104 protein-coding genes, 2 tRNA genes and 2 pseudogenes (2 of these 108 only partly in view) are annotated in these 115047 nt (G+C 61.0%); 36 read left to right on the top strand and 72 right to left on the bottom strand.

Annotation, left to right across the window (positions count from 1 at the left end; genetic code table 11):
• The 5 genes from VOI22_RS17690 to sdhC form a co-directional block, all read right to left on the bottom strand.
• On the bottom strand, positions 1–461 hold the 5' portion of the coding sequence (locus VOI22_RS17690; protein WP_323797772.1) for a hypothetical protein. It extends 241 nt beyond the left edge of the window; only the first 461 of its 702 coding nucleotides appear in the window; it begins with the start codon at positions 459–461; its stop codon lies off the left edge, out of view.
• Positions 462–900: 439 nt separating this feature from the next.
• Positions 901–1680, bottom strand: coding sequence for a succinate dehydrogenase iron-sulfur subunit (locus VOI22_RS17695; protein ID WP_323797773.1), 780 nt, complete (start codon positions 1678–1680; stop codon positions 901–903).
• Between the two features lie 35 nt (positions 1681–1715).
• Entirely contained in the window at positions 1716–3506 is a 1791-nt protein-coding gene (sdhA, locus tag VOI22_RS17700) for a succinate dehydrogenase flavoprotein subunit (protein ID WP_323797774.1), read from the bottom strand.
• Between the two features lie 5 nt (positions 3507–3511).
• Positions 3512–3901 carry a succinate dehydrogenase, hydrophobic membrane anchor protein gene (gene sdhD / locus VOI22_RS17705; protein ID WP_323797775.1) on the bottom strand — a complete coding sequence of 130 codons (390 nt, stop codon included), beginning with the start codon at positions 3899–3901 and terminating at the stop codon, positions 3512–3514.
• Positions 3902–3940: 39 nt separating this feature from the next.
• Positions 3941–4324 carry a succinate dehydrogenase, cytochrome b556 subunit gene (sdhC, locus tag VOI22_RS17710; protein WP_323797776.1) on the bottom strand — a complete coding sequence of 128 codons (384 nt, stop codon included), beginning with the start codon at positions 4322–4324 and terminating at the stop codon, positions 3941–3943.
• A gap of 747 nt (positions 4325–5071) precedes the next feature.
• Here sdhC and VOI22_RS17715 point away from each other — a divergent pair.
• Positions 5072–5512, top strand: a complete 441-nt coding sequence (locus VOI22_RS17715) for a pentapeptide repeat-containing protein (RefSeq protein WP_169721202.1) — start codon at positions 5072–5074, stop codon at positions 5510–5512.
• Positions 5513–5523: 11 nt separating this feature from the next.
• Here the strand turns inward: VOI22_RS17715 and VOI22_RS17720 are convergent, their stop codons facing one another.
• Positions 5524–6417, bottom strand: a complete 894-nt coding sequence (locus tag VOI22_RS17720) for a CoA ester lyase (RefSeq protein ID WP_323797777.1) — start codon at positions 6415–6417, stop codon at positions 5524–5526.
• Positions 6418–6561: 144 nt separating this feature from the next.
• On the opposite strand from VOI22_RS17720, the gene pdxY reads away from it, so the two are divergent.
• The gene (gene pdxY / locus VOI22_RS17725) at positions 6562–7401 is read left to right on the top strand and encodes a pyridoxal kinase (protein WP_323797778.1); all 840 of its coding nucleotides are present in this window, start codon (positions 6562–6564) and stop codon (positions 7399–7401) included.
• An 8-nt stretch (positions 7402–7409) separates the two neighbouring features.
• Here pdxY and VOI22_RS17730 read toward each other — a convergent pair whose 3' ends face one another.
• The 5 genes from VOI22_RS17730 to leuC form a co-directional block, all read right to left on the bottom strand.
• A complete protein-coding gene (locus tag VOI22_RS17730) occupies positions 7410–8165 on the bottom strand; it encodes an RNA polymerase sigma factor (protein WP_323797780.1) in 756 nt (251 codons plus the stop codon).
• Positions 8166–8353: 188 nt separating this feature from the next.
• The gene (locus tag VOI22_RS17735; protein WP_323797781.1) at positions 8354–9379 is read right to left on the bottom strand and encodes an aspartate-semialdehyde dehydrogenase; all 1026 of its coding nucleotides are present in this window, start codon (positions 9377–9379) and stop codon (positions 8354–8356) included.
• 102 nt (positions 9380–9481) lie between these two features.
• The gene (gene leuB / locus VOI22_RS17740; protein ID WP_028466134.1) at positions 9482–10600 is read right to left on the bottom strand and encodes a 3-isopropylmalate dehydrogenase; all 1119 of its coding nucleotides are present in this window, start codon (positions 10598–10600) and stop codon (positions 9482–9484) included.
• A 148-nt stretch (positions 10601–10748) separates the two neighbouring features.
• Complete coding sequence (gene leuD / locus VOI22_RS17745) at positions 10749–11363, bottom strand: 3-isopropylmalate dehydratase small subunit (protein WP_028466135.1); 615 nt, start codon at positions 11361–11363, stop codon at positions 10749–10751.
• 13 nt (positions 11364–11376) lie between these two features.
• The gene (gene leuC / locus VOI22_RS17750) at positions 11377–12786 is read right to left on the bottom strand and encodes a 3-isopropylmalate dehydratase large subunit (protein ID WP_323797782.1); all 1410 of its coding nucleotides are present in this window, start codon (positions 12784–12786) and stop codon (positions 11377–11379) included.
• 200 nt (positions 12787–12986) lie between these two features.
• On the opposite strand from leuC, the gene VOI22_RS17755 reads away from it, so the two are divergent.
• Complete coding sequence (locus VOI22_RS17755; protein WP_323797783.1) at positions 12987–13745, top strand: sulfite exporter TauE/SafE family protein; 759 nt, start codon at positions 12987–12989, stop codon at positions 13743–13745.
• 107 nt (positions 13746–13852) lie between these two features.
• On the opposite strand, the gene rplS is transcribed toward VOI22_RS17755, so the two are convergent.
• The 5 genes and pseudogenes from rplS to ffh form a co-directional block, all read right to left on the bottom strand.
• A complete protein-coding gene (rplS, locus tag VOI22_RS17760) occupies positions 13853–14233 on the bottom strand; it encodes a 50S ribosomal protein L19 (protein WP_028466138.1) in 381 nt (126 codons plus the stop codon).
• 168 nt (positions 14234–14401) lie between these two features.
• Positions 14402–15115 carry a tRNA (guanosine(37)-N1)-methyltransferase TrmD gene (gene trmD / locus VOI22_RS17765; RefSeq protein ID WP_323797784.1) on the bottom strand — a complete coding sequence of 238 codons (714 nt, stop codon included), beginning with the start codon at positions 15113–15115 and terminating at the stop codon, positions 14402–14404.
• A complete protein-coding gene (gene rimM / locus VOI22_RS17770) occupies positions 15105–15668 on the bottom strand; it encodes a ribosome maturation factor RimM (RefSeq protein WP_323797785.1) in 564 nt (187 codons plus the stop codon). The genes trmD and rimM overlap by 11 nt, the downstream gene beginning before the upstream one ends.
• A 126-nt stretch (positions 15669–15794) precedes the next feature.
• Positions 15795–16166 (bottom strand): annotated as a pseudogene (rpsP, locus tag VOI22_RS17775) (30S ribosomal protein S16); the annotation flags it as partial.
• A 47-nt stretch (positions 16167–16213) separates the two neighbouring features.
• Positions 16214–17677 carry a signal recognition particle protein gene (gene ffh / locus VOI22_RS17780; protein WP_323797786.1) on the bottom strand — a complete coding sequence of 488 codons (1464 nt, stop codon included), beginning with the start codon at positions 17675–17677 and terminating at the stop codon, positions 16214–16216.
• A 328-nt stretch (positions 17678–18005) separates the two neighbouring features.
• On the opposite strand from ffh, the gene VOI22_RS17785 reads away from it, so the two are divergent.
• The gene (locus tag VOI22_RS17785; protein ID WP_323797787.1) at positions 18006–19223 is read left to right on the top strand and encodes a mandelate racemase/muconate lactonizing enzyme family protein; all 1218 of its coding nucleotides are present in this window, start codon (positions 18006–18008) and stop codon (positions 19221–19223) included.
• 1 nt (position 19224) lies between these two features.
• Here VOI22_RS17785 and VOI22_RS17790 read toward each other — a convergent pair whose 3' ends face one another.
• Positions 19225–20295: a malate/lactate/ureidoglycolate dehydrogenase gene (locus VOI22_RS17790; protein WP_323797788.1), complete on the bottom strand. Its 1071-nt coding sequence runs from the start codon at positions 20293–20295 to the stop codon at positions 19225–19227.
• An 89-nt stretch (positions 20296–20384) separates the two neighbouring features.
• Here VOI22_RS17790 and dapF point away from each other — a divergent pair, with 89 nt between their 5' ends.
• From dapF to ftsY, 3 genes are all read left to right on the top strand, one after another.
• Positions 20385–21215: a diaminopimelate epimerase gene (gene dapF / locus VOI22_RS17795; protein ID WP_323797789.1), complete on the top strand. Its 831-nt coding sequence runs from the start codon at positions 20385–20387 to the stop codon at positions 21213–21215.
• Positions 21216–21305: 90 nt separating this feature from the next.
• Positions 21306–22589, top strand: a complete 1284-nt coding sequence (mtaB, locus tag VOI22_RS17800; RefSeq protein WP_323798018.1) for a tRNA (N(6)-L-threonylcarbamoyladenosine(37)-C(2))-methylthiotransferase MtaB — start codon at positions 21306–21308, stop codon at positions 22587–22589.
• On the top strand, positions 22586–23533 hold the full coding sequence (ftsY, locus tag VOI22_RS17805) for a signal recognition particle-docking protein FtsY (RefSeq protein ID WP_323797790.1): 948 nt from the start codon (positions 22586–22588) through the stop codon (positions 23531–23533). The genes mtaB and ftsY overlap by 4 nt, the downstream gene beginning before the upstream one ends.
• Before the next feature lie 107 nt (positions 23534–23640).
• Here the strand turns inward: ftsY and VOI22_RS17810 are convergent, their stop codons facing one another.
• From VOI22_RS17810 to VOI22_RS17875, 15 genes and pseudogenes are all read right to left on the bottom strand, one after another.
• Positions 23641–24177: an NUDIX hydrolase gene (locus VOI22_RS17810; protein ID WP_323797791.1), complete on the bottom strand. Its 537-nt coding sequence runs from the start codon at positions 24175–24177 to the stop codon at positions 23641–23643.
• A gap of 116 nt (positions 24178–24293) precedes the next feature.
• Complete coding sequence (locus VOI22_RS17815) at positions 24294–24533, bottom strand: hypothetical protein (RefSeq protein WP_323797792.1); 240 nt, start codon at positions 24531–24533, stop codon at positions 24294–24296.
• Positions 24534–24625: 92 nt separating this feature from the next.
• Positions 24626–25828 (bottom strand): phosphoglycerate kinase, encoded by a 1203-nt coding sequence (locus VOI22_RS17820; RefSeq protein WP_323798019.1) that lies wholly within the window; start codon positions 25826–25828, stop codon positions 24626–24628.
• Positions 25829–25907: 79 nt separating this feature from the next.
• A complete protein-coding gene (locus VOI22_RS17825; protein ID WP_323797793.1) occupies positions 25908–27080 on the bottom strand; it encodes an ABC transporter permease in 1173 nt (390 codons plus the stop codon).
• Positions 27077–28075 (bottom strand): ABC transporter permease, encoded by a 999-nt coding sequence (locus tag VOI22_RS17830; RefSeq protein ID WP_323797794.1) that lies wholly within the window; start codon positions 28073–28075, stop codon positions 27077–27079. The genes VOI22_RS17825 and VOI22_RS17830 overlap by 4 nt, the downstream gene beginning before the upstream one ends.
• A gap of 12 nt (positions 28076–28087) precedes the next feature.
• Positions 28088–30007: an ABC transporter substrate-binding protein gene (locus VOI22_RS17835; protein WP_323797795.1), complete on the bottom strand. Its 1920-nt coding sequence runs from the start codon at positions 30005–30007 to the stop codon at positions 28088–28090.
• On the bottom strand, positions 30004–31056 hold the full coding sequence (locus VOI22_RS21130) for an ABC transporter ATP-binding protein (RefSeq protein WP_416366265.1): 1053 nt from the start codon (positions 31054–31056) through the stop codon (positions 30004–30006). The genes VOI22_RS17835 and VOI22_RS21130 overlap by 4 nt, the downstream gene beginning before the upstream one ends.
• Positions 31048–31902: pseudogene (locus VOI22_RS21135) on the bottom strand (ABC transporter ATP-binding protein); the annotation flags it as partial. The pseudogene VOI22_RS21135 and the gene VOI22_RS21130, both read right to left, overlap by 9 nt.
• A gap of 29 nt (positions 31903–31931) precedes the next feature.
• Entirely contained in the window at positions 31932–32432 is a 501-nt protein-coding gene (locus VOI22_RS17845; protein WP_323797797.1) for a hypothetical protein, read from the bottom strand.
• A 10-nt stretch (positions 32433–32442) separates the two neighbouring features.
• Positions 32443–33213, bottom strand: a complete 771-nt coding sequence (locus tag VOI22_RS17850; RefSeq protein WP_323797798.1) for a polysaccharide deacetylase family protein — start codon at positions 33211–33213, stop codon at positions 32443–32445.
• On the bottom strand, positions 33210–34373 hold the full coding sequence (locus VOI22_RS17855; RefSeq protein ID WP_323797799.1) for a glycosyltransferase family protein: 1164 nt from the start codon (positions 34371–34373) through the stop codon (positions 33210–33212). The genes VOI22_RS17850 and VOI22_RS17855 overlap by 4 nt, the downstream gene beginning before the upstream one ends.
• Entirely contained in the window at positions 34370–34963 is a 594-nt protein-coding gene (locus VOI22_RS17860; RefSeq protein ID WP_323797800.1) for a histidine phosphatase family protein, read from the bottom strand. Before VOI22_RS17860 ends, VOI22_RS17855 begins: the two co-directional genes overlap by 4 nt.
• Positions 34957–36084 (bottom strand): glycosyltransferase family 4 protein, encoded by a 1128-nt coding sequence (locus VOI22_RS17865; protein WP_323797801.1) that lies wholly within the window; start codon positions 36082–36084, stop codon positions 34957–34959. Before VOI22_RS17865 ends, VOI22_RS17860 begins: the two co-directional genes overlap by 7 nt.
• Positions 36081–37352, bottom strand: coding sequence for a glycosyltransferase family 4 protein (locus VOI22_RS17870; RefSeq protein WP_323797802.1), 1272 nt, complete (start codon positions 37350–37352; stop codon positions 36081–36083). The genes VOI22_RS17865 and VOI22_RS17870 overlap by 4 nt, the downstream gene beginning before the upstream one ends.
• A gap of 46 nt (positions 37353–37398) precedes the next feature.
• Positions 37399–38631: a glycosyltransferase family protein gene (locus VOI22_RS17875; protein WP_245577502.1), complete on the bottom strand. Its 1233-nt coding sequence runs from the start codon at positions 38629–38631 to the stop codon at positions 37399–37401.
• A 219-nt stretch (positions 38632–38850) separates the two neighbouring features.
• Between VOI22_RS17875 and VOI22_RS17880 the strand changes: the two genes are divergently transcribed.
• The 4 genes from VOI22_RS17880 (at position 38851) to VOI22_RS17895 (ending at position 43630) form a co-directional block, all read left to right on the top strand.
• Entirely contained in the window at positions 38851–41487 is a 2637-nt protein-coding gene (locus tag VOI22_RS17880; RefSeq protein WP_323797803.1) for an ABC transporter ATP-binding protein/permease, read from the top strand.
• A 29-nt stretch (positions 41488–41516) separates the two neighbouring features.
• Positions 41517–41972 carry a cyclic nucleotide-binding domain-containing protein gene (locus VOI22_RS17885; protein ID WP_323797804.1) on the top strand — a complete coding sequence of 152 codons (456 nt, stop codon included), beginning with the start codon at positions 41517–41519 and terminating at the stop codon, positions 41970–41972.
• 9 nt (positions 41973–41981) lie between these two features.
• Positions 41982–42470 carry a class I SAM-dependent methyltransferase gene (locus VOI22_RS17890; protein ID WP_323797805.1) on the top strand — a complete coding sequence of 163 codons (489 nt, stop codon included), beginning with the start codon at positions 41982–41984 and terminating at the stop codon, positions 42468–42470.
• A gap of 74 nt (positions 42471–42544) precedes the next feature.
• Complete coding sequence (locus VOI22_RS17895) at positions 42545–43630, top strand: metal-dependent hydrolase (protein WP_323797806.1); 1086 nt, start codon at positions 42545–42547, stop codon at positions 43628–43630.
• 117 nt (positions 43631–43747) lie between these two features.
• Here the strand turns inward: VOI22_RS17895 and xth are convergent, their stop codons facing one another.
• Both xth and VOI22_RS17905 read right to left on the bottom strand, forming a co-directional pair.
• The gene (gene xth, locus VOI22_RS17900; RefSeq protein ID WP_323797807.1) at positions 43748–44536 is read right to left on the bottom strand and encodes an exodeoxyribonuclease III; all 789 of its coding nucleotides are present in this window, start codon (positions 44534–44536) and stop codon (positions 43748–43750) included.
• A gap of 31 nt (positions 44537–44567) precedes the next feature.
• Positions 44568–45356, bottom strand: a complete 789-nt coding sequence (locus tag VOI22_RS17905; RefSeq protein ID WP_323797808.1) for a gamma-glutamyl-gamma-aminobutyrate hydrolase family protein — start codon at positions 45354–45356, stop codon at positions 44568–44570.
• Between the two features lie 96 nt (positions 45357–45452).
• On the opposite strand from VOI22_RS17905, the gene VOI22_RS17910 reads away from it, so the two are divergent.
• Together VOI22_RS17910 and VOI22_RS17915 are read left to right on the top strand one after the other, a co-directional pair.
• Complete coding sequence (locus VOI22_RS17910) at positions 45453–46244, top strand: sterol desaturase family protein (protein WP_323797809.1); 792 nt, start codon at positions 45453–45455, stop codon at positions 46242–46244.
• Between the two features lie 70 nt (positions 46245–46314).
• Complete coding sequence (locus VOI22_RS17915; protein ID WP_323797810.1) at positions 46315–46704, top strand: DUF805 domain-containing protein; 390 nt, start codon at positions 46315–46317, stop codon at positions 46702–46704.
• A gap of 57 nt (positions 46705–46761) precedes the next feature.
• On the opposite strand, the gene VOI22_RS17920 is transcribed toward VOI22_RS17915, so the two are convergent.
• The 5 genes from VOI22_RS17920 to VOI22_RS17940 all read right to left on the bottom strand — a co-directional run bounded on the left by VOI22_RS17920 (position 46762) and on the right by VOI22_RS17940 (position 53161).
• Positions 46762–47433, bottom strand: a complete 672-nt coding sequence (locus VOI22_RS17920) for an outer membrane lipoprotein carrier protein LolA (RefSeq protein WP_323797811.1) — start codon at positions 47431–47433, stop codon at positions 46762–46764.
• A 158-nt stretch (positions 47434–47591) separates the two neighbouring features.
• Positions 47592–50039 (bottom strand): DNA translocase FtsK, encoded by a 2448-nt coding sequence (locus VOI22_RS17925; RefSeq protein ID WP_323797812.1) that lies wholly within the window; start codon positions 50037–50039, stop codon positions 47592–47594.
• A gap of 32 nt (positions 50040–50071) precedes the next feature.
• Positions 50072–51262, bottom strand: a complete 1191-nt coding sequence (locus VOI22_RS17930) for an aminotransferase class I/II-fold pyridoxal phosphate-dependent enzyme (RefSeq protein ID WP_323797813.1) — start codon at positions 51260–51262, stop codon at positions 50072–50074.
• Positions 51263–51481: 219 nt separating this feature from the next.
• Positions 51482–52810 carry an ammonium transporter gene (locus tag VOI22_RS17935; protein WP_323797814.1) on the bottom strand — a complete coding sequence of 443 codons (1329 nt, stop codon included), beginning with the start codon at positions 52808–52810 and terminating at the stop codon, positions 51482–51484.
• A gap of 12 nt (positions 52811–52822) precedes the next feature.
• Positions 52823–53161, bottom strand: coding sequence for a P-II family nitrogen regulator (locus tag VOI22_RS17940; protein ID WP_028466168.1), 339 nt, complete (start codon positions 53159–53161; stop codon positions 52823–52825).
• Between the two features lie 354 nt (positions 53162–53515).
• On the opposite strand from VOI22_RS17940, the gene VOI22_RS17945 reads away from it, so the two are divergent.
• The gene (locus VOI22_RS17945) at positions 53516–54748 is read left to right on the top strand and encodes a UbiH/UbiF/VisC/COQ6 family ubiquinone biosynthesis hydroxylase (RefSeq protein ID WP_323797815.1); all 1233 of its coding nucleotides are present in this window, start codon (positions 53516–53518) and stop codon (positions 54746–54748) included.
• Between the two features lie 11 nt (positions 54749–54759).
• On the opposite strand, the gene VOI22_RS17950 is transcribed toward VOI22_RS17945, so the two are convergent.
• The 5 genes from VOI22_RS17950 to VOI22_RS17970 form a co-directional block, all read right to left on the bottom strand.
• Positions 54760–55134: a DUF971 domain-containing protein gene (locus VOI22_RS17950; protein ID WP_323797816.1), complete on the bottom strand. Its 375-nt coding sequence runs from the start codon at positions 55132–55134 to the stop codon at positions 54760–54762.
• Positions 55131–55403 carry a Trm112 family protein gene (locus tag VOI22_RS17955; RefSeq protein WP_323797817.1) on the bottom strand — a complete coding sequence of 91 codons (273 nt, stop codon included), beginning with the start codon at positions 55401–55403 and terminating at the stop codon, positions 55131–55133. Before VOI22_RS17955 ends, VOI22_RS17950 begins: the two co-directional genes overlap by 4 nt.
• Entirely contained in the window at positions 55390–56046 is a 657-nt protein-coding gene (locus tag VOI22_RS17960; protein ID WP_028466171.1) for an LON peptidase substrate-binding domain-containing protein, read from the bottom strand. The genes VOI22_RS17955 and VOI22_RS17960 overlap by 14 nt, the downstream gene beginning before the upstream one ends.
• Positions 56047–56084: 38 nt before the next feature.
• Positions 56085–56990 carry a thioredoxin gene (gene trxA, locus VOI22_RS17965; protein WP_323797818.1) on the bottom strand — a complete coding sequence of 302 codons (906 nt, stop codon included), beginning with the start codon at positions 56988–56990 and terminating at the stop codon, positions 56085–56087.
• 90 nt (positions 56991–57080) lie between these two features.
• Complete coding sequence (locus VOI22_RS17970; protein WP_323797819.1) at positions 57081–57620, bottom strand: prolyl-tRNA synthetase associated domain-containing protein; 540 nt, start codon at positions 57618–57620, stop codon at positions 57081–57083.
• 212 nt (positions 57621–57832) lie between these two features.
• On the opposite strand from VOI22_RS17970, the gene VOI22_RS17975 reads away from it, so the two are divergent.
• Positions 57833–57907: transfer RNA gene (locus tag VOI22_RS17975), tRNA-Gly, on the top strand.
• A gap of 42 nt (positions 57908–57949) precedes the next feature.
• On the opposite strand, the gene VOI22_RS17980 is transcribed toward VOI22_RS17975, so the two are convergent.
• Entirely contained in the window at positions 57950–58849 is a 900-nt protein-coding gene (locus tag VOI22_RS17980; protein ID WP_323797820.1) for a DMT family transporter, read from the bottom strand.
• 190 nt (positions 58850–59039) lie between these two features.
• Between VOI22_RS17980 and VOI22_RS17985 the strand changes: the two genes are divergently transcribed.
• On the top strand, positions 59040–59276 hold the full coding sequence (locus VOI22_RS17985; RefSeq protein WP_323797821.1) for a YdcH family protein: 237 nt from the start codon (positions 59040–59042) through the stop codon (positions 59274–59276).
• A 5-nt stretch (positions 59277–59281) separates the two neighbouring features.
• On the opposite strand, the gene VOI22_RS17990 is transcribed toward VOI22_RS17985, so the two are convergent.
• The gene (locus VOI22_RS17990; protein ID WP_323797822.1) at positions 59282–62572 is read right to left on the bottom strand and encodes a response regulator; all 3291 of its coding nucleotides are present in this window, start codon (positions 62570–62572) and stop codon (positions 59282–59284) included.
• Positions 62573–62876: 304 nt separating this feature from the next.
• On the opposite strand from VOI22_RS17990, the gene VOI22_RS17995 reads away from it, so the two are divergent.
• A complete protein-coding gene (locus VOI22_RS17995) occupies positions 62877–67736 on the top strand; it encodes an NAD-glutamate dehydrogenase (RefSeq protein ID WP_323797823.1) in 4860 nt (1619 codons plus the stop codon).
• Positions 67737–67755: 19 nt separating this feature from the next.
• Positions 67756–69054, top strand: coding sequence for an MFS transporter (locus tag VOI22_RS18000; protein WP_323797824.1), 1299 nt, complete (start codon positions 67756–67758; stop codon positions 69052–69054).
• Here VOI22_RS18000 and VOI22_RS18005 read toward each other — a convergent pair.
• Positions 69020–70108: a site-specific DNA-methyltransferase gene (locus tag VOI22_RS18005; RefSeq protein WP_323797825.1), complete on the bottom strand. Its 1089-nt coding sequence runs from the start codon at positions 70106–70108 to the stop codon at positions 69020–69022. The two genes, VOI22_RS18000 and VOI22_RS18005, sit on opposite strands and share 35 nt — an antisense overlap.
• A 145-nt stretch (positions 70109–70253) precedes the next feature.
• Positions 70254–70898 carry a ribonuclease HII gene (locus VOI22_RS18010; protein WP_416366262.1) on the bottom strand — a complete coding sequence of 215 codons (645 nt, stop codon included), beginning with the start codon at positions 70896–70898 and terminating at the stop codon, positions 70254–70256.
• A 283-nt stretch (positions 70899–71181) separates the two neighbouring features.
• Here VOI22_RS18010 and VOI22_RS18015 point away from each other — a divergent pair, with 283 nt between their 5' ends.
• Positions 71182–71781, top strand: coding sequence for a LysE family translocator (locus VOI22_RS18015; RefSeq protein ID WP_323797827.1), 600 nt, complete (start codon positions 71182–71184; stop codon positions 71779–71781).
• Here the strand turns inward: VOI22_RS18015 and VOI22_RS18020 are convergent, their stop codons facing one another.
• From VOI22_RS18020 to VOI22_RS18030, 3 genes are read right to left on the bottom strand one after another with little or no spacing between them, the layout of a single operon-like run.
• Positions 71782–72927 carry a PA0069 family radical SAM protein gene (locus tag VOI22_RS18020; protein ID WP_323797828.1) on the bottom strand — a complete coding sequence of 382 codons (1146 nt, stop codon included), beginning with the start codon at positions 72925–72927 and terminating at the stop codon, positions 71782–71784.
• 41 nt (positions 72928–72968) lie between these two features.
• Positions 72969–73178, bottom strand: a complete 210-nt coding sequence (locus VOI22_RS18025; protein WP_323797829.1) for a DUF4169 family protein — start codon at positions 73176–73178, stop codon at positions 72969–72971.
• A gap of 32 nt (positions 73179–73210) precedes the next feature.
• A complete protein-coding gene (locus VOI22_RS18030) occupies positions 73211–74272 on the bottom strand; it encodes an aminoglycoside phosphotransferase family protein (RefSeq protein WP_323797830.1) in 1062 nt (353 codons plus the stop codon).
• 110 nt (positions 74273–74382) lie between these two features.
• Here VOI22_RS18030 and VOI22_RS18035 point away from each other — a divergent pair, with 110 nt between their 5' ends.
• Both VOI22_RS18035 and VOI22_RS18040 read left to right on the top strand, forming a co-directional pair.
• Positions 74383–75177 carry a TIGR04283 family arsenosugar biosynthesis glycosyltransferase gene (locus VOI22_RS18035; protein WP_323797831.1) on the top strand — a complete coding sequence of 265 codons (795 nt, stop codon included), beginning with the start codon at positions 74383–74385 and terminating at the stop codon, positions 75175–75177.
• Positions 75178–75180: 3 nt separating this feature from the next.
• Entirely contained in the window at positions 75181–75810 is a 630-nt protein-coding gene (locus tag VOI22_RS18040; protein WP_323797832.1) for a TIGR04282 family arsenosugar biosynthesis glycosyltransferase, read from the top strand.
• Here the strand turns inward: VOI22_RS18040 and moaB are convergent.
• The 3 genes from moaB to VOI22_RS18055 all read right to left on the bottom strand — a co-directional run bounded on the left by moaB (position 75764) and on the right by VOI22_RS18055 (position 79235).
• Positions 75764–76315: a molybdenum cofactor biosynthesis protein B gene (moaB, locus tag VOI22_RS18045; protein ID WP_323797833.1), complete on the bottom strand. Its 552-nt coding sequence runs from the start codon at positions 76313–76315 to the stop codon at positions 75764–75766. The genes VOI22_RS18040 and moaB overlap by 47 nt on opposite strands.
• Entirely contained in the window at positions 76302–78140 is a 1839-nt protein-coding gene (locus VOI22_RS18050; RefSeq protein WP_323797834.1) for a lytic transglycosylase domain-containing protein, read from the bottom strand. The genes moaB and VOI22_RS18050 overlap by 14 nt, the downstream gene beginning before the upstream one ends.
• 264 nt (positions 78141–78404) lie before the next feature.
• Positions 78405–79235 carry a uracil-DNA glycosylase gene (locus VOI22_RS18055; protein ID WP_323797835.1) on the bottom strand — a complete coding sequence of 277 codons (831 nt, stop codon included), beginning with the start codon at positions 79233–79235 and terminating at the stop codon, positions 78405–78407.
• A 110-nt stretch (positions 79236–79345) separates the two neighbouring features.
• On the opposite strand from VOI22_RS18055, the gene VOI22_RS18060 reads away from it, so the two are divergent.
• Genes VOI22_RS18060 through VOI22_RS18070 form a run of 3 tightly spaced genes read left to right on the top strand, consistent with a single transcriptional unit; the run spans position 79346 to position 83673 of the window.
• The gene (locus VOI22_RS18060; protein ID WP_323797836.1) at positions 79346–80980 is read left to right on the top strand and encodes an electron transfer flavoprotein-ubiquinone oxidoreductase; all 1635 of its coding nucleotides are present in this window, start codon (positions 79346–79348) and stop codon (positions 80978–80980) included.
• Between the two features lie 55 nt (positions 80981–81035).
• On the top strand, positions 81036–82772 hold the full coding sequence (locus VOI22_RS18065) for a tetratricopeptide repeat protein (RefSeq protein WP_323797837.1): 1737 nt from the start codon (positions 81036–81038) through the stop codon (positions 82770–82772).
• Positions 82765–83673 carry a 4-(cytidine 5'-diphospho)-2-C-methyl-D-erythritol kinase gene (locus tag VOI22_RS18070; RefSeq protein ID WP_323797838.1) on the top strand — a complete coding sequence of 303 codons (909 nt, stop codon included), beginning with the start codon at positions 82765–82767 and terminating at the stop codon, positions 83671–83673. The genes VOI22_RS18065 and VOI22_RS18070 overlap by 8 nt, the downstream gene beginning before the upstream one ends.
• Here the strand turns inward: VOI22_RS18070 and VOI22_RS18075 are convergent.
• The 3 genes from VOI22_RS18075 to VOI22_RS18085 all read right to left on the bottom strand — a co-directional run bounded on the left by VOI22_RS18075 (position 83670) and on the right by VOI22_RS18085 (position 87551).
• Positions 83670–86012, bottom strand: coding sequence for a peptidoglycan-binding protein (locus VOI22_RS18075; protein WP_323797839.1), 2343 nt, complete (start codon positions 86010–86012; stop codon positions 83670–83672). The genes VOI22_RS18070 and VOI22_RS18075 overlap by 4 nt on opposite strands.
• Positions 86013–86129: 117 nt before the next feature.
• Complete coding sequence (locus VOI22_RS18080) at positions 86130–86960, bottom strand: hypothetical protein (RefSeq protein WP_323797840.1); 831 nt, start codon at positions 86958–86960, stop codon at positions 86130–86132.
• Between the two features lie 174 nt (positions 86961–87134).
• Positions 87135–87551: a hypothetical protein gene (locus VOI22_RS18085; protein WP_323797841.1), complete on the bottom strand. Its 417-nt coding sequence runs from the start codon at positions 87549–87551 to the stop codon at positions 87135–87137.
• A 124-nt stretch (positions 87552–87675) separates the two neighbouring features.
• On the opposite strand from VOI22_RS18085, the gene VOI22_RS18090 reads away from it, so the two are divergent.
• Positions 87676–87750, top strand: a tRNA-Gln gene (locus VOI22_RS18090).
• 43 nt (positions 87751–87793) lie between these two features.
• Here the strand turns inward: VOI22_RS18090 and VOI22_RS18095 are convergent.
• From VOI22_RS18095 to VOI22_RS18115, 5 genes are all read right to left on the bottom strand, one after another.
• Complete coding sequence (locus tag VOI22_RS18095) at positions 87794–88588, bottom strand: class I SAM-dependent methyltransferase (protein WP_323797842.1); 795 nt, start codon at positions 88586–88588, stop codon at positions 87794–87796.
• Between the two features lie 85 nt (positions 88589–88673).
• On the bottom strand, positions 88674–89507 hold the full coding sequence (locus tag VOI22_RS18100) for an MBL fold metallo-hydrolase (RefSeq protein ID WP_323797843.1): 834 nt from the start codon (positions 89505–89507) through the stop codon (positions 88674–88676).
• Positions 89508–89622: 115 nt separating this feature from the next.
• Positions 89623–90312 carry a response regulator transcription factor gene (locus tag VOI22_RS18105; protein WP_028466194.1) on the bottom strand — a complete coding sequence of 230 codons (690 nt, stop codon included), beginning with the start codon at positions 90310–90312 and terminating at the stop codon, positions 89623–89625.
• A gap of 68 nt (positions 90313–90380) precedes the next feature.
• Positions 90381–90686, bottom strand: a complete 306-nt coding sequence (locus tag VOI22_RS18110; protein WP_323797844.1) for a DUF427 domain-containing protein — start codon at positions 90684–90686, stop codon at positions 90381–90383.
• Between the two features lie 13 nt (positions 90687–90699).
• Positions 90700–91569, bottom strand: coding sequence for an alpha/beta hydrolase (locus VOI22_RS18115; protein WP_323797845.1), 870 nt, complete (start codon positions 91567–91569; stop codon positions 90700–90702).
• Positions 91570–91668: 99 nt separating this feature from the next.
• On the opposite strand from VOI22_RS18115, the gene ribA reads away from it, so the two are divergent.
• The 3 genes from ribA (at position 91669) to VOI22_RS18130 (ending at position 94412) form a co-directional block, all read left to right on the top strand.
• Complete coding sequence (ribA, locus tag VOI22_RS18120; protein ID WP_323797846.1) at positions 91669–92826, top strand: GTP cyclohydrolase II; 1158 nt, start codon at positions 91669–91671, stop codon at positions 92824–92826.
• Positions 92827–92901: 75 nt separating this feature from the next.
• Positions 92902–93825, top strand: a complete 924-nt coding sequence (locus tag VOI22_RS18125) for a hypothetical protein (RefSeq protein WP_323797847.1) — start codon at positions 92902–92904, stop codon at positions 93823–93825.
• Positions 93826–93872: 47 nt separating this feature from the next.
• Complete coding sequence (locus tag VOI22_RS18130; RefSeq protein WP_323797848.1) at positions 93873–94412, top strand: L,D-transpeptidase family protein; 540 nt, start codon at positions 93873–93875, stop codon at positions 94410–94412.
• Here the strand turns inward: VOI22_RS18130 and VOI22_RS18135 are convergent.
• From VOI22_RS18135 to VOI22_RS18155, 5 genes are all read right to left on the bottom strand, one after another.
• The gene (locus VOI22_RS18135; RefSeq protein WP_323797849.1) at positions 94409–95104 is read right to left on the bottom strand and encodes a YggS family pyridoxal phosphate-dependent enzyme; all 696 of its coding nucleotides are present in this window, start codon (positions 95102–95104) and stop codon (positions 94409–94411) included. The two genes, VOI22_RS18130 and VOI22_RS18135, sit on opposite strands and share 4 nt — an antisense overlap.
• Positions 95097–97028, bottom strand: a complete 1932-nt coding sequence (locus VOI22_RS18140; protein WP_323797850.1) for a tetratricopeptide repeat-containing sulfotransferase family protein — start codon at positions 97026–97028, stop codon at positions 95097–95099. Before VOI22_RS18140 ends, VOI22_RS18135 begins: the two co-directional genes overlap by 8 nt.
• Positions 97029–97048: 20 nt before the next feature.
• Positions 97049–97894, bottom strand: a complete 846-nt coding sequence (locus VOI22_RS18145) for a sulfotransferase domain-containing protein (RefSeq protein ID WP_323797851.1) — start codon at positions 97892–97894, stop codon at positions 97049–97051.
• A gap of 19 nt (positions 97895–97913) precedes the next feature.
• Positions 97914–99101 carry a JmjC domain-containing protein gene (locus VOI22_RS18150; RefSeq protein ID WP_323797852.1) on the bottom strand — a complete coding sequence of 396 codons (1188 nt, stop codon included), beginning with the start codon at positions 99099–99101 and terminating at the stop codon, positions 97914–97916.
• 147 nt (positions 99102–99248) lie between these two features.
• On the bottom strand, positions 99249–100352 hold the full coding sequence (locus VOI22_RS18155) for a porin (protein ID WP_323797853.1): 1104 nt from the start codon (positions 100350–100352) through the stop codon (positions 99249–99251).
• 313 nt (positions 100353–100665) lie between these two features.
• On the opposite strand from VOI22_RS18155, the gene VOI22_RS18160 reads away from it, so the two are divergent.
• The 4 genes from VOI22_RS18160 to holA all read left to right on the top strand — a co-directional run bounded on the left by VOI22_RS18160 (position 100666) and on the right by holA (position 105438).
• Complete coding sequence (locus VOI22_RS18160; RefSeq protein WP_323798020.1) at positions 100666–101217, top strand: DUF3576 domain-containing protein; 552 nt, start codon at positions 100666–100668, stop codon at positions 101215–101217.
• A gap of 95 nt (positions 101218–101312) precedes the next feature.
• Positions 101313–103874 carry a leucine--tRNA ligase gene (gene leuS, locus VOI22_RS18165; RefSeq protein ID WP_323797854.1) on the top strand — a complete coding sequence of 854 codons (2562 nt, stop codon included), beginning with the start codon at positions 101313–101315 and terminating at the stop codon, positions 103872–103874.
• Positions 103867–104385, top strand: coding sequence for an LPS assembly lipoprotein LptE (gene lptE, locus VOI22_RS18170; RefSeq protein ID WP_323797855.1), 519 nt, complete (start codon positions 103867–103869; stop codon positions 104383–104385). The genes leuS and lptE overlap by 8 nt, the downstream gene beginning before the upstream one ends.
• A 12-nt stretch (positions 104386–104397) precedes the next feature.
• Positions 104398–105438, top strand: coding sequence for a DNA polymerase III subunit delta (gene holA, locus VOI22_RS18175; protein ID WP_323797856.1), 1041 nt, complete (start codon positions 104398–104400; stop codon positions 105436–105438).
• Between the two features lie 6 nt (positions 105439–105444).
• On the opposite strand, the gene VOI22_RS18180 is transcribed toward holA, so the two are convergent.
• From VOI22_RS18180 to mnmE, 5 genes are all read right to left on the bottom strand, one after another.
• The gene (locus tag VOI22_RS18180) at positions 105445–106509 is read right to left on the bottom strand and encodes a ParB/RepB/Spo0J family partition protein (RefSeq protein ID WP_323797857.1); all 1065 of its coding nucleotides are present in this window, start codon (positions 106507–106509) and stop codon (positions 105445–105447) included.
• Positions 106506–107333, bottom strand: a complete 828-nt coding sequence (locus VOI22_RS18185) for an AAA family ATPase (protein ID WP_323797858.1) — start codon at positions 107331–107333, stop codon at positions 106506–106508. Before VOI22_RS18185 ends, VOI22_RS18180 begins: the two co-directional genes overlap by 4 nt.
• Complete coding sequence (gene rsmG / locus VOI22_RS18190; protein WP_323797859.1) at positions 107305–107979, bottom strand: 16S rRNA (guanine(527)-N(7))-methyltransferase RsmG; 675 nt, start codon at positions 107977–107979, stop codon at positions 107305–107307. Before rsmG ends, VOI22_RS18185 begins: the two co-directional genes overlap by 29 nt.
• Positions 107945–109807 carry a tRNA uridine-5-carboxymethylaminomethyl(34) synthesis enzyme MnmG gene (gene mnmG / locus VOI22_RS18195; protein WP_323797860.1) on the bottom strand — a complete coding sequence of 621 codons (1863 nt, stop codon included), beginning with the start codon at positions 109805–109807 and terminating at the stop codon, positions 107945–107947. The genes rsmG and mnmG overlap by 35 nt, the downstream gene beginning before the upstream one ends.
• A gap of 117 nt (positions 109808–109924) precedes the next feature.
• Positions 109925–111286, bottom strand: coding sequence for a tRNA uridine-5-carboxymethylaminomethyl(34) synthesis GTPase MnmE (gene mnmE / locus VOI22_RS18200; protein ID WP_323797861.1), 1362 nt, complete (start codon positions 111284–111286; stop codon positions 109925–109927).
• 102 nt (positions 111287–111388) lie between these two features.
• On the opposite strand from mnmE, the gene VOI22_RS18205 reads away from it, so the two are divergent.
• The 4 genes from VOI22_RS18205 to VOI22_RS18220 form a co-directional block, all read left to right on the top strand.
• Positions 111389–113416, top strand: coding sequence for a thioredoxin domain-containing protein (locus VOI22_RS18205; protein ID WP_323797862.1), 2028 nt, complete (start codon positions 111389–111391; stop codon positions 113414–113416).
• Complete coding sequence (locus VOI22_RS18210; protein ID WP_323797863.1) at positions 113413–113901, top strand: methylated-DNA--[protein]-cysteine S-methyltransferase; 489 nt, start codon at positions 113413–113415, stop codon at positions 113899–113901. The genes VOI22_RS18205 and VOI22_RS18210 overlap by 4 nt, the downstream gene beginning before the upstream one ends.
• Before the next feature lie 88 nt (positions 113902–113989).
• Positions 113990–114688 carry a dienelactone hydrolase family protein gene (locus tag VOI22_RS18215; protein WP_323797864.1) on the top strand — a complete coding sequence of 233 codons (699 nt, stop codon included), beginning with the start codon at positions 113990–113992 and terminating at the stop codon, positions 114686–114688.
• Between the two features lie 17 nt (positions 114689–114705).
• Positions 114706–115047: the start of a quinone oxidoreductase gene (locus tag VOI22_RS18220; protein ID WP_323797865.1), read on the top strand. Its footprint extends 633 nt past the window's final position; the window shows 342 of its 975 coding nt (coding positions 1–342); its start codon is at positions 114706–114708; its stop codon lies beyond the right edge, outside the window.

Here is a 115047-nt window from a genome sequence, read left to right on the forward strand (position 1 = left end):
TAAATTTCGGCGCGAAGATCGGCTTGTGCCGCTTCCCGTTCCGCCAGAGTCGGCGTGAAATCGATCCCGAGCAGGGCGTAGCTGCGGCCCGCCTCGCCAAGATCCCCGACAGTGCTGCCGATGCCGCCAAGAGCCGTGCCTGGCAGGCGGGCTTCCGCCGTTATCCGCCAGCGCTCGAACCCGGCCTCGTCCCGCAAACGGTCATACCCGACCAAGCGCCAGGGAGCCTTGTCCGATATTTTCGTCAGATCCATCTGCACAGCGGCACGCGCGACGCCGAACCCGCCAGCCTTGACCGCGAGGTCGGCGACCACAGTGACCGTCGCCGAATCGGTCTCGACCCATTTTTCCAGGCTGAGATCGAGCGTGACGGTATCGTCGCGCACCGTTTCCGCCTGCACGACGGGAGACGCGAACAACATCAGGACCGCGAAGGCGGCGGAGAGAAAGAGTCGGGTCATTGCATGCTCCGGCTTGGCTGAATAACTGGGGCTAAACTGAATAACGGACGCACTATCGCCTTGAATTACGTCGGCAAAATGACACATGCGCCAAATTCCCACCATCCTGCGTCAGTGCATTCACGCTATCGCGACTGGCCCGGCGAAAAAAATCGCGATAGGGTAGCACTGCAACTGACCGTGGAGGTTCACCAATGCGTAAACTGATCGGAATGTTTGTTCTCGCGGCTGCCGTCGTGGCCTTTACCGCGCCAGCCGCGTTTGCAGGCTGCTCTTCGTCGCACAAGACAGCGGAACAGAGCAAACCAGCACAGACCTCATAAAACCAAGCGGCAGTGGTTCCCTTTCAGGAGAGCCACTGCCGTATTTTGCCTAACTCATCGTAAAAACGGCCGCTGTTTCCAGCGGCCGTTTCTTCTATCCACGATATCCCGCAGACCTACATGCGCTGGACCATCAGCTTCTTGATCTCACCGATCGCCTTGGCCGGGTTCAGGCCTTTCGGGCAGGTCTTGGTGCAGTTCATGATGGTGTGGCAACGATAGAGCCGGAACGGATCTTCCAGCTCGTCCAGCCGCTCGCCGGTATATTCGTCGCGGCTGTCCGCGATCCAGCGATAGGCCTGCAGCAGGATGGCCGGGCCGAGATAACGGTCGCCGTTCCACCAGTAGCTCGGGCAGGAGGTCGAACAGCAGAAGCAGAGGACGCATTCCCACAGGCCATCAAGCTTCTCGCGCTCTTCGGTACTCTGGCGGCGCTCCTCGTCCGGCGGCGGCGGCGATTTCGACTTCAGCCACGGCTCGATGGAGGCAAGCTGCGCATAGGGTTGGGTCAGGTCCGGCACCAGATCCTTGACCACCGGCATGTGCGGCAGCGGGTAGATCTTCACGTCGCCTTTCACATCGTCGATGCTCTTCAGGCAGGCCAGCGTGTTCGTGCCATCGATATTCATGGCGCACGACCCGCAGATGCCCTCGCGGCAGGAACGGCGGAAGGTGACGGAGGTGTCGACCTCGTTCTTGATCTTGATCAGCGCGTCCAGGACCATCGGGCCGCACTCGTCGAGGTCGATCTCGTAAGTATCGAGCCGCGGGTTCTGCCCGGTGTCCGGATCGTACCGGTAGATCTTGAATGCCTTGACCCGTTTCGCGCCGGCTTCAGCCTTGTGGGTGTTGCCGATCTTGACCTTCGAGTTTGCCGGCAAAGAAAATTCAGCCATCTCTCAATTCCGATCTTTTCTTCGTTCTCAAGCGATCAGTAGACGCGTGCCGCCGGCGGCACGACCTCAACCTCGTTCGAGAGCGTGTACATATGCACGTCGCGATACATCACCTTGTGCTTGTACTTGTCGTCGAGCCACATGACGGTGTGCTTCATCCAATTCTCGTCGTCCCGATCCGGGAAATCCTCGTGCGCATGCGCGCCGCGGCTTTCCGGACGAAGGCTCGCCGAAGTCAGGGTGATCACCGCCTGGCTCATCAGGTTCTCGAGCTCCAGCGCCTCGACCAGATCCGAGTTCCAGATCAGGGAACGGTCGCTAAGGCCGATATCCGGCAGCGTGGCCGCGATATCCTGGATTTTCTTCACGCCATCATCCATCAGCTCGGTGGTGCGGAACACCGCCGCGTGCTGCTGCATGGCGCGCTGCATGTCGAGACGGATCTCGGCAGCCTTACGCTCACCCTTGGCGTGGCGCATCTTGTCGAGACGCGCGATGGCGTACTCGCCCGCATCCGACGGCAGCGGCTTGTGCAGCTCACCCGGACGTACGGTTTCCTTGGCCCGCAAGGCAGCGGCCCGGCCGAACACGACAATGTCGAGCAGGGAGTTGGTGCCAAGACGGTTGGCGCCATGCACGGAGACGGAAGCCGCCTCGCCAATGGCCATCAGGCCCTGGCAAACCCGGTCCGGATCGTCCGCCGTCGGCGACAGAACCTCGCCATGATAGTTCGTCGGGATACCGCCCATGTTGTAGTGCACGGTCGGCAGAACCGGGATCGGCTCCTTGGTGACATCGACGCCTGCGAAGATCTTCGCAGTCTCGGAAATGCCCGGAAGCCGCTGTGCCAGCACAGCCGGCTCAAGGTGCTCGAGATGCAGATAGATGTGATCTTTCTGCGGCCCGATACCCCGGCCCTCGTTGATCTCGATGGTCATGGCCCGGCTGACGACGTCGCGTGAGGCCAGATCCTTGGCCGTCGGCGCGTACCGCTCCATGAAGCGCTCGCCCTCGGAGTTGGTCAGGTAGCCGCCCTCGCCGCGCGCACCCTCGGTGATCAGACAGCCGGAGCCGTAGATCCCGGTCGGGTGGAACTGGACGAATTCCAGATCCTGCATCGGCAGACCCGCACGCACCACCATGCCGCCACCGTCGCCGGTGCAGGTATGAGCGGAAGTGCAGGAGAAATAGGCCCGGCCGTAACCGCCGGTCGCCAGCACCGTCTGGTGTCCGCGGAAGCGGTGCAGAGTGCCGGTCGCGAGATCAATCGCCATGACGCCGCGGCAGGCGCCCTCTTCGTCCATGATCAGATCGATAGCGAAATACTCGATAAAGAACTCGGCCTTGGCCTTAAGGCTCTGCTGGTACAGCGTGTGCAGAATGGCGTGACCGGTCCGGTCAGCCGCAGCACAGGCGCGCTTGGCCATGCGCTTTCCGAAGTCCAGCGTGTGACCGCCGAACGGGCGCTGGTAGATCTTGCCCTCGTCGGTCCGCGAGAATGGCACGCCGAAATGCTCCAGCTCGATGATCGAGGGGATGGCGTTCCGGCACATATATTCGATGGCATCCTGGTCACCCAGCCAGTCCGACCCCTTGATGGTGTCGTACATGTGGAATTTCCAGTTATCGCCCTCACCCATATTGTTGAGCGCAGCGCCAACGCCGCCCTGCGCAGCCACAGTATGGGAGCGGGTCGGGAAGACCTTGGTGATGCAGGCGGTCTTCAGGCCTTCGTTTGCCATCCCGAAGGCGGCACGCAGGCCGGCACCGCCGGCGCCCACGACGATGACGTCGTAGGTATGATCGATGATCTCATAGGACTTCATGGAGCTCAGCCTCCGAAAGCGAGTTTAAGCACCGCAAACAGGGCGGCAATTGCAAGAAGGGAAGCGAGCAGCTTCACACCGAGAAGGAGCGCCAGCTTGACGCCTTCGTGATGAACGTAGTCCTCGATCACGACCTGCAGCCCGAGCGCCGCATGATAGAAGGTCGCGATGATCAGGCCGATCATCAGAACGGCAACGATTGGTGAGCCGAGCCAGGCAACGGTCTCCGCATAACCGGCACCGGCCAGCGAGATCAGGGATGCCACGAACCAGAGTGTGAGCGGGATCAGCGCCACGGCGGTCACGCGCTGCATCCACCAGTGATGCAGACCGCTCTTGGCGCTGCCAAGGCCGCGTACACGGCCGATCGGCGTACGCATTGAATTGTCAGTCATACCAGCCTCTCAAAAGAGTCTTTTTGTTGGCCCTGCCTGTTAAAGGGCGCAGGCGAGTATCCAGGCCAGAACGGTCAGGACCACCGAGGAGGCGATGACCAGTTTGGTCGCCATTTCGGCTGCCGCGATCTCAAAGCCGTATCCGCTATCCCAGAACAGATGGCGGATGCCGTTGCAGAGATGAAAAAACAGAGCAAAGGAAAAGCCGAACAGGACCAGAAGTCCGATCCAGGAGCCCATTACGCTCTGCACAAACTCGAAATAGCCCCCACCGGTCGCCGCTGCCATCAACCACCAAACGAGAAGTAACGTTCCGATGCCAAGCGCGACTCCTGTTGCGCGGTGCAAAATCGACGTTATCGCAGTGAGAGGTAGCCTATAGACCTGAAGATGCGGGGAAAGAGGGCGGTTGGAAACGCTCATAGCGCGCCTTTCCTGAGGAACATCAACAATGAAGCCGCACCATATTGCAGTGCGAACGTGATCTCAATTTATTTCGCCCCTCTGGCTTGTCCAGCCCCCTTGCCAGACCGGCGTCCGTAAATTCATGCACATGGGGTCTGTGGATAAAATTTTGACTTAGCTGTGGATGATTTGTGAGAAAATTATTTGAGGCCCTTTTTTATACGCAAAATCAGATAATTAATTATGTATCCAAATGTGCATATCTTTCCTCATACTTAACATTAAAATGTGCATCAATTGATACTAACTTTGCGTTTACTGAAACTTCAGGATCACGACGACCAGTTTTTGATATTTTTATTGATCCCGCCTCAAAAACCGGTGATAGTTTTATTGGAGACATGGAAGCATTGCTTTAGTTCGGTCTTGTTTTCAGGGCTGGGATAAAGTGGGGCGCCACAAAATGTACCGGCGGAGTCCGTGCCAAGACAGTCGCATTGGTCCTGTTGGTGTCTGCCTTCCATGTCCGACGGGCCGCACGTCTTCTGACGGGCGGCCCGTTCGTCTTCCAGAAGCCTTCCTGCATCCTTTTGAAATCGCGACGATCTGCCGGCTGGCATTGCCCAGCCCATCTGATACGGTACGGCCGCGCCATTTGACGAGATGTCCGGGATGCAGCGATCAGTGTTTCAAACTATCCAATCCAGATGCATGCACCTGAGCGGGGCAGTTGCCTTGCTCGCCGCGCTAGTGCTTTTTCCGACCATGAGCCAAGCGGCATGTAGCGATCCGCCGGGCCCCGGCGTCGACTGGCGGCGCTGCAATTTCGACAATTATCCGCTGGCCGGCGTCGACCTGAGAGGCGCCAATCTGAACGATGCCAGCTTCAACTGGGCGGATATGACCGGCGCCAAGCTCGACGAGAGCCGCGGACGCGTGCGTTTTGGTCGGGCCAAGATGAAAGGCGCCACCTTCCGGGATGCCCAACTCCGCGATGCCGATTTCAGCCAGGCCGATTTGACGGACACGGATTTCACCGGCGCGAACCTGATCAACGTGCGATTTCAGACAGCGATACTGCGCGGCGCCAACCTGACCGGCGCCCGCCTGCGCGACGCCGATTTCTTCCGGGCCGATCTTTCCGGAGCAACCTGGATCGACGGCAAGCGGATCTGCGCCGAGGGCTCTATCAGTTTCTGCCGCTAGGCCGGGCGGCGTCAGCCCGCGCTCTCGCCACTGGATTCCCGATACTCGATCATTTCCGCCAGGGCCAGGATCCGCCGGGCATTCTCGACATGCAGGGACTCAACCAGCTTGCCTTCAACCAGAGTCACGCCGCTGCCTTCCGCATCCGCCTGCTGGTGCGCGTCGATGATCTTGCGTGACCAGGCAATCTCCTCACCGCTCGGCGCAAAGATCCGGTTGGCCGGCTCAAGAGTCTTCGGGTGGATCAGGGTCTTGCCGTCGAATCCGAGCTGCAGACCCTGCCGGCAAACCTCCTCGAAGCCCTTGGGGTCGTCGAGATCGAGATGGACCCCGTCCAGCACCGCCAGACCGTAAGCCCGGGCAGCCAGGACGCAGAGCCCGAGGCTTGTTACGAAAGGCAAACGATCTCGCGTGTGCAGGGCGTGCAGATCCTTGGCAAGATCCGACGTGCCAAGCACCAGACATCCGAGGCTCGGACTGGCGCCGGCAATCTCCTCGGCATGCAACATGCCGAGCGGGGTTTCCATCATGCACCAGATCGAGAGGTTCGCGGGCGCCCCGGACGCAGACAGCGCCTCTTCGGCGAACCAGACCTGATCGGCATGCTCGACTTTCGGCAACAACACAGCATCGGCACCGGACTGGGCCACAAAAGCAAGATCCTCCGGCCCCCATGGGCCGTCCGACGCATTGACCCGGATGACAATTTCCCTATCGCCGTAACCGCCCTCTTTCAGGGCCGCAGCGATGGTCGTGCGGGCCTCCGCTTTCTTGTCCGGCGACACGGCATCCTCAAGATCCATGATCAGGACGTCGGCTTCCAGTGTTCGCGCCTTTTCCAGCGCTCTCGCGTTCGACCCCGGCATGTAGAGCGCCGAGCGGCGCGGCCTGATGGAAGCAGTCATTGATCGATCTCCGATTGTCCCGTTCAGCGCATCCTAGTGGATAGCAGAAGAAAACCAAGCAGAGAGAGTGACTTGTCACTTGACCGGAGCCCCCTCGCCGCTTCATCTCAAGGAAGACGGGACGGCATGGTCAGAGGAGCCAGCATGGCAATTTTATCGATCCAGTCCAGGGTCAGTTACGGCTATGTCGGCAACAGCATTGCAGTACCGGCGATCCAGGCGACGGGCCTTGAGGTCTGGCCGCTCGACACCGTCTCCTTCTCCAACCATCCGGGGCACGGACAGTTCAAGGGCGAGATCAGGTCTGCCGCGGAACTGGAAGCACAAATCGACGGGCTGACCGCACTGGGTGTGTTGGACGGGATCTCGGCCGTGCTCTCGGGATATCTCGGCCTGCCCGGCACCGCCGCCGTGGTTGCCGCCGCCGTCGACCGGACCCGCGACTCTAACCCGGGCCTTCCGTTCGTGCTCGATCCGGTGATCGGCGACAATGGTCGGCATTTTGTCCGCAAAGGCGTGGCCGAGGCTATTTGCGAAGAGCTTCTGCCGCGCGCCGATATCGTGACCCCGAACCTCTACGAGCTCGGGGTGCTTTGTGGTGCTGCAATACCCGATGAGGCAGATGTCATTACCGAGGCGGCACGGACCCTGATCCGGAAATCCGGGTTGATGGCGGTCGCTGTCACCGGTATCGAGCGCGCCGGCATGGTGTCCAATCTGCTAATACTCGAAGAGACCAGCTATGAAACCATGACACCGCGTCTGGATCGGGGGTTCAACGGCACCGGTGACCTCTTCGCCGCGCTGCTCACAGCATGGTTCGTACGTTCCGGAGACATCCGGTCCGCCTTCGCGCGCGCCGCCGGAGGCCTTGATGCGGCGACACGGATAACGGCGCAGGCGAAAAGGATGGAACTGGATCTTCCTGCTATTCTGAAAAGCCTGAAGACTCTTTGCCCGGCCGCTCTGGTGCAGGGCCACTAACCAGGAATTCAGGCCGGGTCGGCTTCGTGCCGGCGCAACCGCTCGCGGGCGAGCTGAACACGCTTGCGGGCCGTACAATTCGTGATGCAGAGCCGTTCGGCGATCTCTGCATAGGAACGTCCTTCCAGAAATCGCAGGATGACCGGACGGCGCAGAAGTTCGGGAAGGTCGTCGAGACCGCGCTGCAGCGACCGCATGGACTCACCCGTCTCCGCGACTTCCTCCGGCGTCGGTTCCGGCGATGGTGCGGAGGGTATGAACTCGCCGTCCGTCATGGCCACGACCTCATCGGTCCAGCGTTTCTGGCGGGATCGGGCGCGGTAGAAATCGATGCAGGCGTTATGGGCCAGTCGGGACAACCAGGCGCGTTGATTGGAAATGGCGTCACCACCGCCTTCGGCGAAATGGGCCGAAGCCCGAAGCATCGCGTTTCCCAGCGCATCTTCGGCATCCGCCATGTTGCCTGACATCATCCTCATGCATTGGCGAAGTAACTGATGCTGATGCTCGAACCAGAGATCCCAGAACGCATCAGGCGGTAAAGCTGGAGCGCCGTCGCAAGGTTTATCCGGCTCGGGGCTGTCCCGGGGCCTTCGGTCCAGCGCTTCCCGCACCGGCGACCGGGTCGTCGGCCGGATTGGCGGCGGCGTGGTGATGGAGACACTATCGACAGCGTTGATCATTGCCTCGGCGACGATGTCGCCCAGGACGCTCGCTTGACTGGCAAACCGGCCATTGCCGGTGTCCCGATTTTCAATCCCCACGTTAAGCCCCGACACATTGCAAAGTGTTCTGATCTTTAAATGCGACGAAGTGAGTATTTTTATACTCAGCGCATCACAACAAAGACGGGCTCACGTAGAATTGTGTGAAATTATAAATTGAAATTCTTTTCAAACAAAAAGCGGCCGGCGATATGCCGGCCGCTTCCTGATTTGATATTCCGCCTGGGTCAGGCAGCTTTTTCGAGGTGGTTTTTCACCAAGGTCTCGGCAATCTGCACCGCATTGAGGGCAGCGCCCTTGCGAAGATTGTCGGATACGCACCAGAAAATCAGACCGTTCTTGACCGTCGGATCCTTACGCACCCGGCTGACATAGACAGCATCCTCACCGGCACATTCCTGCGGCGTGACATAACCTTCGTCCGCCCGATGATCGACCACGACGAGGCCGGGGAAATCCTGCATGGCATCGCGGGCTTCCTCGACGCTGAGCGAGTCTTCGGTCTCGATGAACACCGCCTCGGCATGACCGATAAAGACCGGCACGCGGACACACATGGCGACGAGTTCGATGGCCGGATCGAGGATCTTCTTCACCTCGCTGGTCATCTTCCACTCTTCCTTCGTCGATCCGTCATCCATGAACTTGTCGATATGCGGGATCACGTTGAAGGCAATTTGCTTGGTGAACTGCGTGTTTTCGACCGGATCGTTCACATAGATCGCGCGGGTCTGGGTAAAGAGCTCGTCCATGCCCTCCTTACCCGCACCAGAAACCGACTGGTAGGTGGAAACAACGACGCGCTTGATCTTGGCAAGATCGTGCAGCGGCTTCAACGCGACGACGAGCTGCGCCGTGGAGCAGTTCGGGTTGGCGATGATGTTGCGCTTGCCATACTTGGCAACGGCCCCGGCATTCACTTCCGGCACGATCAGCGGCACATCCGGGTCCATCCGGAAGTGCGAGCTGTTATCGATGGCAACGCAACCGGCAGCGGCCGCTATCGGTGCATATTTCTCCGAGATCGAACCGCCCGCAGAGAACAGAGCGATATCTGTGCCTTTGAAGTCGTATGTCGCCAGATTCTGAACCTTGAGTGTTTTCTCCTCACCATAGGACACCTCTGTGCCCGCCGATTTCTCGGAAGCAAGCGCGACGACTTCGGTCGCCGGAAAATCGCGCTCGGCAAGGGTAGTCAACATCTCACGACCAACGGCGCCCGTCGCGCCGACTACGGCAACTTTGTAGCCCATTGTTCTGGTCCAATCCTTCGGTTGTTGAAGTCCATTAAACGACTTCGGCGGGAGACTTACGCCCCCCGCCGAGTAAACTCAAGTCATGCTGGTTGGGGAGGGCTATCCCGATACAAGTTTGTCCAGCTCTTTAAGCAGGCTGTCTGTCATCACGGTCGTCGACACACGTGCCATGCCATCCTGCATGATGTCCGCAGTTCGCAGCCCCGATTTCAGCACGTTCTTGATTGCTGTCTCGAGCATGTCCGCTTCTTCGCCCATGTCGAAGGAGTAGCGGAGCGCCATGGCGAAGCTCAGCATTTCGGCGATCGGGTTGGCGATGCCCTTGCCCGCGATGTCCGGGGCGGAACCGTGTACCGGCTCGTACAGAGCGTGGCGCTTGCCAGTCACGTCGTCGACCGCGCCGAGCGATGCGGAGGGCAGCATACCGAGGGAGCCTGTCAGCATCGCCGCGCAATCCGAGAGAATGTCGCCGAACAGGTTATCGGTAACGATGACATCGAACTGCTTCGGGTTGCGGACCAGCTGCATGGCGCAGTTGTCGGCATACATGTGCTCGAGGGTCACACCTTCACCCTCGGCCTTGTGCAGATTGGTCATGACCTCGCGCCACAGCACGCCGGACATCATCACGTTGGCCTTCTCGACCGAGGTGACGCGCCCGTCCCGCTTGCGGGCCATATCGAAGGCAACGCGGCCGATCCGCTCGATTTCCGGGGTCGTATAGACCTGCGTGTCGTAGCCCTTCTTGGTGCCGTCCGGCAGATCGTCGATGCCACGCGGCTGGCCGAAATAAACGCCGCCGGTCAGTTCGCGCAGGATCATGATGTCGAGCCCGGAGACCAGCTCCCGCTTCAGCGAGGAGGCGTCGGCCATCGCGTCGAACACCATGGCCGGGCGCAGGTTGGCGAACAGGTCCATTTCCTTGCGCAGGCGCAACAGGCCGCGCTCCGGCTTCACCTCGAAAGGCAGGCTATCATACTGCGTACCGCCGACGGCGCCAAACAGGACCGCGTCGGAATCAACTGCATCCGCCAGGGTTTCGTCGGTCAGCGGCGTGCCGTGCTTGTCATAAGCGGCACCTCCGACAAGACCTTCCTGAAGGTCGAAACTGACAGACCGCTTCTTCGCCATCCAGTCGACGACACGGAGTACTTCCTTGACGACTTCGGGACCGATCCCGTCACCGCCGAGAACCAGCATTTTACGATTGGAGGCCATGAACTCTGCTTACCCTAGTGAGACCGGTTACCTTGGTGAGACTGACCCGTTGAGGGGTCCGAATTCTGTGTGTTTCTTATAGTCAGGCCGGCGCTCCGGTTAAAGCCCGGAGCGCCGGATTGGTTCCGTTATGCGGGATATTTCCCCGTCAGGACGCCGCCAGCCACGGCCGGTCGGCTTTCCGCTTCTCCTCGAAATTCTCGATCGAGTCGCCCTTCGCCATTGTCAGGCCGATATCGTCGAGACCGTTGAGCAGGCAATGCTTGCGGAAGGAGTCGACGTCGAAAGTGATCTTCTCACCATTCGGGCGGCCGATTTCCTGTTTTTCGAGGTCGATTTCGAGCACCGCGTTGGAGCCCTTCTCGGCATCGTCCATCAACTCGTCCAACTGCTCCTGGGTCACCTTGATCGGCAGGATCCCGTTCTTGAAGCAGTTGTTGAAGAAGATGTCCGCGAAGCTGGTCGAGATCACGCAGCGGATGCCGAAATCGAGCAACGCCCACGGAGCATGTTCGCGTGAGGAGCCACAGCCGAAATTCTCGCCGGCCACGATGACCTGTGACTTCCGATAAGCCGGCTTGTTCAGTACGAAGTCCGGATTTTCGCTGCCATCGTCATTGTAGCGCATTTCGGCAAAGGCATGCTTGCCGAGGCCCGACCGCTTGATCGTCTTCAGAAAGTTCTTCGGAATGATCATGTCGGTGTCGATGTTCATGATGTTCATCGGCGCCGCGACACCAGAGAGCTTGGTAAACTTATCCATTATCTCTCCTCCCCTAGTTCAGCAGGTCGCGGACATCGGTCAGATGACCGGTTACCGCTGCTGCTGCCGCCATTGCCGGGCTGACCAGATGGGTCCGTCCGCCACGACCCTGACGGCCTTCGAAGTTACGGTTCGAGGTCGAGGCACAACGCTCGCCCGGCTCCAGCCGGTCGGCATTCATGGCCAGACACATGGAGCAGCCCGGCTCGCGCCATTCGAAACCGGCCTCTAGGAAGATCTTGTCGAGACCCTCTTCCTCTGCCAACTCCTTCACAATGCCCGAGCCCGGGACGATGATCGCGTTCACGCCATCGGAAACCTTCCGGCCCTTGACCACACCGGCGGCAATCCGCAGATCCTCCAGCCGGCCGTTGGTGCAGGAGCCGATGAAGACCCTGTCGATCTTCACCTCATTGATCGGCACACCGGCTGTCAGGCCCATATATTCGAGCGAGCGGGTGATCTTTGCCTTGCGCACCGGATCGGTAAGCTGTTCCGGGTCCGGAATGTTCGCGGTGATCGGGATCACCTCTTCCGGGTTGGTCCCCCAGGTCACCTGCGGCACGATCTCGGCAGCGTCGAGCTCGACTTCGGTGTCGTAAACCGCGCCTTCGTCAGTCGGCAGCGTCTTCCAATAGGCAACGGCCTGCTCCCAGGCGGCTCCCTTTGGCGCGAAAGGCCTGCCCTTCAGGTATTCGAAGGTGGTGTCGTCCGGCGCGATCAGACCCGCGCGGGCACCCGCCTCGATGGACATGTTGCAGATGGTCATCCGCGCTTCCATCGAGAGGTTACGGATTGCATCGCCAGCGAACTCGATCACATGGCCGGTTCCGCCGGCTGTACCGATCTTGCCGATGATGGCCAGCACCACGTCCTTGGAGTTCACGCCCTTCGGCAACGCACCCTTGACCGTGATCCGCATGTTCTTGGCGGGGGACTGGACCAGCGTCTGGGTTGCCAGCACATGCTCCACCTCGGAAGTGCCGATACCGAACGCCAGCGCGCCGAACGCGCCATGGGTCGAGGTGTGGCTGTCGCCGCAGACAATCGTCGTGCCCGGCAGGGTGAAGCCCTGCTCCGGTCCGATGATGTGCACGATGCCCCGGCGATGGTCGGTCATGCTGAAATAGGGCACGCCGAAATCGGAGACATTCTCCTCAAGGGTCGCGACCTGGATCCGGGAATCCTCGTCGGTAATGCCCTTGTCGAGATCCTTGGTAGGGACGTTATGGTCGGCGACCGCGAGGGTTAGATCCGGGCGGCGCACCTTGCGGCCGGCATTCCGGAGCCCCTCGAAGGCCTGCGGGCTGGTCACTTCATGAACCAGGTGTCGATCGATATAGATCAGGCATGTTCCATCGTCCTGGACGTCGACCAGGTGATCCTGCCAGATTTTATCGAACAGCGTACGCGGCTTGGACATCGCTGCTATGCTTCCTCTCGTCTCTCTGCGCGGCCCCGGTTTATATGGGAACAAATGCCCCTCCGGATGCCGCAGCACCATATCTCTCGTCGTTCACGACGGGGCCGGAGCATACCGAGTCGCTCCCGGCGACAAAAGCTGAATCTTGCGGTAAATCCGGGCTTTTTAGAAATAATCAAACCGATAAAGGCCAATCCCGAATGGATCTGAACTCGATTACTTCCATATTGGAAGCGGCCAGCCTTTGGCAACTTGGTTTCGGGGCCGTTGCGGTTGGTCTCGCCGGTCTGGTCCGTGGCTTTTCCGGATTTGGCGCGGCCATGATCTCGATCCCGTTGCTCAGCCTGCTGTTCGGGCCGCAAACCGCCCTTGCCTGCCTGACCACGATGGAGATGCCGGCACAGATCCAGCTTCTGCGTATGTCGCGCCGGGAGGCGGACTGGAAACAGGCGGCCCCCATGGCGCTCGGCGGCATCATCGCCCTGCCGCTTGGCACCTGGATTCTGGTCAGCATAGATCAGGATCTGCTGAGGCGGCTGATTTCCGGCATTGTTCTGCTGCTAGTCGCCCTGCTGGCAAGTGGGTACCGGCACACGATCTCCCGCCGGCTGGGGATCGATTTCGCGGTCGGCACCGTTGCCGGTTTCCTGAACGGATCGACCGGGCTCGGCGGGCCGCCGATCATCTTCTATCTGCTCTCCGGACCCTATGCCCCGACAGCGGTGCGAGCCAACATCACCGCCTTTTTCCAGATAGGCTTCATCTTCGTTGTCGCCAGCTATTTCTGGTTCGGCGTGCTCACGCCTGAACGCATGCTGCTTGGCGCCGCGTTCGCCCCCTTCTATGTGGGCGGCATCTGGCTGGGTGGGAAGTTGTTCTACAAGGCGAGCGAGCAGACCTTCCGGCGCATTGCCTATCTGCTGCTGGCCGTGATCGGCGGTGGCACATTGTTCAGCTGAGCGCCCCAAGGCCCCACAAGACCCAAAAGAGACGCTCAAACGCAAACGGGCAAACGCAAACGGGAGCGCCAAGGCGCTCCCGTCCGGATTTCATATGGACCTGACGCTTATGCAGTCTTGGTCTTGGTCCAGGTGTTCTTCTCGGCAATACGAGCCGACTTACCGCGACGACCGCGTAGATAGTAGAGCTTCGCGCGGCGCACTTTACCGCGGCGGATCACCTCGATGCTGTCCAGGCGCGGGGAGTAGAGCGGAAACACGCGCTCGACGCCTTCGCCGTAGGAGATCTTGCGGACGGTGAAAGCGGAGTTCAGGCCGTCATTCTTGCGCGCGATGCAGACGCCTTCATAGGCCTGGATACGCTCGCGGGTGCCTTCGACGACACGCACGTTGACACGCACGGTGTCACCCGGGCCGAATTCCGGAACCGGACGTTCGGAAGAGAGCTTTTCAACCTGCTCTTTTTCGATCTGTTGAACGATATTCATTCTTCTTCTCCAATTCGCGCCAGTGGCGACCGGTCCATCCAGGGACCGGTGAATACCGGCTCTTCTAATAAAACACACAGCTCGTACGTGCCCGGTTATCGGACCGCAGAGGAGCGGCATGCCGCTACCGTTCGAGCGAGATCCGGACAGCCAGGCCGTCCGTACCGCTCACTCTTCCGATCCGCGATAACGGGCCCAAAGATCGGGCCGGCGCTTCCGCGTGATCTCTTCCGACTGTTCCCGCCGCCAGGATCGTATCTTGGCGTGGTGGCCGGATAACAGGATCTCGGGGACAGACATACCATTCCATTCCCGAGGCTGCGTGTAGTGGGGATACTCAAGCAGCCCCTCTTCAAAACTTTCCTCGTCCAGCGTTTCCGCCGCACCGAGCACGCCCGGCAGCAGACGGATGCATGCATCCAGCAGCGCCAGGGCCGGGATCTCGCCGCCCGAAAGCACGAAATCCCCTAGGCTGACCTCTTCCAGGCCACGGGCATCGATCACCCGCTGGTCAAGGCCTTCGTAACGCCCGCAAAGCAGCACCACACCGGGTTCCGCCGCGAGCTCCCGCGCCATCGCCTGGTCGAAGCGGGCACCGCGCGGGCTGAGATAGATCCGCCGGCCCGGCATGTCATCGACGGAGGCCAGAGCCGCGTCGACCACATCGGGCCGCATCACCATTCCGGAGCCGCCCCCAAAAGGGGTTTCGTCCACGGAGCGGTGCTTATCGCGTGCAAAATCCCTGATGTCCAGAGATTTCAGGGACCAAAGCCCGGACTTCCGGGCCTTGTCGGCAATCGAGTGGCCCAGCGGCCCCGGGAACATTTCCGGGAACAGACTGAGCACGGTCGCCTGCCATGGCGCGCCGCCCTCAGCGCTCATCGCCAGTGCCCTCGGCGCCAGCACTCTCAGCGCTTGAGGATTCCCCCTCGTCATCCAGCAAGCCGGCCGGCGGATCGACCACCAGACGGCCGGCATCGAGATCGATCTCCGGCACCACCTCACCGTTGAACGGCACCAGTACCGTCTTGCGACTGCCGTCGACCCGGATTTCCAGAAGATCGCCGGCGCCGAAATTCTGCACCGCGACCACCTCTCCGAGAGACTCCCCCGCGACCAGATCCGCCCGAAGGCCGATCAGGTCCGCGTGGTAGAACTCGTCCTCGTCCGCTTCCGGCAGCCGGTCCCGATCGATCTGCAGCTCGGTGCCCTTCAGGGCTTCGGCCGCGTTGCGATCACTGACCCCGGCAAGGCGCACCAGCAGCATACCCTTCGCCCGGCCGGTCACCTCAAGCTCGTAGCTCTTCCCGGCGGCATCCTTCAGCGGCCCATAGGAAACGATATCGTCCGGGTCCTCGGTGAAACTCTTCACCCGGACCAGACCCCGCACCCCATGGACGCCGACGATGACGCCGAGTGTGACCGGCTCGGCCATAAGGTCTTAGCCCTCGGACTTTTCCGCTTCCTCAGCCGGAGCTTCGGCAGCAGGAGCTTCTTCGGCCGGAGCAGCGGCAGCTTCAGCAGCAGCGGCGGCTTCGGCAGCAGCAGCTTCAGCAGCGGCAGCGGCTTCGGCAGCAGCGGTTTCAGCGGCAGCAGCAGCAGCGATTGCAGCTTCTTCTTCACGTTCCTGACGCTTGCGGCCCGGAGCGGACTTCTTCGGCTGGTCGCGATATTCGAATTTCTCGACCAGCTCGATGCTGGCCAGCATCTTGTGGACACGGTCGGTCGGCTTGGCGCCAACGGACATCCAATGCTTGATGCGGTCTTCCTTGACCACGAGACGTGCTTCGTGACCCTTCGGCAGCATCGGGTTGTACGTGCCGAGCCTTTCGATGAAGAGGCCATCGCGCGGGGACGTGCCCTCGGCGACGACGATACGGTAGAACGGGCGCTTCTTGGCGCCGCCACGTGACAGACGAATGCGAAGTGACATTGGGTATTCCTTTCCAGTAACGCTCTTAGCTATTCACTTGTGTTCGATTACTTCTTGCCGGGGAAACCGGGTGGCAGCATGCCTCCCGGAAGCTTTGGCATTCCCTTGCCGCCTAGACCTGACGGTAATTGTCCGGGCATCTGGCCAGGCGATGGCATGCCGGGCATTCCGCCGCCGCCGCCGAGAAGCGCCCCGAGGCCCTTCATGCCGCCCATCTTGCCCATCTGTTTCATCACCCGCGTCATGTCCTGGTGCTGCTTCAGAAGCTTGTTCACTTCCTGAACGCTGGTCCCGGACCCGGCCGCGATACGGCGGCGGCGCGAGGCATTCATCAGTTTCACGTTCTTCCGCTCCACCTTCGTCATGGAGAGAATGATCGCTTCCTGCTTCTTGATGACGCTGTCGTCCATATTGGCGCCGGCCATCTGTTTCTGCAGCTTGCCCATGCCCGGAAGCATGGACATGACACCGCCGAGGCCGCCCATCTTCTTCACCTGACGAAGCTGCGAGAGCATGTCCTCAAGATCGAAGGCGCCCTTCTGCATCTTCTTGGCAATGCGCTCGGCTTCCTCGACTTCAATGGTCTCGGCAGCCTTCTCGACCAGGCTGACCACGTCGCCCATGCCGAGAATCCGGCCGGCGACACGTTCCGGGTGGAAATCTTCCAGCGCATCCGTGCGTTCGCCGATACCAACCGCCTTGATCGGCACGCCGGTGACGGCCCGCATGGAGAGTGCCGCGCCACCGCGCGCATCGCCGTCCATCCGGGTCAGCACGATACCGGTCAGCCCGACCCGCTCGTTGAAGTTCCGCGCCGTGGTCACCGCGTCCTGACCGGTCATGGCATCGGCCACGAGGAGGGTCTCGACCGGCTTCACCGCATCGCGGACCTGGATCACCTCGTCCATCATCGCTTCGTCGATGGAGAGACGGCCGGCGGTATCCAGCATGACCACATCGAAGCCTTGCAGCTTGCCCGCGGTCATCGCCCGTTTCGCAATCGAAACAGGTGTTTCGTTCTCGGAGATCGGCAGCGTCGCCACGTCGATCTGCTCGCCCAGCACGCGAAGCTGTTCGCGGGCCGCCGGGCGGTAGATATCGAGGGACGCCATCAGGACCTTCTTGCGGTCCCGTTCCTTCAGGCGCCGGGCCAGTTTGGCCGTGCTGGTGGTTTTACCGCCGCCCTGCAGGCCGACCATCAGGATCGGTACCGGCGGCACGGCGTTCAGGTTGATCATGCCAACATCGGTGCCGAGCATTTCCACGAGATTGTCGTGGACGATCTTGATGACCTGCTGGCCCGGAGACACCGACTTGATGACTTCCTGGCCGATGGCGCGTTCACGCACCTTGTCGACGAATTCCTTGACCACCGGCAGCGCGACATCGGCCTCGAGCAAGGCCACGCGCACTTCGCGCAGCGCTGCGGTCACGTCCGCTTCCTTGAGCGCGCCGCGTCTCTTGAGGCGATCGAAAACGTCGCCGAGCCGGTTCTGCAAACTGTCGAACATGCGTTCGTAAGCTCCAATATTTCCCGAAAAACCAGACAAGCGAGACACAAAACGAAAGCGCGCCCGTGCTCGAAAACTCGAGGACGGACGGAACCCGTGAAGGTCTCAGCGCACTGATTTTTGCCGAGAGCGCCGGAACATATGGGCGCCAGCGTGCCGAGTCAAGCATTCCCGCGTTCCTCACGCCCTCAGATGAGGCTCGCCCGATCCGGACACAAGACCCGTCATTCTGTCGTTTTTTCATTAGCCTGATGCTGCCCGGACTCTTAGCGTGACGATGCTGCCGGATCGGCCGGATGACCAAAGAAGCGCGACGGAGTCTGCCCTCATGAAACTGGAAAGCCTGAAGACCTTCATCGTCGGCAATCCACCGCCCGGCTTCGGCGGCCGTTATTTCCTGTTCCTGAAGCTGCGCACCGCCTGCGGTATCGAAGGCGTCGGCGAGGTCTATGCCGCCAGTTTCGGCCCGAAGACCACCGTCGCCATGGTCGAGGATGTGTTCGACCGCTATCTCGAAGGCCGGGACCCGCACCATATCGAGCGGTTCTGGCGCCGGGCCCACGGCTCCGGCTTCAGCCAGCGCCCGGATCCGTCGATGATGGGCGTGGTCAGCGCGCTGGAAATGGCTTGCTGGGACATCGTCGGCAAAGCAGCGAACAAGCCGGTCTACGAGCTGCTCGGCGGGCAGGTGAACGAGCGGCTGCGGACCTACACATATCTCTATCCGCGCCCCGAGGACGATCCGGCCACCTTCTATAACAGCCCTGAGAAAAGCGCCGAGGCCGCAGTGGCTTGTGTCGCCGAAGGCTTCACCGCGCTGAAGTTCGACCCGGCAGGCCCCTATACTGCCTTCGGCGGGCACCAGCCGGACATGGAAATCCTCGACCGCTCGGAAGCCTTCTGCCGGCTGATCCGGGAGGCCGTCGGCGACAAGGCTGACCTGCTGTTCGGCACCCATGGCCAGTTCACCGCCTCCGGCGCCAAGCGTCTCGCCCGGCGGCTGGAGCCTTATGACCCGCTCTGGTTCGAGGAACCCACCCCTCCGGACATGCCCGAAGAGATGGCAAAAGTGGCCGAAGCGACCTCGATCCCGATCGCCACCGGCGAACGGCTGACCACCAAGTGGGAATTCAAGCGCGTGCTGGAAACCGGCGCCGCCTCCATCATCCAGATGAATCTGGGACGCGTCGGCGGCATTCTCGAAGGCAAGAAGATCGCCGGCATGGCCGAGGCCTTCTACGCCCAGATCGCCCCGCACCTCTATTGCGGCCCGGTGGTCGGCGCCGCCAATGTCCAGCTCGCCACCTGCACGCCGAACTTCCTGGTGCTGGAAAGCATCCGGAAATGGGACGGCTTCCACGCCGATATTCTGAAGACGCCGATGGGGTGGGAAGACGGCTACGTCATCCCACCGAAAGCACCGGGTCTCGGGGTCGAGCTGAATGAAGAAGTGGCCCTGGCGCATCCCTATGAGGGCAATGAGCTGCACCTGCAGATGAGCCAGGAGCCGTTCGAAGTCGCCGGGAAACCGTTCGGCGGCGGTTGAGCTAAACCGCGATCCCGTCGAAATCATGCCGGTCCATACCGGCCTCGACACCGGCCTCGACCAGCAGGGCCCAGGTTCCCGGATCGACCGGAACACCATTGGCGCGGCGGTCCGCGCCGGTCTCGCGCTCCGGCTCTCCCGGCACCCGCACCTTGTCCACGCCCTCGCCCGGACGGGCGCTGGTGACGTAGCCGAGCATGGCATCGATGGAACTGGCGAAGGGGATGTCGGCGCCGAAGCCCTTCGGGTCGATGATCACGGTCAGCATGTTGTTGCAAATCGTGTCCTTGCCCTCATGCACCGGATCGGTCACCGGGCCGCCGAGCAAAGCCGCACCGAGGATTTCACCGAGCAGGGCAAGGCCATAGCCCTTGTGCTGGCCGAAGCTGGTCAGGGCGCCTCTGGGCTCCTCGAACATCACTGCCGCATTGCGGGTCGGCAAGCCGTGATGGTCGATCAGCGCGCCCTCGATCATCTCCTTGCCGGCATTGTAGGCAACGCGCGCCTTGCCAAAGGCGACGCGGCTGGTCGCCATGTCGAGCACGAACATCGGGTTCTTGTCCGTTGCCGGGACGGCGGTGCAGTAGGGGTTGGTGGAATAGCGCGCCTCGGCCCCGCCATGGGGTGCGACGATGGGCTTATGCCCGATCACGTTGACGAAATGGATGGAGATGAAGCCTTCCTGCGCACAGATCTCGCCCCAGGCGCCGATGCGGCCCAGATGGTGCGTGTTGCGCAGCCCGACGATGGCGGCACCGGCTGTCCGCGCCCGGTCAAGGCCGAGCTTCATAGCCTCCCCGCCGGTCACCTGACCATAAGCCATGTTGCCGTCCAGCAGCAGATAGACCCCGTTGTCCGACACCAGACTGACATGGCCGTTGACGGTCAGCGTGCCGGTCTTGGCGTGCCGCATATATTGCGCGACCAGCCCGACGCCGTGGCTGTCATGGCCGAGCAGGTTCGCTTCGACCAGATTATGCGCCACCTGCCGCGCTTCTTCCGGATTGCTGCCGGCCCGTCCGATCATCTCCGTGACCAGGTTTTCCAGTGCCTCATGCGCAACGGTAATCATGTTTCGCTCCCCAGCGTAAATTCAGCGCTCACGGTAGCGGGGGAAACGGCATATTGGAACTGCCGGAAACAGAGGATATATATGCCCGCATGAGACAGATCGAATTCCTCAAGATGCATGGCCTCGGCAACGATTTCGTCGTACTCGACGGCCGCCTTCCCGGCCCCGCCCTCGCGGTCGCGGACTATCGCGCCATCGGCGACCGGCGGCGCGGCGTCGGCTATGACCAGTTCCTCACCATCGAGGCAGCGAAGAACGGCGGCGACGCCTTCATGCGCATCCATAACCCGGACGGCAGCGAGGCCGGCGCCTGCGGCAACGGCACGCGCTGCGTCGCGGGTCTGGTGATGGATGAACTCGACAAGAACCGGATCGATCTCGAAACAATTGCCGGCACGCTGGTCTGCGAGCGGGTCGAGGGCGGCCGTGTCCGGGTGGATATGGGACCGGCGCGGCTCGATGCCGCCGCCATCCCGCTTTCGGTCGAGACCGACACGCTGAGTGTCGAAATCCCGGACGCACCCTTTACCGGCGCCTGCTGCGTCAATATGGGCAATCCGCATGCCGTCTTCTTCGTCGATGACGTGGATGCGATCCCGCTCACCGAGGTCGGCCCGAAGCTGGAACTGCACCCGATCTTCCCGGACCGCGCGAATATCGAGTTTGCCGAGATTCGCGGGCCGGAACTGATCCGCATGCGGGTCTGGGAGCGCGGTGCGGGCATCACCGAGGCCTGCGGGTCTGGCGCCTGCGCGGTGCTGGTGGCTGCCGCGCGCAAGGGCCTGACCGGACGCAAGGCGGATGTGGAACTGGACGGCGGCACCCTCACCATCGAGTGGCGCGAGGATGGCCATGTGCTGATGACCGGGCCGGTCGCCACCAGCTTCCGCGGCACGCTCGACCTCGATAAGTTGACCTGAGGCGCCGCACCATGCCGTGCGCGCATGGCTCCCCGCAGCCCGCCACACTTGCATTTCGCGCCGATTCCGGCCATTTCTCCGCTCATGACCATGACTGACGACAATTCGGATGGACGCGAAAAGGCCCGGCCGGTCGAGACTTTCGGCTGCCGGCTGAACGCGTATGAGTCCGAGGTGATCCGCGACCATCTCGTCCGTGCCGGGCGGGAGGATGTTGTCGTCATCAACACCTGCGCCGTCACCAAGGAAGCCGAGCGTCAGGCCCGGCAGGCTATCCGCAAGGCCCGCCGCGCCAATCCGGACGCCGAGATTGTGGTCACCGGCTGCGCCGCGCAGATCAACCCGGATGCCTATGCCGCGATGGACGAGGTCAGCCGGGTGGTCGGCAATGAGGAAAAGCTCAAGGCCGAGACCTGGAATTCTCCCGGCGAAGCGAAGATCCTCGTGAACGACATCATGAGCGTGAAGGAGACCGCGCCCCATCTGGTGGCCGGTCTCGAAGGACGTGCCCGGGCCTTCGTACAGGTCCAGCAAGGCTGCGACCATCGCTGCACCTTCTGTATCATCCCCTTCGGGCGCGGCAACAGCCGCTCAGTGCCGATGGGAGAGGTTGTCCGTCAGGTGCGTGAGCTGGTCACGAACGGCTATCGCGAGATCGTGCTGACCGGCGTCGACATCACCTCCTACGGCGGCGACCTGCCGGGCAAGCCGGAGCTGGGCCAAATGGTCCGCCGCCTGCTGGCCCAGGTGCCGGAACTGCCGCGCCTGCGTCTCTCCTCCATCGACGCGGTGGAGATCGACGACGATCTGCTGCGACTGGTCCGGGACGAGCCGCGCCTGATGCCGCATCTCCATGTCAGCCTGCAAGCAGGCGACGACATGATCCTGAAGCGGATGAAGCGCCGGCATAACCGTTCCGATATCATTACATTCTGCCGCGACATGCGCGCGGCCCGTCCGGACGTCGCCTTCGGCGCGGACATCATCGCCGGCTTCCCGACCGAGACGGAGGAGATGTTCGCCAACAGTCTCGCCCTGGTCGAGGAATGCGGCCTCTCCTACATCCACGTCTTTCCTTATTCCGCCCGGCCCGGCACCCCTGCCGCCCGCATGCCGCAAGTTCCCGGTCCCGTCCGCAAGGAACGCGCGGCCCGGCTGCGCGCCGCCGGCGAACGCTCCCTTGCCACCTTCCTTGACGGGCTTGTCGGAAGCACACAGTCGGCGCTGGTCGAAAAACCCGGCCTTGCCCGAGCGGAGAATTTCGCGCCGGTGCGGATCGAGGGCGGCATCGCGGGCGAGCTTCTGTCTGTCCGCATCACCGGGACGGACGGCACCCATCTTCTTGGACAGATCGAACGGAAATCCGCCGCATGAGTGACGAGTTGGGTGAGGGCGGAGAGCGCCGGGGCTGGTTCCGGCGCCTGAAGGACGGGCTTGCCAAGTCCTCTTCAAAACTGGTTGGCGGCATTTCCGGTGTCTTCACGACCAAACGGCTGGACGAAGCCAGCCTGGAAGAGCTGGAAGACGTCCTGATCACTGCCGATCTGGGTATCGAGACATCCGCCCGGCTGATCGCCAGCCTCTCGAAGGCGAAGTTCGGCAAGGACGTCACCGACGAAGAGGTCCGGACGTCATTTGCCGAGGAAATTGCGGAAATCCTCCGCCCGGCCGCCAGGCCGCTCGATGTCGCCACCGGCCGGAAGCCGCATATCGTCCTCATGGTCGGTGTGAACGGCAGCGGCAAGACCACGACCATCGGCAAGTTGGCCAAGCAATTCAAGGATCGCGGCCTCTCGGTGATGATGGCCGCTGGCGACACCTTCCGCGCCGCCGCCATAGAGCAGCTTCAGGTCTGGGGAGAGCGCACCGGCACGCCGGTCATTGCCAAAGCGCAAGGATCAGACGCCGCCGCCCTCGCCTTCGACGCCATCAACGAGGCAAAAGCCGCCGGTGCGGACGTGCTGCTGATCGACACGGCCGGGCGCCTGCAAAACCGGGCCGAGCTGATGGAAGAGCTGGCCAAGGTGATCCGGGTCATCCGCAAGCAGGATGAGACGGCGCCGCACGATTGCGTGCTGGTGCTCGACGGAACAGTCGGCCAGAACGCACACAATCAGGTCAAGGCGTTCAAGGAAATGGTCGAGGTCAGCGGCCTCGTCATCACCAAGCTCGACGGCAGCACGCGGGGCGGCGTGGTGGTGGCATTGGCGGATCAGTTCGAGCTGCCCGTCCATGCCGTCGGCGTCGGCGAAAGCGCGGACGATCTGCAACCGTTCGACGCAGATCGTTTCGCCCGCGATCTGATGGGATTGGACTAGGTTTACTAGTCGTCACCCCGGCGCAGGCCGGGGCCCACTGATCATAGGTCGGTGTCCGTCATCCCTGGATCCCGTCTTTCGACGGGATGACGATGGAATAATTCTTCTCAAACACCCATCGGCATTTCGGAGCGCGGCGCGAATTCGCCCTGGCCCAGCGTTTCCCGGTAATGCGCAAACGCCCAATGCACCGTCGGGAAAGCGATCTCGTCCCACGGGATCTCGTCCCAGGTGAAAAGACCGACATCCTCCGATTCAATGCCGGGTGAGACATCCGGTGAGAGCAGGCGAGCGCGGTAGATCATCTGCACCTGGCTGATCCGGGGGATGTTGTAGACGCCGAGCAGCGGGCCAATCTCGATCCGGGCATTGGCCTCTTCCCAGGCTTCCCGTACGGCGCCGTCTTGGGTCGACTCGCCCTCTTCCATGAAACCCGCCGGCAGGGTCCAGTAACCGATCCGCGGCTCGATCGCCCGCTTGCACAAGAGGAACTTGTCCTCCCAGGTGACCACCGCCCCGACGACGATTTTTGGATTGATGTAATTGATGAAGCCGCAATCGGTGCAGACCAGCCGCTCCCGCTCATCCCCTTCCGGTACAAGTTTCGTTACCGGGCCTTTCAGTTCCGACCGGTCCACGGCCATGTCGCTCACCACTTGATCAAAGTCTTACAAATGCGTGGAAATCGTAGCAGAGCGGGCAAAAGAAAGCGCGACCCTTTGCAAGGCCGCGCCTGAACTCTGAGGGAGGTGCGATGATGTCAGACGAAGATGTCTATCTCATCGCCGCGCTGGCGTTGGCTCTCCCTGCGGGCTGAATTGCGGAGCGCGGTTGCTCGCTCGTTATCGCCCTGAATATCGCTGCTTTCGTCGGAACTGGCGATCGCCGCCGCCGTCAGCGGCCGGTTATTCCGGTCACGCTCCTGTTCCACCGGTCGGGGGGCAACCAGTGTTGAAAGCGTCGCGTTCAGCGGTACTGATACCGGGACTGCGGGAATCATTTACTTTCTCCAACACGGTTAAATATGTGTGAAGAATGGCCAAGAGTCAAGATGACCCGCAGAAACTCGCCGATTCGCTAGTGTTCGTGCAGTCAGCGCCCAGCCATAAGAGCGGCCACGCCGGGAAGGGTTTTACCTTCCATCCATTCAAGAAATGCACCGCCCGCCGTCGAGACATAGCTGAAGCGTTCCGCCACCCCGGCATGAACGAGAGCGGCCACAGTATCGCCGCCGCCGGCCACGCTGAGCAGAGCGCCCTGATCGGTCAGCTCGGCCGCCGTCCGCGCGAGGGACACGGTCCCGGCATCGAACGGCGTGATCTCGAAAGCGCCAAGCGGGCCGTTCCAGACCAACGTCTCACTCTCCCTAAGAACATCCGCGAACCGGGCAACGCTTTCCGGGCCGGCATCGAGGATCATCTTGTCCGCCGGCACATCGGAAGCAGGAACAACTTCTGAAGGCGCGGCCGCCGCGAACTCACCCGCGACCACGCAGTCGGTCTGCAGGCAGATGGTGCAGCCTTCCTGTTCCGCTTTTGTAATGATCTCGCGTGCAGTGCCCGCCAGATCGCGTTCAGCGAGAGATTTGCCGACCTCATGGCCCTGGGCGAAGAGGAAGGTGTTCGCCATACCGCCGCCGATGATCAGGTAGTCGACCTTCGGCAGCAGATTGCCAAGCAGTTCGAGCTTGGTGGAAACCTTGGCGCCGCCGACAACCGCAACGACTGGGCGTTTCGGCGCTTCCAGCGCCTGACCGAGCGCTTCCAGCTCGGCCTGCATCAACAGGCCCGCATAAGCCGGCAGATGACGGGCGAGGCCTTCGGTCGAGGCATGGGCGCGATGTGCCGTGGCAAAGGCGTCGTTCACATAAACGTCGCCCAGCTTTGCCAATGCTGCGGTGAAATCTTCCGCGTTCTTTTCCTCACCGGCATGGAAGCGGAGGTTTTCCAGCAGCAGCACGTCGCCATTGTTCATGGCCCCGACAGCCGTCGCCGCCGTCTCTCCAATACAGTCTTCCGCAAAGGTGACCGGATCGCCGCCAAGAGCCGAAGACAGCGGCGCGACGATCGGCGCCAGCGACATTTCCGGAACCCGGGCTCCCTTGGGGCGGCCGAAATGAGACAGAACCACGACTTTCGCGCCCTTGCTCCGAAGCGCCCGGATCGTCGGCACGGCCCGCTCGATCCTCGTCGCATCCGTCACCGCGCCATCTTTCATCGGCACGTTCAGGTCAACCCGGAGCAAAACAGTCCGGCCGCGAGCGTCAATATCTTCAAGAGTGCGATAAGCTGGCATCATCAGGTCTCCGCGCCGATTTCCGCCGCTTTCAATCACAGTCGGATCGCAGTTTCAAGTGTGGTCACGCGCGGGACGCCTACTTATAGGGATCGGCTGCGTCGCGCAGGCCGTCACCAAAGAAGTTGAATGCCAGAACAACGAGGATCACCGGCACCACCGGCGTCATGATCCAGGGGTAGAGTTCCACCGCGTTTATGTTCTGCGCTTCCGTCAGCAGCACCCCCCAGGAGGTGATAGGCGGGCGCAGTCCGAGACCAAGGAAACTCAACGCCGTCTCGCCCAGAATCATCGACGGGATCGACAGCGTCGCCGAGGCGATCAGGTGGCTCATAAAGCTTGGCAGCAGGTGCCGCCCGATGATCCGTTTCGGCTTCGCGCCCATAAGCTGGGCGGCGACCGCGAAATCCTCCTCGCGCAGGGCCAGCAGCTTGGAGCGAACCGCACGTGCAAGTCCGGTCCAGTCCAGCAGGCCGAGAATGATGGTGATCCCGAAATAGATCAGGATCGGGCTCCAGGTCACCGGCAGGGCGGCAGAGAGCGCCATCCAGAGCGGCAGTTCCGGGAAAGACCGGATCACCTCGATCACCCGTTGGGTCAGGCTGTCGATCCAGCCGCCGTAATAGCCGGCCATACCGCCAATCACGATACCGAGCACGAAGCTGACGGCAATACCGATCAGGCCAACGGTGAGCGAGATCCGGGTGCCGTAGATGATCCGCGAGAACATGTCGCGGCCAAGCCGGTCGGTGCCAAGCAGGAAGAACGTCCCGCCCTCAGCCGGGCAGATCAGGTGGAAATCCATCTCCACCATGCCCCAGAACTTGTAGTCGTCGCCGCTGCAGAAGAAGCGCAGCTTGTCCACCTTCTCCGGATTGTCCCTGTATTCCCGCTTCAGGTTGCGCATGTTCAGCGTGTAGTCGAGCCCGTAGACAAACGGCCCGACAAAGCTGCCCTCATGGAAAAGATGCACCGGCTGCGGCGGGGCATAGATATGATCCGTGTGCCGGGTGGCCAGGCCATAGGGCGCGATCATCTCGCTGACGATGGTCGAAAGGTAGAGGAAAATAAGAAACAGCCCGGAGATGACCGCGACCCGGTGGCGCTTCAGCTTCCACCACATCATCTGCCACTGGGACGCCATGTAATAGCGTTCCTGCTCCGGCGTCAGCACCGTGTCCGAATTCGGATCGAACGGCTCCCGGTTGACGTAGTGGTCGGTACGCGGCCCGTCGGCGGAAGAAATACTCATCGGTTCGTCCCTCCACCGAGCCTGATACGCGGATCAAGGACCGCCAGCAGCAGATCGGAGATAAACATGCCGATCACAGTCAGCATCGCCAGGAACATCAGGAAGGAGCCGGCAAGGTACATATCCTGGCTCTGCAACGCGCCGATCAGCATCGGGCCGGTGGTCGGCAGGGACAGCACCATGGCGACCACGGCAGAACCGGAAATCACTTGGGGCAACATGTTGCCGATATCCGCGATAAAGGGGTTCAACGACATCCGCAGCGGATATTTCATCAGTGCCTTGAAGGGGTGCAGGCCCTTGGCCCGCGCCGTGACGACATATTGCTTCTGCAGCTCGTCAAGCAGGTTGGCCCTCAACCGCCGGATCATCGCCGCGGTTCCGGAGGTGCCGATGACGACGACAGGCACCCAGAGATGCTCCAGCACCGACATCACCTTCTCACCGCTCCATGGCTGGTCGAGATATTTCGGATCCATCAGGCCGCCGATGGAGGTTCCGAACCAGATATTGGCGAGATAGAGCAGGATCAGCGCGAGCAGGAAGTTCGGCACGGCGAGGCCGATGAAACCGAGAAAGGTCAGACTGTAATCGCCGAGGCTGTACTGGTGGGTCGCCGAATAGATACCGATCGGGAAAGCCACCACCCAGATGAAGATAATGGTGGCGAAATTCAGCACGAACGTCAGGAACACCCGGTCGCCGACCACGTCCGCGACGGGAAGCTGGTATTCGAAGGAATAGCCGTAATCGCCCTGCAGCAGACCTGTCGCCCAGTGGAAATATTGCACATACATCGGCCGGTCGAGACCGTATTGCGCACGCAGAGCGTCGATCTTGGACTGATCGACATTCTCGCCCTGGCTCTGCATCTCGTTGATCATCGTGGTGAGATAATCGCCGGGCGGCAGCTGGATGATGATGAAGGTAATGATGCTGATGGCGATCAGCGTCGGCACCATGATCAGAATGCGGCGGGCCAGGTAAGTCAGCATTGGCTCTCTCCCCTAATCCACACTTGCATTCGTGGCCGACGTCTCGTCGAACCAGAAGGTATCCGGCAAATAGACCCCGAAATGGGCCCCCGGATCCCAGTTATAGACGGCTTCCTCCGGCACGTTGTGGAGCGCATTCGAAACCACGACTGGCTGCAGCACGCCGGAAATCAGCCCGATGGTGAAGACCTGGTCGGCGTTGATCTGCAGGATCTCTTCCCAGGCGCCTTTCTTCACGGACCGTGTCGAGGCATCGCGCCAGATCACGTAAAGCTCTTCCAGCCGCTTTGCCGGTCCCATATCCGTCGCTTCGCCGGACATGCCGCCGGTCTCGATGAACTGGCCCCATTTCGGCCACTGCAATTGTTGTTGGGAATACGGAACGAAATCCTGCGGGCTGTTCAGCGCCGTCGCCAAACCGTTCTCTGCTCCGAACCAGACGGACATCAATGTCTCTCCGGAAAAGATCCGGTTACGGAAGACGTTCCGCTGGGACGGCCTGGTAAAGATCTTGATGCCAGCCTCCAGCCAGGAATCGTGGATCAGCGACAGGACGTCGGTCTGTTCCGTACTTTCCCCCGCCGTCTCGACAATCAACTCCATCGGTCGACCGTCCGGCAACAGCCGCAGGCCATCCTCGCCGCGCTTCAGGCCTATCTCGTCCAGCAGAGCATTCGCCCGCTTCAGATCGAATATCGCCCAGCGGGTCTGGTAATCCTTCTGGTAAAGCGGCGAGGCCGGCAGAACCGTGTTGTTCCCCTCATAGGCAAGACCGTAATAGATCACCTGGTTGATCTCGTACCGGTTGACGGCGAGCGACAGGGCACGGCGGAACCGAACATCCCGAAACAGCTCACGCCAGACCGGATCGATAGCATTGAGATTGGGAAACAGCGCCATATGCGCACCCTTGGCCGTGCGCCAGAGCCGCGTGCGGAACGGGAACCGGTCTTCCGCTTCTTTCAGGAAAGTATAATCGTCGAAGGAAAGATAGCGGGCCTGCAAGTCCGTATCGCCCGCGCCCGCCTTGGCCGGAATCAGTCCCGGGCTGGCAATGTCGAAGATCACTTCGTCGATATAGGGCAGCTGGCGGCCTTTCGGGTCGACCCGGTGGAAGTAGGGATTACGCTCGAACCGGAACCGCGTCGAGTTCGCGTTTCCAGTTACTTTCCAAGGCTGCAGCACCGGCAGGTCCGGATTATCCATCCGGTAGAGATTGTCCATCTTGTTGTGCATGGCCGCCCAGTTCCGCTGCTTGGCGTCCTCCACCCGCTTGGCCATTTCGTCCGGTTTTGCGTAGGCAACATGCATAGGCTTCAGATAATGGGCAGGGCGGTAGATGTAGAGCGGGCTCGCCTTGGCCAGCGCCGGCAGGAAATCCGGGTTCGGCCTCGACCAAGAATAGCGCACCGTGCGCTCGTCGATCATCTGAAACAGCGGCGCCTCACCATCCACCATCATGACGCTTGGTGGGCCGGCCGGCGACAGGTCCGGGTTGTTCGCCACGTCTTCCCAGAAATAGCGGAAATCCTCTGCCGTGAACGGGTGGCCATCGGACCAGCGGTGATTCCTGCGCAGGGTGAAGGTGAAGACACGCTCGTCCTCAACAACGAAATCCTCAAGAATATCCGCAAAGAACTCGTAATCACCGGGCTGGTAGCTGACGAGACGGGCATAGCCGTAGACCGTCATCTGCCGCGTGTCCTTGCTCCGCGACATCAGCATGCGGAGCGTGCCGCCATACTGACCGAGCTCCGTGCCACGGGCCTCGAAATCCAATGTCAGCGGCGGCTCCGGCAGCCGGTCGGCCATCGGTGGCAACTCACCGGCGGACACGCGCTCTTCAAGAGAGGGCACCTCAACGGCGAAACCCGGCACCGTTGTCATCAGCAAAGCGATTAAGAAGACCGAGAGTGCATACCAGTGTTTCACGATGCCAGCCTCAGCGTCAGGGCCGACTCGTCAGCCCGCACAAAATGCCCGTCGCCAAGATCGATCAGACGCGGATGGGTTTCCTCGCTGACCGTAAACGGCGCCGGCCATTCGGACGGGATCGAGCAGCGGCTATCCATTACGGATTCGAAATCAAGCGGATTGTCGAGGCTCGGATCCGGAACCGCCCGGAGCAGCGCCTTGGTATAGGGATGCACCGGATTACGGAACAGCTCCTCGCGCGGTGCCAGCTCGACGAGACGACCAGCACACATCACCGCGATCCTGTCGGCGATGTAATCGACCACCGCCAGATTGTGGGAGATGAACAGATAGGTGAGGTTCAGCTTTTCCTGCAGATCCTTCAGCAGGTTGAGGACCTGCGCCTGGATCGAGACATCCAGCGCGGAGACCGGCTCGTCGCAGATCAGCATGCGCGGTTTCAGGGCAAGTGACCGGGCGATGCCGATACGCTGACGCTGACCGCCGGAGAAGCTGTGCGGATACCGGTTCAGGTGCCGGGCATCGAGACCGACCAGCTTCATCAGCTCCGACACCATCTCGCGCCGATAGGCATCGTCCCCGATACCGTGAATAACCAGCGGCTCGCTGACAATATCGAACACCGTCATCCGCGGGTTGAGGGAGCTGAACGGATCCTGGAAGACGAACTGCAGCTTCTGGCGAAAATCGGTCAGCCGATCGCCATCGAGCCCCAGCACATCGATTTCGCCATCCTGATCCGCATAGGTGACGGCACCCTGATCGGGCGTGAGAGCCCGCATGATGGTCTTGCTGAGGGTTGTCTTGCCGCACCCGGATTCCCCGACGAGGCCGAGACATTCTCCCGGCAATACCTCGAAGCTGACGTCATCCAGCGCATAGACTTTCGATTCATCGCTGGAAAGCCATGAGCCCTGGCGGATGGTGAAGCATTTCGAGAGGCTTTCGACCTTCAGAATGGGCTTCTTGCTGTCGACCGGAGCCTTGTCGGACTCGGTCGGCGCCAGCAAATGACCGGTTTCGCTCTTGATCTCGCGAATCGGCACAAGCCGCTCGCCTGGCTCCATATTGAAGCGCGGCACCGCCGCCATTAGAGCCTTTAGATAGGGATGCTGCGGATCGCGGAACAATTGCTCGCGGGTACCGCTCTCCATCACCCGGCCGCGATACATCACCACAACGTCGTCGGCCATGTTTGCGACCACACCAAGATCGTGCGTAATCATCAGCACGGCCATGCCGAGTTCGGCCTGCAGGTCCTTCATGAGTTTCAGGATTTGCGCCTGGATGGTGACGTCGAGCGCGGTCGTCGGCTCGTCCGCGATCAGCAGGGACGGACGGCAGATCAGCGCCATCGAAATCATCGCCCGCTGCCGCAAGCCCCCGGACAGCTCGAACGGATAGGTGCGCAGGGCCCGGGCCGGATCCGGGAAGCCGACCATCCGGAGCATATCCTCGGTCAGCTCCTGCGCCTCGCGCCCGGAGACGTTTCGGTGCAGCTCCAGTGCCTCGCGGATCTGGTTGCCCACCGTGTGTAGCGGCGAGAGCGAGGTCATCGGTTCCTGGAAAATCAGCGATATCTGACCGCCGCGGATCTGCCGCATCGCCTTGCCGTCGCGATGGAGCCGCGCAATGTCGGTGATGGTGCCTTTTTTCCGGTCATCGGCGAACAGGATCGAGCCGTTGCGGATCTGGGCAGTCGGCGGCAACAGGCCCATGATTGCCTGGCTGACAACGCTCTTACCGGAGCCTGATTCCCCGACCAGGGCCACGGTCGTACCCGCCCGCACCTGAAAAGAGACCTTGTTTACGGCGAGCAGTTCTCCGCCCGGCAGATCGAACCCGACCTGCAAATCCCTGACCCGCAGCAGCGGTGTCAGTTGGTCGTTCATGCCTTTAATCCCCCTGATCCGCCGGCATCCTAATGATCCCGTGCGGCCAGCCCCGTGTTTATTCCTGCAGCCACCAGATTATCGGTTGTCGCCTGGGTAAGGCCAAGATTGTTTTTTCCGGCAGCGGAAGCGGCATGCTCCAGCACGGCCTCAAAACCGTCAAGTGTCGATTCGATGGCGATTTTCGCACCGTTCCGATCTTTCAGGACAAGATGCATCCAGCCTTTGTCCTTCTCTTTCTGGGTCGAATAGTAACGCAGATCCATAACGCCCAGTTCGGACCACCTAATCTCCTTGCCAAGAGGGCCGAGCGCCCGGATCCCGTCGTCATCGACCTCGAATTTGGTTTGCCCCCGGAGCCAGGTTTTGACGATGAAACCGGCAAAGAGCAGCGCGAACAGCACGAAAACGATCTGGAAAGCCCCGATCATCGGTGCAAAAGCGACCGGAAAGGCGGTTATCGCAAACCCGAGGCCACCACGTACATAATCCCCCGTAATCGCACCTTGCTGGTATCCGTGCAGGCTCATTCCAGATCCTCTATAGACAAAAACAGTCACGTGGCGCGATCAGGTCAACGGCCGCATGGGACTTCAGTTCCAGCGCCAGAGTCTCAAGCGCGCGCCAATCTTCATCCACCATTACCAGATGATGCGTCAAAAGTCCGCTTGGCTCCTCAGCATCCACCCGGCCGCTCCGGCGCGCTTCAAGATGACTGGCCAAAGCAGCCGCCACGGCACCTGTCCCGACAAAATTCCGTGTACCGCGCCAGTCGATGACATCGATATGGGTGTTAACGCGGCGCAGGCCGGGCGCGGCTTCCAGCGCATGGCGCGGGCCAAAAGTCGACAGCCCTGTGAAGCCGCCATCGGTGAGGCAGTCCACCAGATCCGGCGCAATTCGGTTCCATGGCGGAACGAAACAAGGGAGCAACCGGTCTGGAAGTGCTTGCCGAAGCCGGGTGAGCCCCTCCCTGGCATCCCGGCAGCTGTCCGAGAGCGGCCGTGACGCCGGGAATTCGGATTTCTTTTCACCCGCTGCCGCGTGATTGCGATGGGCGAAACCATGGACCAGAAGCTCCGCGCCCGTTCCTGTCAGGCGAGCCGCCAGAGCGTCTGTATCAGCGCCCTCGGGCACAACAGCAAGACCTGGCGCCCATCCGGTTGCATCAGCCATTGCAAGCAACGGCTCCAGGGCCGGGGTCGGGCGCTGCAGATCATCGTCCCGCCACCAGATCGTGGCGGTCAGTCGGTCAGAGGCCCAGCGATCCAGCTCCCGCAGAAGCCCCCCTGCTCCAGCAGAACCAGTCATGCCGGCTCCAGCAATTCACTCAGGATGCGCGCTGTCCCGGCAGCACCGTCAAGATCGATGCCCGAAATGCCCGTATCCCGGCCCGCCACCGCCTGATGCATTGCGCGCGCAAGCGCGTCATGGTTCAAAGCGTTTTCCGCTACCACAGCAAGGCGGCCACGCTGGGCCAACAAATCCGCCCGCACCCTTTGCTCCGTCTCGACGCCTCCCTCATAGGGAATCACCACAGACGCCGTCCCTGCTGTCAGCACTTCGGCGAGCGTGTTGTAGCCGGCCTGGGAGATCGAAAGAAACGCCCTCGAAATGATTGCAGCCAGATCAGGCCGGCTGCGCTCGACGATCACTCCCGGGCCTGCATGGCTTTCGATCTCGCGCGCCGCATCGTCCGGCATGTGCGGGCCGGTGACAAAGCGCCATGTCCGGTCGGCATAGGGCAGCTCGGGTCGGAGCCGCGCCACCGCGCGCATGATATCACCGCCGACGGCGCCGCCGCCCGCCGAAACCACCACCTCTCCCGTGCCGTCCCCGGTACCGTTGCCGGTTGTGTCGATCGGGTTCAGCACATAGCCGGTATAGCGGACCGGGGGCGTCAACTCGTCATACATGGGAAAGGTGTCGGCGAGGCTGATCACCGCTTCGTCGCCGTGAATCAGGACCATGTCGTAGTAACGATCCACCGTCTCGACGATCTCCCGGTTGCGGTCCGGGCGCGGCTTGGTCACCAGGATATCGCGCATGGAGGAGACGATTTTCGGCTGCCACGGCGCCGCCTTTGCCCGATCCAGCAACGGCAACAGCTCGAAACGCATCTGCCTGCGTCCGAATGGAAAAAGCTCCGTGAAGAGGATATCGGGGCGGATCTCCTCGAACAGGTCGAGCAGCGTGTCGCGCCGTGTGGCGCGCCAGGCATCGTCAATCTCCTGCCCGTTTTCGTCTGCCAACACCTTGAAAAGACTGTCCACGGCCCGCACGGGCGGCAGTTGGTGCAGGATCGCACCGCCAATATCCAGATGCGGAACCGGCATGCCGCCAGAGACGAAATGCACCTCGAAGCCATCGGCGACCGCCGCCTGCGCAACCGCCGCCGCACGGCGCAGATGACCGATCCCCAGCAGGTTCTGGACGTAGAGAAAGAGCGTCTTGGGCCGGGTATCCGTCATGAAAGCAGGCTCACATTCATTGCGTCGGGACGGATGGTCCCGTCCGGGTCGAGACGGACCATATGCATGGCCGCCCAGTCAAGCCGGACCGGGGGTTTTCCCATCATGTCCCAGCCCCAGGCGAGCGCCAGCGCGGCCCGAATCACACCCTTGTGGGTGACGGCAACGCAACATTCCGGCGCTGGCTGCCGGGCCCGCAGCTTTTCGAACAAAGTCCCGAGCCGGGCCTGAACATCGCGCGGAGACTCTCCGCCGGGCGGCCGAAAATCCAGACCGCGATCCTCGTTGGCCTTCATTTCGGTACCGAATTGAGCTCTGAGATCAACGAGCCGCTGACCTTCCCAGTCACCCCAGTCCATTTCGATCAGCAGCCGCTCAACTTCGAGGGCCGCGCATCCCGCCAGTGACGCGGTCTCCCGGGCGCGGCCAAGCGGTGAGACCAGGGATGGCGCCGACCGAAACGCATCCGGAAGCCGGTAGCGGGCCGCCTGTGCCCGGCCGGTTTCCGAAAGCGGAATATCGGTTCGGCCTTGCACCCGGTGCTCGGCATTCCAGTCGGTCGGCCCATGCCGCAGGAAGCCGATCAACATGGCAGCGCCTGCAGCGCCACGGTCAATTGCCCTGCGATGCTTTCGAGGCTGTGGCTGCGGTTTGCCTGCTCCCGGCCCGCCGCGCCGAGCGTGCGCGCCAGATCCATATCGAGAAGCAGTCGGTCAAGGTTCTCGGCAAAGGCTACGGAATCTCCTTCCGGAGAAAGCAGACCTGTTGCCCCATCGCTCACGATGTCCGGCACCCCGCCGACATCGCCGGCGACCACCGGGAGGCCGCTGGCCTGTGCCTCCAGTAATGCCATGCCATAAGCCTCGTTGATGGAGGGCCAGGCGAGGATATCCGCCGCCTGATAGAGAAACCGCAACCGCGCGGCATCCACCGCCCCAAGCAGATGGACACGCACCCGATGCGGGGCGAAGCAGGCCTCAACCTCCGGCCGGCCGGCACCATCGCCGGCAATGATCAGGGCCCAACGCCTTTCGGCTGGAACGCGTGACAAAGCCTCCGCCAGAATTCGGTAGGAATCGATTTTCACGCCCGGCCGCATCATGCCGACAGCAAGCAGTAGCGGCTCCCCGGCGGAAATCCCGAGCTCTGCCCGCAAGGCCGGGCCGGCGGACGGATCTACCGGATAGGGCAGCCTGTCGAGGAACGGCTTGATCTGGAGATACGTCCCACCGGGCCCGAGGCATGGCGCCACGCATGGCTTGTCCCGGCTGTTGAAGCCAATGACAAGAGCCGCCTGGCCGAGCGCATCCAGGATCCGGCGATGGGAGTCCGCCCAGGGGCCTCCCGCCCGTTTCGGCGCATTCGAGGCTTCGGCTACTACATAGGGAATGCCGAGCCGGCGGGCGACCGCGGGGCCAATCAGATCCGGCGCCTTGTAATAGAGATGGTACGAGAACCAGATGTCTGGTGTCGGAATTCTTCCGGATTCGCAACGTTCAACGAACTTGTCCGCAAAGCGCGCCCCCAGACGCACCAGATGAGCCTGGCGTTCCGGATCCCCCTCACCGTCCCGGCTGCGCAGGCGGGAGGCAAGAAACACCTCGTGTCCGCCCGCCCGAAGGGCCGCCATCAGCAGGCGCGCCATCCGCCGGTCACCGGAAGGGGTTGGCGCATCAGGGGATTTCAGGGGCGCGTAGAAGGCAATCCTCACGCCGCTTCATCCGCTCCGGCAGCAGCGCCCGTCTCCGCCGAATTAAGCCCGAGCAACGCCGCAAGCGTCCCGATTGCCGCCTGATGACCGAACCGGGTTCGCACTTTAGCTTCGCCGGCGGCACCATATTGCATCCTGAGAGCCGGGTTCTGAATCAAGGTCTCGATAGCCGCCGTCAGCGCGGTGATATCGTCAGGTGGGACGAGAGCACCGGTCACCCCATTTTCAATGAGCTCCGGGATGGCGGATACATCGGTCGCTAGGCAGCAGAGCGCCTGGCTCTGCGCTTCCATCAATACATTTGGCAGCCCGTCCCGGTCGCCATCCGCGGCGATCCGGCTCGGCAGAATGAAAAGATCGGAGTCCCGATAGGCTTCAAGAACGGCACTCTGCGCCGCCGCGCCCCGCCAGGTAACACGGTCCTTGAGCCCAAGTTCTTCAGCCTGGCTCTTCAGCGCCTTCAGCTCCTTGCCGCCACCGATATGGGTCCAGTGCCAGGATAATTCTTCCGGGAGCCGGGCAAGCGCATCCAACAGCTGGTCGAACCCCTTCTTCGGAACTGCTCGGCCAACCGACAGCAGGCGCACAGGCTCACTGCCGCCGGTACGCTCCATCATGCTCTCTCCTCCAGGCGAGAAACTGGAGAGATCGAGACCGTGATAGACCAACCTGATCTTGCCCGGCGCCAAGGAGTCCAGATGCTCAAAGCCATAGCGCGTGCAGGTCACGGCCCAGGCCGCATCGGCCAGCTTTTCGCGCTTCTCCCAGTCCGGCGAGAGCCAGATATCCTTGGCGTGCGCCGAAGCAGACCAGCTGCGCCCGCTTATCAGCGCCGCATAGCGGGCGACCGAGGACGGTGTGTGCAGGAAATGTGCGTAGATATGACGGAACCGCGGATCAAGCTCGGTCGCCAGCACCAGCGCCTGACCGAAACGTCGAGCCCGGTTCGGGGTGAAATCACGCTTCAGATCCGTCAGCCAGAGACGAAAGACCGCGCCGTAGCCAGGCATCCGGCGAGCCCTCCACCAGGCTTTCAGAACCCTCAACGGCTCCTGATAGAGATATTCCGGCAGATAGTTCACCGCGCTGGTGATCTTGGCATGCACCGGGTGACTGGCCTTGTCCGTCGGGCGACGCAGGGAGACGATGGTGTAATCGAGCCCGAGGCGCTGCAGTTCAAGAATCTCCTGCGCGATGAAGGTTTCCGAGAGACGCGGATAGCCCTTCAGAACGATTGCCGTCGGAACACTCGTCGCTGATGTTGTCATAGCTTACTGAACCAATGTAACGCCTGTCCGCGAGCCGGACGCTGGCTCAGGCTTCGCGGCGGAGTACAGAGACCTTGGCGACGTTGCCGTGCTCGTATAGCCAATGCTGTGCCAGCCGATTGACTTCCTCAAGCCCGTCCAACATTCCGGATTCCATGGTTTCCGATGGTTTCGGCTGGCTGGGCAGGCGCCGCAAGGCATCTGACATGACATGCGGATCGCGTTCGCCATCATCCACGAGCATGGCGGTGATCCCCAGCTCTTCGGCGCGCGCGGCCCGGATATACTGTTCCATCCGCGGCTCCGTCCGGGGCACGATGAGCGCTCGCTTGTCGAAGGACAGGATCTCGCAGAAAGTGTTGTAACCGCCCATGGCAACGATGCCCGCCGCCCGCGCCATCAAACTCTCGATCCGTGAATCGAAGGTGATGACATCAACCCGGTCAAGCTCGGCCGCCCGCTCCATGAAGTCGTTCTGCAGCTCAGCCGGCATAAACGGTCCAAGCACGAGAAGGGCGCGATAGGGGAGATCCGTATCTGCCTCGTATGCCTTGAGAGCCCAGTCCATAAGACCGTCTCCATCGCCACCGCCACCGGCCGTGACAAGAATGAACGGATCTTCCAGATCCGTCGTCATGATCGGGTGCACATGGCTCGGCACCTTGCGTTTCAGGTAACCTGTATAGGACGTTTTGGCCTCTACGGATTTCGGCATCGGCATGCCGGAATAAGGATCGCAGACAGACTGCAGGCCATAGACCCAGATCTCATCGTAGAAATCGCGAAGAGCTTCGACCGCGTTCTTGCGCTCCCACTCGGGCAGCAGCTTCTCAGGCTCGTCCATAACATCACGCAGGCCGAGAACCAGCGGAGTTCCCCGCTCTTTCAGCATCTCCAGGGTAGGCCTGACCTCACCGCGCAGCCCCCAGGGCTCCTTGTCGACGATGAAAAGATCCGGATCGAACGCATCCGCCGTGTGCTTGATGATCGAGGACCGCAGATTGAGGGTGTCCTCAATATCGAGATGCAGATTGAGCGATGTGTAATCGCCGTTGCGCAACTTGATCACGCCCGGAATGCGGACAAAATCGACGCGCGTGCGGAAATCGAAGCTGCCAATAATTGGCGAGCCGGACAAAATCAGCACGGACAGATCGGATTGCTGCTCCACCAAGGAGTGCGCGATTGCCCGGCAGCGCCGAAGGTGGCCCAGCCCCATCGTATCGTGGCTGTACATCAGCACACGTTTCGGGCCGCGCTTGTTGCTCGCGTATGTCAAACGCCCATCCACTCACACATCGGCCTTGAAAGCTGAAGGCCCCGCAGAATCGCAGGTTCGATCCCCACGCATATCCCCATTTTTTCACTATGCCACAGTGTGCCTTGTGGCAAAACCAGTTTGGCCCTTCACTGATTTACCTTATGACACTGTTCAGTTACTGTTTTGCGTGCAAACGATTTTTGCCGACAGCATCAACCGGCATAGGCTACCGATCGCATGGAACCTACGATATTCCGGTTCATTTTCCGGCATAGCAAGAAAGAGCAGATCTTCCTTCTTGTGCTGACCGGGCTCTCTTTCCCGTTTCTTTATTATTCCCTGGATCTGCCAAAAACCATCATCAACCAGGCCATCGGCGGAAAAGACTTCCCCCGCGACCTGTTTGGTTATCAGTTTGATCAGATCCCCTATCTGCTGCTGCTGAGCGTGATCTTCCTCGCTCTCGTGTGCATCAATGGCGCATTCAAATACTATATCAACGTCTATCGCGGCCAGCTCGGCGAACGCATGTTACGCCGGCTGCGCTACGATCTTTATGCCCGGGTTCTGCGGTTCCCTCTGCCACATTTCAAACGGGTCAGCCAGGGCGAGGTGATCCCGATGATCACCGCCGAGGTCGAACCGCTGGGCGGCTTCATAGGCGATTCGGTGTCGCTGCCGGCTTTTCAGGGCGGCACCCTGCTGACCATTCTGATCTTCATGTTCGTGCAGGACCCTATCCTCGGAACGGCGGCCATCGCGCTCTATCCGATACAGGGCTATATCATTCCGAAACTGCAACGTCGTGTGAATGAGCTCGGCAAGGAACGGGTGAAAGCGGTTCGCAATCTATCCGACCGGATCGGCGAAAGCATTTCCGGTGTTCAGGAGATCCACGCCAACAATACGGCGCGCTTCGCGCTCGCCAATTTCACAGCCCGGCTGGGCGAGATCTACACGATCCGCTACGAAATCTACCGGCGGAAGTTCTTCATCAAGTTCCTGAACAACTTCATAGCCCAGCTCACCCCGTTCTTTTTCTATTCGATCGGCGGCGTCCTTGTGATCAAGGGAGATCTCACCTTCGGGGCGCTCGTCGCCATCCTCGCTGCCTACAAGGATCTTTCCGCGCCCTGGAAGGAACTGCTGACCTACTACCAGCGCAAGGAAGATTCCCGGATCAAGTACGATCAGGTGATCGAGCAGTTCGATACTGCCGGCAGCCTGAGCGAAGCCCAGCAACTGGACGAGCCGGAGGAGCCCGTCTCCCTTGCGGGACCGGTCGTGGTGCGAAATCTCGGCCTCAAGGATGACGACGGCGAAATCCTGCTGGAAAACGTCAATTTCGAGATCAAGCAAGGCGAAAAAATCGCGATCGCGGGACCCGGCGGCGGCGGCAAAGATATGCTTGCCATGGTCGCCGCCCGCCTGCTGTCGCCGACATCCGGCAGCATCACCATGAACGGGATCGATATCGCGGGACTGCCAGAGGCCGTCACCGGGCGGCGGATCGGCTATGTCGGACCGGGCGCCTTCGTGTTCTCCAGGACAATACGTGAAAACCTGCTGATGGGCGCTCGCCACTTCCCGCACGGCGATCCGGACCCTGATTGCTTCCCGGACGCCCCGGAACAGCGCCTGGCCGCCGAGGCAGCCGGAAACTCGCTCGATCCGATTTCAGCCCACTGGGTCGACTACCAGGCGGTTGGCATCGACGAAGAGAACCTGAATGTACGCCTCGCCGACCTGTTACGCGTGGTCGGCCTTGAAGACGAAGTCTATGCCTTTGGCCTGCGCGGCGCCCTCAATGTGGCGGGCAAGGAAGAAGCAGGCCATCGGATCCTCGGAGCGCGGTCAAAACTCCGCTCACGCCTTGAGGAACTTGGACTGGACCATCTGATCGAGCCGTTCGATGCCGAGAAATTCAATACCAATGCGACCGTCGCCGAAAACCTTCTGTTCGGCACCCCTGTTGGCGAACAGTTCAGGCTCGATCATCTCGCCGAGGACCCCTATGTCCGCTCGATTCTCGACAAGGTCGGTCTGACAGAAGATTTTATCCGGATCGGCCGCGATGTGGCCACGACCATGGTCGAGCTGTTCAAGGACTTGCCGCCTGACCATGAGTTCTTCGCACAGTATGCCTTCATCTCGGCCGACGACCTGCCGGACTTCCAGACCCTGTTGCAGCGGGCCGACAGGGTCGGCCTGGAAGGTATGGAGCCGGCGGACCGGAACCGCTTCCTCGAGTTGCCGTTCAAGCTGATCCCGGCCCGGCATCGCCTCGGCATGATCGAGGACGATCAGCAGACCCGGATCCTTGAAGCCCGCAAAGCCTTTCGCGAAGGCCTCCCGGAAGAGCAGCGTTCGGCTCTTGAATTCTTCTCGGTCGACCAGTTCAATCTCGCGGCGTCGGTGCAGGACAATATCCTGTTCGGCAAGATCGCCTACGGCCAGGCCGATGCCGGCAATCGTGTCGGTGCGGTCCTCGCGGAAGTCATCGAGTCCGAAGGCTTGCGTGATACGGTGATCTTGATCGGGTTGGGGGCTGAGGCCGGGATCGCCGGCTCTCGTCTCACCGCCCCGCAGCGGCAAAAGGTCGCGATTGCCCGCATGTTGCTCCGCCGGCCGGATATCCTCATCCTGAACGAGGCGGTTTCAACCCTCGATTCCGGGGTTCAGGGGCCGACCATTGCCCGCATCCTGAATGAGGCCGCCGACCGTACTGTTATTCTCATTGCGCATCGCGCCCGCTTGGCGCAGCCGTTCGACCGTGTTCTGGTAATGCGCGGCGGCCGGGTGATCGAGGACGGCTCGTTTGATACTCTCGACAAGGAAGGGACCGCGCTTCGGGCACTGCTGGACGAGGAATAACCCGGAACCGGTAACGTAAAAGGTCTACCATGAGTCTGAATGAAGAAGTCGAGCTCCTGAAGAATATCCCGCTCTTCGCCAAGATCGAGCCGTCGAAGCTAAAGCTTCTCGCCTTCACCTCGGAGCGACTGAATTATGCGGACGGACAGGTGCTCTTCAGTCAGGGGGATACCGGCGACGCCGCCTATATCATTATCGACGGCACCGCCTCGGTGTTGATTGGAACAGGGAACGGCACAGTCGAAGTCGCCCAGCTCAGCAAGGGAGACGTGGTCGGCGAGATCGCCATTCTCTGCGATGTGCCGCGGACCGCGACCGTGCAGGCCAAGGAATCCCTGACCACCCTGAAGATCAACAAGGAAGCCTTCTTCCGCCTCGTCACCGACTTCCCGCAGATCGCGGTCGAAATCATGCGAGAGCTGGCGGGCCGCCTGGAGCAGACAAACATCCAGCTCCGCGCCGCCCTTTCAGATAACGGAAACTAGCAACAGCCCATGAGCCGCCTCGACAGTGCCATCCGGCGTCTTCAGGCGCAGCAACTCAGCCTGGAATGGGCCGCCTCAGCCGTTGCAAATCATTCCGGAAACGCAATAGAGCTCGGCCTCGGCAATGGCCGGACCTTCGACCATCTGCGCTCTCTGATGCCGGACCGGCCTCTCTATGTGTTCGACCGGCAGATCGCCGCACACCCGGACTGCATCCCGGCCGACGACCGGATTTTCCTCGGTGACTTTCGTGAAACGCTGATCAAGGCGAAGCAGGCTCTCGGCCAGACCGTGCTGCTGGCCCATCTCGATATCGGCACAGGCGATAAAGAGGCCAGCATCGCGCTGGCCGCTGAAATTGCACCGCTCGTTAACAGTCTGCTCGCCGACGGCGCCGTCGTGGTCAGCGACCAGCCTGTGATGCTGCCGCGCTGGACAAGCGCGGCATTGCCGGAAGGTATCAAGCCTGGTCGTATCCATCTCTACAGGATCGGCTAGCCTTGCCGGGTTGAACTGGGCCGGAAAAGACGCATCTCAGATCCAGGAAATCATCATTCACGCGGGGCTTCCCTTTGGACTCACTGACCCAGATCGTGCTCGGCGCGACAGTATCCGTTGCCGTTGCCGGCCGCCGCATCGGCCCCCGCAAAGCCGCCCTGCTCGGCGCCGGGCTGGGCACCCTGCCTGATCTCGATGTGCTGGTTCGCCATGGAGACGCAGTGAGCAACTTCATCCTGCATCGTGGCTGGAGCCATTCCCTGCTGGTCCACGCCGCGGTCACACCACTGATCGCCGAAGGAGTGATGCGGGCCTTCAATGGCCTCAGAGAGCATCGCGTCACAGCCTATCTGACCGTGCTCCTCTGCCTTGCCACCCACGCGCTGCTTGATTCGATGACGGTTTATGGCACCCGGCTGCTCTGGCCCCTGGATGACACGCCCTTCGGCATCGGCTCCATCTTCATCATCGACCCGCTCTATACCCTGCCGCTTGCGATTGCCGCCGTGTGGGCGGTGCTGCGACGCAACTGGTCGGCAAAGGTCGGACGAGTCACCGCAGTGACCCTCGCCCTGTCGACCCTGTATCTCGGCTGGTCTCTGGTGGCGCAGCAGATCGCTGATGGCAAAGCGCGGACTGCACTGGCGGAAGCGGGCCTCAAGGCGGACAAGCTTCTAGCGACGCCGATGCCCTTCAACACCCTGTTCTGGCGCGCCATCGCGATCGACGGGAGCCACTACTACAACATCTATCAGCCGCTTCTGGCCGGCACGGACGCGGCCCGTATCCATATGCACCCACGCCTGGCAGAGAATGGCCCCTGTCTCGCCACGATCCCGAGCGGTGCCGCCGTGGCCGCCTTCTCGAAGGGCTATTACCGCACCTTTACGGATGAAAGCGGACTGAGGATTGCCGATCTGAGGATGGGTGTAACACCGAGTTTCGTGTTCGATTTTCGCGTCGCGGCCCCGGAAGGGGACCGCTGGAAGGCCATTGTGCCAGAGCGCATCCGCAATGCCCGCTCCGCACCCGGTGATATCGGCTGGCTGTTCGATGGCATGTCCGGCGGCGCCATGATCCGCCCGGCGGAAGCGGCAAGTCTCTTCGATCCGGCTGCGCCATTGCTTGCTGCCCTGCCGGAAACGCCCAGCTGCGGGTGAGTTCTCTAAAGGCTCCTCATCCTCGCAAAAGCGGGGACCCAAGGGAAGACGGGCCTGGCTTGATGATCGCTGGGTTCCCTCTTTCGAGGGAATGACGGCTATCGGTAGATTCGAGCGTCAATCCAGATCGACGATCACCGGCGCATGGTCAGACGGCTTCTCGACGCCACGCATGGATTTCACCACGGCGGCCGATTTCAGCCGGCTTTTCAACGGCTCCGTCACCCAGACATGGTCGAGTCGGCGGCCCTTGTCGGCCAGCTCCCAGTTCTTCGAGCGATAACTCCACCAGGAATAGAGCTTTTCCGTTTCGGGAACGAAATGGCGAACCGCATCGACCCAACCGAGCCCGGTTTGCAGCTTGCCCAGCTCCTCGACCTCGATCGGCGTGTGGCTGACCACTTTCAGGAGCTGCTTGTGGGACCAGACATCATGTTCCAGCGGCGCGATATTGAGATCGCCGACCAGCACCATGGGATCGGAGCCTTTCCGCTCGGCCCCGAACCAGCTCTGCATTTCAGCCAGAAAATCAAGCTTGTGGGCGAACTTGTCGTTCACCGCAGGGTCCGGCTCGTCGCCGCCGGCCGGAACATAGAAATTATGTACCTCGACGCCGCCATCGAGTTTCACCGCGAGATGTCGGCAGTCGGTCTTGCCGCACCAGTCACGCTGGCCCTCATCAGTGAACGGCACCCGGGAGATCACGGCAACGCCGTTATAGCTCTTCATGCCCCGGATCGCCTGATGGACATACCCCGCGTCTTTCAGCGCCTCTGCCGGGAAGGTCTTGTCCTCGGTCTTGGTCTCCTGCAGACAGAGCACATCCGGCGCCTGCTCCTGAAGAAAGGCCAGCACCGTCGGCAGGCGCAGGCGCACGGAATTGATGTTCCAGGTGGCAATCCGCATCACTCTGTCTCTCGGTTCGGAAAAATAAGGATTATTCGGCCGCCGTCGCGAGGCCGAGGCGGGCGCTCAGATGGGCCCGGCAGGCATCGCCGAAAGCCTCGAAGATTTTCTTGTTCAGACCCTCGATCGGGACCGGCCATTCCGGATGCCACTGCACGCCGAGAACGAATGCCTTGGCCCCGGGGACGCTGATCGCCTCGACGATACCGTCCGGTGCCGTCGCTTCCACCACCACGCCCTCGCCAGGCTTGTCGATGCCCTGGGCATGCAGGGAGTTCACAAGCGCGGTGTCGGCCCCGGCGATGCGGGCAAGCTGACCGCCTTCAGTCATGCGGATTTCATGGGCCGGGCGGTATTTCCGGTCAAAGTCGACATCACGGCGCATGCGGTGGTCGAACCGGTCTTCCAGATCGAAGATGCGCTGGTGCAGGGTGCCGCCGAGGGCGACATTCAATTCCTGGATACCCCGGCAGATCCCGAGCACCGGAACGCCCGCTTCGATCGCCTTGCGAATCAGCGGCAGGGTAACGCCGTCGCGGCGCGGATCGTGCTGGGTGCCCTCGACGCTGTCGGGGCCTTTGAAATGATGCGGCTCCACATTGGAAGGGCTGCCGGTCAACAGCAACCCGTCGAGATGGGCAACCAGACTGTCCAGATCCAGCGCGCCCGCTTCCAGCGCCGGGATAATCATCGGCAGACCGCCGGTGGGCGTCGGCACGCAGGTCACGTATTTTTCAGAGACTTTCTGCGTCGAATGGTCGTCCCCCTGCAGATGACAGGCGGTAACACCGATCAGGGGCAGGCTCGGGACGGACAGCATCAAAAGCTCCTTGGTTCATGACTGGTAACGCCCAGATCTCCGGGCTGTGAGGGCGCACAACTGGCGGCCCCGGAATTCAGCTGCCATATTCGCTCCATGAACGACGCCACGCAACAGCTACTGCAGCATAAGGGCGTGTTGATCCTTGCATGGATTGCGCTGCTCTTCGCCGCCGAACGATGGCTTCCCGCCGCACCGCGCCGGGGCGGTTGGACCCGCGTGATCCGAAATGCCGTGCTCTGGCTCATGAACAGCGCCCTCTCGCCATTGATCGTCATCCCGGTCTCGCTCTGGGCCGCCAACCATGCGCTCGGCTGGCGTCCAGACTGGCTTGGAGGCGGTATGGGCCTGATCGTGGATGTCCTGCTGCTCGATATGCTGATCTACTGGTGGCACCGGTTGAACCACGAAATCCCGTTCCTCTGGCGCTTTCACGAGGTTCACCATCTGGACGAATTCCTCGACGTCAGCTCCGCCGTGCGCTTTCACTTCGGCGAAGTGCTGCTGAGTGCCGGGGCACGGGCCGCGATCATCATCCTGCTCGGCATTCCCTTCACCTCGGTCATCGTCTTCGAGACTCTGGTGATCTTCTCCGCCCTGTTCCACCACTCGAACCTGAGGCTCGGCGAACGGCTCGAAGCCGCGCTGGCGCGGATCGTCGTCACCCCGTCGATCCACTGGGTGCATCATCATGCGGTCCGGGCGGATACGGATTCGAATTACGCAACGATCTTCAGCTGGTGGGACCGAATATTTGGCTCCCGGAGCAAAACCAGACGCACTGGCGATATGAAGATTGGCGTTGAGAGCCGACATGACGAGGCATTTATGAACCTCATAAGACTACCTTTTTTGTCGAAACTGGCAGAACACAAGAAAGCCGATTGATTCTCATTCAATACACAGTAAAAATATTCACCTTAATATTAACAAAATTTATTCATAAGGACTTTTATAAATGAACGGTAGTATTTTAACTTTAGAAGCCTACATTATATCAGCTTTAGTAATATTAATTATAATTTACTTCACAAAAACAAAAGAATCATTAAATCGCATTGAATTCGCAGGATACATTATACCGATTGGAATCTTTCTATTTATATGGGATTTTTTGCTACCATTCAATTTTCAAATAGGAAGAGGAAGTCCTGCTTTATTTCTTTTTCAAATAATAGCAATAATCTTTTCTGCTTATTTTGCTATAAAATTTTCTATAGAGCGATTAAATAATATTGGGCGTTCAAAATATTTGGTACTCATTAGCATAGTGCCGTTTGTTGGATTTTTATTCGGTCTCTATTTATTTTTCTGGAAAGGCCAAGAACCATCGACTTCTTTTGATTAGACTACAGGCAATCATTCAGCGTGAACATCTTTGAAGTACAAATCAGACCAGCCCGCCTCATTTGTCGACGAAGGTATCGCCTTCGAAATCCCGCGGCTTGAACAGATCGTCTTTGAACGTCATCCCGCGCCGTGTCTCCAGCAGCGCCACCTTCACCTCGACGCCCTGGGCGTCGGTGATGGTCCATTGCCGCAGGGCAAGCGGGGAGTCCGAGAAGACCATCTGCACCATGCCGGCCTCGGGATCGTCCCGCATCCGCATCAGCAGGCGGATGACGCCGGGATTGCGGGCGACGTCCAGCACCTCGAGATCCGTTTTGAAATCCACCGGGTCCTCGACCAGCACCGAGAGCGGGGTACTGCCGAGCGGCACATGCGTGGTCTGTTTCAGCTCGTTATCCTGGAACACCAGCCAGGTACCATCCGAGACCAGCAGGATCGGTGACGGCGCGTCATATTCGAACCGCATCAGGCCGGGCCGCTTCAGGGAGAGAATGCCCTGTGCCGTCGCGCCTGTGTTGGCAACTTGCAGAAAGCGCGCCTGCAGGGTGGTGATGCCGTTGAAATAGGCCTCGATCTGCGCAAGCGCCTTCTTGTCGTCCGCACTGAGCGGGGCTGCTTTTGCGCCGAGCGGAAAGGCCAGGAACAGAATGACGGCGAAGGCGGCGATCATCTTTTTCATAAACCTGAAATGGCAGGCGTTCGACCGGGTTGCAAGTGGCAATTCCAAGGCAGACTTGCTCCCACGACCGTCATCTCTCTCAAACGTCATCCCGGCCGGAGAGCCGGGACCTTTGCGATCATAAGGCTGAGTGTTGCCTGCAAAAGATCCCGGATCGGGGTCCGGGATGACGAAATTGCTTGTGGACGGAGTGTGTGAGGCGCGCCCTACTCGTCCTCGTTCGGATTGCGCACCAGCACCTCACGTTTGCCGACATGGTTCGCCTGGCTGACCACGCCTTCGCTTTCCATCCGCTCGATCAGCGTGGCCGCACGGTTATAGCCGATCTTCAGATGGCGCTGGATGAAGCTGGTGGAGGCCCGCCGCTCGCGGGCGACAATGGCGATGGCCTGGTCGTACAGCGCGTCTCCGCTGTCCGTATTTCCGCCGGAGAGGCCGGAGAGATCGCCGAAGCCGCCGTCTCCGCCCTCGCCATCGTCCTCGGTGACATTGTCGTTATATTCCGGCTCGCCTTGGGCGCGGAGGTGGCGGACCACGTCCTCGACCTCCTCGTCACTGACGAAGGGACCATGCACACGGGTCACCCGGCCGCCGCCCGCCATGTAGAGCATGTCGCCCTGGCCGAGGAGCTGTTCGGCGCCCTGCTCGCCCAGAATGGTGCGGCTGTCGATCTTGGAGGTGACCTGGAAACTGATCCGGGTCGGGAAGTTCGCCTTGATGGTACCGGTGATGACGTCAACCGACGGGCGCTGGGTCGCCATGATGACGTGGATACCGGCGGCACGGGCCATCTGGGCCAGGCGCTGCACGGCGCCCTCGATATCCTTGCCGGCGACCAGCATCAGGTCCGCGACCTCGTCGATCACCACGACGATATAGGGCAGCGCCGTCAGGTCGAGGGGTTCTTCCTCGAACACCGGCTTGCCCGTTTCGCTATCGAAACCTGTTTGCACCCGGCGCTTCAGCACCTCGCCCTTCTTGCGGGCTTCGGCGAGGCGCGCGTTGTAGCCGTCGATATTGCGCACGCCGAGCTTGGACATGGCCCGGTAACGGCTTTCCATCTCCCTCACGGTCCATTTCAGCGCCACCACCGCCTTGTTCGGATCGGTGACGACCGGCGAGAGCAGGTGCGGAATACCGTCATAAATGGAGAGTTCCAGCATCTTCGGATCGATCATGATCATCCGGCAGCTGTCCGGCGAATGCCGGTAGAGCAGGGACAGGATCATGGTGTTGACCGCAACCGATTTACCGGAGCCGGTGGTACCGGCGATCAGCAGGTGAGGCATGCGGGCAAGATCGACAACCACCGGGGTGCCGCCGATATCCTTGCCAAGCGCGATGCCGAGCTTGGCACCGGAACGCTCGTAGGGATCGGATTCGAGGATTTCGCGCAAATAGACCGTATCCCGGCGCGCGTTCGGCAACTCGATGCCGATCACGTTTCGGCCCGGCACAACGGCAACACGGACGGAGACCGCGCTCATGGAGCGGGCGATATCGTCGGAAAGGCCGATGACGCGGGAAGATTTGGTGCCCGGCGCAGGCTCAAGCTCATAGAGCGTGACCACCGGACCGTGCCGGATCTTGCCGATTTCGCCCTTCACGCCGAAATCGGCGAGGACGGATTCGAGCATCCGGGCATTTTCCTGCAGCGCCTGCGGCGGCGGCCCAGCCATGCCTTCGGCTGCTTCGGTCAGCAGATCCATGGCCGGCAGCTCGTAATCGCCTGCCTGGGCCAGATCGAAACTGGTCTGCTCCACCTTCGCGGGCTTTGCCGTTTTCGCCTTGGTCGACGCCGGGGCGGCATCGGGCGTTGCTTTCAGAACCGGCGCTGCGGTTTCCACTTCAGGCGCCCGTCTCGGTTTCGCCGAGAGCCGGGGTTTCTCGTCCAGCGCCTTGCCGGACAGGGTCGGCTCCTTGCGGCCAACGGAGTCGAAGCCCTTACGGGCGAGACTTGCCGTGGCTTCAAGACCGGAGCCCAGGGCGCGGCCACCGAGGGCGCCACCCTTTGCCCCAAGCGCTGCCGCCGTGCCGACACCACGGCCCGCGCCGCGCGCCAGAGACAGCCATTCGCTCCAGGAGGCCCCGAAGGTCCAGAGCAACAGGGAGACCGCGGCCAGACCGGAGACAAAACCAATCCAGGCGGCGTCCAGTGCCGCCAGCAGGCCGAGCGCGGAAATCTTGGTCAGAGCCAATGTGCCGATCGCACCACCGAGACCGGCCCGAAGCGGCCAGCTTTCCGGAACAGGCAGCACGGCAAGCGCAAGGCAGCCTGCGATCAGCGCCACCGGCAGCAGCGCGATGCGCAGGGCCACGCGTTCGATCGGCCGGTGGGCAAGCAGGCGCCAGCCCCAGATAGCGAAGAGCAACACAGGCACGGCGCTCACCAGACCGATGGTCTGCACCATGATATCGGCGACAAGCGCGCCGACCGGGCCGAGCAGGTTAGCGGCACTGCCGGAGCCGGCCGCGTTCAGGGACGGATCGCCCGGCATATAGCTCAGGAGCAGCGCGGCCCCGAGACCGGCGGTCAGGATCAGTGCAAGGCCGGAAAGCTCGGCAGCACGGCGGCGCAGGTAAAGACGGGCGCTCTCGGGCAAAAATCCCCCGCCCGCGGACCCGTTACCGGCAGTTTTCGTCGATGCGCTCATGCTCTTGCTTCTCCCCCGTATCACCGGCCGCCTCAGAAATAAGGCGCAATCCGGCGCAGGCCTTCCTCGGTTGTCGCAGCATCATAGACAAGGGCGATACGGACATAGGGATCACCCGGATTAACGCCCTCTGCATCTTCACGCGCCATCAACCCGACCGGCACGATCTTGACCGCCTGCTCGCGCCAGATCTGTTTTGTCAGGGCTTCGGCATCATCGGCCGGCATGCAGACAAAGAATCCGGCCTCCGCTTCGTGATAGCCCTTCTTGTTGCCCAGTACCTGCGTGGCGATACGCCAGTTCTCGGCGTAATGCGCCCGGTTGGCCTCGACATGGGCCTCGTCTTTCCAAAGCGCGGTGGCGGCATGCTGGATCGGCAACGGCGTCGAGGCACTGCCAAACATGATGTACTCGCCATACCGGCCGATCAGCTCCGGATCGCCCGCCATGAAGCCCGAGCGCAGCCCGGGACCGCTGGATCGTTTCGATAACGAATGCAAAACCACAATGTTGTGCAGGCTGTCACCGAGAGCGGCTGCCGCCTGCAGACCGCCCACCGGCGGATCGCCGCGATAGATCTCCGCATAGCATTCGTCCACGGCCAGCATGAAATCGTACTCACGCGCCAGTTCAATCGCCCGTTTCAGGTAATCGAGCGAGGCAACGCGGCCTTGCGGGTTCGTCGGCGTACAAAGAAAGCAAAGCGCCGTCCGTTCCAGGATCTCCGGCGCGATATCGTCCAGCTTCGGCAGGAAGCCGTTTTCCGGCGTTGCGTTCATGTAGACCGGCTCGGCCCGGCCGAGCATGGCCGCCCCGCGATAGGAGTGATAAAGCGGGTTCGGCATCAGAATAACCGGCTGCTGCCCTTTCTTCTGCTCCGGAACGGCAAGGAAACCGAGTTGATAGAGTGCTTCGCGGGTTCCGGAGATGGACGTCACGTGACGCTCCGGGTCGAGCATTCCGGACGGCAGGCCGTAGCGTCTGTTGAGCCAGCCCGTCACCGCGTCCCGGAAAGCCGGATCGCCCTTTGGCGGCGGGTATTTGTTCCAGAGATGACCGCTGGCCGCGATGGCTTCATTGACGAAAGCGGGCGGTTGAATCTGCGGTTCTCCGACGGAAAGCATAATCGGACGCATACCGGCAGCCGGCTCAATACCGTCCAGCATCTTGTTCAGACGCGCAAAGGTGTAGTCGCTAAGCGGTTGAAGCGCCGGGTTTATCATCGATTTTGCCCTGCTCGCCCGGATTTCCGGCGCGAACTATCCGTAGTTAAATTCGATTCTATAATAGAAGCCGCATAGTTATGGGGCAACTTTAATGCAAAACCTCACAATTTCGCAGGTTCGCGCATGATGTTTCGAAAATCACATAAAATGTTGCTTTAAATAAAGAAAAGGCCCGGATGTCGCCATCCGGGCCCGTTCAGAAAGTTTTGTCTCGGATTAGACCCGGCCGGAGCCGCCGCCGAATTCCGGATAGGCCTCAAGACCGCACTCGGCACGGTCCAGACCGAGGAATTCTTCTTCCTCGCTGGCCCGCAGGCCGATGGTCAGCTTCAGGACACTCCAGACAACAGCGCTGGTGATCAGGACAAAGGCGCCAATGGCGACAATGCCAATGATCTGGGTAGTGAAGCTGGCATCACCGTTCGACAGGACCACCGCGATGGTGCCCCAGATGCCGCAGATCAGGTGAACCGGGATCGCACCGACCACGTCGTCGATCTTCAGCTTGTCGAGAAGCGGAACGGCGACGACGATGAGGATACCGCCAATGCCACCAACCAGCACCGCAGTACCGATGCTCGGGGCAAGCGGCTCGGCAGTGATGGAGACCAGACCGCCGAGGGCACCGTTAAGCGCCATGGTCAGGTCGAGCTTCTTGTAGATGATCTGGTTCAGGATCACCGCGGCGACAACACCGGCCGCAGCGGCCATGTTGGTGTTGACGTAGATGGTCGCGATGTCGCGAACGTCAGCGGCAGAGCCCATGGCGAGCTGGGAGCCGCCATTGAAGCCGAACCAGCCGAGCCACAGGATGAACGTGCCCAGCGTTGCCAGCGGCAGGTTCGAACCCGGCATCGGGTGGACGGAACCGTCGCTGCCGAATTTACCGGTACGCGCGCCGATGATGATGGCGCCGGCAAGAGCCGCCCAGCCACCAACCGAGTGCACGATCGTGGAGCCGGCAAAGTCGGAGAAGCCCATTTCACTGAGCCAGCCGCCGCCCCAGGTCCAGGAACCCTGGATCGGGTAGATGATCCCGGTCAGCAGAACCGTGAAGATCAGGAACGGGAACACTTTCACGCGCTCGGCAACCGTGCCGGACACGATGGAAGCGGTCGCGGCCACGAACACCATCTGGAAGAACCAGTCGGAGGACGCTGCATAGCCAGAGCCGTCGCCGGTAAAGCCGTCGGCGGTGATGACATCGTCAGCACCGGACCAGATCGCGAAGGATCCCATGAAGCCGGAGACATCCATGTACATCAGGTTGTAACCGACGAGCCAGTAGAGCAGGCCGGCGACAGAGTAGAGGGTGATGTTCTTGGCACACTGCATCGTCGTGTTCTTGGTACGGACGAGGCCCGCTTCAAGCATGCAGAAACCGGCTGCCATCCACATCACGAGGAACCCGTGCATCAGGAAAGACAGCGTGTTGAAGATGAAGGCCGTCTCTGGGTCGACGGCCGCTGAAGCGGTCTTCGTCAGCGCGATCGTTACCGACGCGGTGACGGCCGTCAGAACGGAAAAGCCGAAAAATTTTCTCATCTGATGAGCTCCTTAAAGCGCGTCGTTGCCGGTCTCGCCGGTGCGGATCCGGACGGCTTGGGAGACATCCAGCACGAAAACCTTACCGTCACCGATGCGACCGGTATTCGCTGCTTTCTGGATGGCTTCCACCACCTGTTCCGCCAAGTCGTCCGGCACCGCCACTTCGACTTTGACCTTTGGAAGGAAATTTACGGCGTACTCCGCGCCTCGATAAATTTCGGTTTGTCCCTTCTGCCGTCCGAAGCCCTTGACCTCGCTAACCGTCAGCCCCTGGATCCCCAGAGCGGTCAGTGATTCGCGGACTTCGTCAAGCTTGAAGGGCTTTACGATTGCCATGATCAGTTTCATGCCGCCCAACCTTTTTCTGTTGTGCTTTTCCGGCGCCCCGAAATCAGGACAGCCGGAATACCTGCTCAGCGCAGATCGGCGAATTCATTACAAAATGCGGGCCAAGACTGAATTATTTAAAATTTTCCGGCTTAATCAGAGAGTTACACTTAGATTGCAAGAATCAACGCTTCGACCGAGCCCAAAAGATATGCACATTTTTTAGGCACACAGGAAGTCGTGATGCTATTTTAAGCACTGAAAAAAGGGCATTTTCATCTGGTGCGCGAACGCTTGTTCCGCGCGCTGGGCGCTGTATCTTGCCTGTGAGGAACAGGCGCCGAGACCGGGCGCCAAGGTAAGGGACCAAAGAGCGTGAAAGACATTCTCTGCGATGCGCTGATCATTGGCGGCGGCCTGTCCGGCATCTCCACAGCCCTGGCGCTGGATGCCACCGGACTGTCGGTCACCGTGATCGATCGGGTACCCGTGGAGACGCATGTCGCGGCCGGGCATGACGGCCGGACAACCGCAATTTCCCAAAGCAGCAAGCGGATGCTGGTTCGGCTCGGAGTCTGGGGCGCCCTGCCGGAAGCCCCCTGCGCAATCGAGGATATACGCGTCCGGGAAGGCGGATCGCCGCTCTTCCTGCAATTCGATCACGAAGATGCCGGCCCGGACCCGATGGGCTTCATCCTCGATAACGGCGCACTGAAGGCCGGCCTCTATCGCGCTGCCGCCTCCCGCCCCGGTATCCGGATCGTCTCTCCGGCATCCGTCGAGCGGCTGGAGCGGAATGGCGAGACCGCTACGGCCATTCTCGCGGACGGGGGACGCATCACCGCTCGGCTCGCCGTAGCGGCCGACGGGCGCGCGTCGCCCACCCGTCGTGCGGCCGGCCTGCGCACAACCGAACTGTCCTACGGCCAGACGGCGATTACCTGCACGGTGACACACGAGCAGCCGCACGAGCACGTGGCGTTCGAGCATTTCCGCCCCGCCGGGCCCTTCGCGATGCTGCCGCTGAATGACGCTGCGGATGGCACGCACCAGTCCTGTCTGGTCTGGAGTGAGCGCACCGACGCGGCGAATGCCCTCATGAAGCTCAATGACGACGAATTCGACCAGGAAATGCTGACAGCGTTCGGCGAAACCCTGGGGCGCCTGCATGTGGCGGGCCGGCGCTGGGCCTATCCGCTCGGCCTGATCCATGCCGAACGCTATATCGACCAGCGGCTGGTGCTGGTTGGAGATGCCGCACACGGCATCCATCCGATCGCCGGTCAGGGCTTCAATCTCGGGCTGCGCGATATTGCAGCGCTCGCCGACACGATCGAGGATGCGCGCCGGATCGGTCTGGATTTCGGCTCGGCGCCCGTGCTGGAGAAATATCAGCGCTGGCGGCGCTTCGATGTGATGACGATGATCGCGGCAACGGACGGGTTGAACCGCCTGTTCTCGAACGATTCAGCAGGTATCCGGCTGCTGCGCGATGCTGGGCTTGGGCTGGTTCAGCGCATCGGTCCGCTGAAACGGGCCTTTATGCGCGGTGCAATGGGGACGGTCGGCACTCTGCCGCGCCTGATGCAAGACCCCGCGCGGCACTAGATTTCGGGCTCTCAAGGCTCCCGGCTGAGACCGGCGGCTTCAAGCTCGGCGAGGTAGCGTTCCCAGATCTGCTCTTTCTCGGAGCCGAGCTTGTGCAGATAACGCCATGTGAAAATGCCGGTATCGTGCAGATCGTCGAATTTGATCTTCACCGCGTAATTGCCGACCGCTTCCATGCCCATGATGTTCACATGCGCGCGCCCTGCCACCAGTTTCTTCTGGGACGGTACATGGCCCTGAACTTCCGCCGACGGGCTCTCGACCCTCAGAAGTTCGGCCGGAATGGAGAAGCTTTCCCCGGTGCTGAAATCGATCTCCAGGGACTTGTCCGCCGATTGAACACGGATTTCCGTCGGCCAGATCTCGCTCGCGAAGGACTCGCTCATGATTTTTCATCCTGACGCGCGGACAGAGCGGCCTTGCCTTCGGCAACGGGATCTCTGTCATCATTCAGGTGCCGCGCCTCGTCGGGCAGCATGATCGGCACACCGTCACGGATCGGAAAAGCCAGCCCGGCCTGTTCACTCACCAACTCGGAGCGGGCCCGGTCATAGACCAGCGGCGCCTTTGTCAGCGGGCAGACCAGAATTTCCAGCAACTTCGGATCGACTTCCCGCTCCGCGCTGCCGGCCGCGGGTTTCTCAGTGCCGTGCATGGCGATTATCCTTGAGATCATCGTGAAGCGACATCTCTAGCAGTGTGAGCATCGTCTCGCCACGCTCCTGCAATGTCGGCGCCTCAAGCAGGGCCTGCTTCTCGAGGGAACCGAACGGGCAGACCATCGCCAGCGTGGTCAGGAGCTGCCGGTCTTCCGCATTTTCGATGGAGTCCCAATCGGCCCGCATGCCGTGCAGCGCGAAATAGTCTTTCAGGCCGCGCATCAAACGATCCCGGTCCAGGGACAGATCGTCCTGGGCTTCAAAATCATCCGCGAAACTGCACCAGTCAGCCACCACCCGGCGATAACCGGAGCGGCATTCCAGTTCCTGCTCCACATGGAAGCGGGCTATTCCGGTCAAGGTGATCATGAAACGACCATCCTCGGTTTCCGAGAAGGACGTGATGCGGCCCACGCACCCGGTACGGTGGAGGCTGGCATCACCCTCTTCTTCCTGCGGCTGGATCATGCCGATCAGCCGGTCGGTGCCGAGCGCATCCTGTGTCATCGCCAGATAACGCGGCTCGAAAATATTGAGCGGGAGCTTGCCGCCGGGCAGCAACAGAACCCCGGGCAGCGGGAAGACCGGAATGCAGGCAGGCATGTCCTCTAGGCCGGGAGCAAAGGGATTGCGTGTCATGGATTCCGGTGCCTCCGTTCCGATAGATCTCTGTTAACTCAGGAAAACAGAACTGCTGAGAGACGGCGTCGACCCTGAATGGTTACCGGGTCCGTGTGACCGAATGCCTCGAAGAACTTCACCAGTTGCATGCGGGCTTTCTGCTCTTCCCATTCTCGATCGCGGCGGATGCTTTCGATCAACGCCTCGACCGCGCCTTCGCGGTTGTTCGACGCAAAGCGCGCCATGGCCAGGTCGTAGCGGGCCTGGTGGTTGTCCGGATCGGCTTCGATGGCGGCAAGAAGTGCGGCCTCCTCGCCGGCATCCTGGCTTTCGGTCACGAGTTCAAGCGACGCGATCGCAGCATGCACTTCCGGCGCCTTTTTGATCTCGTCCGGCAAATCCGCAATCATCTGCTGCGCCTGCTCAACCTGGCCAACAGCGACCAGAGCGCGGATCAGGCCGGCGATGCCGCGCAAATTTTCCGGATCGTGCTCAATCACCTGGCTGTAGATCCCACCGGCGCCCTGCGCGTCACCCGCCTCGAGCATCTTGTCCGCGGCATCCAGCGCTTCATCGAGAGGGGACTCGCCCGCGGCGCCACCGGTCAGCCGCTTGACGAATTCTCGGATCTGGCTTTCCGGCAAAGCGCCCTGAAAACCGTCTACCGGCTGCCCGTTATGGAAAGCGAATACTGCCGGGATCGACTGGACACGCATCTGCTGTGCGATGGCCTGGTTCTCGTCGATATTGACCTTCACCATGCGCACGGCGCCGCCGGCGTCGCGCACTACCTTTTCCAGCATCGGGCCGAGCTGCTTGCAGGGGCCGCACCATGGCGCCCAGAAGTCGACGATGACCGGAACGTCCTTGGACGCTTCGACAACATCGGCCATGAAGGATTGCGTATCGGAGTCCTTGATCAGATCGGCGGAGTCCGGAGCGGCGTTAATAAGGGTTTCCATACCTGTCGTCCGTTCTTTCATATCCGGTAAAGATTGGCCGCGGCCGTCGCTTGGCAAGTCCCCGACCGTTCACAACAGCCGGGACGTCGCTCAGGCCAGAGCCGCGAGGTCGAGAATTTCGGGCTCGTATCCAAGATTCCTGAGGAATGCCACAAGCGAGTCGGGTGAGACCGCGATTGTCATTTCATTGGAGAGCGGGTGGTAATTGAGCGGGTCAAACGTCAGCATTTCCTTGTCGAGCACCACCGTGACATCCCGCCCCACGTCATTGAACAGGGCATAGGGTGAAACGGCCCCCGGGATCACACCGAGATGCGTCATCAACCGGTCAGGGCTGCCGAAGGACAGACGAGCGCCGCCAAGAGTGGCCCCGAGCTGCTTCAGATCGACTGGCCGATCCTCCAGCGTCACGACAAGCCACATCTTCCCTTTCCGGTCTCGCAGAAACAGGTTCTTGCAATGGCCGCCCGAAAGCTCTCCACGCAGCGCCTTGCTGTCTTCCACGGTGAACAGAGGCGGATGACGATGCAATTCGTAGCCGAGCTCCAACCCGTCAAGATGGGCGAGCAGTTCTTCCGGTGTCCTTGGGCCAGATTGCCCATTGGCGGAGACTGATTCACTCTCGGACATAACGCTCTGCTTCCTCTTATTGCGCGATCGGTACCGCGCCACGGCAAATTCCGGGTTCTGGGATAGCTGGAAAGTGGGTATTTTCCAAGGCTTTCCTAGTGTTTTGACGGTTTGACGGGGCGCCTGGAAAAAAAATCATTTCGAGGCTTGCAATGCGAAGAACAGTTTGTATTATCGCGGCCTCTCGACGGCATCACTGAATGCCGATGGATGCGGGCGTAGCTCAGGGGTAGAGCATAACCTTGCCAAGGTTAGGGTCGTGAGTTCGAATCTCATCGCCCGCTCCAATTCCTCCTAAATATGGAGGGTCGAGAAACAAAAAGGCGGCGTCAGCCGCCTTTTTTGCGCGCGCTCCTCCTGGCCAGAAGCGCTTCGCGGTGACTGATATACGCAGTCGAACAGAAAATCACTGCACCGCCGAGCCAGACCCAAACGGTCGGCTCTTCGCCAAACAGCAGATATCCCACCACCGCAATAAGCGGCAGCTTGATGAATTCGAGCGGCTGCAGCTGGGTGATTTCGGCCAGACCGCAGGCCCGGGTCCAGCAAACGTGACCGGCTGTCCCGGCACCCGCCAGACAGAACAGCCAGAGCCAGGTCATCGGATCGGGCCAGGTCCAGACGAACAATGCCGGGACCAGTGAAAGCGGGCTCTGCAGCAACACCATCCAGAGCACGATCGCTTCCGGCCGTTCCGTTGCCGTCAGCTTCTTCACGACCAGCGCCGTGATCGCGATCCCGAATGCGTTGCCAAGCGCAAGCAGCGCACCGATCGACATCGCCTCCATACCGGGCCGCAACACCAGCAGCATGCCGACAAAACCGGCGGCAAGGGCGGCGACGCGGCGGGCCCTGATCACCTCGCCAAGCACCAGAACGGCGCCGATGGTGGCAAACAATGGCGCCGTGAATCCGAGCGCCGTCGCCTCGGCAAGCGGGATCATGGTGATCGCGGCAAACCCCGCCGCCATAGCCACCAGATTGATGACCGCACGCAAACTGTAAAGACTGTATTTGTCCGTTTTCAGCGCGGAAAAGCCGTACCCCATGATCCAGGGAGCCATCAGCACAACGGCGAGAAAATTGCGAAAGAACACGACCTCGAGAACGTGCAGATTCTCCGACGCAAGCCGGATGAAAATTCCCATCGAGGTGAAGAAAACCATCGCGGTGCTCATCAGCAGCGTCGCCTTGACCGGTACCGGCAATCTTGTGAAGGCGGCGAACATGAACATATCAAAGGAGCCTGAGGGCGAAGGGGATCCGGAGACTATCCCGCCCGGGACGTCCTGACCAGCAAGCCGAATTTCATCCATCACGGTTCGGTTTCATGATCTGGATCAAAGATATGGAAAACATCCTGTGTTCCTGTGACCTCAGGCGATCTTGCGATCAATACTGACTGCCAGGAGGCAAAAAATGTCCCACGTCCCCCACGAGCTCGCGGATGAATTTCCGGATGCGGCCGAGAAGATCCATGAGCTGAAGCTCAACAACGCCCATTTTGCCAAAATCGCGGACGCATATCATGAAGTGAACCGCGAAATTCACCGGATCGAAGCGGAAATCGAGACCACATCCGATGCCTATGCCGAGGAGATGAAGAAGAAGCGGCTGGCCCTCAAGGATGAGATTGCGGGTTTCCTGACCGCTTGAGTTTTTCAGCTATCGATGAGATCGCTCTCGAGCAGATCCAGCGCCTGCAGATGGGCCCGGATCTCGCCGAGGGCGGTCCCGGCTTCTTGCTCGAACGTCTCTTGAGCAGCGGCGATTGACGGCCCGGAGCCGCCATCCTCACGCAGAGATTTCTCCAGGTCGCCGGCGGCCGCACTGAGAGCTGAGAGACCAAGGTTTCCGGCGACCCCCTTCACCTGATGCGCCAGCCTCTCTGCCGCGATATTGTCGCCTGCTGAAAGGTGAGTCCGCAGCATCTCGGCCGATCCTGTGTTCTGCCGGCAGAACTCGTTGAACAGCTTCGCCGCGATATCCGGCGCGCCAAGCAACTGCACCATCTTGTCGAAAGGCGCGAATACGCGCGTGGGCTCTTCGGGCTGCGGCTTCGTGGCCGACGATAGCGCTATGGCAGCCCTCTCTACTCTGGCGGCAGATAGAGCCTCATAGAGTTTTTCTTCCGAGATCGGCTTGGCGACGTGGCCGTTCATACCCGCGGCCAGACATCTCTCGACCTCGGATGTCATCGCGTGTGCCGTCGCAGCGATAATCGGCAGGTCCACAAACCGACCATCACTGCGGATCTGCCGGGTTGCCTCAATGCCATCCATCACGGGCATCTGGATATCCATCAGCACTGCATCGAAGCGGTCGGGGTCTGACCCCGTCACCGCCTGCACTGCGGCTTCACCGTTCCAGACAAGTTCGACTTCGGCGCCTATTCCGCGCAACACGGCTTCGACAACCTGCTGGTTGATCTGGTTATCCTCGGCAACGAGGATTCGCATCCCCCGAAGGTGCACGGTCGCTGCATCGGCAAGTTCACGATCCACATCCGATGGCTCCTGGTTTTTCCAGAATGCAGTCAGAAGCTGCACCATACGGTGGTGTGAAAGCGGCTTCGTGAGAACGGCGCTAGCGCCGGCCTCCCGCGCATCCTCACCTAGAGTTTCGGTATTCGCTCCAGTGACCAGTACAATTCTGGGCGCGTCATCATCATCGACGGTCGCCAGGATATCTCTCGTAGCCTGGACACCATCCCCATCGGGCATCATCCAGTCCATGAAGATGACATTGAACGGCGCCCCTGCGCTGCGGGCCGCGGCAACCGCCGCGATCGCCTCGGCAGCAGAACCCGCTTCCGCAACCTCCAGCGCCAGAGGCCGGAGCATACCGGACATAACCAGTCGGGCTGTCGGATTGTCATCCACGACAAGAATGCGCCAGGCTTCAAAACGTTCGGCATCCAGCCCGCCTACACGCTGCGAAAGCATCGAGACATCGAACGGCAAGACCACGTGGAACATACTGCCTTTGCCCGGTGTGCTTTCAGCCCAGATCCGGCCGCCCATCCGGGTGGCCAGATCCAGGCAAATAGAAAGTCCGAGACCGGTCCCGCCGAACTGGCGGGTGGTCGAGATATCGGCCTGGGTGAAAGGCTTGAAGATCTTTTCCAGTTGCTCGGCAGTCATGCCGATGCCGGAATCCTCGACCTCGAAATGCAGGTCAACGCGACCCTCACCTATCTCGTGCGGATAAACAGTGAGTTTGACCAACCCCGCCTTCGTGAATTTGACGGCGTTGCTGCACAGGTTTGTCAGGATTTGGCCGACCCGCAGCGGATCGCCAAACAGATCGACCGGCATATCCGGGTCAATCGCGATCTCGAAGGAAAGGCCTTTCTCGTCTGCCCGGTCTTTCGCAAGACCGCCGACCTGCTCGATTAACTCTTTCAGATCGAAATCAGTCGCCTCGATCTCAAGTTGGCCAGCTTCGATCTTCGAGAAATCGAGCACATCGTTGATGATTCCCATCAGGATCTGCGAAGAGGAAACGATCTTTCCGACGAAGTCTGACTGGTTTTCGTCAAGCCGGGTCCGCTGCAGCAACCGGCTGAGACCGATGATACCGTTGAGCGGTGTGCGGATTTCATGGCTCATATTGGCCAGAAAGCCGGATTTTGCCTGGTTGGCGGCCTCGGCTTCTGCCTGGCGCTGTTTCAGCTCGGTGATATCGACCCTGAAGGATAGAAACCCTCCATCCGGCGTTCGGGCGTCCTGGATCCGGATCCAGCGCCCGTCCGGCAGAGCCTGCTCGAATGCCGGCCCAGGCTCTCTGAACTGCCGCATGCGTGTGGCAACCCATTCGTCCTCCCGCCCGACGGCTTCGCTTATGTCTCCAGCATTAGCCGCAACGCGGATGATGTCCTCGTAAAGAGCCCCCGGGATCATGACCCTTCCAACGCTGGGATAGAGCTCCCTGAAGCGTTCGTTACAAATAACCATCCGCATGTCGCGGTTGTAGAGTACGAAAGCGCCGTTCATAGCGTCGAGCGCGATACGCAACTGCCCTTCAGCTTCGGTTGCCTTCACCTTGGCCTCGACCAGGCCCTTTTCCTGCGCCGCGAGAGTTTCAAGATCCCGGCGACGGCGCTCCTGAAAAAGTCCGATCCCGAAGAGCGGAATCACAATCGCCGTTCCGATCAGGCCAACTGGAATCCAGACCTTCCAGTAGATCGATTCCGGAACAATCCAGCCGCCTATCGGGCGCCCCGCCAGATACCAGCTGCCGACTGGCAAATTAACTTGTTGCAGGACAGGCATGTCTTCGAAGACTGCTTCGCTGCCGAGGAACACATCGCCGCTCAGTCCAGCCCCGTCACGGCCACGGATCGCGAATTCAAAGCCCAATGAGTCCGGGTCCACCCCGGCGGCGGCGAAAAGTTTTTCTGCGTCGATCACGGCCGAGACCAGACCCCAGAAAAACTCGGTGCCGTCCTCTTCTTTGGCAAAGACCGGGTATCGCCCGATAATCCCGATGCCGCCCTGCATAAGTGTCAGCGGCCCGGCGAGTACCAGGTCTCCATTATCGCGGGCGGTAAGTGCAGCAGCGCGCTGTTTCTCGTTCTTTCGATAATCGAGCCCGATCGCGGCTTCATTACCTTCGAGAGGATAAATATACCGCAGCACGAGATCCGGCGCGGCGCCGATATTCCGGAGTTGCAGCCGATTTGTGAACAGGCGCTCGGCGATACTGTTGAACCGCTTCTGAGACAGATCGGGGTCCGTGGAGATAACAGCGGCGAGACCGCCTACAAGTCTCAGATTCGCACCGATCTCACCTTCAAGGCGAGTCCGGAGCAGATTGAGTTCGTCAGAAACATGGCTCCGCGTTTCGGCGAAATATTTTTCCCGAGCTTCTTCCACGAGAAGAAACCCAACCCCAATCGCCGCGACAATCGCCATGACGGCCGGGGCCATTGAAATAAATCGACCTCGCATACGCTCTTCCTGACCCAGGGCCGCCTGCGGCCCCTATACCAAACACCATATCCTGTGAAACATGGCCGAGTGCCGTTACGATTCTCTTAAGAGCCTACGGCGGGGTCTTAATCAGATCACAAGTCCGTTGCGCTGCACCCCGGCTCGCGACAATCAGACAGCATTCTTCATTCGGCCAAGCCGCGTCGGGTGCAGAACTCCGTTATTTGCCGAAATTTCAATAATTTGACGCTTCAGCACCCGATTCAATTGGGTTAGCCTGTTTACGGGCGGGCTCAAGCGTTCGGTGGCGGGAGGAAATCGCATGCGCGATAAGTTGCACACCTTGAAGCAAGAACTTGTCGACGGCGTGATCGCACTCGCAGAAGAGCGGATCGCCAAAGACAAGCAGGCCGAGGCCAAAAGCTTCATCAGGCAGTTCTACGAAAATGTCGCGCCTCAGGACATTTTATCCGAAGAACCGGAAGACCTGTTCGGCAGTGCGTTGTCGATCTGGGCTTTCGGCAAGGTGCGTACGCCAGGCACCGCCAAGATCCGGGCCTACAATCCAAAGTTCGAATCCACCGGATGGCAATCACCTCACACAGTGATCGAAATCGTCAATGACGATATGCCGTTCCTGGTGGACTCGGTCACCACTGCGTTGATGTCGCTGGATCTCACCGTTCATCTTGTCATTCACCCGATCCTGAAAATCGAACGGTCATCCGCCAGCAAGGTTCAAAACCTTCTGGATCGTGACAATGTCAGCGACTGCATGATCCGGGAATCCTTCATGCAGCTGCGCATCTCCGAGCAGAGCTCGGCAGAGGTCCTGTCCAATATCGAGGCCGAGCTACACTCTGTGCTTGATGATGTGAGGGCTTCCGTCGAGGACTGGCGGACGATGCGGGAGAAGGTACTCGACGTCGTCACCGAGATCGGTGTGCGCGAGACCCCGCACAATCGTGAGGAAGTAAGCGAGGTCATCGATTTCCTGCGCTGGATTGAAGACAATCACTTTACCTTCCTCGGGTATCGCGAGCTGGACTATGTCGGCAGCGGCAAGAGCGCGCATATGGAGGTTGTCACCGGCTCCGGCCTCGGCATCCTGCGTAAACCGGAGACCAGCGTATTCGGTGGCTTACGGGATTTCGGCAAACTTCCCGAGGATGTAAGACGTTTCCTGACCAGCCCAGACCTGCTGCTGATCATGAAGGCGAACCGGAAGGCCCGGGTCCATCGCCCTGTCTATATGGACACGATCATCGTCAAGAAGATCGACAAGACGGGCAAGGTCACCGGCGAGCACCGGTTCATCGGTCTCTTCACGTCTGTCGCCTACAATCAGAGTCCCGGCGAAATTCCGATGCTGCGGCAAAAGGTGCAGCGGATCGTCTCCCGAGGAGGTTTCGCGCAGGAGAGTCATGACGGCAAGGCTCTGATCAACATCCTTGAGACCTATCCGCGCGATGAGCTGTTTCAGGCCAGCGAGGATGCCTTGCTGACCACGTCAATCGGGGTTCTGCACTTGCAGGAGCGGCAGAAAACCGCGCTCTTCGTGCGTTCCGATCCGTTCGAACGATTCGTTTCTGTAATATTATTTGTCCCACGCGATCATTACACGACCCAGATCAGGGAACGGTTCGCAGACATTCTCGCGCAGGCCTTCAAGGGCCATGTTGCGGCTTTCTATACACAGATGTCCGAATCCGTCCTCGCGCGCCTTCAATTCATTATCGCAACGGAACGGGGGGCGGTTCCCGAAGTCGACGTCGAGGAACTTGAGCGTCGCCTTGCGGATGCCGCCCGGTCCTGGTCCGACAAGCTCCATCAGGCCCTGATCGAAGCAAAGGGCGAGGAGCAGGGCAACGCGCTGCACCGTCGATACCAGGACGCCTTTCCCTCTTCTTACCGTGAAACATATTCCGCCCAAGGCGCGATTTTCGACATTGAGCGGATCGAGGAAACCATGGCGGACGGAAGTCTCGCCATGAATCTCTTCCGCCCCATCGGATCTGAAGAGACCCAGCTCTACCTCAAGTTTTTCCACATCGACACGCCGGTGCCGCTCTCCGACGTCATGCCGATGATCGAAAATATGGGTGTCCGCGTCCTGAGCGAGCATCCTTATGAAGTCGTCTCCAAGGACCTCTCCAACGCTGTCTGGATCCACGATTTCGAGATGCAGCTCCGCAGCGGGCAAAGCGTCGATATCGAGGCCATGCGCCAACCGTTCCATGACGCCTTCGAAGCCGTCTGGACCGGCAAGATGGAGAATGACGGGTTCAACATCCTCATTCTGCAGGCCGGCCTGACATGGCGCGAGGTCGCCATGTTGCGGGCCTACGCGAAATATCTGCGTCAGGCAGCTTTCACGTTCTCCCAAACCTATATGGAAGAGACGCTGGCGGAAAACGCGTCCATTGCAAAGCTGCTGGCCCGTCTGTTCGACGTCCGGTTCAATCCGGCAGTGGAAGAAGCCAAACGTGCCACTACAACGAGCGAGATCCTGGCCGAGATCGAGGCGGCACTCGACAATGTCGCCAATCTCGATCAGGACCGGATAATCCAGCGCTATCTCAACCTGATCCTGTCAACGATGCGGACCAACTATTACCAGCCTGGCGCAGACGGGAACCCGAAGCCCTACATTTCGTTCAAGCTGGACAGCCAGGCCATCGAGGATCTGCCGCTACCGCGTCCTCTAGTCGAAATCTGGGTGTTCTCGCCCCGCACCGAGGCCGTGCATCTGCGCGGCGGCCGGGTGGCCCGCGGCGGTATTCGCTGGTCGGACCGCAGGGAGGATTTCCGGACCGAGATTCTCGGCTTGATGAAGGCACAACAGGTGAAGAATGCCGTCATCGTTCCCGTCGGCTCAAAGGGCGGATTCGTGGTCAAGCGCCCACCGGCGGACGGCACCCGCGAGGCCATGCAGGCCGAGGCGATCGAGTGCTACAAGACGATGATGCGCGGCATGCTTGATATCACCGACAATATCTCCGGCACCGATATCATTCCGCCGGAACATGTCGTCCGGCATGACGAAAACGATCCTTATCTCGTGGTCGCCGCCGACAAGGGCACCGCCACCTTCTCCGACATCGCCAACGGCGTCTCGCAGGAATATGGCTTTTGGCTCGATGACGCTTTCGCATCGGGCGGTTCCGCCGGATACGATCACAAGAAAATGGCCATCACGGCGCGCGGCGCGTGGGAATCGGTGAAGCGCCATTTCCGGGAAATCGGCATCAACATCCAGACCACGGACTTTTCCGTGATCGGTGTCGGCGACATGAGTGGTGACGTCTTCGGCAACGGCATGCTGCTGTCGAAGCACATCAAGCTGATCGGCGCCTTCAACCACATGCATATCTTCTTCGATCCCACCCCGGACGCAGCGAAGACCTGGACCGAGCGCCAGCGGCTGTTCGATATGCCGCGCAGCAGCTGGACCGATTACGACACCAAGCTGATTTCCAAGGGAGGCGGGATCTATCCGCGATCGCTGAAATCGATCGAGACCACGCCGGAGATGAAGTCCGTGCTCGGTATCAAGGCGGACAAGGTGACGCCGAACGACCTGATCCGGGCGATGCTGATGGCCCAGGTCGACCTGCTCTGGTTTGGCGGGATCGGCACCTACATCAAGGAGAGCAGGGAAACCAACGCCGACGCCGGCGACCGGGCAAACGACTCGCTGCGCATCGACGCCAAGGAGATTGGCGCGAAAGTCGTCGGCGAAGGCGCAAATCTCGGTGTCACGCAGCGTGCGCGCATCGAATATGCGCTGGGCGGCGGGCGGATCAACACCGACGCCATCGACAATTCTGCCGGTGTCGACTGCTCGGATCACGAGGTTAATATCAAGATCCTGCTCGGCGCAGTCGTCACGGATGGCGATATGACCCGAAAGCAGCGGGACAAGCTGCTTGAGGAAATGACCGACGAGGTCGCGACCCTGGTGCTCAAGGATAATTACGATCAGAGCCAGGCCCTGACCATGGCGGTCACAGAAGGTACCGCTCTACTCGACGCCGAAACCCGGCTGATCCGGGAGCTGGAGCGCAGTCACCTGAAGCTGAACCGGGCGGTCGAATTCCTGCCCGACGACGAAACGCTGTCGGAACGCATGGCGGACGGACAGGGCCTGACCAGACCGGAACTCGCTGTCCTGTTGGCCTATGCGAAGATGGAGCTATACGACGAGATCCTGCCCTCCGATCTTCCGGACGACCCGATGCTGGCAGAGGATCTGATCCGGTATTTCCCGGCCCGCCTGCACGGCAAGATGAACGACACGATCCGCAGCCACCGGCTGAAGCGCGAGATTATCGCGACATATGTCGCCAACAGCATGATCAACCGGGTCGGCGCCACTTTCGTCAACGCGGTACGCGAGCAGACCGGCGATGCATCACCAGATATTGCCCGGGCCTACACCGTCGCCCGGGACGTGTTCGGCATCCGCCGCCTCTGGTCTGCGGTCGAGGATCTCGACAACAAGGTTCCCGCAGTCGTGCAAACCGAGATGCTGCAGGATATCAAACGCCTGGTGGAACGGGCTGCGGTCTGGTTCCTGCGAAGCGAGCGCCGGCCGCTTGATCTCCAGGCTCTGACAGGAACTTATCTCGACGGCGTCGCCGAACTGACGGCGGAGCTCGACACGGTATTGACCGACTCCCATCGCGAAGCTGTCCAGAAGAAAGCGGCGGAGCACGAGGCCGCCGGGGTGCCGAAGGAACTGGCCCGTGGCGTTGCCAGTGCCGATATCCTGATTTCCGGCTGCGACATCGTCCGGCTGTCCGGCCAGACCGGGGAAAGCGTGCTGCAGGTGGCGGAAGTCTATTTCGCGGTCGGGCATGAATTCTCGCTCGACTGGCTGCGGGAGCGTGCCGATCACGTGGTTGCAGAGTCGCACTGGCAGAAGATGGCCGTGGCCGCCATCGTCGACGATTTCTATAGTCACCAGTTCCAGCTTGCCCAGAACGTCCTGGCGGAACGCAGCAATGGAAAGAGCAAGAAGGCGTCGGCCGAGGCTCTCATCGAAAAATGGTCGGATACACGCGGCGATGCGTCAGCCCGGATGGATCGGCTGCTGGCTGACTTGCGGGCTGCCGACGGCGTCGATCTATCCATGCTGGCTGTAGCGAACGGCCAGTTCCGCTCGTTGCTCGCACACTAACCTCGGCGGATCGGTCTTCGTGGAATCCGGTCAACCCTCCGGCCCCGGATATCCGGGTCGGCGCGCAGCACTCTCCTGGTGCCTGTTCGATTGGGCGAATTCCCCTCTGCCGACGGTGATCATCACCTTCGTCTTTTCAGCCTATTTTGCACGCGGTGTGGTCGGAGATGAGGTCGCGGGCACCGTGCTCTGGAGCCAGGCCCTGACTATCGCGGGTCTGACCGTCGCCGTGCTGGCACCGATACTGGGGGCCATTGCGGACCAGACCGGGCCGAAAAAACCATGGCTGGCCGGCTTTTCCGCAATTGGCATCCTGGCCGCCGGGGCACTCTGGTTCGTCCATCCGGACCCGGCGGATACGATGCTTGCCCTGATCGCCGTGGGGCTGGTGCTGATCGGCACCGAGTTCGCCAATATTTTCTACAACGCCATGCTGGCCCGCGTCGCATCGCCAGAGCGGCTCGGCCGGGTCGGCGGCTGGGGTTGGGCGCTCGGCTATCTCGGCGCTATCGTCTGCCTGCTGATCGCCCTTCTGGGGTTCGTTCAGGCCGAGACACCGCCCTTCGGGCTGGACAAGGCAGAGGCGGAGCATGTCCGGGCAACCGCCCTGCTGGCGGCCGCCTGGTTCGTGATCTTTTCCATTCCGCTGCTGAAATACGTGCCGGACGATGAGCGGCAAGCTCTGTCCGTTCCCGCCGCCGCGCGTGCGGGGCTGAAAAGCCTCTGGCAGACCATCCGATCACTCCGGGAAGATCGTGATCTCTGGGTCTTCCTGATTGCCCGCATGCTCTATGCCGACGGCCTCGCCACCCTGTTCCAGTTTGGCGGCCTTTATGCCGCCGGCACCTTCGGGATGAGCTTTGCTGAAATCATCCAGTTCGGCATTGCCCTCAACGTCACGGCCGGAATCGGCGCTTTCGGCTTTGCCTGGGTCGATGACCGGATAGGCGCCAAGCCGACCATCGCTATTTCGCTGGTCGGCCTGATCAGTTTCGGGTTTGCCGTGTTGCTTGTCGAGGACGTCGCCTGGTTCTGGGTATTCGCCCTGGCCCTCGGCATCTTCGTCGGCCCGTCCCAGTCGGCGAGCCGGACCCTGCTGACCCGCATGGCCCCGGCAGAGAAACGCACGCAGGTCTTCGGTCTCTATGCGTTGTCTGGAAAAGCCACGAGCTTCCTAGGACCAGCCCTGCTCGGCTGGGCCACACTCACCTTCGACAGTCAGCGCGCGGGCATGGCGACAATTCTCGGCTTCTGGATCGTCGGCCTTGCCCTGCTTGCGTTGGTCAGGCCCGCATCTCCGCGCGCACCTGCTGCCTGAAGACGTCGATCGACACGGGGTTACCACCGCGCTCAACGTGCCAGAAGGTCCAGCCGTTGCAGGCCGGCGCCCCCTGTACCGCCGCGCCGACGGAATGGATCGAGCCCTTGGCACTATCCGAGACCAGCGAGCCGTCCGGACGCACCTTGGCGAACCAGCGGCGGCGCTGGTCGAACAGAACCTCGCCCGGGTTGAGCATGCCGCGCTCGACGATATTGCCGAACGGCACGCGCGGTTCGGTCCGCTTGGTCTCTACCGCCAGAAGACTGTCATCCTCGATCCGCTTGACCGCAGCGATGCGGTCCATGGCGATCTCGGCATATGTCTGCTCGCGCTCAAGCCCTATAAAATGCCGCCCCAGCTTCTTTGCAACCGCGCCGGTGGTGCCTGAGCCAAAGAAAGGATCGAGCACCACGTCGCCCGGCTTGGAGGTCGACAAAAGCACGCGCGACAGCAGGCTTTCCGGTTTCTGCGTCGGGTGTGCCTTGCGGCCATCCACCTTGATACGCTCTGCTCCGGTACAAAGAGGCAGGTGCCAGTCGCTGCGCATCTGCTGGTCTTCGTTGAAGGCCTTCATGGCATCGTAGTTAAACGTATACCGCTTGCTGTCCTCGCTCTTCGAACACCAGAGCAATGTCTCATGCGCGTTGGTGAAACGGCGCCCGCGGAAATTCGGCATCGGGTTGGTCTTGCGCCAGATGACGTCGTTCAGGATCCAGAAGCCGAGATCCTGCAGGACCGAGCCGACCCGGTAGATATTGTGATAGCTGCCGATGACCCAGAGCCCGCCATCGTCCTTCAGGACGCGGCGCACCGCCGTGAGCCAGTCGCGGGAGAACTGGTCATAGGTCTGGAATGTATCGAACTTGTCCCAGTCATTGTCGACCGCATCGACAATTGAGTTGTTGGGTCTGAGAAGCTCGCCCTGAAGCTGGAGATTATAGGGTGGATCTGCAAACACCAAATCCACCGATTTCTCCGGCAGTTTATTGATCAATTCAATGCAGTCGCCGACCAAAATCTGGTCCAGCGGCAGCGTGTCTTGCGCCGTCATATCGTCCGTCCGTGCCAGGAAAGATGGCTGGAGTCTCCGGTATCCGGCGAATCGCGTCAAGGCGTCGGTTTCTTTTTACTAAATAGAGTCAAATACTTACAAGGCAAACACAAGATATGGTGTGAAGAAGAGTGCTGACTTCAGGTCAGAGTGTGTCGCCATCGGCGAGAAGTGCTTCGCGGACCGGCCGGAAGGACCGCCGGTGATGATCCGTGACACCGTGCGCGGCGATGCCCGCCAGATGCTCGGCCGTGCCGTATCCGGCATTACGCTCCCAGCCGTATCCGGGATGGACCTCCGCCAGCGCACACATGGCATTGTCCCGATGCACCTTGGCGATGATCGAGGCGGCCGCGATGCTGAGCGATTTAAGATCGCCCTTCACCACCGCACGGGCCGGAACAGGGACAGGCGGCAAGCGATTGCCGTCGATCAGGTATAGATCCGGAGTTTTATCGAGACGCTGGGACAGAGCAGCAGCCGCCCGTCCCATCGCAACGTAAGTTGCCTGCAAAATGTTGATGCGGTCGATCTCCTCGACCTCGGCGACGCCGATGCCATACGGGATCCGACCAACAAGCGCCTCGGCAATCAGCTCGCGCTTGGCCGCACTCAGCTTTTTGGAGTCCGTGACGTCCCTGAAAAAGGGTTCATTGTGCAAGGCAAAAGGGATATGCACTGCCGCCGCCATAACAGGCCCAGCGAGCGGCCCGCGCCCGACCTCGTCAATCCCGACAATCACGGCACCCTGGTCAGCACCGGCTTCGATTTCCAGACTGAAATCAGACAAATAACTCATTCCTGAGGTACAAAACAGGGATCGGACCCTACCTGAATTTCCGTTTGATACCAAGTCACTACGCGGTCATTCCGGGGAGGGCAGCACCGGGTCTGCCGTCGTTTCGCATCCGGCCCTACGAAATAGTCCTCCCGGGCGCTACACCTAGCTACCGCCAGGAAGTAAACCACGAAATATTGTATCCATGACATGGTTCTGCTTGCGGCGGCACGGCAAGACAACGACCTAATTCAGCCGAAAGCCCGAAAACGGGCGCTGCTGCAAGGTTACGCCGATGCTCGAAGACTGGATCGCCGGGTTTGTCATTTTCGCCCTCACCCTCAGCCTGACACCCGGGCCGAACAACACGCTCTTCACGGCGTCCGGGGTCAATTTCGGAATCTCCCGCACAGTGCCCCACATCCTCGGCGTTGCCGTTGGATTCCCGGCCATGCTTGCCGCCGTGGCGCTCGGCCTCTGGTCGCTGCTGAGCGCTGTTCCGGGACTGCTGGAAGCCCTGCGCTACGTTTCCATCGCCATCCTCATCTATCTCGCCTGGAGGATCGCTGGCGGAGCCGCCGGGAAAATCGGCCGCCCGGAGCGGCCCATGCGGTTCTACGAGGCTGCCGCCTTCCAGTGGGTGAACCCCAAGGCCTGGCTGATCTCGGCCAGTGCCATGACGACCTTCAGCGGTGTGGCTGCCAACGGCTCTCCGGACATCACCTCCCGGCTGCCTCTGATGTGCGCGCTGTTCTTTGCCATCGTGATTCTCTCCGGCTTCACCTGGGCCGGGATCGGCGCCGGTCTTTCGCGCTGGCTGCAGGACGGCATCCGGCTCAGGATCGCGAATAGTGTGCTCGCCCTGCTGCTGCTCTCGTCCCTGTTTCTGGCCTGATTAAAGCAGGCTGAGCTGGTCGCCTGCGCGCGGCGGGACCACGAACCTGTCCATGCGCAGGGACGGGAATGACCCAGCCAGCCCCACGCGTTTCTTCGCCACCTCGAAGCGGCGGTGAATCAGGGCAGCGTAAGGCCCACTGCCGCGCATCCGCTCGCCCCACTCCGCCCGGTAAAGGTCCCCGTCACGGGTCTGGCGGATCAGCGAATAGACCCTGTCCGCCCGGTCCGGAAAGTGCTGCTCCAGCCATTCCCGAAACTGTTCCTTGATCTCATGCGGCAGCCTCAGAAGGATATGGCCGACGCCGCGTGCACCGGCTTCCGCCGATGCCTCCACCAGCGCCTCAATTTCCCCGTCATTGATCGCCGGAATAATCGGCGCCGCCAGGACATGAACCGGAATGCCTTCCGATTTAAGCGCATGCACCACGTCCAGCCGCCGTCCCGGCGTTGCCGCCCTCGGCTCCATGATGCGGGCAAGGTGCCGATCGAGTGTCGTGATGCTGATCGCCACGGACACCAACCCGCGCGCCGCCATCGGCGCAAGAATGTCGATATCGCGGGTGACCAGCGCCGACTTGGTGACAATCGAAAGCGGGTGGCCAAAATCGGACAGGACCTGCAGCACCTCGCGGGTGATCCTGTGCTCTTTCTCGATCGGCTGATAGGGGTCGGTATTGGTCCCGAGCGCCATCACGTCCGGCTTGTAGCCGGGCTTTCTCAGCGCGTCGTCGAGCAGGGTCGCGGCATCCGGTTTCGCCAGCAGCTTTGTTTCAAAATCGAGCCCCGGCGAATAGCCGAGATAGGCATGGGTTGGCCGGGCAAAGCAGTAGATGCAGCCATGCTCGCAGCCACGATAGGGATTGATCGAGCGGTCGAACGGAATATCGGGGGATTTGTTCCGGGCAATGATCGTGCGGGATGCATCGATCCCGACCTCGGTCCGTGGCCGGGCATCCAGGTCAGGAAAATCGGCGGAAGCACCCTGGAACGGATTATCTCCGGGCCAGCCGCCAATGACCCGCTGGCGCTGTTCCTGCTCGAACCGGCCGCTGACATTGCTGACCGCACCACGCCCCTTGTGCGGAGAACGCTGGATAATGTCCGGGTCCGGTGCATCCGGTAGATGAAAATCGGGATCGACCATGGCCGGATGATAAATCCAGCAATGGAACAAAACAAGAACAATCAGTTTTCCGAGGGTGGCTCGTCACTTTCCATACGATGCCGGTCGAGCCGTTCCGATGCCTGATCGCGACGCGCGGAGGCGGCTTCGTCTCCGACCCGCTGTTCTTTCGTGCGACCGAATTTCAGTCTGTTGTCGGCAGCTTTCTCTCCGGCGGCCTCACGGGTCTTCCGCTTGCGCGCCTGCCGCAGATTGACGATCTTGCCACTCATTCGGCCCTCCTCACCGCACACATTATGGCGGCCTAGTCCAGCACCAGCTTATCCGGCCCCCGCCATTCCCGGCGCACTCGTTCCATGGTCTCCGGCCGCGCCATCCGGCGCAAGCGATCCACCACACCTGACAGCATCTTGTCACGCTGGCTCGCATCGCCGCTGTGCGACACCAGACCCTCGTTCTCGGCGTACCAACGGCAGCCCCATGTCGTGGTCCGCAGCCAGGTCAGGCGACGGAATGGCAGGAACCAGGGCTCCAGCACGCGCGCAAGCGACGGCGGCACCGCTGTCCGATAGGTATCGTAGAAATCCGCGACATCCTCATTGCTGGGCTCTCCACTCACGTCCGGGTCCCAGGTAACGGAGGTATAGAGGCTGGCATGCGCGAGATCGATTGCCGGAGATCCGTACTGGGTCTTCTCCATATCGACGAAGATCGCGCGGCCATCCTTCTGAACGACGTAGTTGCCGGGATGCGTATCGGTCAGAACAAGGGCCGGTGGCAAGGGCGCCCTGCCATGCTCGGCCGCGAAATCACGGGCCCATTTGCGTTCTTCATCGAGAATGGCGCGTGCCTGCCGGTCCTGCACCAGGGCCGGGATGTAATCCGCCTGATCCTCGATCAGACTGACGAGTGCCTCCACCGGGCGCGCCGTCCAGGCGAGCGGAGCCGGATCGTCCGGCGTCGGCAAACGGTGCACGCTGGCCAGAGTCTCGGCAATCTGCAGCAGGTCCTTCGAAAGATCCACCGCCCGGCCCTCGACCGCATCGACGATCAGCGCACCGTTCGGTAGCCGCGGGCTCGGATCGAGATGGCCGTGAAGAACTGGCGTATGGCGGCTTGGGCCGGCACGCCGGAAGCATTCCGCCTGCAGGGACAGCGCATCCTCCGGGGTCACGTCGCGCCGAACCAGGCGCGGGACACGAGCCAGCAGGCGCTTGCCTTTCCACGACCGTTCACCGAGCAGGACGTGATCATGGGTCAACCCGCGTGCCGGCAACCTGATCAGATCTTCGAGAGCAAGCATGGGGAAGGTCTTGAGCTTCATCAGCTCGGCGTGGAGATTACGCAGGTCGGGGTCGGTCGTCATGGCCGCGAATGCTCTGAAATGCTCTAATTGGGGCTCCCTGCCGTGCTGGCGGGATCAGTTGCACCTCTGTTAACACACCAGATAGCGCAGCGGAAAGTTAAGGACCGGTCTTGGGATCATCGGACACATCGAAGAATGAAGATCTCTGGCGGGTGCCGCTGCCCGGCGCCCTCGGGCCACTGGACGCGCACGGCCGGCGCATCGGCTCACCGGCGCCGGATCTGTCGATCAGCGTCATCATCCCCTGTCTCAATGCAGAGAAGGGTCTGAAGCGCACTCTCGACGCGCTGGCAAGCGCCGAGCGTGCCGGCTTCACCCCGGAAATCATCATTGCCGATGGCGGCTCTACCGACGCGACACGGGACATCGCCGAGGCGGCCGGCGCCAGGGTGATGGATTGCGCCCCCGGCCGCGGCATTCAGCTTGCGGCCGGCGCCAGGGCGGCCAAGGGAGACTGGCTCCTCTTCCTGCATGGGGACACCGCCCTGGAGCGAGGCTGGGCATCGAGCGTCATGGTGTTCACCAGCAATGACCGGAACCGCGAGCGCGGGGCGGTCTTCACCTTCGCGCTGGACGACGACAGCCCGGCGGCCCGGCGGCTGGAGCGCATGGTGCGCTGGCGCAATCGCTGGCTGGGCATACCTTATGGCGATCAAGGCCTGCTGATCCATCGGCGCTTCTATCGCCGGCTCGGCGGCTACAAGGAGATCCCGCTGATGGAGGATGTCGAGTTCATCCGCCGCATCGGAATGAGCCGCCTCGCCCTGTTCGATATCCGGGCCGTCACCTCTGCGGAACGCTACGTGCGGAGCGGCTATCTCCGGCGCGCCCTGCGCAACCTGTTCTGCCTGACGCTTTTTTTCCTTCGGGTGCCGCCCCGGCTGATCGCCCGGATCTATAACTGACCGATGGTGCGCAAGACTCTCATCATTTTCGCTAAAACCCCGCGCCGGGGGCTGGTGAAAAGCCGTCTCGCCCGGGATATTGGCGGCGGCGCCGCGACCCGCTGGTACCGTCTGAATCTTGCCCTGACCCTGCGACGGCTTGGCCTCACGAAGCGCTGGGATTGCCGCATCGTCGCGGCTCCCCACCACGCGGCCGCCTGGCCGTGGCCGAAGCCCTGGCGGTTCAGCCATCAGACGCGCGGTGATCTCGGCCAACGGATGCTCAAGGCTCTGCGGAGCGCCGGCAAGAGCCACACTGTGCTCATCGGCAGCGATATTCCGGGGATCGAGGCGCACCACATCACGGCGGCTTTCAGGGCACTTGGGCAGAATGAAGCGGTGTTCGGGCCTTCAGCCGATGGCGGCTACTGGCTGGTCGGCTTCTCTCCGCGCTACAGGGGCAATCCGTTCACGGATGTCCGCTGGTCCACTGAGTGGGCGCTTGAGGATACGTTGGCCGGTCTCCGGTCAGGCACGAAGGTCGATTTTGTCGCGGAAATGCAGGATGTGGACGAAGGCCCGGATCTGGCCGCAGCAATAAGCCGCGTCAGCCGGAGCGCCCGAACAGCTCGTGCTCGCGCAGGCGGGGCATGATTTCGACGAAATTACAGGGCCTGAACCGGATATCGAGCTGATTTGCCAGGATATCGTCCCAGGCATCCTTACAGGCGCCGGTGGAACCAGGCAGGGCGAAAAGATAGGTGCCGCGGGTAACGCCCGCGATAGCCCGCGACTGGATGGTCGAGGTGCCGATCTTCTGGAAGCTGAGCCAGCGGAACAGCTCGCCAAAGCCTTCGATTTCCTTCTCGAAGACGGAGCGGAAAGCTTCCGGCGTCACATCCCGGCCGGTCAATCCGGTGCCGCCGGTCGAAATCACCACGTCGATACCGTCATCCTCGATCCAGGATGTCAGCTGCCCGGCAATCGCCGGAACATCGTCCGTCACGATTTTCCGGTCCGCCAGAATGTGACCGGCACCGGTCAGGCGCTGGACCAGCGTGTCGCCGGAACGGTCATCATCAAGATTTCGGGTATCCGAGATCGTCAGGATTGCAATGTGGACAGGAACGAACGGACGGGATTCGTCAATTCCGGGCATGTTTCGGACCGCCAGGCTGCTGCGAAATGTCTATCGACTCATAACGCGGCCAGGATCCGGCGGCAATGTGATCCAGCGACGGCGCCGGCTGGCCAAGACGCAGCCGGTACATCCACAGATTGGTCAGGACCCGCTCGATGAATTCACGTGTCTCGTGCCGCGGAATGGATTCGATGAACAGCAGGGGATCTTCCTTGAAATCGATCTTCCGCGTCCATTTCCGAAGCGTGCCGGGGCCCGCATTATAGGCCGCCAAAAGCTGGAACAGACCTTCATTGACACTGTCCTGCTTCAGCAGGTGGCCGACATATTCCTGTCCGAGCTTCAGATTGAGGGACGGATCCAGCAACGCCTTGCGTCCATCCCGGCTGCGGAAACTGCGATCTTTCGCTACGAAGGCCGCCGTGCGCGGCATGATCTGCATAACGCCAATCGCCCCGCGCCCGCTGCGCGCCGTCGCGCTGAACTTCGATTCCTGACGGGCGATGGCATAAATCAACGCCTTGTCGATGCCCGCGATGGAATCGAGTTGCCAGTCAGGCAGGGGATAAAAGGCCGCGTAGTAGGGCCGATCGCCCCGCGCCTTAAGGATTCCGGCGATTCGCATGGCAAGGCCCGGCATACCGTTACCGGCGGCGATTGTCATGATCGCACCGTGCATGAAGTCGGGCAGCACTGGATAGAGACGCCGCAATTCTTTCTCGGCGAGCTCGGTCCGGCCGACCTGCAACAAAGCAAAGGTACGCTGACCACCCTGAGAATTCAGCAATGCGTCCTGGGTGTCCTCGTCCAGCTCCGGCAGAGTCCAGTCGAGCGGCATGTCGATGCCAAGAGCCCGGCGCGCCAGCAGACCGTAGAAAGTCGCCGAGTGGGTTGCCGCCTGGGCCAGCCAGAGTGTCGCCTGCCGTGGGCGCCGTTCGGCAAGATGCGCGCGCGATGCCCAATAGGCACCGGCAGCCTTCACCCAGCGGGAAACGTCGGGTGCGCGGGCGAGAGATTCGAAATGTTGAGAGGCCTCGTCATGCCGGCCCTCGCGCCAATGCGCCAGACCAGCCGTCCAGTGCGCGGTAGGGATCAGGCCTTTTGAAAGCTTGATGCTTTCGTTAGCGTAACGAATGGCTTTATCGTCAACATTGAAGACAAAATAGCCATGCGCGATCTCTGCTAGCGCATGGGCGCGGTCTGTGCCGCCGAGAGAGCGTCCAGCCTTGGAATTGAGATATTTGACTCCGCCCGTTGGGTATCCGTTACGAACGAAGCGCCGGATTTCACGGATCACACGGCGTCCCTGACGGGACACTTTGGGGCCGTTGCGGGACAGGTGCTGCTGCGGTTCGACCGCGCCATTCACCTGCGATGCTCCACTGCCGTTCAGATAACCCTTCTGCGGGCGAGCGGGCGCTTTCCAGCTCTTCGGTTTCCGGCGCAGGGCCAGCCGATAGATCTTGCGGGCACCCGGATGGTCCGCGTAATGCGCCATCCAGTCTTTTAGTTCCTTGTAGGTGGACCGATAGGCCGTCGGGTGCATGTAGCGCTGATAAAGCACGTGACCCATCAGGACACGGTTCTCAAGCGCTGCGATCAGCTTGTCGGCGGCACTCCAGTTTCCGGCTTCCTGAAGGGTGAAGATGGCCTGATACCGCTCCGCATCCAGCGCGCTGACAATATCGTAGTGGACACGCGGCACCGCCGGGTCCGTATCCACGACACCAAGCGCGGACGCGCGCGACGGCATTGCATCGCCGCGAGCCGCGGCCGCTGCAGGTCCGGCATGTATCGAAATCGCCGTGGCAATGCCAAGAATCGCACTCGCGACCAACGGCATGGAGAACCACCTGAACCGGCGAGTATTCGGTTTCACAACTTCGCTCATAACCACGCTAAGTAGGCCATGCGGAGACCAATCTCAAGCAGCGATTTCGCTAAGCGCAAGCGTGTCAATTACCACAACTACTTAAATATGAACTTTGATGTAATGAGTGAATACATGGTAATACCTTGCGCAATATCAATTAGTTACAAGGTAAATATAGTATTAAGAGAACAGACGAGGCTTTCTTATCAAATTGATCAAATTAATCACTCTAATTTATTGAATAATTTGCTTTATTGTCAATAAATCACGCCATGCCAGAGCCTTCTGACCGGTCGACCGGAGCAGGAAAGCCGGGTGAAATAACGGCACGGCCGGTAAAGCCTGTTCGAGGCCCGGATCCGCGAATTCGAAGCGCCGGCCACGCAGCCGCATGATCCCCTGGCGTTGATCCAGCAGGGCTTTCGCCGCCGTCCCTCCAACTGGAACGATAATACGGGGGCGGACAAGAGCTATATGCCGACGGATGAAAGGCAGGCAGATCGCGATTTCCGCTGCGGTCGGCTCCCGGTTCCCCGGTGGGCGCCAGGGCAGAATATTGGTGATATAGGCGTTTTCAGCCCTATCCAGGCCGATCGACGCCATCATCCGGTCAAGCAACCGGCCGCTCGCTCCGACAAAGGGACGGCCCTGCCGGTCTTCCTCCGCGCCAGGCGCCTCTCCGATGAACATGACGTCAGGCGTCTCGACGCCCTCGCCGAACACGAGATTGGTGGCCGTCACCTTGAGCGGGAATCCCTCGAGGCTCTCCAGTGCCGCCCGCAATTCTTCAAGGGACTGGGCGGCACCGGCAAGCGCGCTGGCTGCTTTATCCGTCGCAGGCTCGGCAGATACCGGCCTCTGGACTTGAGCGGCAGACGGGGCTTGATCTGCAGGTGGAGCCGAGGCCGGGGCGTTTTCCGCCCGGGACGCCGGAGCCAACGCTGCCTCGGACGCAGCGAACCAGTTGGTTTCCGCATCGCTGATCGCCTCGTCAGCGCCCATCTCGACATACCACTCGAGCAGTGCCTCTGGCGGCATTGCATTCTGTTCCGGCGAAAAACCCACTGAATCCGTTCCTTCAATCTTGCCGCACGGCCTCTCGCGTCGCTTGTCGCGACAAAACAGCTGTGCCAAGTAAGACAGTAACCTGTGTAAGAAACGATTTGGAGAGGTTCATGGAACGCGAGTCGATGGAATACGACGTCGTTATCGTCGGGGCCGGTCCCTCCGGCCTTTCGGCTGCCATTCGGCTGCGCCAGCTTAGTGCGGAGCACGGTCAGGACCTGAGCGTCTGTGTGCTGGAAAAAGGCTCGGAGGTTGGTGCCCACATTCTGTCTGGAGCGGTGATGGAGCCGCGGGCAATGGCTGAGCTGTTCCCCGACTGGCAGGAGCGCGGTGCGCCCTTGAACACGCCGGTGACCCAGGACCGGTTCATGTTCCTCACCCGCACGTCCGGCATCCAGATGCCTTGTCCGCCGCAGATGAACAACCACGGCAATTATATCGTCAGCCTCGGCAATGTCTGCCGCTGGCTGGCCGAACAGGCCGAGGCGCTGGGTGTCGAGATCTACCCCGGCTTTGCCGCTGCCGAAGTGCTCTATGACGAGAACGGCGCGGTGCGCGGTGTCGCCACCGGCGACATGGGCATCGGCAAGGACGGCGAGCAGACCGCGAACTACACCCAGGGCATCGAACTCCATGCCAAGCAGACGCTGTTCGCCGAAGGCGTGCGCGGATCGCTGACCAAGACACTGTTCGAGCGCTTCGATTTGCGCGAGGGCGTCGACCCGCAAACCTACGGTCTCGGCATCAAGGAGCTCTGGGAAGTCGATCCGGCAGTGCATCAGCAAGGTCTGGTGGTGCATACCGTCGGCTGGCCGGTGGACGGCAAGACCTATGGCGGCTCCTTCCTCTATCATCTGGAAAACAACCAGGTCGCGGTCGGCTATGTGATCGGTCTCGATTACGAGAACCCGCATCTGAGCCCGTTCGAGGAATTCCAGCGCTACAAGACGCATCCGAAGATTCGCCCCTTCTTCGAAGGTGCCCGGCGGATATCCTACGGTGCGCGCGCCATCAACGAAGGCGGCTTCCAGTCCATCCCGAAAATCACTTTCCCGGGCGGCGCCATCCTTGGCTGCTCCGCCGGTTTCCTGAACGTGCCGAAGATCAAGGGCTCGCACACGGCGATGAAGTCCGGCATGACGGCCGCCGAGGCCCTGTTCGACACCATGAAGGACGGTGCCGGTGCCGGGTTGGAAATCTCCGATTACCGGACCAGGATGGAGAAAAGCTGGGTCTGGGACGAGCTGAAGGCGGTGCGTAATATCCGTCCCGGCTTCAAGGCCGGCTTCCTCATGGGCATGGCGAATGCCGGGGTCGAGACCCTGTTCAAGGGCAAGAGCCCCTGGACCCTGCACCATCACCATGACCATGAAAGCCTGCGTCCGGCGGCCCAGTGCGAGAAAATCGCCTATCCGAAACCTGACGGAAAGGTGAGTTTCGACCGGCTCTCCTCCGTGTTCCTATCGAACACGAACCATGAGGAAAACCAGCCGGCGCACCTCACCCTGAAAGACCCGAGCGTCCCGGTAGAGTACAACCTCGCACTCTACGACGCTCCGGAGCAGCGCTATTGCCCGGCAGGCGTTTACGAGATCATGCGGGACGACGACGGCTCGAACCCGAGGCTGCAGATCAACGCGCAGAACTGCGTGCACTGCAAGACCTGCGATATCAAGGATCCGACCCAGAATATCAACTGGGTGGTGCCGGAAGGCGGCGGTGGTCCGAACTATCCGAATATGTGATCGGCTGAATACTCGAACGCGGAACGGCGACAAGCCGGAGACGGAGGCAAACCGAATGACTGGATCAGGATCGCGAAAAGGGGCCGCTACGCTTGCGGTTCTGGCGGCTCTGTCTCTTTCCGCCTGTGCCGGAATGGGGTCGGGTGGGCCGGGTGCACTGCCTGATATCCCCGTCCGGAACACCGTCTCCGGAGACTACCTGAACGCCCTGCATGCCTACAGAAACAGCGACCTCAGCGCCGCCGCCCAGAACTTCGCGGCGGTGCTTGAGGCCGATCCCGGCAACCCGGGGCTGATGCAGCGCACCTTCCTGGCGAAAGTCGTCGACGGGCGGACGGACGAGGCACTGGGTCTGGCCGAGGAGCTGATCAAAAGTCAGGGCGGGAACGCTTTCGGGCGTCTCGCCCTCGCACTCTCGGCTCTGAAACAGAACGATTACGATGGCGCGCGCAGGCACCTCGATGCGCTCGCCGAATCCCGGCTGACCCAGGTCATGCGCCCGCTACTGCTCGCCTGGGTGGAAGCCGGAATTGGCAATTGGCAGGCAGCCGATGCCCATCTCGACCGAATACGCAAACAGGGTGGCTTCAGCCTGCTCGCAGATCTCCACGCGGGATACATCGCCGCGCTGAAGGGCGATTTCGAAGCTCTGGATACTTCTTTCAAAGCAGCCCTGAAGGCCATGGACCGCCCGCCAGCGCGTCTCCGGATAGGCGCGGCATTGCATTACGCGAAACTCGGTCGCGTCGACATGGCCCGGGAAATTCTGGCGGCCGGCGATCTGTCGGATCAGAACATGACGGCGCTTTCAAAGGCTCTGTTCGCCGCAGAAGCCGGTCAGGAAGCCAAGGGTCTCGTCTCAAACGCCAGCGACGGCGTCGCGGAAGCGCTGTTCGATATCGCCAGCGCTCTGCAACGGGACCGGGGCAGTGAGATTGCGCTGATTTACGCCCGCTTCGCCCTCTATATGCGGCCAGATTTCCCGCTTGCCCGGCTGCTTGTCGGCGAAATTCTCGACGATCGTGGCCGGCATGGCGATGCCTTGAAGATCTATGCAGGCATCGGCGAAGATTCCATCTATCACATGATGGCCCGGCTCCGGTCTGCCTCCGCATACGATGCCGAGGGTGACCGGGACAGCGCCCTTTCCGTCCTGCAGGATCTGGCAAAGACCTATCCGGACAACGGGACAATCCTTGTCCGCCTGGCCGATACATTGCGGGCTGGAGAGAACTGGGAAGCGGCGATTGCGGCCTACGACAAGGCCTTCGATAAACTCGGAGGAGCCGCGACACAGGACTGGACGCTCTACTACACACGGGGCATCGCGCTCGAACGGGCGAAAAAATGGGAGCGTGCGGAATCCGATTTCCTGGCCGCCCTGAAGCTCGCGCCGGAGCAGCCGTATGTCATGAATTACCTCGGCTATTCATGGGTCGAACAGGGCCTCAACCTCAAAGAAGCGCAGACTCTGATAGAACGCGCCGTCCAGCAGCGTCCGGATGACGGCTATATCGTGGACAGCCTCGGCTGGGTCCTCTACCGCACCGGCCAGCACAAGGAAGCGGTCCCCCACCTTGAACGCGCCGTTCAGCTCCGGCCGGGCGATGCCGTCATAAACGATCATCTCGGCGATGCCTATTGGCAGGTCGGACGCCACCGCGAGGCGGCTTATCAATGGCGCCGCTCGCTGGAAATGGACCCTGATTCCGAGCTGGCCGCGCAACTCGAACGGAAGCTTCGTGACGGACTAACCTCGGAAACGGGCAAACACTCAGCAGACAATGGCTAAAACAGGCTATTCCGCCACCCTGATCGCTCCCGCCAAGCTCAACCTCAGCCTCACTGTTCTGGGCAAACGTCAGGATGGCTTCCACGATCTGATCAGCCTGGTTGCTTTCGCGGACCTGCATGACGTGCTGTCAGTGACGTTGGCAGAGACCGCGGTTGACCAACTCACGGTAGCGGGCCCCTTTGCCAGGAGCCTTGACCGGGACAATCTCGTCCTGAAGGCGATCTCGGCCTTCCGCGACACAATCGAGGCGGTGCCGCCGCTTTCGATCACGCTGCACAAAATCATCCCTGTTGCCGCAGGTCTTGGCGGAGGATCGGCCGACGCGGCCGCGATCCTGCGGTTGCTGGCCCGGGAACATGGCCTGACCGCCATGGCTCCGTCCATTCAGGCGATTGCCGCCGGGCTCGGCGCTGATATTCCGGTCTGCCTTGAATCCCGATGCCGGTATATGCGCGGCACCGGAACGACCCTGGATCCTCGAGAAAGCGGGTTTGCCCGCTATCCGGCTCTGCTGGTCAATCCGGGGGTTGCTGTCCCCACCGGGGCCGTATTCGGGGCGTTGGGCGCGGAAAAGAAAGCCGTTAGAGACGCTTCGGTCCCGCACGGCCTTACGGAGGAGATCCTCGCCGGTAGAAACGATCTCGAAGCCCCCGCCATCGCGGTGGCTCCAGAGATAGGTCCGGTATTGCGTACATTGTCGGGCCTGCCGGGTGCTCTCGGCGCACGTCTGTCCGGCAGCGGCGCCACCTGCTTTGCGCTTTTCAAGACCGATAGCGCGCGGGATGAGGCGGCTGAGCTGTTCCGGCTGACTTTTCCGGCATACTGGATACATGCGGGCGCACTCAGGAACTGGGAGACGGATTCCCTGTTTCCGGAGGCACCGGCGGTTTCAGGCTAAGGCGTGGCCGCTTTCAGTTCCTCAAGCAGAATTGTCGTCGCCTCGCCGCTTTCATCCATGCCGGCAGACAGCTCGAACTCACGGATAGCGGCGCGGGTCTTCGGCCCCATCAAACCGTCAATGCGTCCCGAGTAAAAGCCAAGACGGGTGAGCTCTCCCTGAACCGCGGCGACCATAGCTGCCGGTGCGTCGGCTGCGGTTTGCACCCCGTCCGCGCCATTCAAGGTCGAGCTGTTTTCTCCTGACGTCTCGCCGCTGCCCGAGAGCATTTCAATGGCTCGCTGGTCGCCGGCTTCCGCGGCGGCGCTGAACAGCTCAAGAGCTTTCTTCTTGTCCTGCGCCACGCCGAGACCTTCATCGGTCATCACGGCAAGATTATAGAGTGCCCGTGCCATGCCCTGTTTGGCAGCGGCCTGAAACCAACGGGCGGCTTCCCCGAAATTCAGCGGGATACCCCGGCCCTCGGCATACATCACACCGAGATTGTACTGGGCGTTCGGATGCCCCTGCTCGGCAGCGATATGGTACCAGAGCAGTGCCCGGACATCCTCCTGCCGGACGCCCTGTCCGGTTTCATACAGCACTGCGAGATTGTACTGCGCACCAGGCAAGCCCTGGATCGCGGCTTCCCGCAAGAGTTCCGCGGCCCGTTCGGGGTTTTGCGTGCCCGCCGCGCCGGTCAGATAAGCCAGGGCGAGATCATGCTGAGCCTTTGCGTCTCCGGCGTCGGCACTCTGCTCAAGCGATTTCCGCTCTCCTTGCTGTAGCCCGGCTTGAGACGATGCGGACGCCCCCATATCGACCGGATCTTTCGCGCCCGATGCCGGCAATGCAGGGGCGGGCGGCGGCACGGCTTCCGAGACTTTAGGCGCGGGTGCCGCGTCAGGCACCGGAACCGGCGGTTCACTTGGCGCGGGCATCGGAGCGATCTCGCCCGCGGATACAGGTGCCGTTTCTTCAACCGGTGCCGGTGTGGCCGTTTTCGGCTCCGCTGGTGCTGTCTCCGCAGGCTCCATTGGTGCCGGCGCTGCGGTCTGCGGCGCATCTCCTTCGTCGCCGGACGGCGCGGAACTGACGGACTGATCAGGCTGTGCGGGCTCTTCAGGCGGCGTTGCCTCCACCGCATCGTCCATCGCTTTTTCAGGGGCTAGTTCAGGCGCGGGAGCTTCGGGATGATCTGGGCCAAGCAACGCTGTCCTGGCCTGCTCGATCATTGGCGCAACGCGCGCCGCCGCATTCTCCCAGATGTGGGCCGCCCCTTCCGCGATGTGATGTGCAGCCGGCTTCAGACGGCTGTCCAGGTCATGCCGCAGCGGTCCCAGCCCAAGCTGACCGGCAAAAACATAGAGCCCGACCGCCAGAGCGACGGCGAGGCCTGTCGTTCCCAGAAGAATCTTTCGAAGCCCACGTTTGCGCTGACGCCGGGTGACGCGCGCGACCTCACCGATCACTGCACCGGGAGCAGATTCAAAAGCGTTTTTCTGTAGTCCGCGGAACGCCATCGGAAGCGCGAGAGGCGGCGCCGGCTCGCTTTCCGGTGGTGGCGCGTCGATGACAATTTCCGCCGGACCGAGATCGCCTGTCGGCGGCGGCGGGTCCCCGTCGACGGCATCGACCGCATCGACCTCACCGGCAAGCGCCCTCAGACGGCGATCGATCTCCCGGGCGCGATCCGTCTCTTCGACGGGAAGCATCGGCACATCGAGACTGTCGAAGTCCGTAGCCAGATCGTGAGACGGTGGAGGCGGCGCCTGATCCGGGTCCGGCGCTACGCTCGGTGCCACACTGGGCGCCGGTGCATCATGCATTTCCGGTTCGAGCTCTTCGAAAGGCTCGTCAAAGGTCTCCGGCGGGAGTTCCGGGCCGAAATCATCGTCGACTGCCTCATCCAGCCCGAGGGCCCCGGCATGTTCGGGCTCCTGCTCGCCAGGCGCCGCTCCGATGCGTGCCTGGCCCGACCGATCTTTCTCGACGGAAACCATCCGCTCGGCCAGATCGAGCAGAGCGAGACCCATGGGGCGCAATGCACGATCAAGCCGGTTCGTCGAGGCGTCCAGCTCCCGGTCAATGATATCGAGCAGGGCCTGGTCCGTCAGGCCAGGCGCAGCTGTCTTCTGCTTTGCCTTATCGGTCGGTGCGGGTGTGGCTGCGACCGGCCCCTTATCTTTACCAGCATCGTCTTTGCCGGCATCGCGTGGCCGCTGCCCGCCATGGACACGGATCGCATGATCTATCCAGGAGCCGATGGTCTGCTGATCCCGTTCCGCCGCAGCACGAGCGATATCACGGATATCTTCCTCGATACCCTTCACACTCCATGTCGTCGGCTTTCGGACCACCGGCACTCCTCACGATGCAGGATGCGCGGGTTTACGGGTAACAGTCGGAGTAGTGGTCCCTCCGAGCCCGCCTAACCTATCGCTTTTGTTCAATTTATACAGTTCTGGAAAGTAGCGCTACCCACGACGGAAGAGGCGCGAGAAGAATCCACGGCCGCGCCTGGAGCCGGGCAGAACGGTTTGCTCTACCCTGCCCAACCGTTCAGACAAGCGCATCACCGCGCGCTCTATGGGCGCCGTGGAAAAAGACGCTTCGCCCTCCGCAATCATCGCAGGCTTCGCGTCGATCCGGTCAATCTCAGCAGCGAGGGACTCGATCTTGGCAAGGATTGGCTCGAAACGGGCAAGCGTCTTGTCTTCTACCGTGTTGAGCCGCTGTTGCAGATCACGGAGCCGACTTTCAAGGGAATCAACACGCTTTTCGATCGCATCCGCTTCTTCGCGAGACACGCCGGGCGGCTGAGGCGCGGGCACTGGCATCTGTTGTGGTTGGTGCATCGGCGGCGGGTAGCCGCCATTCGCAGGTACTGGCGGTGCCTGTACTGACGGCGCGGCCATGGCCGGGGGCGGATGCTGGGCGTTGCGGAACTGCCACGGATAGGCTGCGGACGCATTTCCAACCATCCCTTTGTCCACGGCCTCTTCCGCAACACTCCACTGCCCGCGTCCGAAAGCAAAGCGGGGGTCTACCTGGCCGCTGCGCTGGCGCTGCTGTGGGGGATGATCGCGCGGCCCGGGTTCTTGAGGGTGCCGATGATCTTCCTCATCAGGCATGCGGGGCCGTTCCGCAGGAGGCTGTTCAGGCGGCGACGGCTCTTCAGACGCATGGCGGATCTGTTCGCTCAGCCAGACACCAATCGGCACGCCCGCTTTACGGGCCGCGATCTTCGCAACCTCGCGGTCTTCCGCCGAGATACCTTTTACGCTCCAGGGGGATTTACCTGACAACCGACACCCTGCCTTTATCTTGTTTCGGAGGCCGGGCCACCGAATGGTCACCAAAGGAGCGGAAAAATACCAAAGGTTACCCGGTAAGGCAAGGGTTTCTGTGCACTACGCGCAAATCGAATGCCCAAATATGACCGGCCTTCCGACCGGCCTAAGGGGCTGTGGAGATGAGAGCTACCAGCCATCCAGACGGCGTGGATCGGCATTATCGAGGACGCGCTCTTCCAGCCGGTCCTCGACCCTCGCATCCCTCTCCTCGATCCGGGTCAGCCGACGGGAGAGCCGTTCGATGATTTCCTGCAATGGGCCGACCATGTGCGCGACGCGCTCTTCGGACTCATAGATCCGGGTCCGGACAGCCTCGCGCACCGTTTCTGCATCCGTCTCGGCCCCGCCGGACAGAGGAGATTCGTCCTGCACCGGAACACTCTCCGGCACGGTTTCCGGTTCCTGTTCCGGGCCAACATCCCGGATTGCCCGGCTGACCCATTCTCCGATGGTCATGCCTTGCTGGGCCGCCGCCTTTTTCGCGATTTCCCGCGCTTCGGGCGACACGCCCTTCAGGCTCCACGGCAAGACAGGTTTGGACATGATTATCCTCATCCCCAAAAAGCGAAATAATCTGAGGAGTCTAGCTGTTTCGGATCAAGATGTTAAGGGAGCAGAGCCGAAGCAGTTGCATGGATTTGGGTTTCTGATTATGTTCGCGCCCGATTGGGGCGTAGCCAAGCGGTAAGGCAGCGGTTTTTGGTATCGCCATGCGCAGGTTCGAATCCTGCCGCCCCAGCCATTCCATGAAATCCTCCCGACTGACAGCAAACCCGCAGCGCGGGCTATAACTTCTCAAGCCAGAGGCTCGTCTCCAGCGCCCCCTTTTGCAGCGGCAACCAGTCGAGTGCAGGCCCGTCGAGCGCTGGAACACCATCACGGCCAAGCAGACGCGTGCGGGCATAGTGGCTCGAGAAAACCGGCCGGAACCCGCCTCCGCTCAGCAGAGCCGCCACCAGCAATTGTTCATTATAGGTGCGCCAGGCCCAGGATTCCGGATAGGGATCGGGCAAAACGATGTCATGGACGTGAACCAGCAGGCCGGCAGGCAGGGTCGGCAACAGGTGATTCAGTACCAGATCGACGTCGGAACCCGGCAGGGCCAGATGGCTTGAATCCAGAAACAGCACGTCACCTGGACCGAGATCCGGCAGGCTCTCACGCGGTACATCCTGGATCGTATGCTCGAGGAAGCGCACGCCAGTCCCGGCAAGGCTGGCACGCGGCGCTGGATCGACACAGGTAATCTCGGTTTCAAGGCCGCCATCGCGGACGGCGCGGGCGAGGAAGCGGGTGCTGTGGCCCGAGCCAATCTCCAGAATGCGCGCCGGGCGACGTTCCCGCACGAGAGTATAGGCCGCGGCACCGTCAAGTCCGGGAAACCAGTCCTGGCTCCAGCGTGGTTCCGGCGGCTCCTGATTACCTATCGCCTGTAGCGCATCCCGGTAGCGGTCAATATCGGAAAGCATCCCGGAAAATGCGAGTAGCGCATCAGTGGCGAAGCGCTCCTCGACCCAGTCATACCGACTACCTTGAGTGGGAACCTGCGATGCGTACCGGTATGGAATAAAGTAACCCATTGGTTTTAAGCCAAGAATCGTACTTAGCCCAAGACGGAGCCGACGCCATGAATGACCTCGGTTTGTCGATTTTGAGTTGGTCATATCAGGGAGTAATTTTCAGGCCTTCGTAGGCCGCTATGGTGCCGGGGCGGCGTTCGTCGGCTTGGTGAAGGATCTCGTCCATCTTCTCGTCCGTGTGGCTCGGGTCGTGATGGAAGAGAACGAGCGTCTTGACCCCTGCCGCATCGGCAAGGCGGATGCCCTCCTGCCATGTCGAATGGCCCCAGCCGACGAATTTCGGGAATTCCTCATCCGTGTAGCAGGCATCGTAGATCATCACATCCGCATCCCGCACCAGCTCCAGAATATTCTGGTCAGGCTCGCCCGGCCGATGCTCCGTGTCGGTAATGTAGCAAATCGACTTGCCGCCAAAATCGAAGCGATACCCAACAGCGCCCTGCGGATGATTGAGCGGCGTGGTCCGTACGGAAATATCCGGCCCGAAGGCCAACGTGTCGCCCGAGACAAAATCGTTGAATTCGAGCTCCGCCTGAAAAATCTCCAACGGCACCGGAAAAAGCGGGGAGGACATCAGCCGCGCGACCACATCGCGCATGCTCGCCCTGCCGCCCAGATGTCCGGACCAGACACGAAAGACGTTGCCCTTCTTGAAGGCCGACGTGAAGAAAGGCAGACCGCCCAGATGATCGAGATGAGAGTGGGTGAAGAGGATATCCGCGTCCACCGGGCCGGACTTGTCCAGCATCAGGCCGAGATTGCGGAGGCCCGTGCCGGCATCGAGGATAAAGACCCGATCGCCACAACGAATTTCAAGACAGGCGGTGTTTCCGCCATAGCGCACGAATTCAGGACCCGGGCATGCAATGCTTCCGCGGGCGCCCCAGATCCGGACAAAGAATTCGGCTCCCGGCGACACAACAACTCCCAACCCACAATCCACAGCCGGCTATTTTGGAGCGCCAAGTCTGCATGAGCCGGGCCAACGTGAAAAGATTAATTCAGGACAAGACTCTATTTGGCCCCGAGCGCTATCAGGGAACCAGTCTGTAACCGCCCGGATCCGTCACCAGAATTTGCGCATTGGACGGATCGATCTCGATCTTTTGCCGCAGCCGGTAGACGTGGGTTTCCAACGTGTGCGTGGTGACGCCCGCATTGTATCCCCAGACCTCGTTCAGCAGGGTCTCACGCTTCACCATGCGTCCCCCGGTCCGGTAGAGATACTTGAGGATCGCGGTCTCCTTTTCCGTCAGCCGGACCTTCTTGTTCCGAGCCTCATCAAGCAGCAGCTTGGCGCTTGGACGAAAACTGTAGGGGCCGATCGTGAAAAGCGCGTCGTCGCTCTGCTCATGCTGCCGCAGATGCGCCCGCATGCGGGCCAACAGCACGGCGATCTTGAAGGGCTTGGTGACATAGTCGTTGGCCCCGGCGTCGAGACCGAGAATTGTGTCCGCATCGCCGTCCTGGGCGGTCAGCATGACGACCGGCGATTTCACGCCGTTGCGGCGGATCAGCCGGCAGACATCGCGGCCGTCCATATCCGGGAGGCCGACATCAAGCAGGATCAGGTCGAAATGTGCCGACTTGACCGCCTCCAGCGCCGCGGCTCCATTCTCCACTGCGCTGACCACGAATTCCTCATGCAGCTCCAGCTGTTCGCTGAGCGTCACCCGAAGCGCTTCGTCATCCTCGACCAACAGGACTTTCTTACCGTTCACCATCACCAGCCACGACCCGTTGCTATGTACCCGACCACACTTAAGGAGAAAGGGAGACGAATACCAGAGGCTTAAACCGGCCCCGTTTCGACCTCTTTCCAGAAACTGACAAAGCCGGCGATGCGTTTTGCCTTGCGGCTAGGCTGCGGATAGGACCATGCCGCGTCCGCGGAAATGCGCGTTCCGTCGACCACATCATAGTAGATTGCTTCGCCACGCCAAGGGCACCGGGTCCGGGTCGGCGTCTCCCTCAGCAGCTCGAAACGCACGGAATCCGGCGGAAAATAGACACTCCCCTCGATCGTCACGGTTTCTTGTTCCGGCGCCCGGGCTATTTCCGTCTCGCCGAGACGAGCCACCAGAATCTGATCGAACATCGCACGCCGCCTCTCAGAAAGACGGCGCCAGGATCAGCCGGAGCATCGCCAGGCACAGTGGATGATGCGGATCGCCGAAGGCTTCAAGCGCGGTAAAATGATCGCGATCTGGTAAATCGACACACTCGACGGGTTGCCGTTTCTCCCTCAACGCACCCGCAAGCTCATCCCGCTGGCGCAAATATTCCGGCCCTTCGAGCCCGCCGACAGTCAGCAGGTGTGGCGGCAGTCGCAGTCCGGCAGCATCAGCCTCACGCACCAGCCGGATCGGAGACAGTGCGCTCACATCGCTTTCCGTGAGGGACAGCGCGTCATTCAGATAGCAGAGCCTGATCGGCTCCAGATCATGCAGGCCGCTGACAGAGCAAATGCCCTTCAGTGTGCCTGCCGGTACCCCGGCCGGCCCCCCCATCAGAGCCGAGAGATGTCCGCCCGCCGAGTGGCCCGCGAGATAGAGGCTCCCCGGATTCCCGCCGAAGCGGTGGGCGTTTTCCTTGACCCAGGCAATCGCCGCCCGGATGTCATCGGCAATATCCGCCACCGTGACCTCCGGGCAAAGCCGATAGCCGACAGAGACGAAATTGATGTCCGCGGCGATGAAGGTCGGCGCCAAAAAATGCGCGATCGACTTGTCGCGCATGTGCCAATAGCCGCCGTGAATGAAAATCAGCACCGGCGCGTCCCGTTTCCCGGCAGGAAAGACATCGACGCGCTGGCGTGGATGATCGCCGTAAGGCTGATCGAGATCAGCCGAAAACTGTTTGCGCACATCGGCGCCAGCCGCCTCCCAACGTGCTGAAATCTCGCCACTGTTGGCAACTTTCGAACGATTGTCGTATTCGCGGTCTAGCCCGGCGCGGTCATAGGAATTGAAAAGTGTCATGTCCCGGTCCATCTGTGCACATCTCTGCTAACAGTGCGGGAGGCACAAAGCCGGTTCAAGGTGCTTGACCTCCAGCCCGGTCGGAACATGATGCGGTCCATGACAGATGCACTCCCAATCCAGGGTACCGGCGCGCCCGCAGGCTCACCGACCCAGACCCATGTTGACAGGGCAATCTCCGAGCTGCGCCGTGGTGGGCTGATCCTGCTGCACGGTTCGGCCGAGGAAAGCGTGCTGCTGGTACTCGCCGCCGAAATGGCGAATGAAAGCGGTCTCGGCGCAATGATCCGGCTGGCGGGAAGCCTGCCTTCAGTCATCGTACCGAAGAACCGGGCCCGCGATATTACCGGAAACCCGGAGCTGCCGCCCTATTCCAGCATGGCCCTCCCCAAGGGAGCGGATGCCGCCCTGATCCGGCAGATCGCCGATCCGCTTTTCGAGCCGGAGAAATTCGGCACGCTTCGGCGCGGCCTTACCGTGGTGCCGGTGCGCGCGGGCAGGCTTGGACCGGCGGCGGTCCAGCTATCCAAATGGGCCCGGTTGTTGCCGTCTGTCGTCGTCGCCCGGCTCACAGATGTGAAAGTCGCCGACGCTGAATCCTGGGCACATGGACAAGGTCTCCTGTCAGTCAGCGTGTCGGACACCGAAGATTACGTCGAGGAGAGCGCGCGGCGCCTCACCCGGGTTGCCTCCGCCCGCGTACCGCTGGCGGATGCCGAAGCGTCCCGCATTGTTGCCTTCCGCCCGGCAGATGGCGGGGAGGAGCATCTGGCAATCGTTGTTGGCGAGCCTGATGTCAGCCAGCCGGTTCTGGTGCGCCTGCATTCCGAGTGCCTGACCGGCGACCTGCTCGGCAGCCTGCGCTGCGACTGTGGCGACCAGCTGCGCGGCGCCCTTCGGGAGATTGGCAAGCAAGGGTCTGGCATCTTGCTCTATCTGGCGCAGGAAGGCCGGGATATCGGCCTGATCAACAAGCTGCGTGCCTATCAGCTACAGGATCTCGGCAGCGATACAGTCGATGCAAACGAGCAGCTTGGTTTCGAAGCGGACGAACGGGTCTATCTGACCGCCGCCGAAATGCTGCATCAGCTTGGCGTCGAATCCGTCAGGCTGATGACGAACAATCCGGAAAAGATTGCCCAGCTCCGGAGCTCCGGGGTCAATGTTGTCGAACGGGTGGCTCATATTTTCCCGTCCAACACCCATAACGAAGAGTACCTGCGCACCAAAGCGAACCGCACAGGCCATCTTTTCTAGGAAAACCGGGCTTTTTCAGCACCGTCTGTCAATGGTACGCGGCTTGCATCTGAGCGAGGCAAAGGAGCCTTCGCGATGGATGTCAGTCAAACGGCAGCAGCACAACCGGCCTGGTGGTCACAGTCCTCCCAAAGCGGGGAACGGGACGTGAAAGAGGATCTGTACAAGCCGGCGCAGGCTGCTTCCGCAGCCGGTGATGATGGCTGGGGTCCTGATGGTTTCGGTTTCGACGATTTCGTCGACATCATCAATCCGCTGCAGCATCTTCCATTTGTTTCCACCCTTTATCGGGAATTCACCGGCGACACGATTGCGCCTGCGGCTCGCACTGCGGGAGGCGCGCTGTATGGCGGTCCCGCAGGCTTGGTGGCTGGCGTTGCGAATGTGATGTTCGAAGCCGAGAGCGGCTCCGATATCGGTGCGACGATGGTCGCAGAGCTGACGGGTGGAGGATCAACACCAGTCAATGCCGCCCCGGCCGAAGCGGCCTTACTGGCTGAAGCGCCGCAAACAGTATCACCGTCCCCGGTACCCGCTCCGAACGATGGCGCAATTACACCTGCCGCCAATCACCGCAGCTTTGCAGTTCCAGGTATTGAGACCGCCAACGCGGATGCCGCCATGACGCCCGAGGCCATGGCCGCCTATGCCCGGGCAAGCGCCCTTACGGCGCCAACACCAGGCAAAGGCTCCGTAGACTGGACCAGCGGCGTGATCACACAACCCGCCGCAGAGTCCGGCACCGGCATGCAAGCGGTTTCCGGAGGAGGCCTTGATGCCCTCATCCGGGACAGTCAGGCAAAGACAGCGACGCGGCGGCGAGGCCCGGCCTTGCCGTCCCTGGTACAGCCCGGTCTGAAAACCCGTGGCGCCCAGGCACCGGCAAGCGAGCCGGCTCTGCCTGTCGATCCGTCTCAGCGCGCCGGATTGGCAGATTGGATGATGAAGGCGCTCGATAAATATGGAACCATGAAGGTCAGCGGTAGCGGTGTCGGATAAACTCCGCCAGACGCTGCTTTCCGGCGTCTGATCAGGAGTGCCTCCCTTTGGATCTCATCCTCCGCCGTGAGCAAAACGGCTCCCATAGCATCGTGCTGGATGGACATGCCTTGACCTGCGCTATCGGCAAAGGCGGCGTCCGCGAAAACAAGCGCGAGGGTGATGGGGCAACGCCGGTTGGGCGGTTTCCTTTCCGGCGGATCTTCTACCGGGCAGATCGCCTGAAACATATTCCCGGATGCCCGGATACGATCCCGATCGAAGAGGATCATGGCTGGAGCGACGATCCGGCTGACCCGGAACAGTACAACCGGCTGGTCAAACTGCCTTATCCGCACTCTCATGAAAGCCTGAAGCGCGAGGATGCGGTCTACGATGTGGTTGTGGAGCTTGGCTACAACGATGCCCCGCCGATACCGGGTCGCGGCAGTGCGATATTCATGCATGTGGCCCGCCCGGATTATTCCGGAACGGAAGGCTGTATCGCACTAGCCCTTCCGGATCTATTGAAGGTCCTTGAGCAGACCGGCAGCCAAGGCACCGTTGTTGTGCCGCCAGAGCTTGCGGACACAACAGGGCCGTCTTAACCGGCGGGTTTCAGCCTGTCACCGAAGATAGCCGTGCCGACGCGGACATGGGTCGCACCGAATTCGATCGCGACCTCATAGTCTCCGCTCATGCCCATGCTGAGCTTTTCCAACCCATGGCGCCGGGCGATTTCGCGCAACAGGGCGAAGTGAAGCGCCGGCTCGTCATCGGCCGGCGGAATGCACATCAGGCCGACCACGTTCAGGCCATGCTCATTCCGGCATGCCTCGATAAACGCATCAGCATCACCCGGCAGGACGCCTGCTTTCTGCTCCTCCTCGCCGGTATTGACCTGCACGAAGCACTCCAGCATCCGGCCCTGCTTTTTCATCTCCGCCGCCAGAACCCGGGCCAACTTCGGCCGGTCGACCGTCTCGATCACGTCGAAGAGCTCGATGGCATCTGCCGCCTTGTTTGTCTGCAACGGGCCGATCAGATGCAAGGTCACGTCAGGATAGCGAGCCTTGAGATCCGGCCATTTTCCCTGCGCCTCCTGCACCCGGTTCTCGCCGAAAATGCGCTGCCCTTCGGCGAGAGCCGCCTCGACCTTCTCCACCGGCTGCACTTTACCAACAGCGACCAGCGTGACCTCTCCCGGCGCCCGGCCCGCCGCTTTTCCGGCCGCTTCGATCTGTGCCTTCACAGCCCGGAGATTGGCCCCGACATCAACCGTTGCACCCGCGTCAGCCATCTGCTGCTCCATTGCTCTCGTCCTCATATCCAAACGCTTTTATTTCCGGCCCGAGTTCTTTTGCTGCCGCCTTCATTACCGATCCGTAACGTTTCCACCGCGCCACGGCGTGACCATAGAGCGGCTGCGTCACCTGGGCATAACTCGGTGTCGCGATATAGCCCCGCTGGCGGGCATGCTCATGGAAGTCCATCACACGCTCGTCCCAATCAAGGCCGAGAAAATCAAGAACCGGCTCCGCCGCCCCGCGCAGATCGCGGGTCATGTCTTCGTATTTCACCGTAACAAAGGCAGGTTTCAAGTACGTCAGATAACGCTGCCAGAGCGCGAATACCTCGCGATAGAACCGGATGGTATCGGACAACGAACAGAAGACTGCCATCGAATGGTTGAGGCCAAAGTTCTGCATCAAACAACTCAGACAGACATCGCAAGGGTGCCGCAGGGCCAGGATGAACCGCGCACGGGGAAATATTCTCAGAATCAGGCCAGCATGCACGATATTGAGCGGCATCTTGTCGACATAGATCGCCCCGTCGGAGGGCTCAAGAAACCGGTTCCGTTCCGCGAAGTAGGCAGCGCGCATTTCCGCCCGCATCGTTTCCGGCAAGGCCTCGAGTGCCCCCGGATACCCTGCCGCCTCACCCAATCGCGTCGCCAGACCCGTGATCAATGGGCGTTCTTCCAGCACCTCCACTCCGGGATGAGCATCGAGAACCTGATCAAGCAACGTCGTGCCCGAGCGCGGGAAACCGATAAGGAAAACAGGATCTGCTTCACCACCCTCCGGCTGCGGCGCTGAAGCAGCCCAGGCCGGAGCCTGATCAAAAGCTGCACTGAGAGCCGCGACTTCGGCAAAAGCCCGCTCCGGATCGGCCAACCCGCCGCGAAACTGATCGAGCTGGGTTCGGTTCGCCGTCTCAAACCATGAAAAGGCACCGGCATGATCGCCGAGGGAGTCGAGTGCCTGCGCCAATTCGAACCCGAGCCGGTGCGTGTCGGGACCAGCTGCGACCCCGTCCAGAGCTTTCCGGAGCCCGGCGGCAGCTTCATCGAACCGTTTCAGGCGTCGAAGAGCCCGGCCCTCCAGCGCCGCCAGATATTGGTCGGACGGCAACAGGCAGAGACCCTGGCGAGCCACTGAAAGCGCCTTTTCCAGCTCTGTTACCCGGTCATGCAATTCGGCGAGCATCGTATAGGATGCGGCCTGGGTCGGGTCGAACAGAAGGGCCCGCATGGCCAGACGCACCGCCTGCTCCGCATGACCGGTGTCCCGGGCAAAAATCGCCTGAGCGCGCAGGGCCCGCGGATCGGTGCTTCCCTGCCTGGCGATCCCGTCGAACAGCAACTGGGCGTCATCGAAACGGCCGGTCGCAAGATAGAGGCTTGCGAGATTGCTCCGGATCTCGATCCCGCCATCCTGCTTGGCCGCGCGTTCCAGCATGACGACAGAACGGTGAAGATCACCCTGACCCCGATAGATCAGGGCGAGGTTGTTAAGCACGGCCGGGTCCTCTCCCTGACGCAACGCTGCTTCCAGCGCCGCCACGGCCTCACCGTCACGGCCGGCTTCCAGCAATGCCGTACCGTAGAGTTTTTGCACCGCTGGGCTTGCGCCAAGACGGCTCGCAAGCGGATCAAGAAGACCAAGGGCTTCGTGAGGCTTCCCGCGATGCAAGTGAACCTGAGCCAGATTCACAGCCACCTGGAGCTCGTCCGGTGCCATGGCGCGGGCTTTCTCCAGAGCCTTCACTGCCCGGTCAAAATCACCTCCCGAGGCCTCAAGCATGCCGGCCATATAGAAAGGCCGCCAATCCTTGCCTGCCTTCCGGAGGATCCGGGCATAACGCTCCCTGGCCTCGCGCCAGCGCCCGGCGGCCGCAAGCTTCCGAACCGGCTCGAAATCAGACGATGGAGCGGACATCGATTTCAAGACCGCTGGATTCAGACACGGGGAACTCCGGACTTGGTGATGTAGCCGAGCTCAAGGAGCAGATCATAGTGCCGGTCGGTCAGGCGCTTCACATGATCCTCGCTCAATACCTTGCGATATCCGCCGACACCGCCGGAACGGAAGAATTTCTGCGACTGGTGCACCCGCTCGCGAAAGCCTTTTTGGTTTTCCTGGCTGGAAACCACGGAAAAGCTGCTGTTCTTGATCGCCCGCTTCAACCGCTGGGGACTCTTAGGCACCCCAAGATAACGCATGAAAGAGCCAAAGGCCTTCATCGGGCTCTTCACCATGTCCTCGTATCTCAGCGTCAGCGGATTGAAGTTCTCCACCGCGTGCCAGCTCCGGTAATGATCTGTCCAGGTACCAAGGACCTGAAACACCGCCGCCGGCGTGGTCCGAGTGGTCTGCAGCCCCGAGGTCATGGCCTCGACCGCATCGTCAAGCGTGAGCCGATAGTGATCCGCATAGGAAACCGTTACATCGAACACATTACGAACGACATATGCCGCGCCCGCCGTGCACTCGAGATAAATGAGCGGCCGTCCTTCATGCATTACGAGCGCATTGTGGGTCTTCACAATGGTGGTCTGTGGTTCCTGCGCCCAGGATTTCTGCAAAGGCTCACGCAATGCATGCAGCTCGGCATCGCTCATTTCCTGCAGCGGCTTTCCGGCAATCTTCTCGTAGAGCGGCCCCATCATATCGCCGTAGCGGACCACGCCGAGCTCATTGATCGAGACCGGTTCCACGCTGTTACGAAACAGGTTCTCGATAAAGACCCGGAGCCAGGTGTTGCCGGACTTTGGAAAGGACGCGAGCCAGAGGATACCGCTCATGAGGTCGTGCCGGTCCAGCTCATCCGCGCAGGCGCCAGATGACGCGACTCTGGTCCAGTGCTTTAAGCAAGGGTTCGAACTGCGTGGCACGATCCGGGAACTTCGCACGCAGATCAGAAAGCCAGAACTCCTCGGACTTCACGATATAGTCGGCAACCGCAAAATCGTCCTTGGCGATATCGAGCGTAAAGCCTTCCCCGGTCAGCATCGCGGCCTGGCCCCTGCGGGCAAGCTTCAGAGGCTGGCGGGTCACCATGAAATTGATGTCAGGCGTACGGTCAGGCAACGTATGCCGGACAACTTTGTCAGCGACTTTGCTCATCAGGACGCTGCGAACGTGGCTGTGAAACTCGGGACGGGCCATATGATCGGCAACATGCTTGCCAAGCTCGGTTATGTAGTCTTCCAGGTCTGTTCCATCATCAAAATGTGGGATTCGTTTCCGGAAAATCTCATCCTGATGCAGGAAGGGCGCGAGCATTGAGAGCGAGGTGTGGCCATCGACATAGGTCGCACCGAAAGACAGATGCAGCGAGGCAGTGTCCGTCGTCATTGCGTCGTGATACAGACCCCGCGGCAGATAGAGCACGTCGCCCGGGCGCATGACGATCTGCTGCATGATCTCGCCCTTTTGCTGATCATGCTGTTCCCTGGAAAAGTCTCCCGGACGGACCTGCGGGACGTCGATCGCCTCGTTCACACGTCCGCGATAGATGTTCCAGGTCTTCTCACCCTCGATCTGAACCGCAAACACACACATCGTGTCGAAATGCGAGTGATAGGCCTGCACGCTCTTCCAGGAACAATAGGCGTTGCAGGAGGCGTGTGTTCCGGTGAGCCGCTCGATAAAGCGGGTGGCGTCCTGGATAGAGGGATGAATGCCCTCAATATAGTCGAGAACAAGACTGGCACCCTTGGACATCAGGAAGCGCACACGCTCCGGGTCCGGCACCATTACGTTCATACCCTTCCGATCAAGCCCCGGACGGCAATATTGCTCGGACGGCAGGACGTTTCCGTCAACCGCCATCTCCATATAGTTGGCGTGCCAGAGCTTGGAGCGATTGACCAGATCGTTCATCTGATCCCAGTTGAACAGATCACTGACGGGATCGAAGGCCCCCTGCTCGAAATAGTAGGCCTTGTCCCAGTAATCCTTCAGGAACTGGTCGCGTGTGATTTTCTTGAAGAAAGTCTCGAACTGCACCGTGTTGCCCCCAGATACCGGTTGGTCAGTGATCTGTATAACAAGGACGTTGTGAGTTCCAGAGGGCAAGCTGCTTGCGGAAGAGATAGGCAAAAGAAAAGGGGCCGCGCGAGGCGGCCCCTTCCCATAGTCCCTAACCCGTTTGGATTAGAAGGACACTTTCATACCGACGACGAAATAGGTGCCGTCGGTGTCGTTGTTAGCAGCAGAAGCGGTGTTCTTGGTGCTGAGCTCGGTATAACCAAGCGTGGCAGCAGCGGTGACACCCGGGCCCAGAGCGTACTTGCCGTTCAGGGTGTAGGAGTCATGCTCGCCGTCGTTGGTGATCACACCAGCGGTGGTGATCGCATCGCTCTCGCCATGGAACCAGTTGACGCTGACGCCCCACGGACCGGTCGCATAAGCGGCGCCGAGGGTGTAACCGGTTTCTTCGTCACCACTTGTGGTGCCTTCGCTAGCAGCATAAGCGCCACCGAGGGAGAAGCCGCCGAAGCCAGCGGTAGCACCGAAGGAATAAGCAGACGGATCTTCAGCGCCGGCGACACCATCGGTGAACGCGCCGTAACCAGCGGACAGGCCGACGTTGAAGCCGTCGAAGTCGCGCTTGAAGTTAGCAGCGATGGCATAACCATCGGACACTTCAGAGTTGCGATCAACGGTGCCGTTGTCATCCTGGCCGGATTCCGGAATGTAGGAAACACCGAGCTGGAAGCCTTCAACACGCGGTGTGTAGTAGGTCAGCTTTTCGGAGTCGTTGGTCCGGTTCGGCTCAACGTTGGTGGAACCGAACGGGCTGCGGAAGAAGCCGCCGGAAGCACCGATTGAGTTCGGAACCCACGCGGTCTGGTCACCGGAGTTGATGCCGATGCCGTAGTCAGACGGACCGTAGTTCATCTTGTACAGCGCGGAGTTTTCAGAACCCAGGTTGATCTCACCAAAGTTGCCTTTGACGATCAAGTAGGATTCGTCGATCTGGTCGCCAGGGTTGCTGTTGGCTTCCAGCTGGACATTGACGCCGACAGAGATGCCGTTGTCGAGGGTGGTCATGCCCTTGAAGTGGATTTCCGCATCAGAGACGTTAGCGAAGCCCTGATAATCAGCGGAGCTTTGGTCGTCAGCTGTCGTGTAGCCGAACCACTGTTCCATGTAACCACCAACGGACACTTTAAGCTTTTCAGCAGCATCCACAGACGGCGCAGCGATCATGCCAGCGGCAACAATCGCAGTCGTTCCGAGAAGAATCTTTTTCATCTTTTCCCCTACTCCCGAGAGTCATCGGTTAAGTAACGCGGTAAGTTGTTTGCAGAGAATCTGCCTAACCCCCTAACCTCACGTCACAGCATCACTATTCTCTCGGCATTTGACCGTCAAGAAAGACAGGCTGGGCATTTATGCAAATCTGTCTCAATGTGGCGAAAATGCCACAAATCGATGGCTGCGCTTGTATTTATCGGGATTCTTGCATGCAGAACCGGCGTGATCATATGTCAAGTTGTTCACGGGCAAGAGAAACGGTAAAAGGCGTCTCGTCCGTATCGAAACGCGAGTGCGAGTCTTGGCTGATATGAAAATTCCGGGTCTTCTGGAGCTAAACAAGGGCCTGCGCCTGCTGGCGCTGCTTGGGATGGCATCCCTTACGGCATGTTCAGGTGCTGATATCGAATACGAATATCCGCGCACTGGTGCCGGAGGAAGACCAACCTACGAAAAAGAAGAGAAGATCTTCGGCGAGGATGGCTTCACCCTGCTTGGGAGCGATGTGGACAACCAGCAGGCTTCTGCCGGGTCCGGCATTGCCGTGAACAGCTACCTCTGGCGCGCATCTCTCGACACGATCTCCTTTATGCCATTGGCATCGGCAGACCCGTTTGGTGGTGTCATCATCACCGATTGGTATTCGCCGCCGGACACGCCGAGCGAGCGCTTCAAGATCAATGTCTTCATCCTCGACCGCGCATTGCGGTCCGATGGCATAAGAGCCAAGGTCTTCAAGCAGAAGCTCACGGCATCCGGCCAGTGGCAGGATCTGGGCACGGAAGAAAAGCTGCACAGAGACCTTGAGGACGCGATTTTAACGCGGGCGCGGCAACTGCGCATCGGTTCCACCAAGAACTGATCACCCTCGTCCATATGAGTTTTGGCACCGGCACGCTCATGTGCCGGACCAATACAGAAGATCAGGCGCAGGGCGCCACCGACCAAGGCTAAAAGATGTCCCGTTACAATTTCCGCGAAACCGAAACCAAATGGCAGCGCGCCTGGGAAGAGAACCGCTGCTTCGAAGTGACGGAGGACCCGGACAAGCCGAAATATTATGTGCTTGAGATGTTCCCCTACCCGTCCGGGCGCATCCATATGGGACATGTCCGGAACTACACGCTCGGCGATCTCGTTGCCCGCTACAAAAAAGCCAAGGGCTTCAACGTTCTGCACCCGATGGGCTGGGACGCATTCGGGCTTCCGGCCGAGAATGCGGCTTTCGAGCGCGGCGTCCATCCGGCAAAATGGACACACGAAAACATCGCCTCGATGCGCGATCAGCTGAAGACCATGGGGCTGTCCTACGACTGGCGCCGTGAGATTGCGACCTGCGATCCGGACTATTACCGCCACGAACAGAAGATGTTCATCGACTTCTATAAGGCAGGCCTCGCCTACAAGAAGGAAAGCTGGGTCAACTGGGATCCGGTCGAGAACACCGTTCTGGCAAACGAGCAGGTCATCGACGGCATGGGCTGGCGCTCCGGCGCGCCTGTCGAAAAGCGCCTGCTCTCCCAATGGTTCCTGAAGATCACGGAATATGCCGAGGACCTGCTGCAGGCTCTTGAGGGTCTGGACCGCTGGCCGGACCGGGTCACGCTGATGCAGCACAACTGGATCGGCAAATCCGAAGGCGCCCGCGTCTTCTTCGAGCTGAAGGATGCGGACGACAAGCTTGAGGTCTTCACCACCCGGCCGGATACGCTTTACGGCGCCTCATTCTGCGCGATCGCGGCGAACCATCCGATCGCGGCCAAGGTGGCTGAAAACAATCCCGCACTGGCCGAGTTCATTGCGGAATGCAACCGCATGGGCACCAGCGAGACCGAGATCGAAACCGCCGAGAAGAAGGGCTTCGATACCGGCCTCAAAGTCACCCACCCGTTGGACGACAGCTGGGAGTTGCCGGTCTATGTCGCGAATTTCGTGCTCATGGAATATGGCACCGGCGCCATCTTCGGCTGCCCTGCGCACGACCAACGCGATCTGGACTTCGCGCGCAAATACGATCTGCCCGTGACGCCCGTGGTGCTGCCGCCGGAAGCCGATGCCGAGACTTTCGAAGTCGGCACCGAGGCCTATACCGGCCCCGGCAAGATCTATAATTCGGACTTTCTGGACGGCTTGTCCGTGGAAGACGCCAAATCGAAAGTCGCCGAGCGGCTGCAAGGCGCCGAACAGGGCGAGAAAACCACAACCTATCGTCTGCGCGACTGGGGTGTCTCGCGGCAGCGCTATTGGGGCTGTCCTGTTCCGTTCATCCACTGCCCGGATTGCGGCGAGGTTCCCGTTCCGGAAGCCGACCTGCCCGTCGAGCTGCCCGAGGATGTCGATTTCGAAGGCACCGGCAACCCGCTGGACCGGCATCCGACCTGGAAATATGTCACCTGCCCGAGTTGCGGCGGCAAGGCCGAGCGCGAGACCGATACATTCGATACCTTCTTCGAATCCTCCTGGTACTTCGCCCGTTTCGCGGACGCCAAGGCCGAGAACGCCTTCTCCAAGGAAGCCGCCGAATATTGGCTACCAGTCGATCAGTATATCGGCGGCATCGAGCATGCGGTCCTGCACCTGCTCTATTCCCGCTTCTTCACCCGTGCACTCCACAAGTGCGGCTACCTCGATCTCGACGAGCCGTTCGCCGGCCTGATGACCCAGGGCATGGTCTGCCACGAGACCTTCAAGGATCAGAACGGCGCCTGGCTGTTCCCGACCGAGGTCCGCAAGGAAGGCGACGGCTACGTCACGATCAAGGACGATGCGCCGGTGAAGACCGGACGTATTGAAAAGATGAGCAAGTCGAAGCGCAACGTTGTCGATCCGGAAAACATCATCGGATCCTACGGCGCGGACACAGCACGCCTGTTCATGCTGTCGGACTCGCCGCCCGAGCGGGATCTGGAATGGACGGAGTCCGGTGTTGACGGAGCCTGGCGCTATCTCAGCCGTCTGTGGCGCCTGATCACCGAGCCGGCAAAGCCGTTCGCCCCGCATGGAACAGCCCGCCCGGCCGATATCGGTGCCGCGGCGGAAGCGGCCGAGCGCGCGACCCATAAAGCCATCAAGGCAATCGAAGAGGCCGTAGAACGATTCCGCTTCAACACAGCGGTCGCCCAGGTTCGCGAGCTCAGCAACTCTCTGGCCGAGCTCGATGGCGACGATGACGGCTCAGCTTGGGCGCGGCGCTTCGGTTACGAGACGCTGGTCAGGCTGATCGAGCCGATGGTGCCGCATATCGCCGAAGAGCTCTGGCAGCAACTCGGCGGAGACGGCATGCTGACGGACCGGCCCTGGCCGGACTTCGATGAAGCCCTCGTTACGGACGATACGCTGACCATCGGCGTTCAGGTCAACGGCAAGCTGCGTGGCACAATCGAGGTGGCACGCGATGCTGACAAAGCACTGGTTGAGGAAGCCGCACTGGCCGTCGAGAATGTGCAGAAGATCCTCGAAGGAAAGCCGCCACGCCGCGTGATTGTGGTGCCGAACAAGATTGTGAATATCGTTGCCTAGATCGCTGACAGCCCTTGCCGTCCTTCTGGTCCTGACCCTCGGCGCCTGCGGGTTTCAGCCGGTCTACGGCACTCGGAGCGCGGGCGGCACGAGCAGCAGCGTCACAGTCGATCTGGCCGCCATCAAGATTTCTCCAATTGCAGACCGTGGCGGCCAGTTGCTCCGCAACAGCCTGCAGGACAAGCTGACACCGCGGGGCGTTCCGGCCCGGGCCCGGTACCGGCTGGATGTAAGCCTGACCGAAAACCGATCCGACCTTGTGATCCTGAAGGATTCCACCTCGACCTTTTCCAAGGTCCGGTTTGTCGCGGACTTCACTCTTGTAGATCTGACAAATGGACAGCCGGTGAATAGTGGTCGGGCTGAGTCCACCACCACCTTCAACCGGGTGGATTCCGATTTTGCCATTCTCGCGGCGGAAAAGGATGCACGGCGACGGGCGGCCGATGAAATCGGCGAGGACATCCGGCTTCGCCTCGGACTCTATTTCAATCGTATTCGCGGCAGCTAACCCGGACAGGCAATGAAGCTGAAATCGAACGAGATTGCCGGTTTCATCCGCCGCCCTCCGGATAGCGTCGGAGCCGTTCTGATCTATGGAGCAGACGGCGGTCAGGTCCGCGAAGTCTCCGATAGAATTGGCAAGACCATCGTCGAGGATCTGTCCGATCCGTTTCAGGTCGCTGATCTTACGCCGGAAGTTCTGAAGGATGAGCCAAGCCGGATTGCCGATGAGGCAGCCGCTATTTCCCTGACCGGCGGACGTCGGCTGGTCCGCTTGCGTGGCGCGACCGATACGGTAACCGCCGCTGCGGAACTCGCGCTGAATGCCGAAACCGGCGACAGCATGATCATCATCGAGGCCGGCGCACTAGAGGCGCGTTCGAAGCTCCGCAAACTTTTCGAGACAAGCAAGAGCGCGGCGGCCATCCCCTGCTATCTCGATAGCGGAGCGGGACTGGATGCCGTGATCCGCGAAACCCTCAGCGCTTTCGACGTCCGGGCCACACCGGATGCCCATGCCTACATGATGGAGCATCTGGGTGGCGACCGGCGGGTCACCCGGTCCGAGCTGGAAAAGCTTGCGCTCTATGTCGGCAAAGGCGGCGAAGCTAGCCTTGAGGATACGCAGAGCATGGTCGGGGATAGCAGCGCCCTCGCCCTGGACCAGATCGCGATCGCGGTGGCCAGCGGAGATATAACAGCCGCCGACCGTCTGCTTCGGCGGGGCTATGCCGATGGACTTAATCCGGTGGGCGTCCTCAGAGCGGCAATCCGGCATTTTCAGCGCCTGCATCGGGCCGCTGCGCATATCGCCGCCGGCGACAATGCAGACCAGGCCGTACAGAAGTTGAGACCGCCAATATTCTTCGCCGTGAAGCCGGCTTTCATGGCGCAGCTCCGCTCCTGGCCAATTCAGCGGCTTCGGCTCGCTCTGACCAGGCTTTCCGAGGCTGAAACGCTCTGTAAGTCCACAGGAACGCCGGATCTCTCTGTTGCGGGGCAGACCCTGCTGGGACTTGCCTACAGTGCCGCCAGAGGGCGTCCTAGAGGGTCGCGATAAACGGGCTCAGGCCGGTTTTGCGGTGTCGCCCTCTTCCATCAGGTCACTGAAGTCGATGGAATTGCCATCCGCACCGGCAATCTCCTCCGCTGTCTCCTGATCGTAGTCCGGAACGTCCGCCAGAAATCCGGACATAGCCGGCGCACTCATATCAGCCGAGACCATCCGCGGCGCGCTCATGATCGCCAACAGCGAGTCCAGTTGCTCCAGAGATTCATACCGGATCATCACCGCGCCAGACTGACCATCGACTCCCGCAGCGATTTCCACATGCAGTCCGAGCTTGTCCGAGAGGTCTTTCTCCAGCGCCCTGGTATCGGCGTCTTTTTCGATCGACCGCTTTTGCCGGGCCTGACGTGGCGTCGAGGACGAAGCCGGCTGCTTCTCCTTCTGCACCAGACGTTCCGTCTCGCGTACATTGAGTTGGCGCCGGACAACTTCGGAAACCAGTGCCGCCGGATGCTCCGCCGTCAGCAGAGCCCGGGCATGCCCAGCGGAAATATCCCCGCCTTCGAGATGCGCTCTGACCTCTGTCGGTAGTGCCAGGAGTCGCATCATGTTCGCGACGTGACTCCGGCTCTTTCCAACGGCTTGCGCAACATCGGACTGGGAGTGACCGTGACCGTCCACGAGGCGTTGGTAGCCCTCCGCCTCTTCCAGCGGACTGAGATCCTCGCGCTGCACATTCTCGATGATCGCGATCTCGAGTGCTTCGCGGTCATCGAACTCCCGGATCTGTGCCGGGATCTCATGCAGCTGCGCGCGTTGGGCCGCCCGCCAGCGTCGTTCACCGGCAATGATCTCGAAGGTGCCGTCCCGGTCCGGGTCCCGCCGCAGCAGGATCGGCTGGATGACACCCTTCTCGCGAATACTCTCGGCAAGCGCCTCGAGCTCTTCTTCATTGAAAATGCGGCGCGGCTGGAAACGGCCCGGATGGACATGCTCGATCGGCACCGTCCGGCTTTGCTGCATCCGGTCGACCGAGCCGGATTCCGAACCATCCTCGCCAAGCAGTGAGGCAAGTCCCCGTCCGAGACGGCGTTTCTTGGCGCTGCCCTCTTCCGTGCTCACGCGGCAATGCTCCTTTCGCGCTTCATCACCTCGCTGGCCAGATGGATATAGGCCTGCGAGCCGGAGCAGCGCATATCATAGACAATCACCGGCAGCCCGTGAGACGGGGCTTCCGAGATCCGCACATTCCGCGGGATCACCGTCCGGTAAACCTTGTCCCCGAAATGCTCCCGTACATCCTCGGCGACCGCAAGCGAGAGATTGTTGCGGCGGTCGAACATGGTCAGCACCACGCCCTGGATTTCCAGGTCAGGGTTGAAGGCCTGACGGATCCGCTCGATGGTCCGCATCAGCTGGCTCAGACCTTCAAGCGCATAGAACTCGCATTGCAGCGGCACCAGCACCGCATCAGCCGCGACCAACGCATTCAGTGTCAGCAGGCCAAGCGAGGGCGGACAGTCGATCAGGATATAGTCATATGTGTTCCGGCCGGCGGCGAGATGCCGGACCAGAGCCTCACGGAGACGGAACTCCCGGTCTTCCATGGTGACCAGTTCGATCTCCGCGCCAGAAAGATGGACGGAGGACGGCACGATGGAGAGGCGGGGGACATCGGTTGCGGTGATTGCTTCGGAAATCGGCGAGGCGCCGATAAGGACCGAGTAGGAGTCATTCTCGCGATTATTGCGCGGCACGCCCAATCCGGTGCTCGCATTGCCCTGCGGATCGAGGTCGATCACCAGGACCTTTTTCTGACAGGCCGCAAGCGCAGTTGCGAGGTTTATGGCTGTTGTGGTCTTGCCAACCCCGCCTTTTTGATTAACAACCGCCAAAATTCGGGGCGCTACGGCTGCATCACCCCTCAGCACCATTGCTTCTGACATATGATATGCCCTCCAAGCGCAAGAGACATCCCTCGGGGTCCGACCAGCTCGGGGTGAGGGTTTCAGCCATATTCCACCTTTCCCGTGCAGTAGTCAATTCCTTCTGGACAGCCCTACCCTTTAAGAAGAGACAACACCCGTCGTCCTTGAGGTGTGGCTTGGAGTAGTCGAGTAATACATCGACAGTCGCGAGAGCACGTGCGGAGACTACATCTACATCTAGTGGTTCGAGTTCCTCAATTCTACAAGAGTGAACCGTCGCCTCAGCTCCGCAGGCCCGTGCAACCTCCCGCAGAAAGACCGATTTGCGTTGATCTGATTCACAAAGATGCACGTCCCTCGCGCCCATGATCGCGAGGACCATGCCGGGGAAACCGGCCCCGCTTCCGAGGTCGAGAACACGCGTGTGATTTTTGGGTAACTCAGGAAAGACCTGCGCGGAATCCAGAAAGTGCCGGCGCCAGATATCGCCGAGTGTGTTTTTGGATACCAGATTGATTGCTCGCTGATATCGCTCAACCATCTCTGCGTAGGTTTTCAGCCTCTCCAGCGTTTCACGTGAAACGCCGGCACGGGCGGCAAACTCTTCAGGATTCACGGTGTCTCCGTCTTCAAGCGGCGTCTTGTTTAGCCAGACGCCGGACATACCGCAGGAGCAGGATCACGGCTGCGGGCGTCACTCCGTCAATCCGGGCAGCCTGCCCGATGGTCCGCGGCGCCACCTTGGTGAATTTCTCACGCACCTCGGTGGAGAGGCCGGAGACAAGCGCATAGTCGAGGCCCGCCGGGATCTCCAGCGCCTCGTCCCGGCGATAGGCCGCAACGTCTACCTCCTGCCGCTCTATATAACCGGCATACTGCGCATCGATCTGCACCTGCTCGGCTACTGCCGGCTCCAGAGAGCCAAGATCCGGCCAGAGCGCAACAAGCGCATCCCAGCCGACGGTGCGATACCCAAGCAGATCGTAGGCACTCCGCCAGACGCCATCCTGATTGATCTTGATTCCGGCTTTCTGCAGCGCGTTTGGTGTATCGCCGAGCTTCAGGGCAAGTTCCCGGCCCTGCTGGATCGCGCTACGCTTGACCTCGAAGATCCCCGCCCGCTCCGCTCTGACACAGCCTATTTCCATGCCCTTCTGCGTAAGCCGCTGGTCCGCATTATCGGCCCGCAACCGCAGCCGGTACTCGGCGCGGGAGGTCAGCATGCGATAGGGCTCGCTCACCCCTTTCGTCACCAGGTCGTCGATCAGGACACCGATATAAGCGTCCGCACGATCCAAAACGAAGTCATGCTCCTGGCCGCCGGTGCGGAGCGCGGCATTCACACCGACCATCAAGCCCTGCGCGGCCGCTTCCTCGTATCCCGTCGTACCATTGATCTGCCCGGCAAAATAAAGCCCGGGGATCTTCTTGGTCGCCAGTGTGTGGGAAAGCTCGCGCGGGTCCACATAATCGTACTCGATGGCGTATCCAGGCCGGATGATCCGGGCATTCTCCAGGCCCGGGATGGTCTTGAACATTTCCGCCTGAACATCGGCCGGTAGCGACGTCGAAATCCCGTTCGGATAGACAGTCGGATCATCAAGCCCTTCAGGCTCAAGAAAAATCTGATGTTGAGAGCGATCCTCGAACCGAACCACCTTGTCCTCGATTGACGGACAGTAGCGCGGACCGACCCCCTCGATCCGTCCGCCATACATCGCCGAACGATGCAAATTATCCCGAATGACCTGGTGCGTTTCCGGGTTCGTATAGGTGATATGGCAGCTGATCTGCGGCACCGTTATGCGGTCTGTCAGATAGGAAAACGGCTCGGGCGGATCATCCGCCTTCTGCTCCTGCAGACCGGACCAGTCGATTGTCGTTCCGTCGAGCCGTGCCGGTGTTCCTGTCTTGAGGCGACCGAGCTTGAAGCCAAAGCGCGCCAGGGTCTCGGCGAGCGCAACAGATGGTGCGTCACCGACGCGGCCGGCCGGCCGACGTTCCTCACCCAGATGAATCTCGCCGCGCAGAAACGTCCCGGTCGTCAACACAACGGCACCGGCTTTGATCTCCCGGCCGCCATCGACAACGATCCCTGTAATCGCACCTGACTCGTCCAGCAACAGATCTTCCACGGCAGCCGCTTCGATCGTCAGGTTTTCCTGATTTTCAAGCAGGTCCCGGATTGCCGCGCGATACAGCGCCCTGTCCGCCTGGGCCCGCGGGCCGCGAACAGCCGGGCCCTTGCTCCGGTTCAACATGCGGAACTGGATACCCGCCCGGTCAATGGCGCGACCCATGATTCCGTCCAATGCATCCACTTCGCGCACGAGGTGCCCCTTGCCGAGCCCCCCGATTGCCGGGTTGCAGGACATCTCTCCGATGGTCTCGATCTTATGGGTGGCGAGAAGCGTGCGAGCGCCCATCCGGGCCGCTGCTGCGGCCGCTTCGCAGCCTGCATGGCCGCCGCCAACGACTATCACGTCGTACATCGCGTCCGTCTCCGGATCAGTGCGGAAAATATGTAGCCCAAAATGCTGTGACGCCCGGCAAAAGGCAATCTCTGTTTCGCGATACCCGCTCTGCATGTTTCACGTGAAACAGAACCTCTATTTGCCGATGCAGAACTCCGAGAACACAAGATCGAGGATTTCCTCGATATCAACCGCTCCCGTCACACGTCCCAGCGCCCGCGCCGCCAGTCGCAAGTCCTCGGCCACGAGGCCGTATTCAACGTCAAACTCATCCGCCTCAAACGCACATTGTCCGAGCGCGCGGCGCAAATGCTCCAAGGATTCCGTCAGCCCTTCACGGTGCCGGGCCCGGGTAATCGCCGGTGCTTCACCCAGATCCATCAGGATCGCCGCTTTATCGGCGATCATCGCCAGAAGGCCGTCCATGCCCTCACCCGTCGCCACGGAAACTGCGACACGGTCTTTTTCGAGCACGCCTCGTTCAGCATCGGAAAGCAAATCAGCTTTGGTCGCGATCAAGATCCGTTCGGCATTCCCGGAGACCGGCTCCACCTCATCCTTCTCCCCGGTAGACCGGGCGTCCGCCAGATCGAGGACCAAGTCAGCCGAATCCGCCCAGGCGCGCGCCCTGCGAATGCCCTCGGATTCGATAAAGTCTGCCCCTTCACGGAGTCCTGCGGTATCCGCTACCAGAATGGGATACCCGGATATATCCAGATGGATCTCGATGACGTCGCGTGTCGTGCCCGCTACGTCGGACACTATCGCTGCATCCCTTTTGGAGAGCCAGTTTAGGAGGGAAGACTTACCGGCGTTCGGGGGTCCTATAATGACCATACGTAGTCCGTCCCGAAGGCGTTCACCCCGTCCGCCATCGTCCAAATGGGCCGAAATCGACGCATCAAGGTCATACACTTGGCCCCGGATCCCGTCCCAGACCTCCGGAGGCAGATCTTCGTCCGGAAAATCGACCAGCGCCTCGATATGGCCGAGCACCCGAAGCATCCGTTGCCGCCAGTCCTGGTACAGCGCACCCAGCGCGCCCCGGCTCTGACGCCGGGCCTGAAGCCTCTGGGCCTCTGTCTCCGCATCCACCAAATCAGCGATACCTTCAGCCGCAGTCAGATCCATTTTGCCGTTGAGCACCGCACGCCGGGAAAACTCGCCCGGCTCCGCCATCCGGTATCCAGGCTGTGCCGCCAACGCCCGCAGCATCGCGGACTGCACGGCGCGGCCGCCGTGCATCTGATACTCCACCACATCTTCGCCGGTAAAACTGGCTGGGCCCGGAAAGGCCAGAACCAGACCGTCATCAATCGCGCCGTCACCGTCGGAGACCGTCGCCCGCACAGCCATCCGCGGTTCAACCCCGATCAGGCCGGTCAGACGCTGCAATCCCTCGAATGCCGCCGGGCCCGAGACCCGGAACATCGAGACACCTGCCCGCCCCGATGCCGTGGCAAGCGCGTAAATCGTCTCTTCCGCCGATCCGTTCATCCCGTTCCAGACTCCCGTGCCACACGCAGCGCTGGACCTCATGGGTCCCAGCCCTCACCTTGAGCTTGAGAACAATCCAAACCCCGACCCGGATGCTGCCCCATGCGCAACGAGCTCGACAAGGAAACCAGCCCCTATCTTCTGCAACACCGGGAAAATCCGGTGCATTGGCAGACCTGGTCGGAAGACACCATTGCCATGGCGCGCCGGGCGGACAAGCCGATCCTGCTCTCCGTCGGATATGCCGCCTGCCATTGGTGTCATGTCATGGCCCACGAAAGTTTCGAGGACCCCGATACCGCAGCGGTGATGAACGAGCTGTTCGTCAACGTCAAGGTGGATCGGGAGGAACGGCCGGATCTCGACATGATCTATCAGACCGCCCTCGCCATCACGGGCCAGCAGGGCGGCTGGCCGCTCACCATGTTCCTGACGCCGGAAGGCGCGCCCTTCTGGGGCGGCACTTATTTTCCTCCGGATCAGCGCTATGGCCGGCCGGCCTTCCGGGATGTGTTGCGCCAGATCGAAGGCGTCTACCGGGAGGATCCCGGACGCGTATCCAGCAATGTCACGGCCATCGCACAACGTCTGGAGACCGTCTTCGCCGGCAACCCCGGCACGCGCATCCCGCTGGAAGCTGCGCCGGACGTTGCCGCCCAGTTCCTCTCCCAGCATGACCCGGTCTATGGCGGGATCGGCGATGCACCTAAATTCCCCCAGCCGACCATCCTGAAATTCCTCTGGCGGACGGGCCAGCGCACCAGGAACGACCAGATGCTACAGGCTGTGCGGACCTCCGTCACCGCCATGTGCGAAGGCGGGATTTACGATCATCTGGGCGGCGGGTTCGCCCGCTATTCGACTGACGCTGAATGGCTGGCCCCGCATTTCGAGAAGATGCTCTACGACAATGCCCAGCTTGTCGCCCTGATGACCGAGATGCAGCGCCAGGAGCCAAACCCGCTCTATGAACAGCGCATCCGTGAGACGGTCGACTGGCTGTTCCGGGAAATGATTTCCGAGGGAGGCGGCTTCGCTTCCGCCCTCGACGCGGACAGCGAGGGCGAGGAAGGAAAGTTCTACGTCTGGAGCGCCGAAGAAATCTCCGAAAGTCTGACGGAAGCAGGTCATGATTCCGCGCTCTTCGCGGAACATTATGACGTCACGCCCGGCGGCAATTGGGAAGGCACGGTGATCCTGAACCGGCGCCACCGCAAGGGCCCCTTTCCCGAAGAGATCGAAGCAAAGCTCACTGCCGCCCGCCAGCACCTCCTGACCCTGCGCGATAAACGCATCCGCCCAAGCTGGGACGACAAGGTACTGGCTGACTGGAACGGCCTGATGATCGCGGCGCTCGCCGACGCGGCAATCCTCCTCGGGGAGGCGGACTGGCTCGCCCGTGCGGAAGTCGCCTTCGCCTTCATCACGAGCAATATGGAGAAAGACGGGCGTTTGCTGCATTCCTGCCGGAACGGACAGGCAAAGCATGCGGCCACCCTGGACGATTATGCCAACATGATCCTCGCCGCCCTTTCCCTCGAATCCGCGACCGGGAAGCCCGAGTATCTGGCGAAAGCGGAGGCATGGGTTTCCGTCCTCGATCGGCATTTCCGAGATCCGAAGGACGGCTCTTACTTCTTCACGGCAGACGACCAGACAGACCTGATGCTCCGAACCAAGACCGCAATCGATAACGTGACCCCGGCCGGGAACAGCACAATGGTCGAATGCCTTGCCCGGCTCTGGCTGCTGACCGGAAAGGCCGCCTATGCGGAACGTTCCGACGCTCTGACAAAAGCCTTTGCCGGATCTTTCCAGCAACAGCCGCAGGGATTTCCCGGGCTGCTCAATGGCATGGAATGGCTCCTGCATGGCCGGCAGATTGTCATTGTTGGCGATCCGGATGCGGCCGAGACCAGCGCAATGGTCAACGCGGCTCAAACCGCCGGTCGAGCCCTTGCGACCGTGCAAATCATTCAGGACGGCACCGCACTTCCGGACAATCACCCTGCCCATGGCAAGGGAGCTGTTAACGGTGTGCCCACTGCCTATCTCTGTATCAATCAGGTCTGCTCAGCACCGGAAATTGACCCGCAAGCGTTCCAAACCGCGCTTGAGGCCCGACCATGATCGACCCTCATCAACACAGCTTCAACAGTCCAATCGGCCGCATTCACCTGACCGAAGAGGGTGGAGCCATCACAGGCCTGACATGGGTTTCACGTGAAACATCTGCACTTCATTCCGAAAACGCAATAACTGATCTTCTCGCGGAAACAGAGCGTCAGATACATGCCTACTTCGCCAAGGCGCTAAAGGAATTCGACGTTCCACTTGCCTTTAACCGCGGCTCAGCCTTCGAGCACTCGGTCTGGCGCGCGATGCAGGAAATCCCCTTCGGAACAGTCTGGACCTACGGTGATATCGCGGACCATGTCGGCGGCGTCGCCCGGGCGGTGGGCGGAGCCTGCGGATCCAATCCGATCCCTCTCATCATCCCGTGTCATCGGGTGGTTGGCAGCAATGGCAAACTGACCGGCTTTTCCGGCGACGGCGGCATCGCCACCAAGCAGCATCTGCTCGACCACGAGTCCGATCAGCTCTCTCTGTTTTGACGGACACCCATGCCGCAACGGAGCGTGGACACGGCATCACCGGCACGCCTAGTCTCTCGCCAATGACAGCTTCAGAGGGAGGCATTCAATGGCATATGTGACAATCAAAGCCGCTGATGGCGGCTCTTTTCAGGCCTATCACGCAGCGCCCGCAGGCAGTGGAAAAGCCCCGGGCATTGTCCTGATCCAGGAAATCTTCGGTGTGAACAAGGTGATGCGCGATCAGGCGGACGCCTATGCGGCCGAGGGATATCATGTGCTCTGTCCGGATATTTTCTGGCGCATCGAGCCCGGCATCGACATCACCGACCAGAGCCAGGCGGAATGGGACAAGGCGTTCGAGCTATTCAATGCTTTCGATGTGGATAAGGGCATCGAGGACCTGAAGGCGACCCTCGCCCATCTGAGGACCATGGATGGCTGCAGCGGCAAGGCCGGGTCCGTCGGCTATTGCCTCGGCGGCAAGCTCACCTACCTGATGGCTACCCGTTCCGACGCCGACTGCACTGTCAGCTATTACGGCGTCGGCCTGGATGAACTCCTTGGCGAATCCTCCGGTATTTCGAAGCCTTATCTGAACCATATGGCCTCCGAGGACGGTTTCGTCCCGAAAGAGGCACAGGCGAAGATCAAGGCCGGTCTGGCAGACAATCCGCAGGTCACGCTGCATGTCTATGAAGGCCAGGACCATGCGTTTGCGCGTCAGGGAGGCGCGCATTACGACGCGGCAGCGGCCAAGACGGCCAATGCCCGCACCGCAGACTTCTTCAAAACCCATCTCGGCTAAAACAAGGGAACAAAAAAATGGTCAAGGCAATCCAGTTTAAGGCACCGGGCGGTCCCGAGGTTCTCGAAATGACCGACATCGATCTCGCGGCACCGGGCGCTGGCGAAATCACCGTGCGGCATACCGCGATCGGTCTGAATTTCATCGACACCTATCACCGCAGCGGCCTTTATCCCCTGCCGCTTCCCTCCGGCATCGGCATGGAAGGCGCCGGCGTGGTCGAGGCCGCCGGCAGCGGTGTGTCAGACCTGAAAGTGGGCGACCGCGTGGCTTACGCCTCCCCGCCCCCGGGTTCCTATGCCGAGGCTCGCAACATTGCCGCCGACCGCGTCGTGAAGATCCCGGCCGGTATCGAGGAT

It is taken from the genome of Nisaea sp., assembly GCF_034670185.1.
Classification (GTDB): Bacteria; Pseudomonadota; Alphaproteobacteria; order Thalassobaculales; family Thalassobaculaceae; genus Nisaea.

Excerpts from the sequence above, each read along its gene's own strand:
- VOI22_RS18185 (WP_323797858.1), bottom strand. The coding sequence starts at position 107,333 with ATGTCAGAAGCAATGGTGCTGAGGGGTGATGCAGCCGTAGCGCCCCGA.
- rplS (WP_028466138.1), bottom strand. The coding sequence starts at position 14,233 with ATGAATATCGTTCAACAGATCGAAAAAGAGCAGGTTGAAAAGCTCTCT.
- VOI22_RS17980 (WP_323797820.1), bottom strand. The coding sequence starts at position 58,849 with ATGTTCGCCGCCTTCACAAGATTGCCGGTACCGGTCAAGGCGACGCTG.
- VOI22_RS18040 (WP_323797832.1), top strand. The coding sequence starts at position 75,181 with ATGGTGCGCAAGACTCTCATCATTTTCGCTAAAACCCCGCGCCGGGGG.
- VOI22_RS18030 (WP_323797830.1), bottom strand. The coding sequence starts at position 74,272 with ATGACGACCGACCCCGACCTGCGTAATCTCCACGCCGAGCTGATGAAG.
- mnmE (WP_323797861.1), bottom strand. The coding sequence starts at position 111,286 with ATGAACGGATCGGCGGAAGAGACGATTTACGCGCTTGCCACGGCATCG.
- xth (WP_323797807.1), bottom strand. The coding sequence starts at position 44,536 with ATGCGGATTGCCACCTGGAACATCAATTCCGTGCGCCTGCGCCTGCCG.
- rimM (WP_323797785.1), bottom strand. The coding sequence starts at position 15,668 with ATGGCCGAGCCGGTCACACTCGGCGTCATCGTCGGCGTCCATGGGGTG.
- VOI22_RS17720 (WP_323797777.1), bottom strand. The coding sequence starts at position 6,417 with ATGACTGCTTCCATCAGGCCGCGCCGCTCGGCGCTCTACATGCCGGGG.
- ffh (WP_323797786.1), bottom strand. The coding sequence starts at position 17,677 with ATGTTCGACAGTTTGCAGAACCGGCTCGGCGACGTTTTCGATCGCCTC.
- VOI22_RS17950 (WP_323797816.1), bottom strand. The coding sequence starts at position 55,134 with ATGAGCGAGTCCTTCGCGAGCGAGATCTGGCCGACGGAAATCCGTGTT.
- VOI22_RS17815 (WP_323797792.1), bottom strand. The coding sequence starts at position 24,533 with ATGATTCCCGCAGTCCCGGTATCAGTACCGCTGAACGCGACGCTTTCA.
- mtaB (WP_323798018.1), top strand. The coding sequence starts at position 21,306 with ATGACTGACGACAATTCGGATGGACGCGAAAAGGCCCGGCCGGTCGAG.
- VOI22_RS18135 (WP_323797849.1), bottom strand. The coding sequence starts at position 95,104 with ATGGCTGACGCGGGTGCAACGGTTGATGTCGGGGCCAATCTCCGGGCT.
- VOI22_RS17785 (WP_323797787.1), top strand. The coding sequence starts at position 18,006 with ATGAAACTGGAAAGCCTGAAGACCTTCATCGTCGGCAATCCACCGCCC.
- VOI22_RS17935 (WP_323797814.1), bottom strand. The coding sequence starts at position 52,810 with ATGAGAAAATTTTTCGGCTTTTCCGTTCTGACGGCCGTCACCGCGTCG.
- VOI22_RS18145 (WP_323797851.1), bottom strand. The coding sequence starts at position 97,894 with ATGAGCGGTATCCTCTGGCTCGCGTCCTTTCCAAAGTCCGGCAACACC.
- VOI22_RS18160 (WP_323798020.1), top strand. The coding sequence starts at position 100,666 with ATGAAAATTCCGGGTCTTCTGGAGCTAAACAAGGGCCTGCGCCTGCTG.
- VOI22_RS18050 (WP_323797834.1), bottom strand. The coding sequence starts at position 78,140 with ATGCCGTTGGTCGCGAGTGCGATTCTTGGCATTGCCACGGCGATTTCG.
- VOI22_RS18065 (WP_323797837.1), top strand. The coding sequence starts at position 81,036 with ATGACTGGATCAGGATCGCGAAAAGGGGCCGCTACGCTTGCGGTTCTG.
- VOI22_RS18025 (WP_323797829.1), bottom strand. The coding sequence starts at position 73,178 with ATGAGTGGCAAGATCGTCAATCTGCGGCAGGCGCGCAAGCGGAAGACC.
- holA (WP_323797856.1), top strand. The coding sequence starts at position 104,398 with ATGAAGCTGAAATCGAACGAGATTGCCGGTTTCATCCGCCGCCCTCCG.
- VOI22_RS17790 (WP_323797788.1), bottom strand. The coding sequence starts at position 20,295 with ATGATTACCGTTGCGCATGAGGCACTGGAAAACCTGGTCACGGAGATG.
- VOI22_RS18110 (WP_323797844.1), bottom strand. The coding sequence starts at position 90,686 with ATGTTCGATCAGATTCTGGTGGCTCGTCTCGGCGAGACGGAAATAGCC.
- VOI22_RS17820 (WP_323798019.1), bottom strand. The coding sequence starts at position 25,828 with ATGCCAGCTTATCGCACTCTTGAAGATATTGACGCTCGCGGCCGGACT.
- VOI22_RS17715 (WP_169721202.1), top strand. The coding sequence starts at position 5,072 with ATGAGCCAAGCGGCATGTAGCGATCCGCCGGGCCCCGGCGTCGACTGG.
- VOI22_RS17885 (WP_323797804.1), top strand. The coding sequence starts at position 41,517 with ATGAGTCTGAATGAAGAAGTCGAGCTCCTGAAGAATATCCCGCTCTTC.
- trxA (WP_323797818.1), bottom strand. The coding sequence starts at position 56,990 with ATGGAAACCCTTATTAACGCCGCTCCGGACTCCGCCGATCTGATCAAG.
- VOI22_RS17695 (WP_323797773.1), bottom strand. The coding sequence starts at position 1,680 with ATGGCTGAATTTTCTTTGCCGGCAAACTCGAAGGTCAAGATCGGCAAC.
- VOI22_RS17870 (WP_323797802.1), bottom strand. The coding sequence starts at position 37,352 with ATGACAACATCAGCGACGAGTGTTCCGACGGCAATCGTTCTGAAGGGC.
- VOI22_RS17860 (WP_323797800.1), bottom strand. The coding sequence starts at position 34,963 with ATGTTGATCGGCTTCCTGCGGCATGGGCCGACCGACTGGAATGCCGAG.
- VOI22_RS17735 (WP_323797781.1), bottom strand. The coding sequence starts at position 9,379 with ATGGGCTACAAAGTTGCCGTAGTCGGCGCGACGGGCGCCGTTGGTCGT.
- VOI22_RS17755 (WP_323797783.1), top strand. The coding sequence starts at position 12,987 with ATGGATCTGAACTCGATTACTTCCATATTGGAAGCGGCCAGCCTTTGG.
- VOI22_RS17845 (WP_323797797.1), bottom strand. The coding sequence starts at position 32,432 with ATGAGCCTGCACGGATACCAGCAAGGTGCGATTACGGGGGATTATGTA.
- VOI22_RS18140 (WP_323797850.1), bottom strand. The coding sequence starts at position 97,028 with ATGTCCGCTCCATCGTCTGATTTCGAGCCGGTTCGGAAGCTTGCGGCC.
- VOI22_RS18085 (WP_323797841.1), bottom strand. The coding sequence starts at position 87,551 with ATGTCCAAACCTGTCTTGCCGTGGAGCCTGAAGGGCGTGTCGCCCGAA.
- VOI22_RS17970 (WP_323797819.1), bottom strand. The coding sequence starts at position 57,620 with ATGTCCGAGAGTGAATCAGTCTCCGCCAATGGGCAATCTGGCCCAAGG.
- leuC (WP_323797782.1), bottom strand. The coding sequence starts at position 12,786 with ATGTCCAAGCCGCGTACGCTGTTCGATAAAATCTGGCAGGATCACCTG.
- VOI22_RS18155 (WP_323797853.1), bottom strand. The coding sequence starts at position 100,352 with ATGAAAAAGATTCTTCTCGGAACGACTGCGATTGTTGCCGCTGGCATG.
- leuS (WP_323797854.1), top strand. The coding sequence starts at position 101,313 with ATGTCCCGTTACAATTTCCGCGAAACCGAAACCAAATGGCAGCGCGCC.
- VOI22_RS17930 (WP_323797813.1), bottom strand. The coding sequence starts at position 51,262 with ATGATAAACCCGGCGCTTCAACCGCTTAGCGACTACACCTTTGCGCGT.
- VOI22_RS17940 (WP_028466168.1), bottom strand. The coding sequence starts at position 53,161 with ATGAAACTGATCATGGCAATCGTAAAGCCCTTCAAGCTTGACGAAGTC.
- VOI22_RS18070 (WP_323797838.1), top strand. The coding sequence starts at position 82,765 with ATGGCTAAAACAGGCTATTCCGCCACCCTGATCGCTCCCGCCAAGCTC.
- VOI22_RS17995 (WP_323797823.1), top strand. The coding sequence starts at position 62,877 with ATGCGCGATAAGTTGCACACCTTGAAGCAAGAACTTGTCGACGGCGTG.
- leuB (WP_028466134.1), bottom strand. The coding sequence starts at position 10,600 with ATGGCCTCCAATCGTAAAATGCTGGTTCTCGGCGGTGACGGGATCGGT.
- VOI22_RS18005 (WP_323797825.1), bottom strand. The coding sequence starts at position 70,108 with ATGACGGCGCAAGACACGCTGCCGCTGGACCAGATTTTGGTCGGCGAC.
- ftsY (WP_323797790.1), top strand. The coding sequence starts at position 22,586 with ATGAGTGACGAGTTGGGTGAGGGCGGAGAGCGCCGGGGCTGGTTCCGG.
- pdxY (WP_323797778.1), top strand. The coding sequence starts at position 6,562 with ATGGCAATTTTATCGATCCAGTCCAGGGTCAGTTACGGCTATGTCGGC.
- sdhC (WP_323797776.1), bottom strand. The coding sequence starts at position 4,324 with ATGAGCGTTTCCAACCGCCCTCTTTCCCCGCATCTTCAGGTCTATAGG.
- VOI22_RS17955 (WP_323797817.1), bottom strand. The coding sequence starts at position 55,403 with ATGCACGGCACTGAGAAACCCGCGGCCGGCAGCGCGGAGCGGGAAGTC.
- leuD (WP_028466135.1), bottom strand. The coding sequence starts at position 11,363 with ATGGATAAGTTTACCAAGCTCTCTGGTGTCGCGGCGCCGATGAACATC.
- VOI22_RS17830 (WP_323797794.1), bottom strand. The coding sequence starts at position 28,075 with ATGCTGACTTACCTGGCCCGCCGCATTCTGATCATGGTGCCGACGCTG.
- VOI22_RS18205 (WP_323797862.1), top strand. The coding sequence starts at position 111,389 with ATGCGCAACGAGCTCGACAAGGAAACCAGCCCCTATCTTCTGCAACAC.
- VOI22_RS18060 (WP_323797836.1), top strand. The coding sequence starts at position 79,346 with ATGGAACGCGAGTCGATGGAATACGACGTCGTTATCGTCGGGGCCGGT.
- VOI22_RS17905 (WP_323797808.1), bottom strand. The coding sequence starts at position 45,356 with ATGCTGTCCGTCCCGAGCCTGCCCCTGATCGGTGTTACCGCCTGTCAT.
- VOI22_RS18210 (WP_323797863.1), top strand. The coding sequence starts at position 113,413 with ATGATCGACCCTCATCAACACAGCTTCAACAGTCCAATCGGCCGCATT.
- VOI22_RS17890 (WP_323797805.1), top strand. The coding sequence starts at position 41,982 with ATGAGCCGCCTCGACAGTGCCATCCGGCGTCTTCAGGCGCAGCAACTC.
- VOI22_RS18115 (WP_323797845.1), bottom strand. The coding sequence starts at position 91,569 with ATGACACTTTTCAATTCCTATGACCGCGCCGGGCTAGACCGCGAATAC.
- VOI22_RS18215 (WP_323797864.1), top strand. The coding sequence starts at position 113,990 with ATGGCATATGTGACAATCAAAGCCGCTGATGGCGGCTCTTTTCAGGCC.
- VOI22_RS17960 (WP_028466171.1), bottom strand. The coding sequence starts at position 56,046 with ATGACACGCAATCCCTTTGCTCCCGGCCTAGAGGACATGCCTGCCTGC.
- VOI22_RS18015 (WP_323797827.1), top strand. The coding sequence starts at position 71,182 with ATGCTCGAAGACTGGATCGCCGGGTTTGTCATTTTCGCCCTCACCCTC.
- VOI22_RS17925 (WP_323797812.1), bottom strand. The coding sequence starts at position 50,039 with ATGAGCGCATCGACGAAAACTGCCGGTAACGGGTCCGCGGGCGGGGGA.
- moaB (WP_323797833.1), bottom strand. The coding sequence starts at position 76,315 with ATGCCCGGAATTGACGAATCCCGTCCGTTCGTTCCTGTCCACATTGCA.
- mnmG (WP_323797860.1), bottom strand. The coding sequence starts at position 109,807 with ATGTACGACGTGATAGTCGTTGGCGGCGGCCATGCAGGCTGCGAAGCG.
- VOI22_RS18105 (WP_028466194.1), bottom strand. The coding sequence starts at position 90,312 with ATGGTGAACGGTAAGAAAGTCCTGTTGGTCGAGGATGACGAAGCGCTT.
- rsmG (WP_323797859.1), bottom strand. The coding sequence starts at position 107,979 with ATGTCCGGCGTCTGGCTAAACAAGACGCCGCTTGAAGACGGAGACACC.
- VOI22_RS17985 (WP_323797821.1), top strand. The coding sequence starts at position 59,040 with ATGTCCCACGTCCCCCACGAGCTCGCGGATGAATTTCCGGATGCGGCC.
- VOI22_RS17825 (WP_323797793.1), bottom strand. The coding sequence starts at position 27,080 with ATGAGTATTTCTTCCGCCGACGGGCCGCGTACCGACCACTACGTCAAC.
- VOI22_RS17855 (WP_323797799.1), bottom strand. The coding sequence starts at position 34,373 with ATGACGGATACCCGGCCCAAGACGCTCTTTCTCTACGTCCAGAACCTG.
- VOI22_RS17990 (WP_323797822.1), bottom strand. The coding sequence starts at position 62,572 with ATGCGAGGTCGATTTATTTCAATGGCCCCGGCCGTCATGGCGATTGTC.
- VOI22_RS17910 (WP_323797809.1), top strand. The coding sequence starts at position 45,453 with ATGAACGACGCCACGCAACAGCTACTGCAGCATAAGGGCGTGTTGATC.
- VOI22_RS17810 (WP_323797791.1), bottom strand. The coding sequence starts at position 24,177 with ATGGCCGTGGACCGGTCGGAACTGAAAGGCCCGGTAACGAAACTTGTA.
- dapF (WP_323797789.1), top strand. The coding sequence starts at position 20,385 with ATGAGACAGATCGAATTCCTCAAGATGCATGGCCTCGGCAACGATTTC.
- sdhD (WP_323797775.1), bottom strand. The coding sequence starts at position 3,901 with ATGACTGACAATTCAATGCGTACGCCGATCGGCCGTGTACGCGGCCTT.
- VOI22_RS17915 (WP_323797810.1), top strand. The coding sequence starts at position 46,315 with ATGAACGGTAGTATTTTAACTTTAGAAGCCTACATTATATCAGCTTTA.
- VOI22_RS18020 (WP_323797828.1), bottom strand. The coding sequence starts at position 72,927 with ATGGTCGATCCCGATTTTCATCTACCGGATGCACCGGACCCGGACATT.
- VOI22_RS18125 (WP_323797847.1), top strand. The coding sequence starts at position 92,902 with ATGGATGTCAGTCAAACGGCAGCAGCACAACCGGCCTGGTGGTCACAG.
- ribA (WP_323797846.1), top strand. The coding sequence starts at position 91,669 with ATGACAGATGCACTCCCAATCCAGGGTACCGGCGCGCCCGCAGGCTCA.
- VOI22_RS17850 (WP_323797798.1), bottom strand. The coding sequence starts at position 33,213 with ATGACTGGTTCTGCTGGAGCAGGGGGGCTTCTGCGGGAGCTGGATCGC.
- trmD (WP_323797784.1), bottom strand. The coding sequence starts at position 15,115 with ATGAGCGCTGAGGGCGGCGCGCCATGGCAGGCGACCGTGCTCAGTCTG.
- VOI22_RS17880 (WP_323797803.1), top strand. The coding sequence starts at position 38,851 with ATGGAACCTACGATATTCCGGTTCATTTTCCGGCATAGCAAGAAAGAG.
- VOI22_RS18095 (WP_323797842.1), bottom strand. The coding sequence starts at position 88,588 with ATGGGTTACTTTATTCCATACCGGTACGCATCGCAGGTTCCCACTCAA.
- sdhA (WP_323797774.1), bottom strand. The coding sequence starts at position 3,506 with ATGAAGTCCTATGAGATCATCGATCATACCTACGACGTCATCGTCGTG.